The 107,951-nt window shown below is 53.4% G+C and carries 92 protein-coding genes, 1 tRNA gene and 1 other RNA gene; 54 read left to right on the plus strand and 40 right to left on the minus strand.

Going from position 1 to position 107,951, the window contains the following annotated elements; all coding sequences use genetic code 11:
- Positions 1-344: 344 nt before the first annotated feature.
- From QEH52_RS06050 to QEH52_RS06070, 5 genes are all read right to left on the minus strand, one after another.
- Entirely contained in the window at positions 345-1,850 is a 1,506-nt protein-coding gene (locus QEH52_RS06050) for an MraY family glycosyltransferase (protein ID WP_308949198.1), read from the minus strand.
- Between the two features lie 169 nt (positions 1,851-2,019).
- A complete protein-coding gene (locus QEH52_RS06055) occupies positions 2,020-2,565 on the minus strand; it encodes a GbsR/MarR family transcriptional regulator (RefSeq protein WP_308949199.1) in 546 nt (181 codons plus the stop codon).
- Positions 2,566-2,955: 390 nt separating this feature from the next.
- On the minus strand, positions 2,956-4,308 hold the full coding sequence (gene thrC, locus QEH52_RS06060; RefSeq protein WP_308949200.1) for a threonine synthase: 1,353 nt from the start codon (positions 4,306-4,308) through the stop codon (positions 2,956-2,958).
- A gap of 61 nt (positions 4,309-4,369) precedes the next feature.
- Positions 4,370-5,686 carry a YiiX/YebB-like N1pC/P60 family cysteine hydrolase gene (locus QEH52_RS06065; RefSeq protein ID WP_308949201.1) on the minus strand — a complete coding sequence of 439 codons (1,317 nt, stop codon included), beginning with the start codon at positions 5,684-5,686 and terminating at the stop codon, positions 4,370-4,372.
- A gap of 50 nt (positions 5,687-5,736) precedes the next feature.
- A complete protein-coding gene (locus QEH52_RS06070) occupies positions 5,737-6,951 on the minus strand; it encodes an aspartate kinase (RefSeq protein ID WP_308949202.1) in 1,215 nt (404 codons plus the stop codon).
- Positions 6,952-7,116: 165 nt separating this feature from the next.
- Between QEH52_RS06070 and pyrH the strand changes: the two genes are divergently transcribed.
- The 3 genes from pyrH (at position 7,117) to proB (ending at position 9,623) form a co-directional block, all read left to right on the plus strand.
- Complete coding sequence (gene pyrH, locus QEH52_RS06075; RefSeq protein WP_308949203.1) at positions 7,117-7,857, plus strand: UMP kinase; 741 nt, start codon at positions 7,117-7,119, stop codon at positions 7,855-7,857.
- A 63-nt stretch (positions 7,858-7,920) separates the two neighbouring features.
- The gene (frr, locus tag QEH52_RS06080; RefSeq protein ID WP_308949204.1) at positions 7,921-8,478 is read left to right on the plus strand and encodes a ribosome recycling factor; all 558 of its coding nucleotides are present in this window, start codon (positions 7,921-7,923) and stop codon (positions 8,476-8,478) included.
- Between the two features lie 80 nt (positions 8,479-8,558).
- Positions 8,559-9,623, plus strand: a complete 1,065-nt coding sequence (gene proB, locus QEH52_RS06085; protein WP_308949205.1) for a glutamate 5-kinase — start codon at positions 8,559-8,561, stop codon at positions 9,621-9,623.
- Positions 9,624-9,668: 45 nt separating this feature from the next.
- Here proB and QEH52_RS06090 read toward each other — a convergent pair whose 3' ends face one another.
- The 5 genes from QEH52_RS06090 to QEH52_RS06110 form a co-directional block, all read right to left on the minus strand.
- The gene (locus QEH52_RS06090) at positions 9,669-10,502 is read right to left on the minus strand and encodes an MBL fold metallo-hydrolase (protein ID WP_308949206.1); all 834 of its coding nucleotides are present in this window, start codon (positions 10,500-10,502) and stop codon (positions 9,669-9,671) included.
- Between the two features lie 26 nt (positions 10,503-10,528).
- Positions 10,529-11,728: a response regulator gene (locus tag QEH52_RS06095; protein WP_308949207.1), complete on the minus strand. Its 1,200-nt coding sequence runs from the start codon at positions 11,726-11,728 to the stop codon at positions 10,529-10,531.
- 178 nt (positions 11,729-11,906) lie between these two features.
- On the minus strand, positions 11,907-12,899 hold the full coding sequence (locus QEH52_RS06100) for an NAD-dependent epimerase/dehydratase family protein (RefSeq protein WP_308949208.1): 993 nt from the start codon (positions 12,897-12,899) through the stop codon (positions 11,907-11,909).
- Between the two features lie 10 nt (positions 12,900-12,909).
- Positions 12,910-14,529, minus strand: coding sequence for a fatty acid CoA ligase family protein (locus tag QEH52_RS06105; protein WP_308949209.1), 1,620 nt, complete (start codon positions 14,527-14,529; stop codon positions 12,910-12,912).
- A 26-nt stretch (positions 14,530-14,555) separates the two neighbouring features.
- Positions 14,556-14,834 carry a hypothetical protein gene (locus QEH52_RS06110; RefSeq protein WP_308949210.1) on the minus strand — a complete coding sequence of 93 codons (279 nt, stop codon included), beginning with the start codon at positions 14,832-14,834 and terminating at the stop codon, positions 14,556-14,558.
- Between the two features lie 154 nt (positions 14,835-14,988).
- Here QEH52_RS06110 and QEH52_RS06115 point away from each other — a divergent pair, with 154 nt between their 5' ends.
- The 3 genes from QEH52_RS06115 to QEH52_RS06125 all read left to right on the plus strand — a co-directional run bounded on the left by QEH52_RS06115 (position 14,989) and on the right by QEH52_RS06125 (position 17,436).
- A complete protein-coding gene (locus tag QEH52_RS06115) occupies positions 14,989-15,924 on the plus strand; it encodes a Ppx/GppA phosphatase family protein (protein WP_308949211.1) in 936 nt (311 codons plus the stop codon).
- A 2-nt stretch (positions 15,925-15,926) separates the two neighbouring features.
- Positions 15,927-16,514, plus strand: a complete 588-nt coding sequence (locus tag QEH52_RS06120) for a thymidine kinase (RefSeq protein WP_308949212.1) — start codon at positions 15,927-15,929, stop codon at positions 16,512-16,514.
- 82 nt (positions 16,515-16,596) lie between these two features.
- The gene (locus QEH52_RS06125) at positions 16,597-17,436 is read left to right on the plus strand and encodes a class I SAM-dependent methyltransferase (RefSeq protein ID WP_308949213.1); all 840 of its coding nucleotides are present in this window, start codon (positions 16,597-16,599) and stop codon (positions 17,434-17,436) included.
- A gap of 48 nt (positions 17,437-17,484) precedes the next feature.
- Here QEH52_RS06125 and QEH52_RS06130 read toward each other — a convergent pair whose 3' ends face one another.
- Positions 17,485-17,784, minus strand: coding sequence for a hypothetical protein (locus QEH52_RS06130; protein ID WP_308949214.1), 300 nt, complete (start codon positions 17,782-17,784; stop codon positions 17,485-17,487).
- Between the two features lie 261 nt (positions 17,785-18,045).
- Between QEH52_RS06130 and QEH52_RS06135 the strand changes: the two genes are divergently transcribed.
- Positions 18,046-18,288 (plus strand): DUF167 domain-containing protein, encoded by a 243-nt coding sequence (locus tag QEH52_RS06135; RefSeq protein ID WP_308949215.1) that lies wholly within the window; start codon positions 18,046-18,048, stop codon positions 18,286-18,288.
- A 15-nt stretch (positions 18,289-18,303) separates the two neighbouring features.
- Here QEH52_RS06135 and dprA read toward each other — a convergent pair whose 3' ends face one another.
- The 7 genes from dprA to QEH52_RS06170 all read right to left on the minus strand — a co-directional run bounded on the left by dprA (position 18,304) and on the right by QEH52_RS06170 (position 26,198).
- Complete coding sequence (dprA, locus tag QEH52_RS06140) at positions 18,304-19,431, minus strand: DNA-processing protein DprA (RefSeq protein WP_308949216.1); 1,128 nt, start codon at positions 19,429-19,431, stop codon at positions 18,304-18,306.
- Positions 19,432-19,434: 3 nt separating this feature from the next.
- Positions 19,435-21,021: an NAD(P)H-hydrate dehydratase gene (locus QEH52_RS06145; protein ID WP_308949217.1), complete on the minus strand. Its 1,587-nt coding sequence runs from the start codon at positions 21,019-21,021 to the stop codon at positions 19,435-19,437.
- Positions 21,022-21,154: 133 nt separating this feature from the next.
- Positions 21,155-22,483 carry an MATE family efflux transporter gene (locus tag QEH52_RS06150; protein ID WP_308949218.1) on the minus strand — a complete coding sequence of 443 codons (1,329 nt, stop codon included), beginning with the start codon at positions 22,481-22,483 and terminating at the stop codon, positions 21,155-21,157.
- A 4-nt stretch (positions 22,484-22,487) separates the two neighbouring features.
- Positions 22,488-23,246: a pyridoxine 5'-phosphate synthase gene (locus QEH52_RS06155; RefSeq protein WP_308949219.1), complete on the minus strand. Its 759-nt coding sequence runs from the start codon at positions 23,244-23,246 to the stop codon at positions 22,488-22,490.
- A 72-nt stretch (positions 23,247-23,318) separates the two neighbouring features.
- Positions 23,319-24,572, minus strand: coding sequence for an argininosuccinate synthase (locus tag QEH52_RS06160; RefSeq protein ID WP_308949220.1), 1,254 nt, complete (start codon positions 24,570-24,572; stop codon positions 23,319-23,321).
- Positions 24,573-24,645: 73 nt separating this feature from the next.
- Positions 24,646-25,599 carry a hypothetical protein gene (locus tag QEH52_RS06165; protein WP_308949221.1) on the minus strand — a complete coding sequence of 318 codons (954 nt, stop codon included), beginning with the start codon at positions 25,597-25,599 and terminating at the stop codon, positions 24,646-24,648.
- On the minus strand, positions 25,596-26,198 hold the full coding sequence (locus tag QEH52_RS06170) for an RNA polymerase sigma factor (protein WP_308949222.1): 603 nt from the start codon (positions 26,196-26,198) through the stop codon (positions 25,596-25,598). The genes QEH52_RS06165 and QEH52_RS06170 overlap by 4 nt, the downstream gene beginning before the upstream one ends.
- A 138-nt stretch (positions 26,199-26,336) precedes the next feature.
- On the opposite strand from QEH52_RS06170, the gene QEH52_RS06175 reads away from it, so the two are divergent.
- The 3 genes from QEH52_RS06175 to QEH52_RS06185 all read left to right on the plus strand — a co-directional run bounded on the left by QEH52_RS06175 (position 26,337) and on the right by QEH52_RS06185 (position 31,146).
- A tRNA-Lys gene (locus tag QEH52_RS06175) sits at positions 26,337-26,412 on the plus strand.
- Between the two features lie 70 nt (positions 26,413-26,482).
- Positions 26,483-27,688, plus strand: coding sequence for an exonuclease SbcCD subunit D C-terminal domain-containing protein (locus QEH52_RS06180; RefSeq protein ID WP_308949223.1), 1,206 nt, complete (start codon positions 26,483-26,485; stop codon positions 27,686-27,688).
- Entirely contained in the window at positions 27,688-31,146 is a 3,459-nt protein-coding gene (locus QEH52_RS06185) for an AAA family ATPase (RefSeq protein WP_308949224.1), read from the plus strand. Before QEH52_RS06180 ends, QEH52_RS06185 begins: the two co-directional genes overlap by 1 nt.
- 47 nt (positions 31,147-31,193) lie before the next feature.
- On the opposite strand, the gene QEH52_RS06190 is transcribed toward QEH52_RS06185, so the two are convergent.
- From QEH52_RS06190 to QEH52_RS06205, 4 genes are all read right to left on the minus strand, one after another.
- Positions 31,194-31,847 (minus strand): hypothetical protein, encoded by a 654-nt coding sequence (locus QEH52_RS06190; RefSeq protein ID WP_308949225.1) that lies wholly within the window; start codon positions 31,845-31,847, stop codon positions 31,194-31,196.
- A gap of 113 nt (positions 31,848-31,960) precedes the next feature.
- Complete coding sequence (locus tag QEH52_RS06195) at positions 31,961-32,797, minus strand: YadA-like family protein (protein ID WP_308949226.1); 837 nt, start codon at positions 32,795-32,797, stop codon at positions 31,961-31,963.
- Positions 32,798-32,932: 135 nt separating this feature from the next.
- Positions 32,933-33,538 carry a hypothetical protein gene (locus tag QEH52_RS06200; protein ID WP_308949227.1) on the minus strand — a complete coding sequence of 202 codons (606 nt, stop codon included), beginning with the start codon at positions 33,536-33,538 and terminating at the stop codon, positions 32,933-32,935.
- A gap of 217 nt (positions 33,539-33,755) precedes the next feature.
- Positions 33,756-36,332, minus strand: coding sequence for a M16 family metallopeptidase (locus QEH52_RS06205; protein ID WP_308949228.1), 2,577 nt, complete (start codon positions 36,330-36,332; stop codon positions 33,756-33,758).
- A 195-nt stretch (positions 36,333-36,527) separates the two neighbouring features.
- Here QEH52_RS06205 and QEH52_RS06210 point away from each other — a divergent pair, with 195 nt between their 5' ends.
- Positions 36,528-37,169, plus strand: coding sequence for a hypothetical protein (locus tag QEH52_RS06210; RefSeq protein WP_308949229.1), 642 nt, complete (start codon positions 36,528-36,530; stop codon positions 37,167-37,169).
- Between the two features lie 25 nt (positions 37,170-37,194).
- On the opposite strand, the gene QEH52_RS06215 is transcribed toward QEH52_RS06210, so the two are convergent.
- Together QEH52_RS06215 and QEH52_RS06220 are read right to left on the minus strand one after the other, a co-directional pair.
- Positions 37,195-38,925, minus strand: coding sequence for a ShlB/FhaC/HecB family hemolysin secretion/activation protein (locus QEH52_RS06215; RefSeq protein WP_308949230.1), 1,731 nt, complete (start codon positions 38,923-38,925; stop codon positions 37,195-37,197).
- Positions 38,926-38,928: 3 nt separating this feature from the next.
- Positions 38,929-45,603, minus strand: coding sequence for an MBG domain-containing protein (locus QEH52_RS06220; RefSeq protein ID WP_308949231.1), 6,675 nt, complete (start codon positions 45,601-45,603; stop codon positions 38,929-38,931).
- A 134-nt stretch (positions 45,604-45,737) separates the two neighbouring features.
- Here QEH52_RS06220 and QEH52_RS06225 point away from each other — a divergent pair, with 134 nt between their 5' ends.
- The 7 genes from QEH52_RS06225 (at position 45,738) to QEH52_RS06255 (ending at position 53,881) form a co-directional block, all read left to right on the plus strand.
- Complete coding sequence (locus QEH52_RS06225) at positions 45,738-46,376, plus strand: response regulator (protein WP_308949232.1); 639 nt, start codon at positions 45,738-45,740, stop codon at positions 46,374-46,376.
- A 14-nt stretch (positions 46,377-46,390) separates the two neighbouring features.
- Positions 46,391-48,463 (plus strand): sensor histidine kinase, encoded by a 2,073-nt coding sequence (locus QEH52_RS06230; protein WP_308949233.1) that lies wholly within the window; start codon positions 46,391-46,393, stop codon positions 48,461-48,463.
- A 5-nt stretch (positions 48,464-48,468) separates the two neighbouring features.
- Positions 48,469-49,512, plus strand: coding sequence for a M23 family metallopeptidase (locus tag QEH52_RS06235; RefSeq protein WP_308949234.1), 1,044 nt, complete (start codon positions 48,469-48,471; stop codon positions 49,510-49,512).
- Between the two features lie 45 nt (positions 49,513-49,557).
- A complete protein-coding gene (gene purE / locus QEH52_RS06240; RefSeq protein ID WP_308949235.1) occupies positions 49,558-50,064 on the plus strand; it encodes a 5-(carboxyamino)imidazole ribonucleotide mutase in 507 nt (168 codons plus the stop codon).
- A gap of 22 nt (positions 50,065-50,086) precedes the next feature.
- Positions 50,087-51,220, plus strand: coding sequence for a 5-(carboxyamino)imidazole ribonucleotide synthase (locus QEH52_RS06245; protein WP_308949236.1), 1,134 nt, complete (start codon positions 50,087-50,089; stop codon positions 51,218-51,220).
- Positions 51,217-52,710, plus strand: a complete 1,494-nt coding sequence (trpE, locus tag QEH52_RS06250; RefSeq protein WP_308949237.1) for an anthranilate synthase component I — start codon at positions 51,217-51,219, stop codon at positions 52,708-52,710. The genes QEH52_RS06245 and trpE overlap by 4 nt, the downstream gene beginning before the upstream one ends.
- Positions 52,711-52,942: 232 nt before the next feature.
- Positions 52,943-53,881, plus strand: a complete 939-nt coding sequence (locus tag QEH52_RS06255; RefSeq protein ID WP_308949238.1) for a sigma-70 family RNA polymerase sigma factor — start codon at positions 52,943-52,945, stop codon at positions 53,879-53,881.
- 194 nt (positions 53,882-54,075) lie between these two features.
- Here QEH52_RS06255 and QEH52_RS06260 read toward each other — a convergent pair whose 3' ends face one another.
- The 3 genes from QEH52_RS06260 to serA all read right to left on the minus strand — a co-directional run bounded on the left by QEH52_RS06260 (position 54,076) and on the right by serA (position 57,785).
- The gene (locus tag QEH52_RS06260; protein WP_308949239.1) at positions 54,076-55,362 is read right to left on the minus strand and encodes a citrate synthase; all 1,287 of its coding nucleotides are present in this window, start codon (positions 55,360-55,362) and stop codon (positions 54,076-54,078) included.
- 80 nt (positions 55,363-55,442) lie between these two features.
- A complete protein-coding gene (hisH, locus tag QEH52_RS06265) occupies positions 55,443-56,081 on the minus strand; it encodes an imidazole glycerol phosphate synthase subunit HisH (RefSeq protein ID WP_308949240.1) in 639 nt (212 codons plus the stop codon).
- A gap of 117 nt (positions 56,082-56,198) precedes the next feature.
- Entirely contained in the window at positions 56,199-57,785 is a 1,587-nt protein-coding gene (gene serA / locus QEH52_RS06270; RefSeq protein ID WP_308949241.1) for a phosphoglycerate dehydrogenase, read from the minus strand.
- A 202-nt stretch (positions 57,786-57,987) separates the two neighbouring features.
- On the opposite strand from serA, the gene QEH52_RS06275 reads away from it, so the two are divergent.
- Positions 57,988-58,869, plus strand: a complete 882-nt coding sequence (locus QEH52_RS06275) for a YicC/YloC family endoribonuclease (RefSeq protein WP_308949242.1) — start codon at positions 57,988-57,990, stop codon at positions 58,867-58,869.
- A 113-nt stretch (positions 58,870-58,982) separates the two neighbouring features.
- Here the strand turns inward: QEH52_RS06275 and hemB are convergent, their stop codons facing one another.
- On the minus strand, positions 58,983-60,005 hold the full coding sequence (gene hemB, locus QEH52_RS06280) for a porphobilinogen synthase (RefSeq protein WP_308949243.1): 1,023 nt from the start codon (positions 60,003-60,005) through the stop codon (positions 58,983-58,985).
- 204 nt (positions 60,006-60,209) lie between these two features.
- Here hemB and QEH52_RS06285 point away from each other — a divergent pair, with 204 nt between their 5' ends.
- The 3 genes from QEH52_RS06285 to QEH52_RS06295 are packed head-to-tail and all read left to right on the plus strand — an operon-like array spanning position 60,210 to position 61,927.
- Positions 60,210-61,205 carry a permease gene (locus QEH52_RS06285; RefSeq protein ID WP_308949244.1) on the plus strand — a complete coding sequence of 332 codons (996 nt, stop codon included), beginning with the start codon at positions 60,210-60,212 and terminating at the stop codon, positions 61,203-61,205.
- A 19-nt stretch (positions 61,206-61,224) separates the two neighbouring features.
- Complete coding sequence (locus tag QEH52_RS06290) at positions 61,225-61,527, plus strand: hypothetical protein (protein WP_308949245.1); 303 nt, start codon at positions 61,225-61,227, stop codon at positions 61,525-61,527.
- A gap of 4 nt (positions 61,528-61,531) precedes the next feature.
- Positions 61,532-61,927 (plus strand): ArsR/SmtB family transcription factor, encoded by a 396-nt coding sequence (locus QEH52_RS06295; protein WP_308949246.1) that lies wholly within the window; start codon positions 61,532-61,534, stop codon positions 61,925-61,927.
- Between the two features lie 55 nt (positions 61,928-61,982).
- Here QEH52_RS06295 and rsgA read toward each other — a convergent pair whose 3' ends face one another.
- From rsgA to QEH52_RS06310, 3 genes are all read right to left on the minus strand, one after another.
- Positions 61,983-63,068, minus strand: a complete 1,086-nt coding sequence (gene rsgA, locus QEH52_RS06300) for a ribosome small subunit-dependent GTPase A (RefSeq protein WP_308949247.1) — start codon at positions 63,066-63,068, stop codon at positions 61,983-61,985.
- Between the two features lie 51 nt (positions 63,069-63,119).
- Positions 63,120-64,217 (minus strand): DNA polymerase III subunit delta, encoded by a 1,098-nt coding sequence (gene holA, locus QEH52_RS06305; protein ID WP_308949248.1) that lies wholly within the window; start codon positions 64,215-64,217, stop codon positions 63,120-63,122.
- Between the two features lie 95 nt (positions 64,218-64,312).
- A complete protein-coding gene (locus QEH52_RS06310; RefSeq protein WP_308949249.1) occupies positions 64,313-65,599 on the minus strand; it encodes a CinA family nicotinamide mononucleotide deamidase-related protein in 1,287 nt (428 codons plus the stop codon).
- Positions 65,600-65,661: 62 nt separating this feature from the next.
- On the opposite strand from QEH52_RS06310, the gene QEH52_RS06315 reads away from it, so the two are divergent.
- Positions 65,662-67,131, plus strand: coding sequence for an excinuclease ABC subunit UvrC (locus QEH52_RS06315; RefSeq protein ID WP_308949250.1), 1,470 nt, complete (start codon positions 65,662-65,664; stop codon positions 67,129-67,131).
- A gap of 5 nt (positions 67,132-67,136) precedes the next feature.
- Here QEH52_RS06315 and QEH52_RS06320 read toward each other — a convergent pair whose 3' ends face one another.
- The 6 genes from QEH52_RS06320 to QEH52_RS06345 all read right to left on the minus strand — a co-directional run bounded on the left by QEH52_RS06320 (position 67,137) and on the right by QEH52_RS06345 (position 70,334).
- Entirely contained in the window at positions 67,137-67,580 is a 444-nt protein-coding gene (locus QEH52_RS06320) for an ExbD/TolR family protein (RefSeq protein ID WP_308949251.1), read from the minus strand.
- 5 nt (positions 67,581-67,585) lie between these two features.
- On the minus strand, positions 67,586-68,005 hold the full coding sequence (locus QEH52_RS06325) for an ExbD/TolR family protein (protein ID WP_308949252.1): 420 nt from the start codon (positions 68,003-68,005) through the stop codon (positions 67,586-67,588).
- 68 nt (positions 68,006-68,073) lie between these two features.
- Positions 68,074-68,502: a Minf_1886 family protein gene (locus QEH52_RS06330; protein WP_308949253.1), complete on the minus strand. Its 429-nt coding sequence runs from the start codon at positions 68,500-68,502 to the stop codon at positions 68,074-68,076.
- Positions 68,503-68,601: 99 nt separating this feature from the next.
- Entirely contained in the window at positions 68,602-69,513 is a 912-nt protein-coding gene (locus QEH52_RS06335; protein ID WP_308949254.1) for a homoserine kinase, read from the minus strand.
- Positions 69,514-69,519: 6 nt separating this feature from the next.
- The gene (smpB, locus tag QEH52_RS06340; RefSeq protein WP_308949255.1) at positions 69,520-69,993 is read right to left on the minus strand and encodes an SsrA-binding protein SmpB; all 474 of its coding nucleotides are present in this window, start codon (positions 69,991-69,993) and stop codon (positions 69,520-69,522) included.
- 131 nt (positions 69,994-70,124) lie between these two features.
- Complete coding sequence (locus QEH52_RS06345; protein ID WP_308949256.1) at positions 70,125-70,334, minus strand: DNA-directed RNA polymerase subunit omega; 210 nt, start codon at positions 70,332-70,334, stop codon at positions 70,125-70,127.
- Between the two features lie 221 nt (positions 70,335-70,555).
- On the opposite strand from QEH52_RS06345, the gene rplM reads away from it, so the two are divergent.
- From rplM to radD, 13 genes are all read left to right on the plus strand, one after another.
- Positions 70,556-70,981, plus strand: coding sequence for a 50S ribosomal protein L13 (rplM, locus tag QEH52_RS06350; protein ID WP_308949257.1), 426 nt, complete (start codon positions 70,556-70,558; stop codon positions 70,979-70,981).
- 18 nt (positions 70,982-70,999) lie between these two features.
- The gene (gene rpsI, locus QEH52_RS06355; RefSeq protein WP_308949258.1) at positions 71,000-71,392 is read left to right on the plus strand and encodes a 30S ribosomal protein S9; all 393 of its coding nucleotides are present in this window, start codon (positions 71,000-71,002) and stop codon (positions 71,390-71,392) included.
- A 113-nt stretch (positions 71,393-71,505) separates the two neighbouring features.
- Positions 71,506-72,534: an N-acetyl-gamma-glutamyl-phosphate reductase gene (gene argC, locus QEH52_RS06360; RefSeq protein ID WP_308949259.1), complete on the plus strand. Its 1,029-nt coding sequence runs from the start codon at positions 71,506-71,508 to the stop codon at positions 72,532-72,534.
- A gap of 31 nt (positions 72,535-72,565) precedes the next feature.
- Complete coding sequence (argJ, locus tag QEH52_RS06365) at positions 72,566-73,792, plus strand: bifunctional glutamate N-acetyltransferase/amino-acid acetyltransferase ArgJ (RefSeq protein WP_308949260.1); 1,227 nt, start codon at positions 72,566-72,568, stop codon at positions 73,790-73,792.
- The gene (gene argB / locus QEH52_RS06370; RefSeq protein WP_308949261.1) at positions 73,792-74,682 is read left to right on the plus strand and encodes an acetylglutamate kinase; all 891 of its coding nucleotides are present in this window, start codon (positions 73,792-73,794) and stop codon (positions 74,680-74,682) included. Before argJ ends, argB begins: the two co-directional genes overlap by 1 nt.
- 94 nt (positions 74,683-74,776) lie before the next feature.
- Positions 74,777-75,967, plus strand: coding sequence for an aspartate aminotransferase family protein (locus QEH52_RS06375; protein WP_308949262.1), 1,191 nt, complete (start codon positions 74,777-74,779; stop codon positions 75,965-75,967).
- A gap of 94 nt (positions 75,968-76,061) precedes the next feature.
- Positions 76,062-77,000, plus strand: a complete 939-nt coding sequence (argF, locus tag QEH52_RS06380) for an ornithine carbamoyltransferase (protein ID WP_308949263.1) — start codon at positions 76,062-76,064, stop codon at positions 76,998-77,000.
- A gap of 151 nt (positions 77,001-77,151) precedes the next feature.
- The gene (locus tag QEH52_RS06385) at positions 77,152-78,807 is read left to right on the plus strand and encodes a peptide ABC transporter substrate-binding protein (RefSeq protein ID WP_308949264.1); all 1,656 of its coding nucleotides are present in this window, start codon (positions 77,152-77,154) and stop codon (positions 78,805-78,807) included.
- Between the two features lie 202 nt (positions 78,808-79,009).
- The gene (locus QEH52_RS06390) at positions 79,010-80,146 is read left to right on the plus strand and encodes a transporter family protein (protein WP_308949265.1); all 1,137 of its coding nucleotides are present in this window, start codon (positions 79,010-79,012) and stop codon (positions 80,144-80,146) included.
- 3 nt (positions 80,147-80,149) lie between these two features.
- A complete protein-coding gene (locus QEH52_RS06395) occupies positions 80,150-80,701 on the plus strand; it encodes a YfiR family protein (RefSeq protein WP_308949266.1) in 552 nt (183 codons plus the stop codon).
- Positions 80,702-80,707: 6 nt separating this feature from the next.
- Complete coding sequence (locus tag QEH52_RS06400; RefSeq protein ID WP_308949267.1) at positions 80,708-82,747, plus strand: response regulator; 2,040 nt, start codon at positions 80,708-80,710, stop codon at positions 82,745-82,747.
- 97 nt (positions 82,748-82,844) lie between these two features.
- A complete protein-coding gene (gene dld, locus QEH52_RS06405) occupies positions 82,845-84,548 on the plus strand; it encodes a D-lactate dehydrogenase (protein ID WP_308949268.1) in 1,704 nt (567 codons plus the stop codon).
- 57 nt (positions 84,549-84,605) lie between these two features.
- On the plus strand, positions 84,606-86,342 hold the full coding sequence (gene radD, locus QEH52_RS06410; RefSeq protein WP_308949269.1) for a DNA repair helicase RadD: 1,737 nt from the start codon (positions 84,606-84,608) through the stop codon (positions 86,340-86,342).
- 118 nt (positions 86,343-86,460) lie between these two features.
- Here the strand turns inward: radD and QEH52_RS06415 are convergent, their stop codons facing one another.
- Entirely contained in the window at positions 86,461-89,502 is a 3,042-nt protein-coding gene (locus QEH52_RS06415; RefSeq protein WP_308949270.1) for a DEAD/DEAH box helicase, read from the minus strand.
- A 104-nt stretch (positions 89,503-89,606) separates the two neighbouring features.
- On the opposite strand from QEH52_RS06415, the gene elbB reads away from it, so the two are divergent.
- From elbB to QEH52_RS06465, 10 genes are all read left to right on the plus strand, one after another.
- Positions 89,607-90,266, plus strand: coding sequence for an isoprenoid biosynthesis glyoxalase ElbB (gene elbB / locus QEH52_RS06420; protein WP_345785449.1), 660 nt, complete (start codon positions 89,607-89,609; stop codon positions 90,264-90,266).
- A gap of 113 nt (positions 90,267-90,379) precedes the next feature.
- Complete coding sequence (gene rpmF, locus QEH52_RS06425) at positions 90,380-90,559, plus strand: 50S ribosomal protein L32 (protein WP_308949272.1); 180 nt, start codon at positions 90,380-90,382, stop codon at positions 90,557-90,559.
- A gap of 40 nt (positions 90,560-90,599) precedes the next feature.
- Entirely contained in the window at positions 90,600-91,643 is a 1,044-nt protein-coding gene (gene plsX / locus QEH52_RS06430; protein WP_308949273.1) for a phosphate acyltransferase PlsX, read from the plus strand.
- 76 nt (positions 91,644-91,719) lie between these two features.
- Entirely contained in the window at positions 91,720-92,718 is a 999-nt protein-coding gene (locus tag QEH52_RS06435; RefSeq protein ID WP_308949274.1) for a beta-ketoacyl-ACP synthase III, read from the plus strand.
- A gap of 40 nt (positions 92,719-92,758) precedes the next feature.
- Positions 92,759-93,790 (plus strand): outer membrane protein assembly factor BamD, encoded by a 1,032-nt coding sequence (gene bamD, locus QEH52_RS06440; protein ID WP_308949275.1) that lies wholly within the window; start codon positions 92,759-92,761, stop codon positions 93,788-93,790.
- Between the two features lie 35 nt (positions 93,791-93,825).
- A complete protein-coding gene (gene lptE / locus QEH52_RS06445; RefSeq protein ID WP_308949276.1) occupies positions 93,826-94,416 on the plus strand; it encodes an LPS assembly lipoprotein LptE in 591 nt (196 codons plus the stop codon).
- 189 nt (positions 94,417-94,605) lie between these two features.
- Entirely contained in the window at positions 94,606-95,931 is a 1,326-nt protein-coding gene (locus tag QEH52_RS06450; RefSeq protein ID WP_308949277.1) for a hypothetical protein, read from the plus strand.
- A 67-nt stretch (positions 95,932-95,998) separates the two neighbouring features.
- Positions 95,999-96,523 (plus strand): FMN-binding protein, encoded by a 525-nt coding sequence (locus QEH52_RS06455; RefSeq protein WP_308949278.1) that lies wholly within the window; start codon positions 95,999-96,001, stop codon positions 96,521-96,523.
- Positions 96,520-97,278 carry a PepSY domain-containing protein gene (locus QEH52_RS06460; protein WP_308949279.1) on the plus strand — a complete coding sequence of 253 codons (759 nt, stop codon included), beginning with the start codon at positions 96,520-96,522 and terminating at the stop codon, positions 97,276-97,278. Before QEH52_RS06455 ends, QEH52_RS06460 begins: the two co-directional genes overlap by 4 nt.
- Positions 97,278-98,231: an FAD:protein FMN transferase gene (locus QEH52_RS06465; RefSeq protein WP_308949280.1), complete on the plus strand. Its 954-nt coding sequence runs from the start codon at positions 97,278-97,280 to the stop codon at positions 98,229-98,231. The genes QEH52_RS06460 and QEH52_RS06465 overlap by 1 nt, the downstream gene beginning before the upstream one ends.
- Positions 98,232-98,306: 75 nt before the next feature.
- Here the strand turns inward: QEH52_RS06465 and asd are convergent, their stop codons facing one another.
- Together asd and QEH52_RS06475 are read right to left on the minus strand one after the other, a co-directional pair.
- Entirely contained in the window at positions 98,307-99,221 is a 915-nt protein-coding gene (asd, locus tag QEH52_RS06470) for an archaetidylserine decarboxylase (protein ID WP_308949281.1), read from the minus strand.
- A gap of 10 nt (positions 99,222-99,231) precedes the next feature.
- On the minus strand, positions 99,232-100,575 hold the full coding sequence (locus QEH52_RS06475) for a voltage-gated chloride channel family protein (RefSeq protein WP_308949282.1): 1,344 nt from the start codon (positions 100,573-100,575) through the stop codon (positions 99,232-99,234).
- A gap of 113 nt (positions 100,576-100,688) precedes the next feature.
- Between QEH52_RS06475 and mgtE the strand changes: the two genes are divergently transcribed.
- The 8 genes from mgtE (at position 100,689) to QEH52_RS06515 (ending at position 107,750) form a co-directional block, all read left to right on the plus strand.
- Positions 100,689-102,059: a magnesium transporter gene (gene mgtE, locus QEH52_RS06480; protein WP_308949283.1), complete on the plus strand. Its 1,371-nt coding sequence runs from the start codon at positions 100,689-100,691 to the stop codon at positions 102,057-102,059.
- A gap of 10 nt (positions 102,060-102,069) precedes the next feature.
- Complete coding sequence (locus QEH52_RS06485; protein WP_308949284.1) at positions 102,070-102,288, plus strand: hypothetical protein; 219 nt, start codon at positions 102,070-102,072, stop codon at positions 102,286-102,288.
- An 81-nt stretch (positions 102,289-102,369) separates the two neighbouring features.
- Positions 102,370-102,528, plus strand: a complete 159-nt coding sequence (locus QEH52_RS06490; protein ID WP_308949285.1) for a small basic protein — start codon at positions 102,370-102,372, stop codon at positions 102,526-102,528.
- Between the two features lie 195 nt (positions 102,529-102,723).
- Positions 102,724-103,683 carry a hypothetical protein gene (locus tag QEH52_RS06495; RefSeq protein ID WP_308949286.1) on the plus strand — a complete coding sequence of 320 codons (960 nt, stop codon included), beginning with the start codon at positions 102,724-102,726 and terminating at the stop codon, positions 103,681-103,683.
- A gap of 137 nt (positions 103,684-103,820) precedes the next feature.
- Entirely contained in the window at positions 103,821-104,273 is a 453-nt protein-coding gene (locus QEH52_RS06500) for a type II secretion system protein (protein WP_308949287.1), read from the plus strand.
- A 217-nt stretch (positions 104,274-104,490) separates the two neighbouring features.
- Positions 104,491-104,836: a transfer-messenger RNA gene (gene ssrA / locus QEH52_RS06505) on the plus strand.
- A gap of 427 nt (positions 104,837-105,263) precedes the next feature.
- Positions 105,264-106,718 carry a sulfatase-like hydrolase/transferase gene (locus tag QEH52_RS06510; RefSeq protein WP_308949288.1) on the plus strand — a complete coding sequence of 485 codons (1,455 nt, stop codon included), beginning with the start codon at positions 105,264-105,266 and terminating at the stop codon, positions 106,716-106,718.
- A 120-nt stretch (positions 106,719-106,838) separates the two neighbouring features.
- A complete protein-coding gene (locus QEH52_RS06515) occupies positions 106,839-107,750 on the plus strand; it encodes an ion transporter (RefSeq protein WP_308949289.1) in 912 nt (303 codons plus the stop codon).
- Positions 107,751-107,951 lie beyond the last annotated feature (201 nt).

Here is a 107,951-nt window from a genome sequence, read left to right on the forward strand (position 1 = left end):
AACAGCAGGCCCGAACCGAGGCTAAAGCACTCGGCTACTGAAGACGCGCTCTAGTAGCGGGGGACTTTAGACCCCGTTTACGTATGAGCGGGCCGAGAGCAACAGCAGACCCAAACCGAGGCTAAAGCACTCGGCTACTGAAGACGCGCTCTAGTAGCGAGGCTCTTCAGACCCCGTTCGCGTATGAGCGGGCCGGGAGCAACAGCAGGTCCGAACCGAGACTAAGCACTCGGCTACTGAAAACGCGCTCTAGTCGCGGGGGACTTTAGACCCCGTTCGCGTATGAGCAGGTCGAGAGCTACAGCAGGCCGGAACCGAGGCTAAAGCACTCTGGCTACTGAAGCTCAATAAGTTGGCCGATACAAATTTCTAGCCTTCTGCTCCCGGTAATTGGAGGCTTCGCTGGCTTTAGCGTCGAAATCGAGTGAATTGTCGTTGGTCTCTTTCCAACGAACAGCTGCCTTGGACCAAGCTTCGGCTGCGATGTCGGAGATAATCGCAAACTGACGCTCAGAAAAGTTATCTTTGGCTGCATACACAGTCAGCTTAACCTCAGGCCCCACCTTATGCGTTTCAGTCCATAATAAATCTGGCTCGTCATGTGGTGTATCGGGCTGAAAGAAGGTGCGTACCGCCCCTTTAACTACAAGCTCCCCACGGCAAAAGCCCATTTTTTTCAAGACAAAACGGTAGTCCGCCCATAAGTGCTGCCCTGTGTCCGCACGCTCCGCTTCAACGATAAACCAATCCCGCAAATAGAGTGAGTTTTTAGTATCTTGGCGCGCCTGGAAAGACTCCGTCAAAATATTGCGCACCACCTCGGGCGAGACTTTCTGCCCCTTCAAGGCAAACAAGATGATAACAAAAGCGAAACCCAAAAATATAGGCAAATAGCGGCCCTGATCTGCAAAAGCTAATAAACCTCCTACCAGCGCGAAGAGCGAGATCCCATAAAGAAAAATCACAGTTTTCTGACGCGACAAGCCCGAGCGAATCAAGCGGTGGTGAATGTGCCCCTGGTCTGGCCGAAAAATGGGCAAGCCCTTAATACCACGACGCAGCATCGCATAAGCGACATCTGCAATCGGTAAAGCCAGTGCTAAGACTGGCGCAATCAATGCCGCCAAAATGGTGCCCTTCTCTGAATTAACTAAGGAGAGCGCCGCAATTACAAAACCAATCAAATACGCACCAGAGTCCCCCATATACACTTTCGCCGGAGGAAAGTTATGAAAGAGGAAGCCTAAAATCGCGCCCATCATGCCCAACGCGAGCACGAAAGAAATCGCAACCCCCGACTGATAAGCCAGAAAGCCCAGCAGCGCCATGAGCATCAAGCCAATGCCCCCAGCGAGACCATCGAGGCCATCAATCAGATTGATCAAATTCATGATCGTGACGACCCAAGCGACTGTGAGCGCCATACTAAAAACCCCCAACTGGAGCACAATATCAGTAAAAGGCACACCAATTCTATCAATGGAAAGCCCGCACTCATGCGCAATCATGGCGATAATCACTTGAGCCAATAACTTTACCTTGGCACCGAGGGGGCGAAAATCATCAATAAAACCAAGCAGAAACGAAGCAGCCGCACCGACAAAGATGCCGTAATGAACCAAGGTCTTATTATCCGTATGATCCAAATAAAAGAAGCAAAGGAGATAGGTGACTGCAAAGCCTGAGACAATACCGATCCCTCCAATGCGTGGGATAATACCTGTATGCGTATGGTGGTGTTGCGGCTGATTATCTCCCCCCTGCCCCAAGCCAGCGTGTAAGCATAAATGAATCACCAACCAGGAGGCCAGACAGCCGAGAAGAAGAAAAAATAGAGCAGAAAATAACACGATTTAAGAAGCTAATAGGTAGGGAGCGTAAAAGTAAGCCAAGCAAGCTTGGCCGAATACTTAAGTTATAGAGAGGAGCACAAAAATAGTAAAAAAAACATACTGGCGAACTTCTTTTCACATAAAAAGTGTGCTTACAGAATAGATCCGCACTCAATTCACTCACAAGTCATATTACATACTCATCAGCCGAAGAGTCTTGATCGAAAAGCTTAGCCCCCCCCAAAACTGCCATCACGATCGGCACCAGCTTACGCGTGCGCTGCTGCCATGTCAGTAAGGTGCCCAGACGCCCCATGGCATGCTCACGTAAGGCTTCATTGTCCTCTTGCTGTATCAAAGATTCGAGCCCCTGCAATCGCTCCGAGCCCGAACTCAAATGCGGCTCAAACTGATCTTTGATAAATCCTCGCACCAAGCGCTTCATCGAAAGTTCAGGCTGGTAGTGATCGCGACGACTGCCTGCAACATATTTAAGTTTCACCGCACCTAGCTGTCGCAGTAGCTTCACTCCCTGACTGACAGAACCCTTACTGATCTGCAGACGCTCAACAAGTTCATCGAAAGTAAGCGCTCGCGGCGAGCAATAGAGCAAACCGTAAATCTCACCAATCGAACGTGGCAGCCCAATCAAACTAGCCGCACGAACAAAGACATCGATCATCGATGCTTCCCATGCAGACAAAGCAGAGTCATTGGACGAAGAGGCGGACATGATTCAAAAAAAAGAAAAAAACGGTCAGTAGAACTAGCAAACTGGCAGCCCACCTCAGTTTGTTCAAGATTTATTGAACAAGATATATAAAGTAGCGGGGCGCTTCAGACCCCGTTCACGTATGAGCGGGCCGGGAGCAACAGCAGGTCGGAACCGAGGCTAAAGCACTCGGCTACTAAAGACGCGCTCTAGTAGCGGGGGACTTTAGACCCCGTTCGCGTATGAGCGGGCCGAGATCAACAGCAGATCGGAACCGAGGCTAAAGCACTCGGCTACTGAAGACGCGCTCTAGTAGCGGGGGACTTTAGATCCCGTTCGCGTATGAGCGGGCCGGGAGCAACAGCAGGTCGGAACCGAGGCTAAAGCACTCGGCTACTTAATGATCGCACACTATACGTGAGCTCGCATGAAGGCTTTGATCGCTTCGGGTGTGGGCTCGACGCTGTATTTGACGATCTCGCGCTGCTTTAATTCCTCCAACGAGGGATGGGTGGAATCCTCACCGATCGCGGCTTGAATGGTGTCGGGGAATTTTGCAGGATGCGCCGTCGAGAGAATGATCTCTTTGCCCTCAAAGCCTTCAGCAAAGCCGCAGGCGGTGTGCGGATCGGCGACGTATCCATACTTGGCATACACATCTTTAATGATGCGGGCAATCTGAGCGTCGTCGGTGCGGGAACTGCTAAAGCCAGCAGCATCGAACTGATCAAATACGTATTTCCCGGTCTGCTTAAAGGTCTGAATGATCTCGCGCACTTTAGCGGAATCGCGCCCTTCAGCATAATAGAGGAAGCGCTCAAAGTTGGACGCTACCTGAATATCCATCGACGGCGCCACGCTGGGTGCGACCTCATCGAGCTGATAGGTGCCGGTCTGGAAGAGGCGGTGCAAAATGTCGTTTTGATTGGTTGCCACGCGGAAGCCTTTGATCGGCACCCCCATGCGCTGCACCAGCCAGCCGGCCAGCACGTTGCCAAAGTTACCAGTGGGCACTACGAATGTGATGTCGTCGCGCACATCTGCGGGCAGACGGAAGTAAGCGGACAAATAATACACGCACTGAGCGAGAATCCGTGCAAGGTTGATCGAATTGACCGCAGACAAACCAACTTCGGCGGCGAATTCGTGGTCTTCAAAGACCGTCTTCATGGCGGTTTGCGCGTCGTCGAAGCTGCCCTTGATCGCCAACGGGAATACATTGTCGGCCCCGGTGCAGGTCATCTGACGCTCTTGCAGCGGCGAAATACGACCATCGGGATAGAGGATAAATGTGGTGACGCCCTCCTTGCCAAGCAGGCCGTGGATCGCGGCCGCGCCGGTATCGCCGGAAGTGGCGCCGAGCACGGAGATGCGATTGCCAGTGCGGGTGATCTGCGATTCGTAAAGGTTACCGAGCAGTTGCAGCGCGAAGTCTTTAAACGCGAGCGTCGGGCCGTGGAAGAGCTCGAGCACGTAGCGCTCGTCGTCAAGCTTCACAATCGGCGCGATGTCGGCATGGTCAAACCTGGTGTAGCTGCGGCGGACGACTTTTTTGAGTTCGGCGGGATCGATATCGGTGGCGAAGATACGAAAGAAAGCCTCACAGAGCTCGGCATAGCTGAGTTTCGACCACTCGCTCAAATAGGGCTTCAGATCGGGCAACTCCTCAGGCAAATAGAGCCCGCCATCGGGCGCGAGACCTTGCGCCACCGCAGTGGAAAAAGAAACGGGGGGCACTTGGCCGCGTGTGCTGGTAAATTGCATAGTTCTCAGTTTGCTGTCACAGCAATAGAGTCAACCGAGAATTACCTTGTTTTCGACACTCTTAGAAAGTCGCGGCAAAGCTATCGCGCAAAATTTGCCGCGCGGCGGGCCCTTGGGTCCACGCATCCCCATGCAGACCAAAGACTAGCACGGGCTCAAACCAGCCCTGCCCCACGGCTTGATTGATCAAACTCTCTGCCGACAGGCAGTTACGCCCCGCATAGGACTGCAGCTCGAATTGCACAGGCCCTACGCCGTGATAGGCGCGGTAAACAAGCTCGGTGCAGGCCAAGCGATCGGAGGCGGTGAAATCAAAGATAAAGTCGTAGAGCTTGCCCGCATGGCTAAGCCCGCGCTCGATCGCGGTGGCGACGTGGGCCCCGCTCAATGTGGGACGTAGCACCACTAGGCAGTCGACCTGCAAGGTATCGTCGGCAGGCCGCAAGCGCACACCATCACGCTTGGACTCTAAAAAGCGCAGCTCTGGCGCAAGACTGGGGAGCTCGCCCCCAAGCGCAGCTCGCTGCGCGCCTGTGCCGAGGTAGAACGCCGCATGCGGCCAAAAGCCTGGCAAAAAGAGATTACTGAGGGCGTCATCGTGACGCGTCACCAGCACATCGCCTGGCTGTAAAAAGCGCTCCAAACGCGCCCGCACCTCGGCATCGACTCGCTTGCCCGCACCTGCTGGCTTCACAAATGGCTGCTTGAGCTCGGCAATACTGGAGCCGCTGAGCTTAAACAGCTCAAACATCACCTTGCGATAGCCAGAGGCCCGACGGCGCAAAAAGGAGTGGATCCGGTAGCTCAGCCGCTTTTGCAGCAGGTCTTGGCGGCATATTTCCACCAGACCTTCTTCCGCCTGCAACAGATCCACCACCAGTGACAGCTCAGGATCGGCGCGCAGGGCCAAAATATCGGCACGCCGGGCCTGATAGAAACTGCTGGCATCAAAGAAGCCCCACCACCGGCGCGGCGTGGTGAGGCTTTGATAAATTTGCGTGAAGCTTTTGGCGCTCAGCTGATAGCGCGACTCCGGCTCGTCGAGCTTCTGACGCGTCACGGGCGCATTTTCGGTGAGATCGATCAAATAGCTAGCCGCACGCACCAACAAACAGGCTGCCGCATACGCGACCGCAAACTCGCGCAGATCGGTCGGCTGGCGTGGAGACCACTGCCCCGACAGCACATCGCTCAAGCACTCAAGCAGAGACGTGCGCACCGCTAAATAGCGCGCATACAGGACGCGGATGCGCTCATCCTCGTTGGGCAAAAAATAGCCGCGCGCCTCGGCGCGTGTGATGTCTTCGATACAGTCCGCTAAATTCTCTTTTCGCGGCAAGGCCGCCGCAGCGGCCAGCAATGTCGCAACATGCTTCACTTAAGTGATCGCTTCACGAGAATAAGCGCAACGGCACCGCAGCAGAGAGGCTACTGCCCCAGCCCGAAAGCAGCGTGCACGAGACGAGTGGCTTTTTCCGCATCCTCGGGATCGATCCCCACGGAGATCTTAATTTCCGAGGTGCTGATCAACTGGATGTTCACACCGCCCTTAGCCAGGGCATCGAAGAGTGTAGCGGCCACGCCGGAGTGCGAGCGCATGCCGACACCGACCACAGAAACCTTTGCAATATCGTTGGCTTCGAAGAGCTTACCAGCAGCCTCGTCCGGGAAAGATTCGACCACCGTCTTTTCAGCGCGGTAGATATCTTCGCGTGGCACGGTAAAGGTCATATTCGCCTTTCCATCGCGGCCGATGTTTTGCACGATCATATCGACGCTAATGCCGGCGGCGCCCAGCACTTGGAAGAGCTTGGCAGCAGTGCCCGGACGGTCCGGCAAATCACTGACAACGATCTTAGCTTGGTTTTTATCGAGAGCGACACCGCTCACCACGACGTCTTCCATAGAGGCGACTTCTTCTTTCACAATAGTACCCGGGTTGTTGTTAAAACTGGAGCGAACTTCAAAAACGACATTGAATTTTTGCGCGAACTCGACGGCGCGGTTCTGCATCACTTTGGAGCCAGAGCTAGCCAGCTCAAGCATCTCCTCATAGGAGATCTCATCTAGCTTCTTCGCGTCAGGCACCAAGCGCGGATCGGCGGTATAGACGCCATCCACATCAGTGCAAATTTGGCAGAGGTCGGCTTTCAACGCGGCCGCGATCGCGATCGCACTCAGGTCTGAACCACCCCGACCGAGGGTGGTGATTTGACCCTCCGCTGAGTGACCTTGAAAGCCAGCCAGAATGACGACTTTACCAGCGTCCAGCTGCTCTTTAATATCGCCACCAGAAATGCTGGTGATGCGCGCCCGCGTGTGGGAAGGGTCGGTCAGGATGCCCGCCTGGGGACCGGTGCGAGAGACCGCGGGGATGCCGAGCGCATGCAATGCCATCGCAGTCAACGCAATGGTCTCTTGCTCGCCAACGGTGAGCAACATGTCCATTTCACGCTCGTCAGGCTGGGGGTTGAGTGCTTTGGCACGACCGATCAACTCGTTCGTGACGCCCGAACGCGCGGAAACCACAACCACGACTTGGTTGCCTGCGGCGTAGGTTTCTTTGACCCGTTGCGCGACATTTTTGATCCGATCAACATCTCCGACCGAGGTGCCGCCGTATTTCTGAACGATGAGTGCCATGTTATTGAAAGCTGATGAAGCGCAAGATGCGCGTAAATAATAAATCGAAATGATTCGAGGAGAGGCGCCTACGCAATACTAGCGGGCAGAAGTTTCAAGGAAAGATTATCGGATATAAAGACATAGGTTGACGAACTGGGCAAAAGCGCGTTTAAGAACTTTTTCATGACTGTATCTGACCAAGCGGAACCGAAACCGAAATATAAACGCATCATCCTCAAACTCAGTGGGGAAGTGCTTCGAAATGCCCAAGATGGTGAACCCATCGACCCTGCGACGCTCAAAGCGATCTGCGAAGAGGTGAAAAAAGTCTACGATATCGGGGTGCAAGTTGGCCTCGTCATCGGTGGCGGTAACATCTTCCGCGGGCTCAGCGGCGCGGAAATGAAAGGCGTCGATCGCACTACAGGTGACTACATGGGCATGCTGGCCACTGTGATCAACGGCCTCGCGCTGATGGATTGCCTGGAGAAACTGGGCGTCACTGTGCGCCTGCAAAGCGCCATCCCGATGGCGAAATTGGCCGAGCCATTCATACTACGCCGTGCCACACGCCACTTAGAGCGCGGCCGCGTCGTCATTTTTGCAGGTGGCACCGGCAACCCCTACTTCTCGACCGATACCGCTGCCGCGCTACGCGCCAGCGAAACTGGCGCGAACATGCTGATGAAAGCCACCAAGGTGGACGGCATTTACAATAAAGATCCGGAGCAACATACAGACGCCGTGAAATACGATCATGTGCCCTACATCGATGCCCTGCGTGATCGCCTCAAGATTATGGACTCGACCGCATTTTCGCTTTGCATGGAAAACAAGCTTCCTATTCTCGTATTTAGCATGAAGGAGCCTGGCTCGATCTACCGCGCCGTCATGGGCGAAGAGATCGGCACCCTGGTCGACTAGACGCTGAAGAGGCAATCCGCCCCCTGACTCACTCTTCGTTTTTCACATTTAAATTTTATTATCATGCCAAAAGAAATCCTCAAATCCATGCACGCCGATATGAAAAAGGCGGTCGATCACACACTGCACGAATTCAGCAGCCTACACACTGGCAAGGCAACGCCCGCCATGCTGGACGGCGTGCGCGTCAATGCCTACGGCAGCTCGGTGACATTGAAGGAAGTCGCCGCAGTCACGACGCCCGACGCCCGCACAATTATGGTGCAACCTTGGGACAAGAGCGTGCTCAAAGATGTCGAAAAGGGCATTCAAGAAGCCAACCTCGGCCTCAATCCGATCATCGATGGTGGCATCCTACGCGTCCCGGTGCCAGAGCTCACCGGCCAACGCCGTCAGGAACTGGCAAAAACTGCTGGTGGCATGGCCGAAGATGGCCGTGTGCGCGTGCGCCAAGGCCGCCGCGATGCACTCAGCCTCTTGAAGACTGCTAAAAATGACGACGGTCTGCCCGAGGACGATTTCAAGCGCTACGAGAAAGAAGTGCAAAAAGCACACGACGACTACATCGCCGAAATCAACCAGCATTTGGCCACTAAGGAAGCCGACCTCAAGAAGGTCTAATTCAGAAGCCCGTAGACAGAGGTCAGAGGACATCACGCCCGATGCTCTGACCTCTGCGCTCAGCTTTAAGCGCTCTGGAAATGTTGAATCAAGCTAAACGCATCGTCATCAAGCTCGGCACTGGCGTGCTCACGTCCGGGATCGGCAACTTAGATACAGATCGCATCGCGACCCTTTGTGCGCAGGTAAGCACCTTGCGCCAGCGTGGCATCGAGGTGATCCTAGTCAGCTCTGGTGCAGTCGGTCTGGGCATGGGCAAACTCGCCCTGGACAAGCGCCCCAAAGACCTCGCGACGCTACAAGCCTGCGCAGCAGTCGGCCAAAGCATCTTGATCAACACCTGGCAAAAATGCTTCGACCCACATAAGCTGACAGTGGCGCAGATCTTACTGACCCGCGAAGATTTGCGCGCACGCCACCGGCACAACGCCGTCTTTAACACCATCGAGCGCCTACTGGCCAATGGAGCCGTGCCGATCGTGAACGAAAACGACACGGTCAGCGCTGCTGAGATCAAGTTTGGCGACAACGACACCCTCTCGGCACTGGTGGCCAGCGTCACGAATGCCGACATGCTCTTCATTCTGTCCAACATCCCTGGCCTGATCGACATGCAGGGCACTGGCGAAGTGGTGCCAACCGTCGCATCCATCACGCCCGAAATCGAGGCGATGGCACAGGGCACCAAACATACCACCTCGGTGGGTGGCATGATCAGCAAGCTTTCGGCCGCAAAAATTGCCCATCGCGCTGGCTGCGGCGTAATTATTGGCAGCGGCAGTGACTCCGAACTCTTCAATAAACTACTACAAGGCGAAAGCGTCGGCACCTACTTCATGCCGAGCCAGGAGCCGGTCAAATCACACAAGCGCTGGATCGCGATTCAAGACGCCACTCACGGCTCGATCACCGTGGACGCCGGCGCAGTCGCGGCGCTAATCGAACGCGGCAAAAGCCTACTGCGCGCAGGTATCGTCCGCTGCGAGGGTAACTTTGAGAGCGGAGACGTAGTGCACATCTGCGCGCCCAATGGAGCAACCATCGCACACGGAATCGTGAACTACGATATGGAACGCCTCAGCAGCGACCTTGCTGAGCTGGAAGACAACGTAGTGGTGCACCGCGACCATTTAGTGCTGCTTTAGCAATCAAGCACTACCAAGGGCCAAGGATCAAGGGCCAAGGATCAACTACCAACTCACACGCAAGCCGTCATAGGCGAGGTGTATATTCTCCGGCAGCGATGCCTCAGTCTCATCGTGATCGACCATATAGGTCATGTGTGTGAGAAAAGAAATTGGCGCATCCATTTCCTGTGCAGTTTGAGTGGCCTCGCCAATCGTCATGTGCGAAGGGTGTGGATTCGGGCGCAGACCATCGAGAATGACCACATCAGAGCCTTCAGCAATCAAGCGCGCCTCCTCTCCCACTGCTTTGCAATCGGTGTAGTAGGTGAACTGTTTTCCCGTCTCTGCCTCGGTAAATACGAGCCCCAAGACTTCGATCGCTCCATGTGGCAAGGCCACTGATTCAACAGTGCCGCCGGGAAGCTCCAGGGTTTTAGGCATGCGCTCTAACTTGAAGGCGGGATAGCCCTTGACCAATGGCTTATCTAAGATCGCATAGGGGAAGATTTGCTGAATGCGTGCCAAGCCCTCTTCGCTGCTATAGACTGGCAAGGCCTCGCCTCCATTGAGATCGCAAAAGCGGCGTAAATCATCCATCCCCAGGATGTGATCGGCGTGCCCGTGTGTCAGAATAAAAGTATCGATTTGATCCAATCCATGCTGGATGCACTGCATGCGAAACTCTGGCGCCGCATCGACTTGTATGTGGTGCCCGCCCATTTCCACGTGAATCGAGGTGCGCGTGCGCCAGTTTTTGGGATTGCTCATATCGCAGCCCTCACCTTCGGGTTGCGCAATCATAGGCACGCCCTGCGAGGTGCCCGTTCCTAAAAAAATGATCTCCATAGTAAAGGAGATGGCGTGTCCCTCCGCGGCTGGCAATCCAGCAAGCGCCATTCACGATAATTTTTCATTCGACTCGCTTATTCCGAGCGAACGACCTCGAGCAAGACAGCGCGTAAATTCTTTAATTTAACAGGCTTGGGCAAAAAGTAATTCATACCTGCCTTTCGAAAACGGCTCTCATCGGACAAAGTATTAAATGCGGTGACCGCAACGATCGGAATCTTAGTCCCAAACTCGCCAGCTTCCCCATTACGCAAGGCGATGGCCGCACTTAAGCCATCCATGATCGGCATATCAATATCCATCAAAATCAGATCATAACTCTTCGATTGGCTGACCAGATCCAAGACTTCGCGCCCGTTGGTGGCGAAACGACTCTCTTGCCCCATATGTTTCAGCACGGTCGCCATCAAGCTGCGAGCCACAGGATCATCTTCCGCGACCAGGATGGACAATTTAAAGGGTAACTGTTTAACGTATTTCGCTGCGGCTTTCTGCCCCTCATAACTAAGGCCGCCGATCGGCAACTTCTCGGACGGCGATGCCTGCATCTGCTCCATTTCAAAAGAGAACAAGGTGCTAACACCACCTTCGTTGGGATTTGGCTTAGAGATGAGAGCTCCCTTGTATTTTTCCAGTAGCATCGAAGCCACGGACCAATACACATACTCCATTTTAACGCGTGGAAGCCGTTCCCCGGTAGTCAAGCCCCCCGCAGTCACGACTTGTTCGCCTCGATCCTCAGAATACGTTTCGAGCGGATTATGAATATCCACTCGCACCTCACCATCGCTCGCTTCCCACCTAATTGTCAGCGCCTTTTTGTCGACGGGGATCTCGACCAAAGAGATCGCTTCCAACGAACCTAAGATGGTATTCTCAATGATATTGCGTAGATGATCGTAATCACCACGTAGACGAGTCGTCTTATCTTGATGATCCAGTCGTAACTTCAGACCACGTAAGCCAGCACGAAAATGAAGATGCACTGCGATTTGCTCAAACAGTTCATAAGGGCTGACCCACTCTCGATACTCCGGCAAATCATCCCACTCCGCTTTAATCTTCGAATGATTTACAAGGGTGCTAATGACAGCCAGCATATGGCGCGCACAACCTTCGATCGCGGCTAAATCCTCGTCCGCTTTCTCCTCATTCAACATTTGAACGATCCCTAAGAGACCATTCAGCGGAGTGCGTAACTCATGTGAAAGTGTAGCAAAAAGTGCGACGGAGCCCACATCTGTATTCTCATCGATCTCATCTTCGACCAGCATAGAGCTTTCTGGGCGATAAGCTTTGCGACTAAGTTCTTTAATTTGGCGCCGTTGACGAAAAACAAGCACTAGCAAGAAAGCGATAATGATACAACTGATGAGAAGAGCGAGAAATAACACTCTATCACAGCAAGAATAATAATACAGTGGGTCAAATACTTATATAATTAAAGTGGGCTTAAAAGCCGCGTTTTTTAAGGTCTTCAATTGTTTTCAGCAAAGCAGTCTGCATAGTATAGGCGGGCTCAAAGCCAAGATCCTGCCGCGCCGCCTGCAGGTCAAAGTAATGATCTTTCGCCAGCTCAACGGCGACAAAGCGCGTGATGGGAGGCTCGCCCGACTTTGCAAACAGCTTCCAGATACCTTCCGCGACGGCGCCCGCCGCATACGCGAGCTGGGCAGGCATACGTTTTGTCAGTGGCGGATGCCCCAGCCCTTCTAAGATTTGATTCAACCAAGGCCATAAGGCCACCGGCTCTCCCTGAGAAATAAAATATGCCTGGCCGGCACAATGGCCCGCATCCAAAGCGTCCAACGCGTTTAAATGTGCGGCCGCCACATCCGCCACGTAAGAAACATCTACCCGATTGGCTCCGTCGCCTACGATCTTTAAGCGCCCCGCACGCACACTCTCGATCACCCGAGGTAATAAATGCGGATCGCCCGGGCCAAAAATTAAATGCGGCCGCAAGGCCACGATCCTAAGCGTGTCGCTATTCGCCGCCAAAGCCTCCTGCTCTGCGATTGCTTTAGTATGCGCATAGTGGCACAACCAGTCACGGCCATAAGGCAATTCTTGCCCGCCGCCACGGATCGATTGCCCATTAAACACTACACTCGGGGTACTGGTATAGACGAGACGCCCCACCCCTTCTGCTTGGCATGCTGCCACGACATTGCGGGTGCCAACCACATTGGGCGTGTAGAAGCTATCCCAAGTCCCCCACACGCCAGCTTTCGCTGCGACATGAAAGACTGCATCCACTCCGACACAGGCGGCACGTACCTCTTCTGTATCCGCCAAATCACCACAGATCACTTGCACCCCCTTCGCCGCCAAAGCGGGCTGCGGAGAACGCCCCAAGGAACGCACTCGATCACCACGCGCCAACAAACGCTCGATCACGTAGCTACCGACAAATCCCCCACCTCCTGTGACTAACACTTCCATGCCAGCGAAATTATTTCAGCGCAAATTTCCGCGCAAGCGACAAACGGTGAATCTTTGCATTGTGTCGTACGTCCACTGGAAATTTGGCTTCAAAAAAGAAATCATGAATCGCGGAGGTCAGTGCATGGCTCTGTGCCAGCTGCTGCAGTGAAGCCACAAATTGCGCACGCGCCGCCTCTGAACGCGGAAAGTCCGCCGGCTCGGGCTCGATCACCATGCCAGGTCGCCCCCCTCCCAGATCAATTAAAGCAGAACGAAAAACCTGCGGGTGTGTATTAAAAATAGCTTCGCAACAATCCGTATACATCGGCCCCGCTGCGGTCAGCACGCGCTCGACCTTACGACCGCAAAACCATAAGCGCCCGGCCTCATCCAGCCAGCCCATATCCCCCATCCGGTGCCAATGCGCCGCGCCGTCGGCGATCTTGGAACTGGCATCCGCCTCTGGTAAATGGTCGTAGCCACGTGTCACCGAAGGCCCTTGCGCAATAATTTCGCCAATTGCCCCCGGCTCTAGATCTTGCACCTGATCGATAGAAACGATCGCCCCTGTAACAGGTTCGATGATACGCACAGAAACCTGCGGCAATGGACGCCCCACACAGGTGCCTTCTCCCTTTTGCGTGCGCACTGCAGTTTGCTCCAGCACCTCCGTAGCTGAAATCGAACTCACAGGTAAAGCCTCGGTCGCGCCATAGGGGGTGTGAATTTCGCCCTGCGGGATAATCGCCCGCATCTGACGCATCAGTGCGGGTGGCACCGGCGCGCCCGCCATTAAAATTCGCCGCACACTGGGCAAGCGAATCGACTCTCGCTCGCAGTAACGTGCAATTTTAGTCCAAAGCGCCGGCGAACCAAAGCTATTGGTCACCGAATTCTGCTGGATCGCGCGCACGATTTGCGCCGGGTCCACCGTGGCGGGGCGGCTGGGATTCATGTCCGGCACCACCGTGCACATGCCCAGCGCAGGGTTGAACAAGGCAAACACTGGCAGCATCGGCAGGTCCACCTCGCCCGGTTCAATTGCATACTGACGCCGAATCGCTTCCACCTGCGCCAGAAACATGCCGTGTGCGTAGCAGACCCCCTTCGCAGGGCCAGTCGATCCGGAGGTAAACAAGATCGCCGCCAGTTCCTCTTCCGCAGAGTCCACTACTTCGAAGGCGCCACGCGACTTAAAACGCCCGATCTCTTTTTCAAAGCTGCGCCCCACCCCGATCTTAATATCGACGCCCCGAAAACTGGGACGAAATAAGCGCGCAATCCAGATCGCCGGAGCAATCCCCACCAGTGCACTCGGCTTAGAATGACGCACACAGCGCAGGAATTTTTTCAAGCCCATGCCGGGATCAATCACGATGGGCACCGCCCCCATTTTAAACAAGGCAAACACAATGCGAATCAAATCCAGGCCCGGGCGCACCATCAGCAAGACCCGCGAGCCGCGCTGAATGCCTGATTCCGCGAATGAGTGCGCGGTGGCTGCAGCCTCCGCTTCCAGTTGTGCAAAACTGCGCTCTACATAACGGATCGCTCCATCAGAATCGTGCCCGACCGGTGCGCGCACCGCTGGTGCGGACGGTTGAGCCACTGCTTGTTGAGCGAGGAAATGTGCGACGTTAAATGCCATACGATCTATCTAAGAACACTCAAGGCTCACTCCGCAAGTTTCGCTTCCACCGCAGCCAAACGACGCTCCAGCTCCGAGACGCGAATCTTTAATTGCGCGTTCTCAGCTTGCAAGCGCTCCAGATCAGTCGCCGTAGTCAAATCATAGTCGACGTCCAACTGCCGAACGGCTTCTGCCTCAAAAGCCGCGTCCAAACCGCCCAGTGACAAGGTGGACGTGCGCAAAGCCTCCACACGCGGATCTGGCGCCAAGTCAGCCGCTCCCAAGGGCAAGGGCCGAACCTCCGCACACAAAAAAGCAGTCATAAAACAGGTCGAGAGAAGCATAGAAAACAAACGCATGTCGCCAAAGCTGACAGCTAGCAAACGAAAGTCCAGACCGAGAACGTAGATGACCGAGCCCCGACACCTTCTCCCGATCCAAACTTGACGCATTCCCTCCTAAATAGTGCCATGACGCATGCCAGACACAGTCGCAGTCATCGATGTAGGCAGCAACTCGATCAAGTTGCTGGTCGCCCGTGTAGGCGCGACGCCACTAAGCCTCGAAACACTCTTTAGCGAAACCATTGAGACCCGCATTAGCGCAGGCATCAGTCGCGAGCTACCCAGCTTGACGGATGAAGCCATTCAAGCCGGCGCCCAGACGATCGCGGAGCTACAAGGCATGGCCCAGAGCTATCACCCCAGTCAGACAGCTATCGTCGCCACCAGCGCGGTGCGCGATGCGATCAATGGCGATGCTTTCGTGCAAGCGGTCTACCAAGCCACGGGCTTACAAATACGCATCCTCAGCGGCACCGAGGAGGCCACCTATATCGGCCATGGCCTCAACTGCGATCCCGCCGTTGCGGGCGTGCCACGCTTCATTCAGAGTGACATCGGCGGCGGCAGCTTGGAGCTCATTCGCTTCGAACACGGGCAAATCCAGCAAGCAATCTCGCTGCAACTCGGCGCGGTGCGCCTGAGCGAGCAATTTATTAAGGACAAAGAGGCGCCCCTCTCCGCTGAGATCGAGCAAGCCATCCGTCAGCATGTGATCGAGCAGCTCACTCGCAGCGGCTTCGACTTTCAACCCCACGAGCTACCACTCATCGCGACTGGCGGAGCCTACACCGTGAGCCGTGCCGTGCTGGCCGCACAAAGCAATTGCAATATAGAGCAATCCTCCCCGCAACTCGAGCGCAGCACACTGAATCAACTCAAAAAACAACTGGCCCCACTCACACTACACCAGCGACTCAGCATCCCACACCTGCCCGCCGCACGCGCCGATATCATTCCCACCGCTCTAATCACTATCGACGCACTACTCGAAGTCGCGGGGCGCTCCAGCCTGACACATTCCTTTTACAATTTGCGCTACGGCATCGCCGCCAATCTACTCAAACTCTAAGCATGGCCAAACTTTACTTCTACTACTCCGCAATGAACGCGGGCAAGAGCACCGTGCTGCTGCAGTCGAGTCACAACTATCATGAGCGTGGCATGAAGACGCTATTGCTGACACCCCTAATCGACCAGCGCGCGGGAGTCGGCAAAATCGCCTCCCGTATCGGACTGACTAAAGACGCCACTCCCTTTAAGCCAGAAGACAACTTATTCACACTTATTCACACACTTATTCACACGCCTCACACAGCGCCCCCACTCGCCTGTGTGCTGATCGACGAGGCTCAATTTCTCACTCGTCCACAGGTCGAACAACTAGCCAAAGTCGCCGATAATCTATCCATCCCCGTGCTTTGCTATGGACTGCGCACCGACTTTCAGGGCAACCTCTTTCCCGGCAGCGCCGCCCTACTCGGCTGGGCCGATAACCTGAGCGAACTGAAGACCATCTGCCATTGCGGGCGCAAAGCCACCATGAACCTCCGCACCGACGCCGCAGGCAAGCCGATCAAAGAAGGGGAACAAGTCGAGATCGGCGGCAACGAGCGCTACGTCGCCATGTGCCGCAAGCACTTTGTCGAAGCCATGGCCTAGCCTCCGAACCGGCCGCCAATGAGGCGCGAAAAGTGAGAAGTTTTCCTTTCCACGCTTCACTCTCTACTCCCTACTGCAAGCAATGAACGAATACGAACTCCTCGACAGCGGCCACGGACGCAAACTAGAACGCTTTGGTAAGGTCACTCTTGACCGTCCCTGCGCACAAGCCGTCTGGAATCCCGCCAACCCACAGCTCTGGAAACAGGCAGACGCCTTTTTCACCCGCAAGCAGGGCCTGGAGTGGCGCGGACGCGATAAACTGCCCGACTCTTGGATCGCGGAGGTCAATGGCGTCAAAATGAAACTTTCCACCACCGACTTCGGGCACCTCGGTGTCTTTCCCGAAACGCGTGACATGTGGGACTGGATTCGCGACAGCCTCGGCAAAGAGAGCCAGCGCCGCAAAGAGCCGCTCAACTTTCTCAATCTCTTTGCCTACTCCGGAGGTGCCACACTCGCCGCAGCTCAAGGAGGTGCGCACTGCTGCCACGTGGATGCCTCCAAGGGCATGGTCGCATGGGCACGCGAAAATGCCAAACTGAACGGATTGGCCGAGCACCCAGTACGCTGGATTGTCGATGACGTGAATAAATTCCTAACCCGTGAAATTAAACGCGGACGACGCTACGACGCCATTCTGCTCGACCCGCCCTCCTTCGGGCGTGGCAAGGGCGGCGAACTGTATAAGATCGAGCACGCCCTACTAGAAACACTCAAACTGGTGCAGAAAGTCATGAGCGACAAGCCCTGCTTCGTTTACCTGACCAGCCATACACCAGGCTTCACGCCCATCGTGCTCAAAAACCTGATACAGCAGCTGCTTGGCAATGGACAACTCGACTGTGGCGAAATGCTATTAACGGGCCAAGGTAACACCTTTAGCGTACCCAGCGGCACTTGGGCTCGTTGGGAAAAATAAACCAGCGATCTAACTTAGTGATCGAAGCTAGCGATCTAACTTAGCGATCTAAGCAGCCTGACGGCGACGTAGCATCACAAAAGTCATTCCTGCAAAACCGCCGAGCAAGGCAACAGTGCCCCAAGCTGAATTAAAGTCGGGCTCAAAACCACTGACAGCTGGGCGCATGGAAGCGACCTCCACTGAGATCTCTGGAGCGGACGTTTCAGGCGCTAGTTCGCTCGCACGTAGGCTGTTTGTTTCGGAGACACGATGCACAGGCATCTCACTTGAAACCGCCGAGGATGCACTCGCACACGGCAGAACGGCGAGACACATAGCACTTGTTAGGGAGAGTATAGTTTTCATTTGGTGATTTCCTTACGTGAATAGTTGGTAGCGTGATTCCAGTAAGATTTAGCATTTAATGTGCAAATTTGGTAAAAAGCACAACATCCTTACGCCTTTCGAGCATAATAACGTAATTAGAGCATATAATTACGCCTAAAACCTGCATGAATACGTCAAATGCGCACTTTAACGGAATCAAAACCGTAGCAACACCAATCAAAGAACCTAGACCATAAGATAAAATAACGTATAAAAATCCACCTTCGATGCAATCAGCTCATGAAAGAAGAAACACTTCAAATAAAAGTAAAACCGAACGCCAAAACGAGCGCATTGGAAGCGCAAGAGGATGGCACATGGAAAGCATCCATTAAATCCCCCCCAGTGGATGGAAAGGCCAATAAAGAACTCATTGCGCTCATATCCAAAACATTCAAATGCCCCAAACGAGCCATCTCCATAAAAGTCGGCACTACAGGCCGAATGAAGCTAGTTAAAATCAAACGTAGCGAGCTAGCCTAGCAGCTTGCGAAGAGATTAATGCGCCTCAAAACGTCCGTCCGCGCGTTTAGAAATGAGACGCTTAATTTCAAGGCCCATCAAGGTCGCTGACACTTCTGCGGACGCGCGATTGAGCTGTTGTGAGATTTGATCCGGCTGACACAGTTCGCCTCCCTTAAAGCAATCCAGTATCTCTCGCTCTAAAGCACTGAGTGGCGGTCCTGGCGGGGCTGCCAGATCCAGATCTCCCAGCGGCAATTCAGCTTCCTTCGACTCCGGCCGCGCATAGCGCAGCTCTTCGAGAATGTCGTCCACAGAAGTCACCATCGTCGCACCATCGCGAATCAACTGATGACAGCCAGCACTACTGCTTTGATCGATTCGACCAGGCACCGCCATAATCTGCCTCCCTTGCTCGCCCGCGAAGCGCGCAGTGATCATACTACCGCCGGCTGCCGCACTCTCAATGACGATCACGGCCTCGCACATACCCGCCACCACACGATTACGCATAGGAAAGGTTTGCCGATCCGCGCGACGGCCAAGCGGAAATTCACTCGCGACCGCACCGGTCGCCGCGATCTGTTGATACAATTCCAAATTCTCGGGCGGATACACAATATCCAAACCGCAGCCTAGTACCGCAACTGTCGGCCCGCCCGCAGCCAACGCCCCCTCATGCGCAGCGGTGTCGGTACCACGTGCCATCCCACTCACAATACAAAAGCCCAATTGAGAGAGTTCGGCGGCAAATTTCTTAGCAATACTGTGCCCATATAGTGTCGCGCGACGTGTGCCCACAATCGCAATACAAGGGCGATCAATATTGTAGGCTCCCTTCCAATACAAACCAATCGGCGGATCATACATTTCCTGCAGCATCGGTGGGAAGCTACTATCAATCTGAGCCAGAAAGCGTATACCCGAAGCTTTCATACGCCCCACCTCCTTAGACAGATCGAAGTGCTCGGCCCAATGCGTCAGCACCGAGGCCGCCTTCTCGCCCACCCCTTTCACTTGCAGCAATTTACGTCGATCGCCCGAGAGCACTGCTACAGGATCGTGATCAAAAGCATCCAACAAACGGCGTAGCATGATTGGACCAACATGTTGCAGCCCATTCAAAATCAGAAGTGCTTGCCGAGGATTTAATGCAGTAGCCATAAATCAAGCACGTAAGACTTCAGGTAAGTAATCTAGTATCTGAGTGGTATTCACGGCAACTTGCCCCTTGTCCCGAGCCAGTCGTTGCGCAGCCAAACCGTGTAGTGTAACCCCACGCGCCACTGCTAGTGGCACAGGCACATCTCCCTGAGCCATCATACCACCAATCAAGCCAGATAGCATATCTCCACTCCCCCCACGCGAGAGCACAGCACCGCCGAGCGTACTATACATCACCGTTTCCCCATCACTTATACGTGTATTTGCCCCTTTCAACACAGTGACAACATTGTACACTTGGGAAAAACCTAACATGGCCTCGAGCGAATTATTGGGCGCCGATAATTTACCGATACGCATAAATTCCCCCATATGTGGGGTCACAACAATGCGTGCATAATCTGAGCGACGTTTTTGTACCACCTCCATCCCGCGAACGCTCAGCGCATCAGCATCTAATAAAATAGGTAAATCTACCCGCTTCACAATATGTTGGGTGATCAACTCAGTACTCCGCCCAAGTCCCATCCCGGGGCCTACAACTAAAGCGGAGGCATGATGAATACGGCTCAACAGCAGTGACATCGCACGGGGATTCAGCATTCCGTGAAAGTTCTCAGGCCAAGGAATCCATATCGCTTCAGGGACTTGGGCCGCAAATGAAGATGCAACCGAAGCAGGCGCGAATGCAGTCACTAAGCCTACGCCTGAACGTATTGCCGCCTTAACAGTCATCAACAAAGCCCCTGCCATAAAAGCCGAGCCTCCTACAATAAATAGATGCCCATAAGTTCGTTTATCCGCCGCAGCAGCTCGTAAACGACGCACGGGATCCAACACGGCATCCGTCAAAACCACCTCTTCAGTCACCACCGCCTTCCCAGCAGTGGTATCGAAAAAGCCTAAATCCACATAGCGAATACGACCACAATCGGCAATTCCCCCTAGCAGTGGACGCTTCACGACTCCAGTCGCATATGTAAAGTCAGCATCAAAACGACGTGCGCCCTCGCGAACCTCATCACCAGCTCCACTCGGTAAGTCCACGGACGCTCGCAGATCAATTCGTTCAAAAGCATTGACGGCCGCAATCAATGCCGCAACTGGCTCACGTAACGGTGGTTTAAAGGACATGCCCAACAAACCATCAAGACAGATATGAAACCCAGCATCGCCCCCGAACTTAAGCAGCATCTGTGTCAGTAACACAACGTCACTCTGCTCTGAAATAAAGTGTACCTGAACACGTCCTTTCAGCTGCTCCAAAGCACGCGCTGTAAGTGAACGCAGCTCCTCAACTCTCGTAGCCAAAACGAGATCGACCTTCGCACGTGGATAATCAGCCAGCAATTGCGCGCACGCAAGCAATGCGTCTCCGCCATTATGCCCTTTGCCCACCAATGCTAAAACACGTAAATGCTCTGGAACAGGGCGTATTTCCAAATAGTCCTCAAGTACCTGCCGAGCAATACCTTCTCCCGCACGTCGCATCGCCAACCACTCTGCCGCCTCATCAACAAGCAGCTCCCCTTCAAGAGTTTGCGCTTCTCGACAGGTGAGCACTGGGTGTGCATGTGGTTGAACGCTCATTAGTTAAATTTCAGATGAAAACTTATTATGTGACTCACAGCGTACGCACCCTAAGGATGAAATCCAAGAATACACGTTTTTTTTGTAGCGTATGAAAAACTGTGCAAAATGAAAAGCGATGAGTTTCAGAAAATTACACGCGCTGTAACTTGCGCCACAAGCGAGCACTTAGTGCCAACGAGGCTAAGCCAAGACCGATGGCCAAGCCAGACCACATCCCCTGCGCTCCCATCTCCGCAGTAAAGCCAAGCGCTGCTCCAACAGGAAGCGCCACTAACCAAAAGCAAGCAAACAGGATTGCCGTCGGCACATTCACATCTCGCATGCCACGCAGAGCGGCTCCGCTGATTACCTGCACGCCGTCTAATAACTGAAAAATCGCCACAATCGCCAAAATCGAAACAGTCACTCCCACAACTTCACGGTCCTCAGTAAAGCCAGCAGCAATCGCCTCGCCCCCAAATACATAGGCGAGCGCACAACTGAGCATGATCATCAAACCCATAGCTTGCGCGCCCATCACGATCTGTCGGCAACGTATCGCCTGCGCCGCACTCACCGCATGACTAATGCGAATAGTGACCGCCATCGACAAGCCCAGTGGGAGCATGAAAGTCGTCATCGCACAGGTCAAAGCGATCTGGTGCGCCGCCAAGGCCGCCGCGCCGAACTGCCCAATTAGAAAGGCACTCACGGTGAAGGCACCAATCTCGATCAACAATTGACCACTCAAGGGACTGGCCATCTTAGTCAGGGCGCGGCACTCCTTGGGGTCCGGTCGGCACCACCAGACACGAGGCAAGGCAGCCGCCAATCGACGCGAGTTCAACAGATAATAAAATAAGGCTCCCAATGTGATAAAGCGTGCAAGGCATGTCGCGACACCCGCGCCGGTCAAGCCCATCGCCGGCACCCCGAAGTGCCCAAAAATGAAGATCGCATTCAGCCCGATGTTCAACAGTACACCGCCCAACTGAATCCACAGGACCATCCAGGGCTCAGATTGTGCTTCCGCAAAGCTCTTGATCACCATAGTCGGCACCATTGCTAAAAAAGAAAAACCTATCCAATATAGATATGGAGGCACAATCGCCAAAACTTCCTCCGGCGGATCAAGATAGCCGAGCAATGGGATGCTCCCCGCGACCAAAGCCATCAACGCAACGGCCAAAAGCACTGAAATAATTAGGCCATTACGCAAAGCCTCCCCAGCTGCCGCTCGCTGCCCACTACCAAACCAATGCGCCACCTGAATCGAAACCGCAATCGACAGCCCGATCGCAAAGGAAAAGGGCAGGTGCAATAGAGCATTGCCAAAAGCCGCAGCCGCTAAATCAACGGTACCAACGCGTCCTACCATCAACGTGTCCGTCAAGCCCAACAACATCTGACTCAATTGGCCCGCGATCAGCGGAAGCGCGAGTAGGAAGGTCTTGCGGTTTTCTTGAAGTAAAGTCGACACGGCCTTAGTTTAAAGCCAGGCATGCCTTCAGCTCACGCACCGCTTCTGTCACCCCCACAAAGAGCGCACGACTGATAATTGTGTGACCGATATTAAGTTCGTGCAGATGCGGCAAGGTAATCACCTCGGCGATGTTGGTGTAATTGATGCCATGGCCGGCATTCACAGTCAGCCCTAAGCTGTGTGCCAGCGACGCGCCTGCGCGCAAGGTATCTAATTCACTGCGACGCCCATCGTGGTAATAGGCGTTGGCATAGGCCCCCGTGTGGAGTTCGATCCATGGACTCTTCAATTCGGCTGACATTTCAATCTGCGCAGGATCCGGGTCAATAAATAGACTAGTCACGATACCTGCCTCGGTCATGGCTGCGATGACTTCGCTCACACGTGATTTTTGGCCAACAATATCCAAGCCTCCTTCAGTGGTGACCTCCTCGCGGCTTTCTGGAACCAAGCAGACCGAGTCGGGCTTGAGCTTGAGTGCATAGTCCACCATCTCTGGCGTGCAAGCCATCTCTAAATTTAAGCGGGTCGCAATCTGCGCCCGCGCACGCGCCACATCGGAGTCCTGAACATGGCGGCGGTCTTCCCGCAGATGCATCGTGATGCCGTCCGCACCAGCCGCTTCACAAGCGAGTGCAAATGCCACGCAGTCTGGCTCCACCTCATCACCATGATCCAGTGGATGTTCACGATAGCGTGCCTGACGAACTGTCGCCACATGGTCGACATTTACACCGAGAAGAATTTTAGGAGCTTTCATATCTAAATATTCAATAAAACAAAAGTAGCCGAAGTCTTGCGACTTCGGCTACCAGAAATCAACAAAATCGTTTTACTCGCGAGAAAGCTTGCTCTCCGAAGCGATTTCAGGCCCTCCCTGCGCCAGTGCACGGCGGCGCAAACGAAGCGCATTCAAGCGAATAAAGCCGCTGGCATCGTCGGGGTTGTAATCACTGTCCACGCCTTCCATCGATGCAATGTCCTCATCATACAAGGAAAGTGGTGACTTGCGGCCCACAGTGGTGACATTGCCCTTATAAAGCTTTAGGCGCACAGTGCCAGTCACTGATTTTTGTGAATCATCGATCAGTGCCTGTAGTGCTTCACGCTCAGGTGCATACCAGAAGCCATTGTAGACCAATTCTGCGTAACGAGGAATCAAGCTATCACGCAGGTGAGCCAGCTCGCGGTCCATCGTCAATGTCTCAATGTTACGATGTGCTTGTAGCAAAATAGTGCCACCTGGAGTCTCATACACCCCACGGCTCTTCATACCCACAAAACGATTTTCAACAATGTCCACCCGGCCGACACCATGCTTGCCTGCGACTGCATTCAAGTGCTTCATCACTTGCGCGGGGTTCATGGCCACACCATCAATCGCCACACAATCACCACGCTCGAAATCGAGCTCGATGTACTGCGCCTCATCGGGTGCATCTTCAGGCGCTGTGGTCAGTTTATACATGTCCTTGTTGTCATCCGTAGTGGGATCGAACCAGGTGTCTTCCAAAATGCCAGCTTCGTAAGAAATGTGCAGCAAGTTACGATCCATCGAATACGGCTTGGAGGCGCTGGCTTCGACATCGATGTTGTTCTCACGGCAGTAGGCGATCATTTCTGTGCGCCCTGGGAAAGCCTTGCGGAAGACTTCCATACGCCAGGGGGAAATGATTTCCAACTTAGGAGCCAAAGCTGCGTATCCGAGCTCGAAGCGAACCTGATCGTTCCCCTTACCCGTCGCACCGTGTGCCACCGCGTCGGCACCTTCACGCTCAGCGATCTCAACGTGTGCCTTGGCGATCAAAGGACGTGCAATCGATGTGCCCAACATGTATTGGCCTTCGTAAATCGCATTGGCACGCATCATGGGGAAGATGAAGTCGCGGGCAAATTCCTCGACCAAATCCACCGTATAGTGTGCCGAAGCACCCGTTGCCTTCGCCTTCTCGGCAAGACCATCCAACTCTTCCTCTTGACCGACATCCGCCGCAAAAGTGATAATTTCAGCGTTATAATGCTCTTTGAGCCAGCTAACGAGGACGGAGGTGTCAAGACCACCAGAGTATGCGAGTACAATCTTCATAGTAAAAATATTAAAAACAGAACAACAGAACTGCGATTCCCACGCGTAGACGCAAGCGGAAAGCTACTTAAAGCTACTTAAAGCTAGCGAGCGAAGTCTGAAAGCCACTAGGCCAGCGCGAGCTCGACTCATGCGAAGTCGAATCGGCAGCCACCCGTAGAATTTGTGGCGTCGGCATCGGTGACATTTGCTGCACACCGGCAAGAAGTTCCGCATCATTACGAGTCGGCTGCGGGCGCTGCGCAGCCGCTAAACTGACCGAACGTAATTGCTTTTCTTCTGGAGTAAATTCTGGGCGTAAGCCCATCAAACGAAGCTGCGCTGCGATACTCGCACGCTGGTTCGTACTGCGCTGCGCCTGAGTGGAGGCATAGCGTCGTAAATCAGCGCGCCCGAGCGTATCCAGCGGATCCAGCTGTTCTGTTTCCGACAATTTATCGGAGGCGACACCTTGCTGGACAAGATTCGCAGCGTAATGTAAGCCCCCCCGAAAAGCTGGAGCCAATAAAGTGAAGCCAATCGCAAAAGAAGCCGCCAAGCCAGTGCCCAATACCCAGCGAGGCATCACTCCCTTTTCAGAGAAAGTGCTCGCTTGGTGCCGCGTTTCAAATGGCAGGGGTTGATGGGGTTGCTGGGGTTTCTGTGATTGTTGTGGCTGCTGTAATTGCGCAGAGTACGTTGAGCCTCGAGTCGAAGCTCGCGCGGAGCGCTCGGAACTGCGCGCTCCAGAGCGACGCGAACTAGAGCGTCCTGAGCCTGAGCTGACTGAGCCTGAACGACGCGGACTCAAACCCTTCGATTTCGAAACACTCGCATTCGACCGGCGTGATAGAATCGTCGATTCAATGTTTTTAGCGCTTGGATTCAGCGCCAAGCGCATCGCCTGATGCAAGCGACAACGCTTTTGAAACGCCGCTTTGCGCTGGGGATTAACCAGCAATTCAGCCTTCAAATCCGCAAGGCCGCGCTCGGAAATCTCTTTATCTAAATATAGATTAACTAGCTCTGTGAATTTTTCTTCGCTCATGCAAAATCGTCGCCCATCAGATCGCGCAGACTGTCCCGCGCACGGGCAATCCGACTCTTCACTGTGCCCACACTGATTTCTAATTGCTGCGCAATTTCATCATAGGACAGGTTCTTAACATTACGTAGAATCAAAACCTCTTTATGCTTGTCATTCAAGCCCTGCATACATTCAGAGACACGGTCGACAAACTCTTGTGTGACGGCAGCTTCCGAAGGGTCTTCCCCATCACATGGCATCACATTTTCCAACGTCATCGTGCTATCATCCGTCAACGGCTGATCAATCGAGATTGACTGGTCGCGCTTACGGCGAAACCAGTACCAGTAACGATTGTGCGCGAGATTCGTTGCAATTTGATACAACCACGTTGAAAAAGAGGCATCACCTCGAAAGTTCTCTAAGCCACGGTGTGCACGAATGAAAGCATCTTGCGTGACCTCCTCCGCATCCTGCTTATTCTTTAGCAGTTGCGACACACGCGCAAAAATCCGATCGTAATAACGAGTGACCATATCATTATAGGCGGCCGTGTCGCCCGCCTTAATGCGCTCAATCAGCAAATCATCAGGATTCATCGTTTCGGTTTTAGCACTCATAGTTGTGTTCATGGAAGGTAGATCGTTAAAAGCTTAGATTTGTTCCAATAAACTTCGTTCAATTTAAAATATAAAAAAGTTTATTCCTTTCCTTGACAAGATGCAAGTGCAGCCTTTTTATCCCGCGCTTTCGTGTAGGGGTCGTTAGCTCAATCGGTAGAGCAGTTGACTTTTAATCAATTGGTTCGGGGTTCAAGTCCCCGACGGCCTACCACGAAAAAAGCCCGCCAGTTCCGACTCGCGGGCTTTTTTGTGTTTTTTTTGTGCCTTGTAATAATTTGAATATGAAAATCCTGCACACAGCTGATTGGCACTTGGGCCAAAACTTCTTCGAACGTGATCGTTTAGAAGAGCAAAGCGCATTTCTCGACTTTCTACTCCAGCAGATCGAGATCCACGCCGTCGATCTATTGATTATTGCAGGCGATTTATTTGATACCGCCAACCCGCCTCGCGCAGCAGAGCAGCTCTATTTTGATTTCATCACACGCCTCCACGCCCTCAAGCACTGCGAAGCAGTCATCATAGGCGGCAACCACGACTCCGCCCCCCACCTCGATGCCCCTCGCACCGTTTTATCCAAGCTCAATATACATGTGATTGGCAGCCTGCCCGAAGCGCTCGACGACGCAGTTTTAAGCTTTGAACGGGGAGGCCACCGGCTCCGCATCGCAGCCGTGCCTTTTCTACGCGATCGCGACGTGCGCCGCGCGATCGAAGGCGAAAGTTTCGATGAAATGGAAGCACGCACCAAAGCGGGCATCCTACGCACATACCAAGACTTGGCGACGCAGATAGAAGGCACGCGCCAGCCCGGCGAAGTGCTGCTAGCCACAGGCCATTTGACCGCAGTTGGCGGCCGTGTCTCCGACAGTGAACGCTCCATACATATCGGCAATCTCGGTAGTATTCGCGCCGAGCAATTCCCGAGCCTCTTTGATTATGTCGCACTGGGCCACCTGCACGAGCCACAGGCCGTCGGGAACTGCGAGCATATACGTTACTCGGGCAGCCCGATTCCGCTCAGTTTCTCTGAGTCGGCCCACAAAGAAATCCGGCTGCTCACGCTGCAAGACGACCAAAGCCTCAGCCAGCAAGGCATTCCGGTGCCCCTAGCCCGACGTCTACTGCGTATGGAAGGCAGCGCCGACACGGTTCTGCGTGCCATCGATGAATTGATCATCAGCGGCGACGAACTCGCCCCATGGATCGAAGTCAGCCTAACTGAAGGCGACATTAGCCCACTGATCAACGACCAGATACGTGCCGCCGCAGCTGATAAGCAGGCCGTGGTGCTCAAAGTCGGCCGTAAGCTCCGCGCCTCACCAATGGCCCCCCACCCCGAGCAAGCCAACAAGGCAATCAGCGAGTGGGAGCCGCTCGCGGTGTTTGAAAAGCGAATCGAAGATTATGCGGGCGACCTCAACAGCGACACACTCAAGCAGTGCTTCAACCATGTGCTCAATGCGGTGCAGGAAGAGGACGTATAATGAAAATCTTAAAAATCAGCTTTCAAAACCTGAATTCGCTCGCAGGCGAACACTCTATCGACCTCGAAAACGGCCTGCTGGGCGAAGCGGGCATCTTCTCGATCACCGGCCCCACTGGCGCAGGTAAAAGCACTCTGCTCGACGCCATCACACTCGCTCTTTTCGGCAAAGCTGCCCGCTACGAAAAAGAAGCCAACCCGGGAGAAATGATGACTCGTGGCACTGGCGAATGCGCCGCTGAAGTCTTATTCGAATGCAGCAAAGGCCGCTACTGCGCGAAATGGACCCGTGCGCGCTCTCGCAAGAAGCCTGACGGCAAATTACAGAACTCTAAGCGTGAAGTGTCTAGGGCCGACACGGGCGAAATCATCGCGGAGAAACTAAGAGAAGCCGACCAAATGATCGAATCCCTAACCGGACTCGATTACCACCGTTTTTTACGCTCGGTGCTACTCGCCCAAGGTCGCTTTAAGGAATTTCTAGATGCAGATGACAACGAACGTGGCGAGCTACTGGAAAAAATCACCGGCACTGAAATTTACTCACGCATCAGTCAAAAAGCCTACGAGATCGAACGCCAACACGACAGCACTCTACAAGCCGCCAAACAAAAACTAGGCGGCGTCGAATTGATGAGCGATACGCAGATACACGAGCTGCAACAAGAGCAGACAGCCAAGAGCAAAGAAGTCCGCGCGATCAAACTCAAACAACAAAGCTTACAAACAAAAATACAAGGTTTCGAAACCCATCGTCACCTACAGGCCACCCTCAAACAGTCACAGCAAGAACTGCTGCAATGGCAAAAATCCGAGCAAGCATTTGCCCCCTCAGCCAAGCAGCTGAAACAGCACCTAGCCACCCAACCATGGCAAACAGAACTGATCGAGATCCATGCCAAACAAAAACAACAACAGGCACTCAATCAGGCAATTGAAGAGCTGACAAGAAGCGCGCAGGCCCAGCAAAGGAGCGCCGCACAACATCTGCTCGCAACGCAGCAATACGTGCACACCGCAGTGCAAGAACAAACGCGGACGATCCAAAGTATCGAAACCGCTCAGCTGAAAGTCGGCGCAGCCGAACAAGAGCTCAGTCACTGGCTCCGTAGCAACGCCTCCACACGCGCGATCGAGAGCGAACTGTCCCCGCTGCGCACACTGGGCGAAGCGGCCCGCCTGGCTGATCGCACACAACAGCGCACCCATGCCGAGCTCAACACATTGCGCCAAGAACAATTGGCCAACCAGCAAGCACTCGCCGAGAAAAAGGCGGCCATCGAAGCTTCCCAACGAACACTCAGCCGCGCCACCGAGACAGTCGACGGCGCAGCCACGAGGCTCGCACAAGCGGCCGAAGGAAAGTCTATCGACGAATGGGCACAAGCCGCCAAAGCACAGGCACTCGCCGATGAGGCTGCGCAAGCTCTGAACCTGCAACGCATGCATTGGGCTCAGGCGCAAGCCAGCCACCAATCACGCAACAAGCAACGCCCGCAACTCGTCGAACAAGTCGCCCGCGCCAAGAAAACTCGCGATAGCCATGCAGCCACCGTCACCAAGGAACAGGCCACCTTAGAAGACAAACAAAAGATCTACGATCAAGCCCGGCTCATTGCCAAACTGGAAACACACCGCGCAGAGCTTCAGCCAGACCAAGCATGCCCACTGTGCGGCTCCCTACAGCACCCCTACGCCGAGCATGTGGAATCAAATGTCGACCAAGACCAGCAAGCCGTCGCCACGCAGAAGCAAGTGCTCGCCGCAGCTGAAAAAACATATCAAGAAGCAAACATCGCATTTAACCGTTTAGACGAAAAGTTACACGCACTCGACCAGAGCATTGCCTTAGCCCAGCAAGAGCTAGAGCAACAAAGCGAGCGCCTCCGCAGCCAAGCCCAAACCGCTGGCTACAGCCAAGCTCTGGAACAAGAGGATTGCTTTACACAATGGTTAGAATCGTGCCAGCAACAGCGCCACGCCACCGATGCTAAGCTCACACAGATACAAAAACTCGATCGCGCTCATCAACAGGCCAAAGAAGATTTAAAAACACTCGAATCCGAACATCGCGTATCCATCAATCAGCTACATAATTTAGAACAAAAGAAGACCGACTTCGACCACAAGCAGCAGGCCCTCAAAGAAGAGCATAGCAACTCACAAAAGGAGATCGCTAAGCAACTAGCCGCCTTCAACCAAAAGCTGGGCACACACTTAAGCCCAGCCCAATCTGCGACCGAGACACAATCCCACACTCAAGCTCTGGAACAAAAGCTAAAGACCTACCAGCAACAAGTCGAGGCGCAGGCACAGCAATCCCTAAAGCTCAAGGAGCTCAGCGCCGAACTCAAAGAACACCAGCAAGCACACAGCCGCCTAGGCGAAGAGCTCGCCTATTGGCAAAGTAAACTTGGAACCGCCCCGGTAGAGCCCAAAGCAAAAATTTCGATCGCCACCAGTGAAGCGCAACGTCGCAATGAGTGCCAGGCCGCGCTCGATTCCGCACAGCAAGCAGCGCAAGCACTCGAACACAAACGCCAGGACCTCGCGGCCAACAAACGAGCCCTCCAAAGCGCCATCGAGACCTTGCAAGAGCAGCTCACGAGCACTGAATTTGGATCGATTGAAGCACTCAAATCCGCGCGCTTGAGCGAGTCACAATTTGCAGAATTAACAGCCGCCAAAGATCGGCTTAAAAGTCAGCACGACCAAATACTTGGACGCATCGAACAGACACAAAAGGAACTGCATACATTTACCGACGCGGCAGCCCTCAGCCCCGAAGCCGAAGCAACACTTAAAAAGGAACACAGCGCCCACGACGAGGAAATGAGCTCACACAACAAGCGCCTCGGCGAGATCACACTGCTCTTAGAACAAGATGCCAAAGCTCGCGCCTCACAGGCGGAACTGATCGTCCAGATTGAAAAGATCGCTCAAGAAGCACGTCCTTGGATTGAACTCAACGCACTCATCGGCTCCGCAAATGGAGACAAATTTTCAAAGTTCGCTCAGGGCCTGACTCTGGCCCAATTACTTGATTTGGCCAATCAACACTTAATCAAACTCAACGATCGCTATCATATTCAACGCACGCAGGCATCCGACCTAAGTCTGGAGATTGTCGACCGTTACCAAGCCGATGCCATCCGCCCCACCCGCAGCCTTTCCGGCGGTGAGTCCTTTTTGGTCAGCCTAGCCCTCGCGCTGGGGCTCTCCGATCTCGCCGGCAGTGACACCCGCATCGAAAGTCTCTTTATCGACGAAGGCTTCGGCACCCTCGATACCGACACTCTCGACATCGCACTGGCCGCACTCGAGAACTTGCGTATGTCCAACCGCACCATCGGTATCATTTCCCACGTCGAAGCCCTCAAACATCGCATCAGCGCACAGATCCGAATCTCCAAATCCAGCAGCGGCCACGGCACAGTAGAAATCATCTGCAGCTGCTAAGCTTAAATCATCACTTAGTAGAGCGAATGCACTCCACACAAATAGTCTTAATTTAAAAGCGTTAAACGCCCCGACCATTCTTTGTTATTACCCATATAATCGAGCAAATAGCTGAGGCTACGTTTCACCACATCGTATTCGGAAGCTTTACTTTGATACAGGGTAAGCGCCTCTTGGTTCATCACATCGATTTTCTGCTGGGGATTGAGATCTGCAGGAAAAGTGGACACCGTAACACGAACAAATGAAGACCAGCCCGTTTCCTCATTGACTCGATCTACTGGCTGATAAGCAGCTACGTAATAAGGGTTAAAGACCAAAACTCGGTGATCTTCCTGTATATTGGTCAACTCCTGAAAACTAATAATCTCAAAGCCCTTGGTTTCGAGCTTCCGCTCGATCACAGCTTGGATCTCTGCGGCATGGGGCGCTGGCGAAGTCCAGTAAAGTGCTCCGTCATCCCTGAGCTTATGGGCCAATGCATCCATTGCTTGCGAGCCTTGATTCAAACGCAGCGGAGGGAATACATAAACTTGCGGCGGCAAGTGATCTTTATCCAAGGCATAAACGGCCTTAGCATTGATTAGGGCATCCCACTGAGAGAGATTCAGCTTAGCACTCGCAGGCTCCGCCTCGGGCGTAGTCGAGCAGCCTAAAAAAAAGGCACTTACGAACGCGAAGGATATGAAAAGAAAACGCATAATTAAAAAGCTGTCTGCAATTAAAAATAGAATCACAAGGATGGATCCACTAAAAAGAAAAAAAGCCGCCAACATTGTTGGCGGCTTTGAATCAATCTATTCCAAAAATCGGACTACCATTGAACCCCAACACCGGCTTTAACCACAGACTCTTCCAAGTCTGTGGTCGAAGCTGCACCGAAGTTGACTTGCCAGTTCTCATTGATACGACGCGAGTAGTTGATGGACATGCCAGTTTCCCCGTCGAAATGAGCAGCCGCAACATCCAATGCATTCGTCATACCTGGTAGCACTGTTGTGTGCTGTAGAGCGGCAACCATTGCAATGCCACGGCGATTTTGATCAATATCTCTGCGATTGCTGTCAATTCTTGAACTATTATTAGCAATAGCACCTGAGTTCGCTGCGATCGCAGTGGAATTCACGGCGATTTCAGCAGCGTTTACACCAATCGCGTTGGCATTGATAACGATATCGGCAGCGTTCGCTGCAATATCGACATCGTTCGAAGTAATCGCAGCAGTGTTCGCTGCAATATCGACATCGTTCGAAGTAATCGCAGCAGTGTTCGCTGCGATATCGCCATCGTTCGAAGTAATCGCAGCAGTGTTCGCTGCGATATCGCCATCGTTCGAAGTAATCGCAGCAGTGTTTGCTGCGATGTCACCATCGTTCGAAGTAATCGCTGCAGTGTTCGCTGCGATATCGACATCGTTCGAGGTAATCGCGGCAGTGTTCGCTGCGATGTCCCCATCGTTCGAAGTAATCGCAGCAGTGTTCGCTGCGATATCGCCATCGTTTGCTGCAATCGCGGCAGCGTTCACTGATACTCCGCTCGTATTGGCGTTGATTTCGAGGGCTTCTCCAAAGTCGTATGAGCCATCTGCTGCCTGAGCTAAGCTAGCGATGAGACTGCCTGCGACTAAAGTTCCAATAATTTTCTTATTCATAATTCTGTAATAACTTCTACTTATTTGTTAACGTAATATTCTAAAATCAGATAGCTGCGGACACGACTAAACATGCCACAGATACTGACATCATGGTTATAATTGAATACAAGCAGCGACAAAGCTGCTAAAAACCTAAGCGCGACGGCGGGTAAAAACAGAGCAAGCACCCAGCGCAAAGAGTCCAAGCACCAAGCTAGAGGAGCTCAGTTCTGGAACAGCGACAGAATCTTGCAGCACACCAGCAGATGGATTAAGATCTGGCGCGACTCCAGTTCCCCAGTAAAGCCCGAGCTCACCAGTGATCGCACTGGGATCAAATAGCCCGACCCCAGCAAATGAAAGTGTTGTATCCGAACCGAATGACATGCCTGTAGTTAAACTCATGTCAAAAGGCATAATGGCGACGGTACCACCAGTTGGAAGATAATCAATCGTCTCAACATTCCCGGAAAGATCCGCAGCGCCGAGTGTGGTTGCAGCTCCATCAGGTGTAAGCACTGCCACAATGCCAGTGGAGCTGAAGAAGCTAGAAGTGCCCCCAGTATCCGCCAAGAAGAGTGCAAAGTCATTAACAGGCGTAGTGCCCGCCAACTCAGATACACCTGATATTGTGATAGTTAAAACGTCAGAAGTGAACTCATCGATCACAAAGGATAAGTTCGCACTAGCCGAAGAGACTGCGAGCAATGAGCCAACAGCGAATGCGGTATATTTTTTATGTAGTAAGAAGGACTTCATCTTAGATATTATTATAATTGGTAGAATTAGAACCAACAGCGGCTCTAGATATAATTTAATACCAATATGACACAAGGGTGGCAAGTAACAAATAAAGGATACACCCTAGTCACTAGATAATAGACCCCATCTAACGTAAAAACAAAGCAAATGCACCCTAGCTAACAAAACCACTCCCCGTATTGACCAAGGCGTAAGCGATTCGTGCGAGTCTGCCTCACCTCGGCCCTACGATCAACTGCACGCGCTTGTCAGAGCTAAAATATGTATTCGCAAAGCGAGCGAGTGCGGCGGCATCCACTTGATCCAGCTGGCTGGCGTGCTCAGCATCATCGTCGATAGGCAGACCATAAGTGACCTGAATCGCAGCATGCATGGCGCGTGCGCCGATGGTTTGCTTCCCCATTGGACGAGCAGCTTTCAGGCGTGTGCGACAGCGAGCGAGTTCGTCTTCTGTCACCTCTCCGGCGGCCACACGCGCGATCTCAATATCCATTTCGCGCACGACGGCCTCCGCTTGCTCAGGTTGAGTGCCGGCATAGAAAACAAACATCCCGGTCTGCAAACCAATCACCCGCGTGGTGCCTACATAGTAAGCCATACCCTGATCTTCGCGCACGCGTTCAAAAAGACGGCTAGACATGCCGCTAAAGAGTTCGTTGAGCACTTCGGCGACAATGTACTCGTTGGACTGAATGCCTGTATCCGGATAGGCTTGTAATACGACGGCTTGCTCGCGCTCCATCGTTTCATGCCCGACGTAAGCTACAGTTTCCACTGACGCAGGCGCTAGGTTTGGCTCAAAGGCGTCTGCAGACAATTGTGTTTCAAGCAAGGGGCGCAGGCGCTCCACCAGCGCGGATGACTGGAAGTCCCCCGTAACCGAGAGAACAAGATTACCCGCTCGGACTAAGCTACGATAGTGGGCCGCAATATCTTCGACAGTGAGCGCTTTAAGGTCGGCCACACGTCCATCCGATCCCACAGCAAAGGGGTGATCTCCGAAGAAACGTTCGCGTAACTTGCGAAAGCCATAATCGAGAATTTCATCGTCGTCCTCTAACAGACTAGCGATTTGTGCCTCACGTTCGGTTTCGAAAGTAGCGGGATTAAAAACCGGCGCCGTAAGCGCATCGCTCAAAAGCTCGAGCGCGACATCGAGATCGGCAGGCAACACTTCGATCGCAAAACTTATGGTATTGTTACCACCTGTTGCCGAGAAGCTCCCCCCAATGCTCTCGATTAATTCAGCAATTGCAGATGCGCTGCGGCGCTCGGTGTCTTTAGTCAACAGCTCTGCCAGCAAGGAGGAGATCCCACGCTGATTTACAGCTTCGTAGAGAGGCCCCCCTTGCAACACGCAACGGAGGTGCACTTTCGGCAAGCGACTATCTGGCTGTAGCAGTAGCCGTGCACCACTGGACATTACTATTTGCTCAAAAGGTTCTAAGGCCAACTTTTCTTCCAAGGCCGCGGTCGAATCAATGATTTGTGGCGCGGGCCCGAGCGTGACCGCGGACATACTTTCGTCCACTAAGTAGCGCTGAGCGGCCGCTTGCAAATCCCCCGGCTTCACTGCTTGCAATCTTTTCAAATAACGACGGCCATAATAAATATCCCCGATCACCACCTCACCTAAGCCTAGGCGCGAAGCCTGACCACTCATCGTCTTGCGACCGTTGATTTCAGAAGTGAGCGCTTGGCGGCGTGCTTTTTCCACCACCGATTCGGGCAGGCCTTGCGCTTCAACCTCAGCCAACAAATCAAGAATGGCCTGCTCGACCTCACGACTCTTCTCAGCATCACACACATAAGAAATCCAGAAGAGACCACTGCCGCCGGGGTTCCAATTACGACAATCGATATAATTCACTAGTTTACGTTGGTTGCGCAAGCGCTCCCACAGCAAAGAACTCTCACCGCCGCCCAAGGCATGTGCCAGCGCATCCAAGCAAGGCGAATCGGGATGGCTCATGTGCGGCACCTTGAACCCGAGACCTCCACGAAAGATGTTATACTCCCCGACGATATCTTCCCGCCTCGCAGCGAGTTGCACCGGTTCCTCTTCGATCCGCACTGGCGCTAAACGTCCACGTTGCACGGCTCCAAATTGCTTTTCAACTTCTGCCAAACATTCTTCGGGCGCCACCGCTCCCACCACGGAGACCACCATGTTGTTGGGCACGTAGCGGGCATGATAATAGGCGCGCAACTCCTCCGCAGTGACCTGCTCATAGAGGGCTCGGTGCCCAATGACTGGCTCCCGATAAGGATGGCGCTGAAAGGCGGTGCGAAAGAGTGCCTGACTAAGCTGACGGTCGGGATCATCCAGCCCCATATCGATCTCCCGCAGAATGACCGAACGCTCACGCTCCACCTCCTGCGTAGGCAGGGTCGAGTGCAAAACGATATCAGAAAGCACGTCCACGACTTGATGAAAAGCAGCCGAAGGCGCATCGATATAATAAACCGTACGGTCGAACGTGGTGTAGGCATTAATCGAACCGCCGATGGCATGCACTTCGCGACTGATCGATTTACCATCACGGCGTGAAGTCCCCTTAAAGAGCATATGCTCTAAATAGTGTGAGAGCCCCGAACCAATATATGCGTCCTCGTGTATGCTGCCCGTTTTGACCCAAACCTGGACAGAGACCACTTCGCTGGAAAAATCCGGGCGATGCACCAAGGTCAGCCCATTGGGCAAGACATGCCGTTCCACAGGCGCCTTGAATAGACGCTCGATGAGCTCATGAGATTGTGTGGCAGAGAACTGATTGGGGCTGATTTCCATAAAAAAGTGGAATTAGAACACAGTGAGCGACAATTTCGATCATAAGTTTGCAGTTGCAGCCTAGGGGCTACCCCTCAATGTTAAAAAGTAACAACTCTAATCATTTGTTAGAATCTTGTTTAAGCCCCTGATAACAAGCTCACTAGGTGCTTTGACAGTTGATTCACAAAGCAAGCTCCGCATATTCGTCTCAAGATGTTTTCTCTCTCTAAATCTAAGCGTTCCAAAAAGAAGGACTTAAAAGATCCCCAAGAGGCAATAGCGCCCATTCAACAACCGCCCCCGCCACCGGCTCGCCAAACGACCCGTAAATTAAGTTTAAAAACGGCCATCGCAGCCGCCACTCGCCGTGAAGGCGCAGAAGTGACGCCCTTGTTGAGCCCGATCGACGAGTTCCCTTCGGTCAAAACGAAATCTGGCAAGCAGCAGGAAATGGAGGCGCACTTACTTGAGTTGCAAGCCGAGATTATCGTGCGTGAAGACCAGGTATCACAACGCGAGAAACGCGTCGAAGCGCATGAACTGGAGCTCAATGAGCGCGAAGCTCTACTACAAGCACACAAGAGTTTGCTAGAGAGTCAACGCAGTGCGCCCAACGAGAGCGCAGACAATTCAAACGGAGACCTCAGTAAAGAAGCCAAAGCACTCAAAGCACTCCAGCGTGAATTAGAAACTCAAGAAGCCTCACTCAAAGAAGCGCGTCGCTTACTACAAGAGCGCGAAGCATTCATCGAACAATGCGAAAACGAGCTCGTCGAGAAGTCGATGCTCTTAACCGAACGAGAGGCGCAAGTCGAGCAGGACGAAGAAGATAAACTAGGCTCGACGGCTTCCTAAGTTTGCGAGCGACATGCACTCACTTTTAATAGCTTAAAGTAAGGCTAAAGTGCGTGCGCGAGTTATCTCCAGTGTCACTACTGCCACTATCGCGCAGTTGGACGCCATGCGTGACTTGAGCACTCAAATAGCGGCCCATTTGGTAATTCAAGCCAAGCCCCACACTCATTAGGTCGAATGGCTCCTCTCCTGTTAATTTATCTTGATTCCATGTCTCCGCGTAATCTTGAAATATAAAGCAACGCAGCTGCCCGGGGTAGCTACGCCCCAACAAGTTCACCTTCGTTTCCACGGCAGGCAGCTGTAGTTCCTGACTCAAGAGGAATCCATGATCACCAATGGCTTCCCCTTCCTCGTAGCCGCGCACAGTGGCACTCCCTCCGGCGCTGAATTGCTCACTCCCCATCAAATTCCCTGAGGCGATTTGTAAATCAGCCTGCAGCGTCCAATTCCACCCCTCAAAAGCACCGCCTAAGCGTGTGTCCCGAAACAAGCTCACCTTGCCATAGACATAATCGGCTTCTGCAAAAGCACGTGTGCCGGAAAAGTCCTCATTGGTATTATGATCCGATAAATTCCCGGGTGAATACACCGCTGTGATCGTTCCACGCGTATAGCCCCAGTCATCGATGAAAGTTCCCCGATACTGCAAGCGACCTTGCACCACATGCGTGAGATTATCGGAAATCGCAACCACAAAGGGCGGGATGGCATAGTCCAAATTATTGTCACTAGCTTTAAAGTCGAAGCCTAGCTGCCAAGAATGCTGATAGCGTTGACCGACTGGATCTAATTCATAATCAAAGTTCAAGCCCAGTTGATAGCTTTCGCCTTCCTGACTCAATGGCGGATTCACTTTGGCATTGGTCCAAGACTGCGAACCAAATACCGTAAAATCTCCCTTCAAGCCGATCGGCACCGTATAGCTCCCCCAAAGGGAACGCGAATGATCGGCCCCGGGATCACTACTCCATTGCAAACTGACCTGATGGTCCAAGCCCCAAAGGTTCCCGTAATTCAGACCTGCTGTGAGACGCATCTCCTCAGTCGACTGCGTTCCGGTATTATTGATCCCAGTAAAAACTTTCCATGGCTTTTGCTCTCGAGTCACAATCACGATATCACTCGTGCCTGGCTCGCTGCCCCGCACGACCTTGACTGTGGCCGCGCGGTAATCACTGCGGTTAATTTGAGCGATCCTCGGAACCAATGCATTGCGGTCAATCGTCTCCCCTTCTAAAAATCCAAACTTGTTCAAATAACTCTCCTCTGAGAAATATTGATTTCCCTCGATCCGTATATCGCCGATCCGACTTTCCTGCACCACCAAACGCACACGCCCTTCAGTGATGTCTTGCTCAGGCAAATACACCAGTGAGTATGGTTTGCCAGCAAGTGTCATCATATTACGAGTGCCCGATTCGAGGCGTTTCAGTGACTCTCTCGAAATCGGATATCCAAGAAAGCATTCTGCCCACATCTCAAAATCTTTTCCATTGAGTGCATTTGGCAAATCACGTCGCACTAAGCCTTGATGATCACCTTCGATTGGCCGGATCGACTCAACTGGAACAACATCCAACTGCAACAAAGCTTCAACCAAAACAACCTCATCTTCAGCAGCACCTAAATTGATAGGCTCTGACGGCAAACTCAACTCTGATTCATCCACAGCTGGCGCGAGTTCTTGAGCTGATAACGCAGACACACACAGCACTGAAATCATATTGAGAAATTTATACAGTTTTTGATTCATATCCTAATTTTCCATTTCATGAATGTACGCTCCGCTGGCCATTCCCATGAACCCCATTTTAAACACGAGATCATCCACCATCATCTCCGTTTGATTTGTTTGATAACCAAGAAGATCATATTCCTTCTCCAGTGCCAGACTCCGATTCTTGGCATTGTTGACCATGTTGTTGTAAACAGTTTCATCGGCAGCCATCTCTCCGATCATGATCGCTCGTGAGACCCCCACGGCTATCCCAAAGCCGATACCGCCTCCAGCTCCAGCTGCCGCAGCACCATAGACTGAGGTCAAAGCAGCTGTACCAGAATAATTAACGAAAATTTTCCCCAGTAATGCCACTGTCGTCGCAGCGGCTGCTGCCCCCGCGCCTGCACCGGCTCCTGCTCCAACCAATGCCCCTCCAGCACCGATTCGTTTATCAACAAACAAGTTCACCTTATCCTCCAGAACTTCAGCGATCGAGTCTTCCATAATCGACTCATAGGGAACATCCCCAGCAAAGAGTGTATTCGCCATACGGTCACCTTGCCCCCCGGCATCGAGCACTAACTTTCGCGCAGCAATGGAGACATTTGACTGCACAAACTTGTTCTCCAACTCCAATGCGGCAAGCGTCCCTTTCAAAACACTCAGCGCAGAGCTCAAGCTAACCGTGGTACCAGTATCCATATCCTCCTTAATTTGATAAAAAGAAGCCTTTAACTCAGCGTCATCAATTTCACCACTAGCAAAGAAATTTGAAAGCGTATTCACCGTCTTATCGAGTCCGGTGCCATCATTCACATCCATCACCGCCTCACTATAGACCGTTTGTAATCGAGCAATTTCATCAACCACCATGGAAGTCGTCGCTCGGTTCGTTTTCAAGATCTCATTCCTCCAGGCCAATTCCTTAGTCTCAACTGAATTTCGATTCTCCCAAGCATACATTTTAGATTCCATCTTCAGCGCCAACGCCTGCTTAGTCGCATCCACATAAGACTCCAATTTAGTTTTGAATACCTTTGCAGCATCTGTTCGAGCTTCGGCCTCTCCAGTCATCAAAGCTTTCGAATAACGCTCCATCATAAGCATCAACAATTCTTGTTTTTTGAGGTTCGTTCTTAAATCCGAATAATAGATCTCAACATACTGATCGAGTGGCAGATTCACCTCGCCCACCATTTTTTGTGCTTCTCTTCTAAAAAACTCATAGTCGATCTCTCCAAATCCATCGGGTGACCATTTAAGTATTTCAAAGATAGCTGGCAGTGATTCTCGTGTGAATCCCAATGGTGGTGCATACTGAATCGTCAGGTCTCCAGATTGCGCACTAGGATTATAAAACTGCTCTCGAAGCGATTCAATCAGTTCCTGCTGCTCCATTGCAGACACCACTTCTGGATCGGGCTTAATGGTCAGCAAGCCCATATCCACATCAGTCACTACATATTTATCATTCCACATATACGCTGGGCGAATCGAGAACAATTGGTCTTTCAGATACGCAGGTGTTTCATCGACTTCTTTGTCACTAAAGAAATGAAGCGTGTCAGAAACAAACACCTCACGATTCGACACTGTCACGGTCTCACCACCTGTAATTTCAACAATTTCACTGGAATCATCCTCTGGGCCCTCAATTTGAATATCGATCTCAACCGCCACATAACTACCGTCTGGAACATCGACATCAACACTGCCACCAGTCGAGGTATCCGGTGGAGTCGGTGTATCTCCTCCCGAGCTATCATAAGTATATGTATCCAGGAAGGCTTGATCAGTCAGTGAAGGCGCTGCGGGCACCTCACTTAAAAGCACTTCTGATTCAACGCGCTCAGGCACACCGACCGGAATTAATTCAAAGCCTAGCTCTGGGAACAAGTCATCGATCGACTGCCCTTGATCTCCCTGGGCTAAGTTTAGAACGGATGCTGTAAATGCATCTAATCCATGATTACGGATGCCCATGAGATCTTCGACAGCGACGGTCACTGGACGTGGCACGACTCCGAAAGTGCCAGGTGCATTGATAATATAATAATTACGGATCGCTTCATCGCTCAACACAGCTTGCGTCGTGTACCCCCCTGGCAGAATAGATTCGGCATACCCATCGACGTGCTCGATCAAATCTCCAAGAAACTGGGTGCGTTCCGCCTCTGGTACCAACTCATAGGCATAGGTAAAACCATGGTGCCTCCCTTTCGTATACAGAGTATACAGGGTATCCACAACGACATCGTCAATCGTGTGAAAAGAAGCCAGACCATCTAATCCAGCGACTAGATAATCCACTCCTCCGAAATCATCGCCAAATACCATCCCAGCACTCTCAGGTTTCAACGCGAGTAGCCGTGGTGTGATTTGCAAGAGCCCCGCATCCACTCCCAGTAATTGATAGTTTGAATTGATCAATTCACCCCCCACCAGATAAGTGCCGACATCGCTCTGCACAGTCGTGGGATCGGTGACTTGAAAAACCGACTCCAAGGGATCCACCAGTGGATAGCCACCTGTGAGTATAACCGTATGCCCTGGATCTAAAATTTCCCCATAGACCCGCGAACGATCTAAAATTTCAAAATGAACTGGGCGTGGTTCAATCGTGATTGTGCCTGCCACTGAGCCCACATAGTAGTTTGCATTTCCAAGCGATAGATTCAGAGGGTAAGTGCCGACATCTGTGGCCCCGCCGGCATCGACTTGCACATCTAAATCAGCCAGCGAGTCCATTAATTTCAGCCCTCCAGTATAGTTGGCCACAACTTGGCTATCGGCATGCTCACCATACATAATAGAAAAACTATCAGTCGAAAATGTCACTGGCGCCGGAGTCACCGTAAGCGTGCCGGGCACTTTTGTGATCGTATAATTTGGGTTGAGCCCGCCGAAGAGATTGATCCCATACTCCAGCACACTCGAACTTTGTGTCGCAGGCGTTTCGATACTCAGCCCTGAGATCACCGAGGAATCATCAAACCAAGCCAACCCATCGAATTGAGCCGTTAAGCTTGGGTTAGCGTCCCCATACTCTCGTGTAAAACTGTCCGCAGTAATAGTCAGTGCACGGGGAGTGATCTCCATGAGCCCTGGCTGAATGGCACCTGGTGCAAAGGCATAGTTCAACGAATTTGCGGCGAAACTCACGGTGTAATTTCCGACATCCGATTGCTCGTCAGGAGCTGATAGGATAGCGAAGTTAATTTGCTCGGCTGCGGTATCTCCATTCTTCAGTCCATTTGCATTTAAGCTAAAGCTTGGATTGGCATCACCGTAAGTGCGACTCACATAGTTGCTTGTCACATAATTGATCACCGCTTGGCTGATGCTTAAAAGACCGTTTCGGAAATCAATTGTATAATTCCCATTGGAGGTTCCTGACGGGACAATCGCATAGCTGCCGACATTCGACCCAAGCTCTGCGCTCGTCTCGATCGTTAATCCACTCACGGCATCTGCCAGCGTATCGGTCAATTTAAGACCATCGGAAGTCACACTAAAACTCGGATTCGCATCGCCATAGATTCGGCTCGCATCTTCTGCTTCAATCGTAAGCGCCGCGGGTGTGACGCTTAATGTGCCAGGCTCATAGGTGATCGAAAAGTTATCATTATCAATCGAATCAGGCATCAAATCGTAGTTGCCCACATCCGAACTCTCGGTCGCATCTGTGCTGTAAGTCGCCGGATTGCCCACGCCTGTCACGACGCTGCGGTTGTATCCATTTAAATTACTGAACTGCACCAACTGCGGCACATTGGATTCCCCATATTCGCGACTGCTGTCGTTCACCGAAGCGGTGATTGCTCGTGGATGCACCGTCAAAGTTCCAGACTCATAAGTGATCGCGTAGTTGGCGTCGACGACGCCGCTGGGCGCAATCGTATAATCACCGATGTTAGACGTCGGCCCCGCGTGGTCGTCGGTAAACACTAAGCCCGTCAACGCACTGCTATCATCAAAACTGGCTAGGTTTTCAAAACTAGCCGTATAGATCGGCTCATCATCGAGGAAATCAATTTCAAAATCATTTGCTCGAATCGTCAACAATCGAGGATCGATGGTCAGCGTCCCATTGCGATAGGTCACAGAGTAATCATTGAGTGTCGCCGCGCCAGAGGGGACGATATCATAAGTGCCAACTGGTGACTGAAGATCGGCGACCGTCGAAAATGTAACCGTAAAATCATCAAAAATGGACGCATCATCTTCGCCAGAAAAGCCCGAGTAACTGGCGGTAAAAGCTGGATTAGTATCACCATAATATCGTGAAAAATCATCGGCAGTCACGAATAGGATTAAATCATCCACCACGGTCAAAGTGCCCGTCTCAAAATCAATAGCATAATTGAAGTCCGACAGGTTGATAGATCCCGGAGCAATCGAAATCTCATAACTCCCCGGAGCCGAACTCGTCTGAGCGAGCGTCGACAACAAGGGAGTCCCCGAAAAGGCCTGCCCCGCGGTATCGCCACCGACTAGACCGCTTAGCGTGTAGCTCAATGTCGGGTTGGCCGTGTTTTCCGTTCGGCTCAAATCGTTGGCAGTGAAGGTTAAAGTGGGTGCCAAACGATATAAGAATCGGCTCCCCGACTGCGTGATACTTCCTGGCGCATCGACCGCGTAGGAACGATCGTAAACAGGCAAGCCTGTGAGTCCCCCCTTCGTCGTATTGGCGGGATCGTCGGAGTAAATCAAGTAACGTCCATTCAGGCTATCACCCACCGCAGTCGCGCCCGCAAGGTTAAGAAATGAACCGCTCTGTGACGCCAAGACAATGTTACTATTGTCGCCCCCCGCGATTTGAGTGCCTGCCGCTAAAGTCAAATCACCCTCCGTGACAATTGCGATCTGACTACCGAATCCAAAGTTGGAAAAATCCCCGTCAACCACCAGACCACCGTCGCCATCGATCAACGAAAAGTCGCCGAAGAAGCGTCCACTGGTCTCACTGGTCGTGAGTGTGCCAATGGCATTGCTCGGATGATCGAATGTGACCTGTCCTTGAATCCCCTCACCTTGCGTCGAAAGGTCCAGCGTATCCACATCAACAATACCATCAAATTGCAGATCCCCCATTGAGCGGGAATCTAGCGGCGGTGGATTGCCCGCACCAACAGGAAAGGCATCCAAATTTTGAGCAATCAATAAACTCTGCGCCGTCAATCTAGCTGCTGAATCAAGGTAGATCGACGGAGTTCCTGCTGGCCCAAAGGTCACCGCGGTTCCTGGCAGCAATTCGATCTGGCCATTGGCACCGCTCAAGTCGGCGTTAATTTCAATATAATTGCCCGCCTTCAAAGTCAACGTGGTCGCGGCGGACCAAGTTACCGGCGCGTTCACGATAATTTCACCCAAAGCGCCCGAGCCCAGGTCTCCGTAGTTGGATGCGTTGACCGTCACATTCGCAGTGCTCAAATTGCCCTCAAGCACTGCGTTATTAAATACCCCGTTCGCCGTATCATCGGTGGCCGTGCTAATGATCGCCTGTCCAGGATCGAGTAATAAGTGACCTGTGACTCCCGAGGCTGCCCGCAAATCGGCTTGTCCGTAGTAATTCAGAACCTGCTTTCCCGACACTTCCACAAAGGCACCGTCGCCCCCCGATGCACCGCCCTGGCCATCAATATTGCCGTGAAAATCAGTCTGCACGCCCGACCATACAATCGCGCGCCCTGCATCCGCATCTCCTTGCGCAGAAACATCGATCTGTGCCGTCTCCGTCACAAACACATTTGCGGCATTGGCCACTGCGGGATCACTTCCTTGATACTCGCCACCGAGCAAAATTTCACCGCCGCTGCCGTCCGCATTCTGAGCGGACAGCTGACCTGACAGCTGCAAATCGCCCCCATCGGCGGTCAATAGCACGCGACCATCCTTCTGGGTCACTCCGGTGGCACGAATCGTCCCCGACTGGTTGATCGCTAAATCGTAGACCGATCCGCCCGCCGCTTGAATCTCGGCTTGAGCGGCTTCGATCAAACCAGAGTTGTCCACCCCAGTGCCAGCAACCGTATCCGACAGTGAGGTCTCAATCACCAGACGCTGATCCGCATCCGGCTGAAGTAGAATCTTCTGCCCCGCCCCCAATACCACGGCCCCTTCAGCAGCTTCTAACTCACCCGCATTTTCGACTACATGCGCGACCAATATGATGTCTCCATTCGATGCCGTGATTTCACCCAAATTGACAATCCCGGCATCGGACTCGCCTTCAAATTGAAGGCTTCCTCCGTTCAAAAAATCTGCATCGGCGATATCTAATGTGGAAGCAATGAATTCAGCCGTATTGATACGAGCCCCCGGCCCCACCAGCACTCCGTTTGGATTCACCACATACACGCGGCCGTTGGCATTCAATTGCCCCAGCAACTCCGAAGGATTCGCTCCTGTGACGCGATTGAGCAAGGCCGCATCCACATTGAGCTGCTGGATATCGACCCACTCGCCTGCACCGATGGAAAAGTCCTCCCAATTAATCACGCCCATTTGGCTGAGTTGCTGGATCTGCATACGCCCTGCCTGCGTGCTAAGGTCGATCTGCCCGTGCGTGACCTGTGGGTTCTGCGGTAAAGCGAGCAGCGCACTGGGCCCGAAAAACATCCAGAGGGCACAATAGCCCGCCACCAGCCTACTAACTAAACCCACCGGCTTCTCACTCTTTAAACGCTTCGTGCCTAAAAATCCACTCATGCGAGCAGTATCCAACAGATTCTATCGAAGCAAAACCGCTTAAATTGAGTAGTGACTACTCAAAATGAATACGTAAACGACGTTGCAGAGATTACAGGAAAAGCATCAGAATGTGCGCTCACACGCTTAGAAATATGAAACGCTATTCGACCGTCATCATTGAAGACCAACGCATGTTCAGAGACCTCATGCGCACATTAGTCAATAGCTCGGAACACTTCGAAGTCATCGCAACAGCCAACAATGCAGGCCAAGGTTGGGAGAGTTGCCGCGAACACCAACCCGATGTCGCGCTGATAGACATCGAACTCCCGGACCACTCCGGGATCGATCTCGGTATACGTTTGCAATCACTCCCACGGCCGCCCGCACTCGTCGCCGTGTCCTCGATGGTCGACCCTGTCACGACGACGCGTGTATTTGATTCTGGATTCAGTGGTTATGTAGAAAAAAACCAACCGCCCGACATCGTACTCGACGCGCTGCATGCAGCTGCCGAAGGCGGACTCTATTTCACACAATTAGTTCGCGAAAACCGAAGGCGAATTTTTAACGACGTCAACGCGATCAACAAAATCCTAAGCCAACGGGAACAAAGAATCGTAAGTCAAATTTGCCGAGGTCAAAAAAACAAGGAGATCGCAAACTCCTTGAAACTCAGTGTTCGCACGGTCGAAAACCACCGCTATCGAATCATGCGCAAGCTCATGCTCGACAGCAGTGAGGACTTACTTGAGTTTGGGCAACGGCTCGGTTTGCATCATATTGAGTGAGCGATCGCATGACCGTGCCAAAGAAAAAATCAAATTTTCACAGCGACTACTCCATAGTCTTTTGGATACTCGCGTCGCTGGCCATCGCATGGGGCATACTCGGCTTTTATGGTAAGCCACGGGATAGCCACAGCGCCTTTCCAATCAGCGAAGGTGACTCACTCGGCATTTACCTTCCGCAGCGCCCGATGACCTTCGAAGGTGTCTTAGCGGCAACCCAAGAAGGCGCCACCTTTACCCCATTTGACAACAGCTCACGGGCGATCACTGGCAACGACCAAGTCCATGTATGGATTCGCATCCCCTTAGAGAACACATCCGAATATAGCCAAACAGGTATCATCGAGCTCAAGCACCACTGGACAAGTCTGGCACGTATTTTCATACCGAGCAACGAAGCTACTTACGCGATCTACCAGAACAGCCCCAGCAATGATCCCAACATACAGCAGACGCCCTACAAAATCCCAGCTTTTCAAATCCAGCTTTCGGCAGGCGAATCAAAAGTCATCTACCTAAAACTGCAAGATGCACACTGGGTCAGTCCAAAGATCTCCTACTGGGACGCGCCGATCGAATTTCAGAATACGATTCAATCCAATGAGCGATTCGTCCATATCTATATCGGACTCTTGATTGGATTATTTATTGCCAACCTCGCGGCTTATCTCGCATTTCGCTTCAAAGACATCGGCTATTACCTGCTCTACCTACTGGCTGCCTTCGTTATCAATCTGTTGAATTTCAACGCCTATAACTCTGGAACCCTCAAGCTAGCGGGTATACATCAAACCGCGCTGACTCCGGACGCGAACTTCTTTCTCTTTCACGGTTTACTCATACTAACCGCTTGTCTCCACCTGCTGTTTGTGCACGAATTCCTCGGTCGCGGACACCTTTCCCCTCGCATCAACCGCACGCTCAATTGGATTCTAGTTAGCCTATTTGCATTGGCACCGATGGTGATGTTCGGCCCCGGCGTATTGCTCGGCGACCATATTCGACTCCCAGCCATCAGTATCTGGTTGGGAGTCACCCTCAGCGTCTTGGCCCTAGGTATCCACGCCATGCTAAAGGGCATTTCTCAGGCTCGCTATCTGGTTGTGGCCAACTGCTTACTCGCGATCTTTTCCATTCGCTATTGGTTCGTTACACTTTCTGGACAAACGATGGAGGCTCGATTGCTGCATTTCTGGCTCTATGCCGCCTGTGTCGAAATGGTCATTCTCAGCTATGCGCTGATCGAACGTTTCATGCAAACACACCAGGAGAAGAAGCAAGCACAAGCCAAACTATTAGAGGAAGCCCGCAGTCATGCCGAACTACAAAGCCAGTTCAATAGTAAGCTAACCGAAACTGTCCATAGTCGCACCCACGAATTAGAAGAAAGTAATCAGCAAAAAGAACGATTGATCGAATTTCTCGCCCACGACATACGCACTCCGCTCAACGCACTCGTCAGTGTCTCCTCGCTCCTGGCTCGCTCGCCGGGTGAATTTTCCCAAGAGCGACTGGAAGCCTTTGCCCAACAAATCGAGGGCAATGCCCGCGGTGTCTCCGAGCTAATGGAAAACCTGCTCAGCTGGGCCACTCTGCGCAACAAGCGAATGCAGTTCCATAAACAGGACTACCTCGTCGACGACCTGATACTGGAAGCACTCGCCATGATCCGCACGCAGGCACAGCTAAAATCAATACAGCTACACACTCAGCTCCCCAGGGCTTGCTATGTATATTGCGACTTCAACGCAATCGTCTCTGTGCTGCGTAACTTACTCTCCAATGCAGTCAAGTTTGTTCCCGAGGGCGGCAGCATCCATCTAGAGGTCGCGCAGCAAAATATGGAGGTCCAGTTCTCACTGCAAGACAGCGGAACAGGCATGCAGCCCGAGCAAGTCGCCAGCATTCGTCGCCAGCAACCGATCACTTCAACGCGCGGCTTAGATGGCGAATACGGAGTCGGACTTGGCTTTGGGATCTGCTTTGAATTACTCAGCGAGCATCAAAGCCAACTCAAAGTAGACAGCGCCCCACAGCAAGGCTCTCGTTTCTACTTTTCACTCACGAGCTCGGATCTGGATTCATAATCAACATGTTGGCCCCGCTCACACATTTAAAAGTTTTCCTGGGCAGCCTGCTGTTCAGCCTATCTTGGCTCTACTATCGGTCCACCTATTTCATCGACCTTCTGGGCAGCATTTTACTCTGTGCGGCCACGGCCTTCCTCGGCTGCTACTGCTGGCAGATACTTCGGCCTGAAGCGCAGACGAACAAAACGAACTACAATTTCTTAAATTTCATCAACACCGCTTGCTTCTTCAGCTTGGTATTCGGTGCAGAATCGATCTCATCCATTCACTTTCAATACAGCTTTTCGCAATTTCTAGTCAATCAGGCCATCTACCTGCTCGCCTACGCCAGCATCCTCTTTGCCGCGTGGAAAATACGTCACTCACTGGGTGCCCCCTTATTGCAGATACCCATGCTATTCTGCTCTGGCTTACTCCTCTACGAATTATACTTAACTAGCACCCAGCCTACGCCCAACCAAACGATGCACTTGGCCCCGGTCATGCGCGGCAGTTTTATCAGTTACAGTGGTGGCAACGGGCGCTTGATCAATTCACACTTCGCCATCCCTCAACGCCGCTACCTCACGCCGGTGGTCCCCGGCAAGCAGAGCTTCCGACCGCCAGAACAAAACTCTTTGGCACGACGGATTCAAAACGACTTCGGCACCGAAATTCTAGCCCCGATCGACGGCGAAGTCGTCAACGCCATCGACACATTACCAGACTTGGCCCCTGGCATTCTGGATGACTCACACCCACCAGGCAATCATCTCTGCCTAAAGACGAAGCACGGGCACTACCTTTATCTCGCTAATTTTCAACAAGATAGCATGACAGTAAAGGTCGGCGACCAAGTCCACGCAGGCCAAACACTGGGCCGAATCGGTAAGAACGGCGTATTCACCGAATCCGCACTGGTCATTCTCCTCGTAGACAATCCAGATGTAATTGCCCCCACGACCCGGAGCCTCCCCTTTTATTTCCAAAATGCAGATGGCACTCGGCAGTTTCCCAAACGTAATCAACGAATGAGTGGCCTCAAAGCATCAAGTCAAAGTCGCTGAATATACATTGTTGAATTCCTACGACGAATCCCTTTCTGTTCTGCGATGGAAAACAGCAGCGCAGTCAAACCCGTCGTCGGGATCATTATGGGAAGCCAATCGGATTGGAGCACGATGGGGGAGGCTGCGGCCTTACTCAAACAGCTTGAGATCCCCTTTGAGACAAAGATCGTGAGTGCCCACCGCACTCCCAAGCTCCTCTATAGCTACGCGGAAGAGGCGGAAAGCCGCGGCATCCAGATCATTATCGCCGGCGCCGGCGGTGCCGCTCACCTGCCTGGTATGACCGCTGCAATGACGCACTTACCCGTGCTGGGCGTGCCCGTGCAATCGAAAGCGCTGAGCGGCCAGGACTCGCTGCTCTCGATCGTGCAAATGCCCGCCGGCATCCCAGTCATGACGCTCGCGATCGGCGTGGCCGGCGCGAAAAATGCCGCTCTCTCGGCCGCCTCGATACTTTCCTTGAACGACGCAGGCGTATGCGAGCGCCTCAAAGCCTTCCGCGCGCAGCAGACTGAGACCGTGCTCAATACTGAGCTTCCCGAAGCTTAATCAAACACCCTTTACCCACACTATGATCACTCCTGGCAGCACTATCGGAATACTCGGCGGCGGACAACTTGGGCGCATGCTCATGCTAGCAGGCCGCACGCTCGGCTATCGCTTTCACGTCTTTGAGCCTAAAGGCCCCTGCCCCGCAGGCATGGTCGCCGACTTAGAGATCAATGCCGACTACTCCGACGAGGCTGCGCTCAAGCGCTTCGCCGAAGGAGTGGACGTGATTACACTTGAGTTTGAAAACATCCCGTCGGAGGTGATCGACATGCTCAGCGCCATCAAGCCTGTGCTGCCCGGCAGCCGCGCCTTGCACATTTGCCAGCACCGTCAGCGTGAAAAGGACTTCTTAAAGGAGAGCGGGCTCCCCTGCGTAGCCTTTGAATACGCCGACTCCGCCGAAAGCCTAAAAACGGCCATCCAGGCCATCGGCTTCCCCTGCGTCATTAAAACGGCCGCCTTTGGTTACGACGGCAAGGGGCAGATCAAGCTCAACGCCCCTGAAGAAGCCGCCGACTGCGATTACCTCTGGAACTTTCTCGAAAACCCACCCCGCGTGGTGGTGGAAAAATGGATTCATCATATCGGTGAGTTCTCTGTGGTCTGTGCCCGCAAGGCCGACGGCAGCACCAGCACCTTCCCGATGGCGGAAAACATACATGTGCACCACATTTTGCACGCCTCGATCGTGCCCGCTCGCATCACCGACGCCACACAGGCTGCCGGCGCTGAACTGGCTTGCAAAATCGCCGATCTACTCGAGGTCGTCGGGCTGATCGCAGTCGAACTCTTCCTAGAAGAAGATGGCAGCCTCATTATCAACGAAATGGCCCCCCGCCCGCACAATTCGGGGCACTACAGCATCGACGGCTGCATCACCAGCCAATTTGAACAACACATCCGCGCCGTAACTGACCTCCCCTTTGGTTCGACCGAGCTGCTCAAGCCAACGGTAATGATCAACCTACTCGGCGATGTATGGAGCGACGGCGAGCCCGACTGGGCGGGCCTACTCGCCGACCCGCGCGCCAAACTCCACCTCTATGACAAAGGCGAAGCCCGCCCAGGCCGCAAAATGGGACACTTCACTTTGCTCGGCGACGATATTGACGCCACCCTCGAAGCCGCCGAAGCTCACTTTAAGAAGCTATGAATATCCAGCCCACCAGATCCGAATTCGCCAAACTCACCGCCAAGGGTAATACGATCCCTGTCTACTTGGATCTCACCGCCGATTGCGAGACCCCACTCGGTGCCTACTGCAAAATACGTAACGAAGGCCCTGCATTTTTGTTCGAGTCGATCGTCGGGGGCGAACGCATCAGCCGCTACTCCTTTCTCGGCGCCAACCCACGCAAGGTATATCGCGTATTCGAAAAAGAAACCAAGATTCATCACAAAGGCGGCGAGACTGAGACCATCGAGACTCCCAGCGATCCACTCAAGCTGATCGAAGCAGAGATGGCGAGCTACCAACCAGTCGATATGCCAGACATGCCCCCCTTCTGTGGCGGCGCTGTCGGCTTCGTCGGACACGAGTTTATTCACAGCATCGAGCCCACAGTCCCCAAGCCTTCCGACAACCCGCTCGAAATGCCAATCCTTTACTATATGATCACCGATTCGGTGCTCATATTTGACCATGTACGACAGATCTTACGTATCTGCGTGAATGCTCATTCCCAGGACGGCAATTCCAGCCAGGCCTACGATCAAGCAGTGGCCGAGATCCAGCGCATTTACGAAGTGCTGGAACGCCAACAACCGATCAGCCATCGCCCCATCGAGAGCCCGGGCGAGATCACGGTGCCCGCAGGCAACTTCACCAAAGAACGCTTTAAAGCTGCAGTCGATCAGGTAAAAGACTACGTCCGCGCTGGCGATGTAATACAAACCGTTCTCTCACAGCGCTTTGTAAAAGAGTTCAAACCCGCACCAGTGGATCTTTACCGCGCTCTACGTACGGTGAACCCCTCGCCTTACATGTTTCTAATGGAAGATGCCGACTTCTCTGTCGTGGGCGCTTCTCCCGAAGTGCACGTTCGCCTGACAGGGGATCAAGTCGAAATCCGCCCGATCGCAGGCACCCGCCATCGCGGCCAAACCGAGGCCGAAGACCTCGCCTTGGAAAAGGATTTGCTGGCCGACGAGAAGGAAAAGGCCGAACACCTAATGCTGGTCGACCTCGCGCGTAATGATATCGGCCGCGTCTGCCAATATGGCTCGATCAAGGTGCCGGATTACATGACTATCGAACGTTATTCACATGTTATGCACATTGTCTCACAAGTTGTGGGAACAATTCGCCCCGAGTGTACAGCCTTCGATTTAATGCGAGCCACCTTTCCAGCAGGCACTCTCAGCGGAGCGCCCAAAGTGCGGGCACTCCAGATCATTTCCGAACTCGAAAACAGCCAACGTGGCGTCTACGGCGGCGCACTGGGCTATTTTGGCTTCGATGGCAGCCACGACTCCTGCATCGGCATCCGCACCGCAGTCATCAAAGACGGCCAAATCTACATTCAGTCCGGAGCCGGCTTGGTGGCCGATTCCGTGCCAGAGAGCGAATTTATGGAGACCATCAACAAGGCCAAGGGCATGCTCAAGGCCGTCTCACTGGCCGAAGACATGTTTTGTGAATAAGTTATTAACATTTGCAAAATAACTCACGGCTTTTTGTGTTTTTTTGTAAGTCAGCGTAAATAGTTGCGATAGGTATTGGAACCTCGGGAATAAATCCGTGGTCGAAGTATCCTAACAGTGGAATTAACCACCGAAACTACTATTACATATGGCACAAAAAGCAGAAAGAACCCTTAATCGACGTTCACAAGCTAATCGGCTCTCAGCCGTCCCTCGCTCACGCACAGATGAAATGGAGGCCGTAACCGATGTGCGAGAATTGCCTTCGAATGATCGCAATGTGATGCGTACTTACATGCAGGAGATTTCGAAGACCCCACTACTCAGTAAGGAAGAAGAGATCGAACTGGCAGCACGCATTCAAAAGGGCGACCAATCTGCCCGCGACCACATGATCTCCGCCAATTTACGTTTGGTGGTCAAGATTGCCTACGATTATAACAATTTTGGCCTGCCGCTGTTAGACCTTATCAGCGAGGGTAACATCGGCTTAGTCAAGGCCGTGGAACGCTTCGACCCATCCAAAGGGGGCAAGCTCAGCACCTACGCGGCTTGGTGGATTAAACAATCCATCAAGCGCGCGCTCGCCAACCAAAGTAAGACGATCCGCCTGCCCGTGCACCTAGTCGACCGCATTGCCAAGATGCGTAAAATTACTGCTCAGCTAGCCGACGAACTTGACCGCGAGCCGGACGACGAAGAAATCGCATACGCCATGGACATGCCGGTCAACAAGATCGCACACTTGAAATCGGTCAGCATCCGCCCTGCCTCTCTGGACGCTCCTGTAGGTGAAGATGGTGAAACCACCTTTGGAGAATTGGTCGGCGACGACAATGAGGCCACACCTCTCGAAAATTTACAGGAAAAATCAATGAGCAGCGACATCAAGTCCGTCATTGACCGCCTGGAAGACCGCGAGGCCGAAATCATCCAACTTCGCTTCGGCTTGGACGGTAATCGCCCACTCACACTCGAAGAAGTGGGCGAGCGTTTCGACGTCACTCGCGAGCGTGTGCGACAGATTCAAAATATCGCGATCCACAAAATGCGCCGCCTGATGACCGAGAACGAACGCCAGCGCTCCAAAGAAGAAGTGCAAGAAGAGCGCATCGAGCAGGAAAAGATGAAAGTCTTACAAGAATTTTTCTCGGAGCAGTTGGCCTCCTAAGTTTTTTTCAAACTAGTTGTTGTTAGATACAGAAATGCCCTCCGCGCGGAAACGTCGGAGGGCATTTTTTGTAAATATGTGCTTCAATTCACGCTTTAGGTATCGCGCGATGGCTACGAGGCCACAATAGCTACGAGGTCGCAATAGCTACAAGGCCACGCGACCTCCTCGGCCATTGTCACACGGAAAGCGCTCTAGCGTTGTTCCAGCGCTACATAATCGCGCTTGGTGCTACCTGTGTAAATTTGGCGCGGGCGATGGATGCGGCTCTTTGGATTTTCGGCGATCTCCTTCCAGTTGGCAATCCAACCAGGCATACGACCGATGGCAAACATCACAGTGAACATTTCAACCGGAATACCAATCGCCTTCAGGATCAAGCCGCTGTAGAAATCAACGTTCGGGTAGAGCTTACGGCTGATGAAATAATCGTCTTCCAAGGCGGCCTGCTCGAGCTTGCGTGCGATATCAAGCAATGGATCTTCTAGCCCGATACTCGCAAGAATGCTCTCAGCACTCTTGCCGAGAATCTTCGCGCGCGGATCGTAATTCTTATACACACGATGCCCGAAGCCCATAAGCTTCGCTTCCCCCTTCTTGGCAGCTTCGATGAAACGTGAACCATCATCGCCCGCAGCGTGAATTTCTTCCAGCATCTTGATCACCGCCATATTGGCGCCGCCATGCGAGGGGCCCCAAAGTGCACAGACACCCGCCGAAACCGATGCAAACAAGTTGGCACCGCCGGAAGCGACCATACGCACAGTGGAAGTGGAGCAATTTTGCTCATGGTCCGCGTGCAGCATCAGGAAGAGATCCAGCGCCTTACCCGCACCATGATCATCGTGATACTCGTTATAAGGCTCCGAGAACATCATGTGCAGGAAGTTGCCAGTATAACGCTTATCAGCGGGATAGACAAAAGGCAGCCCCATCTTCATGCGATAGGTCATGGCTGCAATGGTGCGGACTTTGGAAATAAGAAGCGCTGCGGTCTCGTCAAAGTGTGCAAGATCTTGCTCACGGTCGTTCGAGGACATCTCGGGGTAGTAGGCACCGAGTGAGTTGAGCATCGCAGAAAGAATCGCCATCGGGTGCGCGGTGCTGGGGAAACCATCGAAGTGACTGTTCATCCCGGTATGAATCGAGGAGTTCTTACGCACCTCTTGGCGGAAAGCGCGCAGGGAATCTTCGTCAGGCAGTTCACCGTAGATCACCAACATGGCGGTCTCGAGGAAAGAAGAGTTCTCAGCGAGCTGTTCGATCGGATACCCGCGGTGACGCAAAATACCATTTTCACCATCGATAAAAGTAATGTCGCTCATGCAAGAGCCCGTATTACCGTACCCCTCGTCAAAAGTGATACAACCACTCTTCGCGCGTAAAGTCCGCGTATCTAGGGCTTTTTCGCCCTCGGTTCCCTCAATGATGGGGAACTCGAAATTTTCGTTTCCAAGTCGGATAGTGCCTGTATTTTCCATGGTAGTGGTCGTATTACTGCGTCAGTTTAAAAGCTCAGAGCATCGAACAGTTATTTCTGAGCGCCTGCACTCTAATAGTGCTAAAGCGATCTCAAAAAATTTCGATATAGATGCAACCCTTTTGCCTGACTTTTTTCGGGGTGAAATTGAGTAGCATAACAATTGCCAAAGCGGATGCCAGCGACGAATTGCCCGCCATAATCCGAATGAAAGAGTGCTAAGCTAGGGTCCTGCGGCTTAATAAAGTAGCTGTGGACAAAATAAAACTGATCTTGGCCGGAGACGAGCCCCTGCGTCAGTGGAGCTTCGGACTCGAAAGTTACAGAATTCCAGCCCATGTGCGGAATCTTGAGCGCGGGATCGATCACAAAGCGCTCGACCGTGCCTTTAAAAATTCCGAGTGCTTCGGTATCGCCCTCCTCCGAATGCTCAAACAATGCTTGTAGACCGAGACAAATACCGAAAAAAGGACGGTCCGCAGCGATCCAGTCGCGAATTACATGGTCAAAGCCTGTTGTTTTTAACAAACGCATGGCATCCACAATCGCGCCCTGCCCGGGAAAAATGAGCGCATCGGCCGCGCCAATCTGTGCAGGGTCGGATACTAAATAGGCATCCGCACCAACATGCTCCCAAGCCCTGACGACACTGCGCAAGTTACCCATACCGTAATCAATTACAGCAAGTTTTGGTTTTAAATTGGAAGCGTCTTTAAGCATATCGAAGCGACGAAGCTGGCGAAGTCTGAGCAAGTTGCAAGCAGACAAGATTTTCGATTGAGAAAAAAAAGGGGCTCCCCGCGTTGAGAGCCCCCTTTGATAAAGTTTGAATCTAGCTTAGAGCTTGATCACGCGGTATTTTTCAATCGCAGCGTGCTCGGTAATCTTCTTGGCTGCGGCCTCGGAAGGTGCGCTGTCCAACTCGAAGACAGAAACGGCAAAGCCTTCGCCCTTATCGCGGCTGAGCGACATGTTGGCGATGTTAACCTGATCCTCACCCAGCGTCACACCGATGAAACCGACGATACCTGGCACGTCCTTATTCTTAAGAACGAGCAATGTGGCGTCTGTGCTAACTTCCAGCGAGTGCCCGTCAATCGAAACGATGCGGGGCGCTTGGTTCTTGCCCACCAAAGTGCCGCCTACTGTGCGAGTCTTGCCCCCCTTGCAGGTCACTTCCACCTCGATCAGCTCATTAAAGTCAGCGTGCGTGCTGGTCTTCACTTGCTCCGTCTCGATGCCCAAACGCTCGATCTTCTTCGGCGCATTGACGTTGTTGACGTTGTCGGAAATCTCACGCAAGAAACCGCGTTGAATGGCATTGGTTAGCGGCAAAGTATCAAGATCTGTGATCTTGCCATAATAACGAATCGAAATCTTCTCCACGCCATCAGGAGCGAGTTGCTGTGAGAAAGTGCCGATTTTTTCGCCGAGTGTCATGTAAGGGCCGAGTTTCTCAAGCACCTTAGGATCGACGGAGGGCATGTTGAGCGCATTCATGACCATGCCGCCAGTGAGCGCATCGATCATTTGCTTGGCCACGTCGATACCGACATTTTCCTGAGCCTCTTGAGTCGACGCACCGAGGTGCGGTGTCAGCACCAAGTTTTCGATGCTGCGCAAAGGGCTATCTTCGGCTGGTGGCTCGTCTTCGTAAACGTCGAGACCGGCAGCGGCGACTTTGCCCGAATTAAGCGCATCGATCAGTGCGGCCTCTTCGATAATACCACCACGTGCACAGTTGAAGACGCGAACGCCGTCCTTCATGCGCTTAAATGCGTCGGCATTCAGCATGTGCTTGGTGTCCTTTGTCATCGGCATGTGGACGGTAATATAGTCCGCATTTTCGATCACCTCATCCAGCGTGGCTTGCTTGACGCCGAGCGACTTTGCACGCGACTCTGTCAAATAAGGATCGTAGGCGAGCACATCCATCTGGAAAGCCATTGCGCGCTTGGCGACTTCGGCACCAATACGGCCCATCCCCAACACACCCAGCGTCTTTTGATTGAGCTCGGAGCCTGTATACTTCTTGCGGTCCCAGCGGCCGGCCTTCATGCCAGCGCTCGCTTGCACGATCGGACGTGTCCCCGCGAGCATATGAGTGAAAGTAAGCTCAGCGGTTGCAATCGTGTTGCCAGTCGGCGTGTTCATCACGATGACACCGTGGTCAGTCGCAGCTTCGATATCGATGTTATCCACACCGACTCCGGCACGACCGACAACCTTGAGTTGTGGCGCTGCAGCAATGACTTCGGCGGTCACACGAGTGTCGGAACGCACGGCAATTGCGTCAGCGTCCTTGGCAAGCTCAAGGATTTGCTCCGGAGAGGAACCATAGGCTTCAACAACGTCAAAGCCCGGCTGGGCTTTAAACAAATCAACACCTATAGGCGAAATGCGGTCTGCAATTAGTATTTTCATAAGAAGCGGGCGAGTAAATTTAAGCGGCCGTGAATTGCAACGAAAACATGCCGAAGTCTGCATTTCACACTGTAATTAAACATCACAGCTCCGGTAATATGGCCACCTATAAGCGTGCGCCCAGACTAAAATCATCCATTCTGTCACCACAAATGCTAACTTTGCCCTTCCCTCTTCGGCTTCCGCAGTATGCATTGCCCCCATGCGAAGTATGACAGGTTTTGGGCGTGGAAGCGCCGAGGCGGCAGATGCCGGAGTACGAATTCAAGTCGAGATCAATTCGGTCAATCGAAAGACCTTGGACACACAGATCAGCGCCCCACGCGAATGGAGTGGCTACGAAGCTACCTGCAATGAGTGGGTCAGCGCTGCCTTCCAACGAGGCCGGGTTAACATTCAGATCAAGGCGGAATCCATCCAAAACAGCTGCGACTCACTCTCGCTCAATACGGAAGCGATGGCGGAAAGCCTCAAGAACCTGCGCGCCTTCGCCGAATCGCAAGGCTTGGACTTCGCACCGGACAGCGCTTTTCTATTGGAACTGGCACGCTCCGTCAAAGATAGCAGCAGCCTGCCCAGCTGGAAAGAGCTGATCGAACCGGTGCAGCAAGCCTTTCAAGAAGCACTGGCCGATATCAACTCCATGCGTCAACAAGAAGGCGCCGCACTGGCGGCAGACCTCAAAGCACGCATCACCGAGCTCGAAGGCTTTCGTCAAAAAATCGCCGAGCACGCCGCCGGCACGACCGAACGCTACCGCGACGCACTCCTCGAGCGCCTGAAACAATTAAACCTAGAGCTCGACGTCTCCGACGAGCGCGTGCTGAAAGAAGTCGCCATCTTTGCAGATCGCTCAGACATCAGCGAAGAAACCACGCGCCTGGCCTGCCACTTTGAACAATTCCTGAGCTTTCTCGAATCCGACGAAGCCACCGGACGCAAAATGGACTTTCTATGTCAGGAAATTCATCGCGAATTTAACACCACGGGCAGCAAATCAAACCACATCGAAATCACACGCATGGTGATCGAAGGTAAGAATGCACTCGAGCGCATTCGCGAGCAGGTGCAAAACATCGAGTAAGCACGCCACGACACGACACGACACGGCACGTGCCCGCAACTGCTGCCGATCCAAAGACAGCAGCTGCGCGTGCTTCGCCACTCAGGCCCAGAAGCCTCACGAAGCCGAATCAGTCAGGAGTGAAGCTTCTCTGCGTATGCTTTCGCAAAATAAGTCAAAATCATGTCCGCACCCGCACGGCGAATCGCTAGCAGCGACTCATCGCGGCAACGCTCCAAGTCCAGCCAACCCCTTTCCGCCGCCGCCATGATTTGCGCGTATTCCCCCGACACTTGATAAGCCGCCAAAGGCAACTCAGTCTCTTCGCGCACCTCACGAATAATGTCGAGGTATGGCCCCGCAGGCTTCACCATCAGCACATCGGCGCCCTCTTCTTCGTCCAAGGCCACTTCCACGAGAGCTTCCCGTCGGTTCGCGGGGTTGAGCTGGTAGGTACGCTTGTCTAAATGATGCGTGCCCGCGCTACTCGCACTGCCCACCGCATCACGGAAGGGACCATAAAACGCAGAAGCGAATTTAGCAGAATAAGCCATAATCGCGGTTTTTTCAAAACCATTGCCATCCAGTGCAGAACGAATCGCCCCCACGCGCCCGTCCATCATATCCGAAGGTGCCACCATATCGACGCCGGCCTCTGCAGCCAAAACCGCCATTTCGGCCAGCACTTCAACCGTGGCATCATTAGCCAAATCCTGCGCCCCCGCATCCCACAAACCATCGTGGCCATGCACGGTGTAAGGATCCAAGGCTAGATCCGTAATCACAGTCAACTCCGGCACCGCCGTTTTAATTGCGCGAATCGCACGTAAGACCAATGTATCGGGGTTCAATGCTTCACGCCCATCGTCGGACTTCAAACGATCTTCCAACTTCGGAAACAGGGCCACTCCTGAAATACCCAAGGCCTGCAGCTCGCGACATTCCTCGATTAAATCTGGAATCGAAAGCCGTGAAACTCCCGGCATCGAGCCAATCGGCTCTGGTGCGCACTCCCCATCGATCACAAAGACCGGCTGGATTAAATGCTGCGGTAAGACCTCAGTCTCGCAAGCCAAGGCACGCAAGGAAGCTGTCCGACGCATACGGCGTGGACGACGAGTCAAGTCGAGTTTATAACTTTCAGACATAGTCGCCATACAAGCAAAGACTCGACGCGTCACAAGCCCATACAAGTGAGCAGCTATTTTTTGATAGCAGCAATGACTGAGATCTCAACCAGCAGCTCTGCACGGGCCACCTATACCATTGATCTCTTCTTCAAAAAAAACACTTGCATAAATGCACATGTGTTATTTTACACATATATTCTTCAATAGACACAGACATTGAACTTGAATTTTATGAATACTGAAAAACTCACTATCGCGCTAAATGAATTTATTCATGTTGGCGGAGCACTCGTGATCGTGATCGCGGTCGTCTCCGTTTTGACAGGATTTATGCGGGAGTACATCCCACAGGATAAGCTGCAAAAGAAGCTCACTAAGCATGAGAAATATGGTCCGCTCTTGGGCGCTTTTCTCGGCATGTTGACTCCCTTCTGCAGCGCCTCGGTGGTTCCTGTCACCATGGGCATGGCTAGCATGGGTGTCTCACTTGGCACAGTCTTAAGCTTCTTAATCTCGGCACCGCTGTGCAATTTCATCGTGGTAGCGATGGTCTACGCAGTCTTCGGGCTCAAGCTAACAGCTAGTTATTTTGTGATCACCTTCACAGCTGCGATTTTCGGAGGCTGGTTCATCACTAAAACACCTTGGAGAAATGAAATCAGACGCGGCGAAGAGCTTGAAGGCAAACAAGCCAGCTCTTGCTGCGCGGCGACCAGTTCTTGCTGCGGCGAACCAGAACCCGTGGAGCCCGTATCTGTCTGCGACGCGATGACTGGCCCCTGCTGCCCCGAAGTCGCGCCCACCGAGACTGCGGCACCGAGCAAACCTAAGCTCTCGTTGCTGTTTGCATGGGCGCTCTTCAAGAAAATCATTCCTTATGTATTACTGGGGGCCTTGATCAGTGGGGTATCCGCAGCCTACCTCTCCGCGGAAATCGTCGAGAAGTATGTAGGCGGCGACAGCCTACTCTCGATCTTCATTGCCGCCATCATCGGCGTGCCCGTCTACCTCCGCATCGAGATGGCAGTGCCATTATTGAAGGTATTGATTGCCAAGGGCATGGGGATGGGCCCGGCCATTGCACTTATCATCGGTGGCACTGGAGCCAGCCTACCGGAGATTGCGCTCGTCTCCTCGGTGCTCAAGCCCAAGGCCGTCATCGCCTTCGTGCTGATCGTGCTCAGCACCGCAGTGGTAGGAGGCATCATGATGCAGTTTATCCTCTAAATCCAAGCATTACAGCCGTATGAAAACACCACCGCCGCAGCGAAGCAGCATCCTAGCTAGAAGCCTATCGCGGATGAGTGAACTCTGCGCCTACAAACATCTATACCGCACGCTCTCCACCCTAGTTCGGGGTGGAGAGATGACGGAACCCGTTCGAGCGGGGCGCAATATCGCCTTACTCGGAATATTCTGTCCGATTTTCTGGTTTGCCTTGTTTTCTGGCGCCAACGCTTCCACACTTAAGCTGCATGCGGCGCATTCAGGTATCGTTTTTCTGACGGGATTGACGATCCTGATGATCGGACTCATAAAGAAAGAATAGTGAAATGAACGAAGCATACATCGACGCCCTCAAAGCCTTGGCCGAACCCCACCGTCTGCGACTATTCTGGCTACTCATTCATGTCGACCAGTGCATCACTGTGGCCGAAGCAATGGATGTTACCGGCGACAGCCAATACAACGCCTCGCGCAATCTAAAGATCCTCTACAAGGCGAATCTGCTGGCGCAACACAAGTCGGGTAAATGGGTCTACTACACGCTCGCCGAGCAAGACCTGCCCCATTGGAAGGCTTTGGTCGAATCAGTGCGCAGCATAGCTGCCGAAGAATTTGCCGATGTGGCCGCCCGCTGTAAGGCTCGCCTAGCGATGCGTGTAGATGGTGAATGCGTCGTCGGTGCCAATAGCGACGAGTGGATGCAAACTAAGTTTGAATCATAAAGCTTCGCGCTCGATCGACGCTCGGATGCGGCACGCCCTTGTAAGCCCTGCAAAACTAGCGCTCTTTTTTCTTACTGTATTTCTCTCCCTTTGATTTGAGCTCTCGTCGATTGCGACGACCGATCGTGATCTGATGCTTCTTTTTGCGCCGATTCAAACGCTCGAGTTCGAAGTCCAATTTCAGATAATTAATAAAGCGCTCTTTGCTCAGCTTCCCCTCGGCTATCGCAGCCTGCACGGCACAGCCCTTGTCCGCGCCATGCTTACAATCATTAAATTTACATTGCGCCGCAATCGCATCGAAATCTGCAAAGCTAGCCTTCAGGCTCTTGGCATCCGTCCACATATGGACTTCGCGAATGCCAGGATTGTCAATCAACATGCCACCGCGTCGCAAGCAGAGCATCTCACGGGCCGTCGTGGTATGCGTCCCTTTGCCAGTCACTGCATTGACATCGCCCGTCCATAGCCAGTCCTGACCAATTAACTGATTGATCAAAGACGACTTCCCCACGCCACTGGAACCAATCAATGCAATCGTCACACCGGCTTGCAAATAATGCTCAATCGCAGCCACCCCTGAACGATCGACTGCAGAAGTGATCACCACTTCCACATTGGGGCTCAAGGCACGTAAGGCCGCGGCCGCCTGTTGATTGGCCTCATCCGAATGCAGGTCAGCCTTATTAATCAAGGCGACGGATCGTGCACCACTACGCTGCATCAGTTCAAAATAGCGCTCCATGCGACGCTCGTTAAAATCCTGCCCCGCATCTGTCACCACAAAGACCACATCGACATTGGCAGCGATCACTTGCTCCTCGGTGCCCTTGCCGGGCGCTTTACGAGAGAGGCAGGTCTGCCGATCCAGCCGCGCACGAATCACGGCCTCGTATTCATTCTCATCTGCGCCCATTTCCAAGGCCACCCAATCCCCCACAGAAGGGAGCGCGGCATCGGTTTCGGCAGCATGATACACACTGCCCCCCAGAGATACTTCAATCTCGTCGCCTCCCTCAAGCACGGCGCCATAAGAGATTTTATTGTCTCGTATCAAACGCGCAGGCACCCAGCCCTGCTTTGAGCAGTCTGCAAATTCCGCCGCAAAGCGGTCGTTCCATCCTAGGTCTTCAAGTGTCATTTTGGCGAAATGCTAGGCGCTTTCAATCGAAGCACAAACTTTCAATTCAAGCTAACTCAAGCAGCGAACCGCTAATTCACGGCACACTTCCTCCTGCTCATTGGGACGCTCAATGATGGCCTCAAAGGCCTCTGTAAAGGCAATCTGAAAATCGATCAACTTCTTGAGCGGCACTTTCGATGCCGTCTCTGCCAGACGCCCTAAATACCAGGGGTTTTGCGAAAACACATTGAGATTACTCTTTTCCTCGGTGGCCCCAAAATGCTCCCCGTAGGTGCTGGCCGCGGCTTCGAGATCGTGCTTCGAGATGCCGCGCGCGCCCAGCCGAATAGCCCCCGCATCCAGCAAGACTCGCAACTGGATTAAGAGTCGGTTGCGTGACTGCAAACTGCCCAATAACGGGCGCGATTCACTCACTGTAAAAAAGTGGCGGCGCAAGGCCTCCAAAGTCCACGAGAGCTTGAGCGAATAAAATGCATCGGCCGCCTCAAAGAAGTCGGCATCGCCGAAATTCGGCACCAGATCGGTCACCAAGCGCTCGCTGATAGGCTCTGATTCGGAGCCTACGAAAGTCAGTAGCTTGCGCGTCTCGGCCACAATTAAGCGGGTATTTCCATTCACTTTGCCAACCAGCAAATCAATGGCTCCACGGCTGATGGTGACGCCTGCCTTCTCGCACTCTTCGCTGATGAGTGCTGCGCAGGTCTGAGCGGCATTTTTGCCGCCGGTAATCGCGGTGAAATCAGATTTCTTCTGACACCACTTGAAAAAGCTGCGCCGCTTATCGACGGGTTGCGCGGTGATCAGCACCCCAACAGTGGTAGGGTCCAACCACTCCAGCACTTCTTTCAAATTCTCTAATAAATCCAAGGTGCCCTGCGCGCGCCCGGTCGGACTATCCGCCAGAAAATTGACATCCTTAAGCCACACCACCTTGCGCTCACCAAAGAGCGAGAGCGTCTGCACCGCACTGGTGAAGCGATTCAGCGCAGCTTCCACCTCAGACACATTAGAGGCACGCCCATCCACCACCTCCTTGGAGAGATCGTCTGAGAGGTCTTGCGTTTGCTCGCTGAACCAAGTCTTACCCTTTTCTGAAACCAGGTAATCGTCTTCTCCGCAGATAAATGTAAATGGCTTGGCTGACATATGAATCTCCACTCTTAGAAGCACGACTTAAGAGCGCAAGACGTAAGCGCCACAGAGCAAAATTGCAGCGAAAATAAGTCTACACTCGCTCGCAATTAATCCTCTCTACCGCAATCGCAGAGAAACTCTTCCATCTTATATTTGCGCAATTTGCGGCGCATCCAATCCAGCGCTGCATGTACCGCGCGCGCTTTCACGTCGAGCCGCCCACCAGTATAACGGACGGTTTTGCACCAGACCCCGACCGGGGAATGATAGCCGAGGTGAATGGTGCCGACGGGGTTTTGATCATTACCTCCGTCGGGACCGGCAAAGCCAGTCACGCTGAGGCCATAATCTGAAGAAAGTCGCTCCGCAATACCAGAGGCCATGGCGATCGCACACTCGGGGCTGACAGCTCCGTGTTGCTCGATAATCGACTCAGGCACTCCGACCTTCGACACTTTGACATCGTTGGCATAGCAAACGACGCCGCCGACAAACATCTTAGAGGCGCCACACAAATTAGTAAATGCATCACACAATAAACCACCGGTGCAGGATTCCGCAATGGCTAGCGTGCGATCCAATGCGCGCAGCTCATGAAACACGACCCCAGCTAGCGAACAGTGGCCGAAACAGACAAAATCCTCGCCCAGTAGCAAGCGCGCTTCATCAGCGATCGCTTTAAGTTGCTCGCGATCCAGTGCACGATCGCGCGAACTGAGGCGCACATCCACGATCCCATAATGCACGCAATACGCCACCGTGAGATCGGGGTGCGCACGCACGATCGGTTGCATCGTTTCTTCCACGGTGGACTCGCCGGAGCCGCAAGTGCGCAACTGGATGTAGGCCTCTTCATCGCTGAGCACGCCCATGGCTTGCAGCATCGGGATCGCTTGCTTCTCAAACATAGGCGTCAACTCATGCGTAGGTCCGGGCAACATAATCAGTATTTTGCCATCTGCGCGATAAGCCAAACCTGGCGCGGTGCCCCGCTCATTGTGTAACACCTCCCCCTCGGCGAAGCGGTAGCACTGCTTTAAGTGGTGTGCTGCCATGCGCCGCCCCAGCACTTTAAAACGAGACAAAATCAAGGCTTCGATCTCTGCATCAAACACAAGTTTCGCGCCCAATGCTTCCGCGATATTTTCGCGCGTCATATCGTCGGCAGTAGGCCCCAGCCCGCCGGTGGTGATCACAATGTCCGAATGGGCCCACGCATCTAGAAAGGCACGCTTAATCTCAGCGGGCTCGTCGGTAATCACACGGCTGCGGTGTATGGGTAGGCCATAGCGCGCGAGCTGCGCCCCCAAATAAGTGAGGTGCGAGTTCTCTCGAATTCCGACGAGAAGTTCGTCTCCAAAGTTGATTACTTCGACAATAGGCATTTTAGACATAGTAAGTCTTAGCAATGAGCGCAGCTTGCGCTGAACTGCAACCGCAATCTATAATTCCTCCCATGTCCGAAGGATCTAAAGCCCAATTAAAAGAGAAAGTTCGCCGCCTACCGCACAAGCCGGGCGTCTATCAGATGAAAGATCGCATCGGGCAAATTATCTATGTGGGCAAAGCTAAGGACCTGAAGAAACGAGTCAGCACCTACTTCCAAGCTTCCCGTAAAATGATGGTGGCTCAGCCCAAGGTCCGAGCAATGCTCGACCTCATTCACGACTTCGAGATCATCATCGTCAAATCCGAGGCCGAGGCGCTGCTGCTGGAGGGACAGTTAATCAAAAAATACAAGCCGCGCTACAATACTGACTTCACCGACGACAAGCGCTTTCTACTGGTGCGGATCGATCCGCGCGAGGCCCTGCCCCGCTTCCGACTCACGCGTAATCGTACCGATAGCAACTCCCGCTACTACGGCCCCTTCGCTCACTCCTCACACCTGCGCAAGACACTGGCGGAACTACGTCGACGCTTCGGCATCTTACTCAGCGACGCCTCCCCGATCCAATTGCCCGACGGCCGCTGGCGACTCTACGACGATGCACGCGCTGAAATCTACGAGCACGACAACGAGATCACCAGCGAGGCCTATGCCGAACGGCTCGAAGCTGCCTGCGAATTCCTCGACGGCAAGGCGCGCCAATGGCTGGCCGAGCTAAAGAGCGAAATGCTGGCCGCGGCGGAAGGCCGCCGCTACGAAGAGGCCGCCGCCCTGCGTGACCGTATCGAAGCCTTGCAACGCACCGCCGATCGCACCCGTAAATTTGAGCGCAACTTACTTGGCACCCACAACCACAGCCAAGTCGTCAAGCGGCTGCAGGAAAAACTCGCCATCGCGCAGGAGCCCAAACATATGGAGTGCTTCGATATTTCGCATATTTCGGGCAGCTTCTGTGTGGCCTCGATGGTGGCCTTTAAAGATGGGCAGCCTGACCGCAAAAACTACCGTCGCTTTAAGATCAAGAGCTTCGTGGGCAACGACGATTTTCGCGCCATGGAAGAAGTCGTGGGGCGCCGCTACCGCCGCCTGCATGATGAGGGCAAAGCCTTTCCCGATCTGATCGTCATCGACGGCGGAGCGGGACAAGTCACCGCTGCGCTCAAAGCCTTCCTCAGCCAGGGGCTCGAACCGCCCGAGCTGATCGGCCTCGCCAAGCGCAACGAAACCGTCATCTACAGCGATGGACGCGAGCCTCTCAACATCCCGCATCACGACCCTGCCCTGCGACTGTTGCAACACATCCGCGACGAAGCACACCACTTCGCCAATAGTTTCAATGCCGAGTTGCGCAGCAAGCGCCTAAAGGAATCGATCCTCGACGACTTCAAAGGCCTCGGCAGTCAACGCAAACAACAACTGCTACAACACTTCGGCTCACTTGAAAAGCTGCGCAGTGCTAGCGTGGAACAACTGACACAGGTCGAAGGCATCGGAAAATTAACCGCCGAGCGACTTACGGACTTCCTGAAGGGCTAATTCGCCTAAGAATCGCCGCCTAAAGCGAAATTCACCGCATCAATGCCAGCCAGCGAGCAGGCATCCATCACTTTCACAATTTGCGCGTGCGACACGCTTTCGGCCGGCGAAATGGTGACAATGGCTTCCACCTTATTGGCGGCACTCGCCTCGCGAAAGCGGGTCAACATCGCAGCCAGCTCTTGATAGCGCTGAGCCTCTGGCGCATCGTAGGGATAATCATTGACCACCACTTGCCCATCGTCGCGAATCTCAATAATCTGCTCATCGGGCAAATCCAACGGCTCCTCCTGCTCGACCGAACCTGGCAACTGAAAAGAAAGATCGGCCTCCTGCTGCTCCATGGTCGATGCCACCATGAAGTAGATCAAAAGCAAAAAGACGACATCGATCATCGGTGCGATCGCGACGCCGACTTTTTCATCTGCTTTTCTCTTCAGTTTCGCCATGCTGCTTATTGCATTTGATAGGTTGCATAGATCACCTCATAGGCACCCACTTCGGCACAGGCTTGCAGCACCTTCTTAATTTCACGATAGGCGGTCGCCTCATCCGCACGCAGGTGAATGCGCAACTCAGGATTCGCCTCCAGTGAGGCCTTCATTTGCCCCTGCATATCACTCAAGGATACTGGCTGAGTGCCTAGATAGATCACACCTTCGGCATCCAGCGAAATCGTCCCGCGATTGGGCAGGTCCTCGGCATCGGGCACATCACTTTGTGCGGACTCTGGCAAATCTAGCTTCTTCGCACGGTCGGCCTGCGCGAGGGTGCTGACCGTCATAAAAAAAACCAGCAACAAGAAGACCATATCGATCATGGGCGTCATGGGAAAATCTTCCTCGGGCGACTGACTGGATCTGCGGCGTGCCATTCAAGCAGAAGTTTGCAAGAATCCGCTGCAAGTTAGAAGCTTAATCTGATTGGCCGCTCCGGAGATTGCTAGCCCATTCGAGGCTTCTTAATCGTTGGCTTAATTCGCTCGGGCCGAAAGGGTCGGTCAAATGCGGCGGCAAACTGATAGCCTCCTGAAAAGTCCTCCACACTGTCTTGGTCGGTCTTCCCCAACACCTTGCATTCGACCAGGTTAAAGACGATATTACCAAAGTCGCGGCATTCACGTATCCCCCAATGCTCCAACACGGGCCGTGCCATGGGGCCATACTGGTCAATCGCATACAGACGAATGCCTTCGAGCAACTGCTCCCCGGTCAAGTGATTAGACTTATCCAGATCGCCGCTTTTATGCATTTCCTTTAAGCTATAATCCAGCGCTTGTCGTAAGAAATAATAAGCACCGCGCGCATACCGCGGATCGTCCTTACGAATCGTACGGATTACTTCGTTAAAATCTCGGTTTGGGTCATTCACTGACAATAGATGAAGCAAAAAAGTTCAAGAGGTCAATCGACGAAATGCAAGATCCCGGAGACAGGCGAGCTCCCAAGCTCGAGCTGTTACAGCCACAAACTACGATTCCACAGTCACAGTCAGACCACGATTATCAGCCAACAAGCGATACGCTCGACTCTGCACGGCATTGCCCGCATACACTTGCTCCATCGCGGCGGCCACTGCGAGTGCCTTATCTTCGCTAGTCACGCAGACGACCGTCGAACCACTCCCACTCAGCCACCCCGTGTAGGCGCCGGCATGGCAGCCAGCTTCGATGCTTTCGTGCCCGTATGGATTCAGCAACTCCCGATAAGGCTGATGTATATAATCATTCACCGCGCCGTCCAAACGCTCAAAATCACCCGCAACTAAGACTCCCACCAAAAAAGCCAAGCTATTTGCACTGCGCACGACGTCCTTAAAAGGGATCGTGTCTGGCAAGACTCGGCGCGACTTTTCAGTCAGCACTTTATAATCGGGCGAAACTGCCACAAAAACCAGCGACTCTGGCAAGGGAAACCGCACGTGCTCGCGATAGGCAAAAGTTTGTGGCTCGGTGCGCGCAATGCAAAATCCGCCTGCAAATACAGCACAGGCATTGTCGGGCGCGTTGTCTAAGTCGGTAGTCAGGCGAATCATCGCCTCCAAGTCCAATGGATCGCCGTGCAACTTGTTCAAGCCCGCCACGATTGCCGCACGTATAGTTGAACTGGAACCCAAGCCACGCGCTTCGGGCACATCGCCCCAAATCTCGTAATCGAATCCGATTGCCTCGACCTCAGCGGCGGCCGCAAAAGCGCCTGCCGCACACTCGATCATCTGCTGTGTGCCCTCATGGGCCGCTTCGAGGGCACAAATTTTAGTGTCATTGCGCTCAATCAGTCGCACAAAATTATACAGCGACAGCGCAATGCTCAAGGTGTCAAAGCCGGGCCCGCAATTTGAGGTACTAGCGGGCGCTTGGACGAGAATAGAACGTGCTGACATAATAGTTTAGCGATAGTCGCGCATATCGCGCTCGGCTTCGCGCATGGTGATTTTCTTTTTCAGAGTCTCGCGCTTATCATGCAGCTTTTTACCCGTGCAAAGCGCAATCTCGATCTTAATCAAGCCGTGCTTGATATAGATGCGTATTGGAATCAAGGACTTACCACCCGTCTCCATCGCACCAAACAACTTGTGAATCTCACGCCTGTGCAAGAGCAACTTGCGCTTCCGGCGTGGCGGGTGATTCTGAAAATTGCCGAATTTATACTCTCCCACGTGGGAATTATACATCCAGACCTGCCCCTTCTCCACGCGGCAAAATGCCTCGCTAATCTGCGCATCCCCATCACGGATCGCCTTGACCTCGGTGCCTTGCAACACCAGACCAGCCTCAAAACTATCGCCCACAAAATAATTGTGGTGAGCTTTACCATTTCGGATTTCCCGCAGGTGATCCTTCGACTTTTTTTTGGCGCACACGTTATGGGGCTCCCTCTATCGGGAAAAACGTAGAGGGCACACTATTATAAATAAGAACTATCAGAACAGAGCCTAAATACTGTTACCATGGTATACAGGAAACAGGACAGAAGACAGAACAACAGAGTATCCTAGTCCTCGACCGGTTCAGATAGCTGATACGTGATCTTACCTTCCATGATCTCACGCAACGCCATATCCTCAGCAGATAGTCGCTCCAAAGACTCAATCAGTGGCTTATAGCCACTCTTCAGTTGCTTGGCACGGCGGGACACCACGTTGACCAGAATCATCGGGTCTGTGATTTTCTTCTGCGCTTCTCTTAAATAGTCGTCTCTCAAAGTCGTATTCCTCCGTATATGTGTTCAATTGGGAAAAACAGCGCAAAATGAAGAACCACAGAGCATTTGCAATAAAATTCTGCTAGGCATCGAATTCGGTTGTCATTTGTACAATTTCACCTAGGCCTGCACACTCACCATTTATATAGTGAGAAAAAACCCAGAAATTCCCATTGACAGGGAACCTCTCGATTCTACTGTTCACCGCTTTTCCAAAAATCATGAAGACGACTTTAGCTACTAAATCAGACCATACCAAAGAATGGTATGTTGTCGATGCTGCCAACGAAACACTCGGCCGCATTTCCGTAAAAATTGCCAACGTGCTCCGCGGTCGCCACAAGCCGACCTACACACCGCACGCTGACACAGGCGACTTCGTTGTGGTTATCAACGCTGAGAAGATTAAAGTCTCCGGCAAAAAGAACACAGACAAGAGCTACATGTTCTACTCTGGCTGGATGGGCGGCGAAAGCCACGTCAGCATGAGCGATATGCGCGCTAAAAAGCCTGAGTTCATCATCGAGCACTCTGTAAAAGGCATGCTCCCACGCAACAAGCTTGGTCGCGCAATGATCAAGAAACTTAAAATCCACGCTGGTGCCGAGCATCCTTACGAAGCACAACAGCCTAAACCTTTGGTTTAATAGCCCAATTTTAATACCATGAGCGAAGAAACATTTGTAACCGTCGGCCGTCGTAAGACAGCCACCGCACGCGTCCGCCTTACTCGCGGCACTGGCAAGGTAGTCGTTAACGGCTCCGAGCCTCTCGCCTACTTCAAGACTGAAGAATTTGCTAACGCAGCCCTCTCTCCTTTGAAGACAGTTGAGATGTCCGACCAAGTGGACATCACTGTAAAAGCACAAGGTGGCGGCCTCAACGGCCAAGCTGGTGCAGTTCGCCTCGGTATCGCCCGCGCTCTTGAGAAGCTGAACGCAGATTTGCGCGTGCCTCTCAAGCAAGAAGGCCACATGAAGCGTGACCCTCGCTCTCGTGAGCGTAAGAAAGCCGGCCAACCCGGTGCACGTAAGCGCTTCCAATTCTCGAAACGTTAAACCGCCGCGGCGGCAATGGTCGCATCTCTTTTTGCAACCCTCCAAAGCCGCGCAAGCGTGCCTTGGAGGGTTTTTTCGTTTCATTAGCTCCACTTAAAATCACTAATACAATCATGAATGCAGCAATCATAGGCGCCTCGGGCTACTCCGGCGAAGAACTGGTCCGGCTTCTTTCCCGGCACCCGGATGTTAAACTGACGGCAGTGACCTCGCGCTCGCTGGCAGGTAAATTAGTGGGCGATCAAATGCCGGCCCTGCGACATCTGGTGGGCGACCTGTCTTTTACCGCATCCAATCCGGCGGAGCTCGCCGCCTCCACGGAGATCGACATCTTTTTTCTCGCCCTCCCCCACGGCGTGGCTTCTGAGTTTGCCGATCCACTCTATCAAGCGGGCAAAACGGTGATCGACCTCAGCGCGGACTTCCGCCTCGGCTCGACTCGGGTGTACGAAGACTATTACGGCCAAGCACACCCGGCCCCACACCTACTGGAAGCCGCTCCCTATGTCATCCCGGAACTCGCCGACGACAAATGGAAGAGCGCCTCGCTGATTGCCTGCCCGGGCTGCTACCCGACCAGCATTCAATTGCCACTGGTCCCCTTGCTCAAAGCGGGACTGATCGACCCCAAGGGAATCATAATCAATAGCTACAGTGGTGTCAGCGGTGCCGGCCGTAAGGTCGCCGAAGACTTCATCTACTGCGAGCGCAACGAAAGCATGAAGGGCTATGGTATGCCCAAGCACCGCCACCTGTCCGAGATCGAAGAGCAACTCGAAAAAGCGGCCTTCGCCGACTGCATCGTGCAGTTCAACCCACACCTCGCCCCCATGTCACGCGGCATCTCCACCACCATCGTGGCCAAGGCCAAGCTCAAAGACTCTCTAAATAGTGTCTACGACACCTGGGAAAAGGCCTACGGCGGCAAGCCTTTCGTTTCCGTGCTGCCCACAGGCACCTTTCCAGACACCAAACACGTAACCGGCACTAACCGGGCCGACATATCCGCGGTGTACGACCCACGCACGGGCAATTTCATCATTAATTCTGTCATCGATAATCTCATCAAGGGTGCCAGTGGCCAAGCCGTCCAACTCATGAATCTAAAGTTCGGCTTCGAAGAAACCGCTGGCCTACTCTAATCTCAGCTCTCAGCTCTCAGCCCTCATCCTAATGATCCAAGTTCAGCTAATCGAAAATCCACAAGGTATCGCCGACTGCCCCGGCTTCAAATCCGCGGGTGTCGCCGCGGACATCCGGGAGAAGGGCGACCTCCAACGACTCGATCTGGCATTGGTGACAGCCGAGCAAGCTTGCAATGCTGCGGGGGTCTTCACGCTCAACGATGTGTGTGCCGCCCCCGTGCACGTGTGCAAGGCGATCCTCTCACAGCCCAACATGAAGGTCGCTGGCTTTGTTGCCAATAGCGGTAATGCCAACGCAGCTACAGCGGAACAGGGCATGCGCGACGCCAAGGAAATGTCTGCGATCGCACAGCTGGAGACCGGTATCGGCTCGCCTTTTTTGGTCTGCTCGACCGGGCGCATCGGACGCAAGCTGCCCATGGGCAAAATTAAATCCGGCATCGCCGCGGCCGCACACGCACTCAGCTCAGAAACACAGGCCTCGCTGGATGCAGCCGATGCCATTCTGACCTCCGACACCCGGCGCAAGTGCGCCACAGCACGCTTCACTTACCAAGGCCAAACACTCACCGTCGCGGGCATCGCCAAGGGCGCAGGCATGATCGAGCCCAATATGGCCACCATGCTCGCCTTCCTCGCCACCGATCTGGAGGTGGACAACGCCGCGCTGAAAGATACTCTGGTCCAAGCCTGCAATCAGACCTTTAACCGTATCTCAATCGACGGCGACATGAGCACCAACGACACCGTGCTACTACTCGCCAACGGCAAGTCCGGCTTGGTGCCCAACGATTCACCCGAACTGTTGCAAGCCTTCCGCGAGGCCGTGCTCCAGGTCTGCGATGCTCTGGCGGAAAAAATCGTCGGCGATGGTGAAAAAGTAACCAAACTGGTCGAATTAGTCGTCGAAGGCTGCCAAAGCGAACAGGACGCCGAAAAAGTGGCTCGCGCCGTGGGCAACTCTTTATTGGTCAAGACTTCCTGGTATGGCTCCGACCCAAACTGGGGCCGCCTCGCCGACGCCGCCGGCTACGCCCGCGTCGGACTCAAAGAAGCATGCTTCGACATCCACTACGACGATGTGCCCGCCCTCATCGGTGGACTCCCCCAAGACAGCAACCTCGCCCAGTGGAAAGCGATCGTGTCCAAAAAACGCTTCCGTATCACTCTCAATCTAAACCAAGGCAGCGGCAGCTTCCGCCTACTCACTTCCGATCTCAGTGAGGCCTACGTAGACTTCAATAAATCCGAATAATGTCCGATATTTCCCAACTCGACGTCACCACCAAGGCAGCCGTGCTGCTTGAAGCGCTTCCCTACATCCAACGCTTTCGCGATGCGATCTTTGTGGTGAAATACGGTGGTGCCTTTATGGACGATGCCGACCCGATGGTGCGCACCCGTGTCGCCACCGACATCGCCTTCTTGCATGCGGCCGGCATCAAAGTTGTGGTCGTACACGGCGGCGGCAAAGCCATCACACGCGCACTGGCTGAATCCAATGTACAAACACGCTTCGAGCACGGTCTTCGCGTCACCGACGCCGAGTCGGTCAAAGTGGTCGACCACACTCTCAACAAAATCGTCAACCTCGAGATTTGCGAAATCCTGCAGGCCAAAAACGCCCGCCCACTCGCGATTCCGGGTAACAACATCCTGGTCTGCGATAAGAAACAAGTCGTCGTGGACGGCGAAGAACTCGATCTGGGCTTCGTTGGTGAGACGCATACCGTCAAAACCAAAATCATTAAAAAGGCACTCAACGATGGCTACATCCCCATCATTTCGCCCATCGCCTGCGACGAAGACGGCCAAGTGTATAATACCAACGCCGACGCCGCCGCAGGTCGTGTGGCCGCCGCGCTGCGCGCCCGACGCCTCGTCTACCTCTGCGACGTGCCCGGACTGATGAAGGATATAAATGATCCCACCTCGCTAATCTCTTCACTCAACGCCGACGATGTCGCCGGCCTGGTCCAAGATGGCACCATCAACAAAGGCATGATTCCCAAAACCGACAGCGCCGTCAAAGCGCTCCGCAGTGGCGTGCACCGTGTCCACTTTATCGACGGCGAGCAGCCCCACAGCCTACTACTGGAAATTTTCACCGACAAGGGCGTCGGCACCGAAATCGTTAATTCGTAGCGAGCCTTTCGACTCGGTTAACCCGTTTTCAGTTTACCGTTCCTCAGTTCAACCGAAAACTGACAAACAGAAAACCAGCCAACTTTTTCCTCCCATGAACCACCATCCGACACTCATCAAAAACTATGGCCCGCCCGCGTTTAACGCCGTGCGGGGCCAAGGCGTGTATCTCTACGACGACGCCGACAACGAGTATTTAGATTTTGGCAGCGGCATCGCCGTCACTTCTGTGGGGCACTCCCACCCGAAATGGGTGGCGGCAATGCATACCCAAGCTGCCACACTCACTCATTGCAGCAACCTCTACGGCATCCCCGGACAGCAAAAGCTCGCCGACCGCCTCGTTGCTAAAGCTGGCCCTGGCCGGACGCTCTTCTGCAATAGCGGCGCCGAAGCCAACGAGGCTTTGATCAAACTGGCACGGCTGCACGGAAAAAAGCTGAGCGGCGAAGAAGGCAAACGCTTCACAGTCGTCGCCGCGAAAAATGCCTTCCACGGGCGGACCTTCGGCGGTATGGGCGCCACACCTCAGGAAAAGATCCAAGGCGGCTTCCGGCCCATGCTGGAAGGCTTTAAATTTGGTGAGCTCAACAACATCGAGAGTTTCGACCAATTAGTCGACGACTCCGTAGCCGCCGTATTCATCGAATCCATACAAGGCGAAGGTGGCCTCTTCCCTGCCGAAAGCAGCTTCCTACAAGAATTACGGGCACTCTGCACCGAGCGGGGCGCACTGCTCATGCTGGATGAAGTGCAATGCGGCATCGGCCGCAGTGGACACTTTTTCGCCTTCGAAGCCAGCGGCGTCCAACCCGACGCGATCGGTATGGCCAAAGGCCTCGGCGCCGGCTTCCCGATCGGCGCCATCTGGGTCTCGGAGCCCTACGCCGCGCTCTTCCAGCCCGGCTCGCACGGCACGACTTTTGGGGGCAGCCCGCTCGCCTGTGCCGCTGCCAACGCCACCCTCGACATTATCGAAGAGGAGCAACTCATCCAACAGGTGGCTGCCAACAGCCCGGCCTGGCACGCTCAACTACAAAAACTCGCCCAAAAGTATCCCGAGCTGATTGCTGGCATACGGGGTGCTGGATACATGGTCGGCCTCGTGCTCAAGCCCGAAGGCCTCAACCTCAGCATCACAGCGGCCGCCCGTGAGAAAAAGCTACTCGTCGTCCCCGCGGGCAACAATGTCGTTCGCTTGCTGCCCGCACTCATCGCGACACCCGCACAACTCAGCGAATCCGTCGAAATCCTCGATGCCATCTTCGCCAACACCGAAGCTTAAACTTCGAATATTAAATCATTTCTAACTCCTTTAATAAAAACCATTACACTCAACATTCAGCGTTCGAGCTCGAACCCTCGATGTTCCCCCAGTCATGCACCACTTTTTAAAAGAAACCGATTTCAGCCTCGAACAGGCCCAACAGGTATTCCTGTTGGCCAAGCAATTCAAAGCCGAACGGGCCAGCTCGGCGCAGCCACTCAGCACTCAATCCTGGGGCCTACTTTTTTACAAGAGCAGCACCCGCACCCGGATCTCCTTCGAAGTCGGCGTGCATGAACTCGGCGGACATCCCGTCGTGCTCAACTCACAAAACACTCAGATCGGACGCGGCGAAACCATCGAAGATACCGCCAAAGTTATGTCGCGCTACCTGCACGGCCTCGTCATCCGGACCTTTGCCCACAGCATCATCGAAGACTTTGCCGCGCATGCCAGCATGCCCATTGTCAACGGCCTGACCGACTTCAACCACCCCTGCCAACTCTACACCGATATTTTCACTCTGTTGGAGCGCTACTCGCCCGAGGACATGGATATCGAAACGCTCAAAGGCAAAAAAGTCGCCTTCCTCGGCGACTGCGCCAGCAACATGGCCAACTCGTGGATTCATACTGCCGCCATGTTCGGCATGGAGATCGTACTGGCAGGCCCCGAAGGTTTTGAGCCCGGCAGCGAAATCGATGACGCTCTCAAAGCCGACGGACTGGAATTAAACTACACTTTCACGACCGATCCCACAGCCGCCTTCCAAGACGCCGACGTCATCTACACCGATGTCTGGGTTTCCATGGGCGACGAAGCCGAAGCCGAGAAACGCAAAGCCGAGATGGCCCCTTATCAAGTAACCCGCGAACTACTCGCCCTAGCCAAAAGCGAGGCCTACTTCATGCACTGCCTCCCCGCCCACGCCGGCGAAGAAGTCAGCCAAGAAGTGCTCGATAGCCCACAAAGCATCATCTTCGACGAAGCCGAAAACCGCCTCCACGCCCAAAAGGCAATCATGGCGAAATTAGTCGAACTGAACGCCTAAAGGAGGCGTATCCGCTCGCCGAACGCCACCGACAGGCTCAGGCTCTACATCGGCTGTCGACAAGCACTGCGCCCACAAAGCAATACTCCTTGGTACATCGCCCCCTTTCCTCTTGCGAGGCTCGCTTGCGACATTTATCGCCTAGGTGCAAATGCGCATTCAATTTCTGCCTCTTTGCTTCACCCTACTTTCCGCCATCGCTTGCGCGAGCTTCCTAGGCTGCGCCAAAGGCCAGAGCAACGTCGAGAAAGGTAACGCAGAACAGGAGCTCTATATCGGGATCGGCACCGAGCCTGAAGGGCTCGACCCACACATCGTGACAGGTGTCACGGAGCACTACGTGCTGCTCTCCCTCTTTGAAGGGCTCACCACTGTGCACCCCGAAACACTAGAAATCGAGCCTGGCGTCGCACAGTCATGGGAGCTCTCTGCCGATGGACTACGCTACACCTTTCACCTAAATCCCGCCGCCCGCTGGTCCAATGGTGATCCGCTCACTGCGGAAGATTTCCTTTTCGCCTACGAGCGCATACTCAGCCCCGCCATGGGTGCACCCTACGCCTACATGCTCTATTGCATTCGCGGCGCCGAAGCCTTCAACAAAGGCGAGCTGCAAAATTTTGCACAAGTCGGCCTCAGCTCGCCCGACCCACATACGCTCATCATCGAGCTGGAAGCGCCCACTCCTTATTTACTCAGCCTCCCCACCCACTACACATGGTTCCCGCTACACAAAGCCAGCGTGCTCGCGCACGGCGGCATGACAGATCGCATCTCCAAATGGACCAAGCCTGACAACCTCGTCAGCAACGGCCCTTTCCAGCTCGACACCTGGCGGCTCAACCACTCCATCCACGTCACCAAAAACCCTTATTACACGGCTCAAGAAAGCGTCCGACTCCAGGGCATACATTTTCTACCCATCGCCATCGACGCCGAAGAGCGCGCTTTTCGAACGCAGCAACTGCACATAACCAGCACAGTTCCGATCCCACGAATCGACTGGTATCGCCAAAACCAACCCGAGCGTATGCGCTTCGACACCTACCTGGGCGTTTACTACTACGCCATCAACACCGAGCACGGCCCCCTCAAAGATGCCCGCGTGCGCAAAGCGCTCGCCTACTCGATCGATCGCGAAGCTCTCACCGAGCATGTACTCAAAGCAGGTCAAAAGCCCGCCTATCATTTCACCCCGCCCAACACCGGCGGCTATAGCGCCGAAGTCAAATTACCCTACAATCCCGAACTCGCCCGCCAACTACTGGCCGAAGCCGGCTACCCTGGCGGCGAAGGCTTCCCCACCTTTGAGCTGCTGTTCAACACCAGCGAATCGCACCGCACAGTCGCAGTGGCCATCCAGCAGATGTGGAAACAGGAACTCGGCATCGACATCGGCCTCTACAATCAAGAGTGGAAAGTATACCTCGCCACCCGCAAAGCCCGCGACTTCGACATCGTGCGCGCCGCCTGGATCGGCGACTACGTCGACCCCAACACCTTCCTCAGCCTAATCACCAGCGACAATGGCAACAACCACACGAATTGGGGCAGCGCACAGTACGATCAACTCATTCGACAAGCCGCCACCGAACAAGACCCCAACGCACGCTTGGATCTGTTCCAAAAGGCCGAAAAGATCCTAATCGAGGAAATGCCCGTTATCCCAATTTACTTCTATGTGCGCAGCATGCTGATCGACGAATCCGTGCAAGGCTGGTCGCCCAATATTCTCGATTACCACCCCTATCAGGATGTGTGGCTCAAGCCCACGACGCTCCCGACCGACGCCGGAGCAGCGCAATAAATTCGCCGCCCTCCCCAGTATAAGTGCAAATGCCACAGGCTCAGACACCGTCTGCCCATATATACCGAGTGCCCTTTTATAGCCGAGATCATAAAAGCTCTGGAGCTATACCTATAAACCCAATCACATATCCGTATAGATTTGCACTCAACGAAAAGAGACTTCAGAATTGGCACACAATTTGATAAGGAAGAAACATAATATGAAGCTTATAAAACTATGCCCCCTACTATGTGTATATTTTACGATGAGCTTCAATGCCTTCGGTCAATCTCCTCCAGTGGACTTGGCAGATCTGAGTCTAGGCGATTTACTAAATGCGAAAATCATTCGTTCGCAGTCGAATCAGATCACACAAGATAACTTCAACAAGGATCCATTAAATCGACCAAAAGCTCATTTAGTTTCCGACCGCTTACATGTCAGCCTTAGCTACATCGACGTAAAATTCGACACCTACAAAGATGGCACGAAGGACTTATCCACAAGTGATGTACTCTGGTCTGGTCCCGGCAGCCTCGAAGCACGCACAGATGAGAACTTCCCTGTCGTGCCGACAATCATATACCAGCAAGCAGTCCAATTCACTGCTTCCTATGACATCTCTGAGCGCTACAGTATCCATGCAAGTATCCCCTATATCCGCCAAGAGACGGAGCATATCAGCAGTGTGCCAGGATTTAGCGACTTCACGATCGTGAGCCAAGGCATTGGTGACATTGAGATCGGTGCCTCTTGGTTCGTACCATTGAATTCAAGCAACAGTATGCTTTTCAATCTAGGCCTCAGCTTACCAACTGGATCCATCGACGAAAAGGGACGCACCCCTCGTGATGCCAATAGGGATACTCAGCTTCCCTACACGATGCAGCTTGGCTCTGGCACCTATGACCTGCGCCCTTCAATCACTTATACAGGGAAGTCAGGTCTTTGGCGCTACGGAGCGAACTTAAACCTCACCCTACGAACTGGAAAGAACTCTCGAAATTACAGTTTAGGCAACGTTTACCAAGCTGATATCTGGACTCGCTACGAACGCTGTGACTGGATTCAACCATCGTTTAGAGTCAACGCAATCGTATGGGATCGAATTAGCGGACAGGACGACGAGATCACCACGGCAGGCCCGTATCCTTACCCCGCAGCAGTCACGAATCCGGACTATTTTGGGGGCACTAAGTTCATCACACAGTTTGGATTACGCCTCAAAGACCCTAAGGGCTTACTGAAAAATACATTTTTGGAGCTGGAAGCAGGACTCCCGATCTATCAACGCTTGAATGGCCCACAGCCCTCCGAGAACTGGCGCATGTCCGCAAGCTTTGTGCTCAATTTTTAACACATGCCTACAACAATAATCATGCCGAGAGTCCTGCCGTGGCTGTCGGCTTTCATTCTGCTGCTGAACATGGCTTCAGCCTCGCATGAAAGGGCGATCATTGAGGAAAACGATGGCAAAGCACTATTAATTTATAACATTGCCAAATTTTCGGTCTGGCCAGCGGGCTCAGAGCCAGAAGGCGCACCATTTACATTTAGCTTATGGGAAGATGCCCCACTCTTTGCAGCATTTCATAATATTGAGGGCCTAAAGGCACAAGGCCACGAGGTCTTAATCAACTACCATACGCAAGATAGCTTTCCAGCAGACTGCAAAGTGCTCGTCATCCCCAAGCATCAACTACAAAAATTCATTGCGAGCAAAAACGAGCTCAAGAGCAGACCGATACTAACCGTCACCACGGACATGAGTGTTTTCGACGCAGGAGCCATGGTATTGGTCGATGTGGTCGATGATCGATTGGCATTTTCCGTCAATCTACAAGCAGTCAAGGCAAGCGGTCTCGAAATCAGTGGCAATCTGTTACGTCACGCACGAAAGGTAAATTTCTAATCGCTCATGCATAATCGCTTCGCACAACTACCCGTTCGCAACAAGCTCACATGCATCATTACCTGCGCGGCCCTCTTAGCTGTGACGCTCAGCGGCATGATCACGATCATCACACAAGCTCGGATCGCGCACAACGGACTACAACGCGAAATCGAATCCACCACCGATTTACTTGCGTCCAATGTAGCGGCATCACTTTTCTTTGACTCGAAGTCGGAAGCAGAAAAAACGCTATCATCCTTACGCTTTAAAAAACACGTAGAAGCCGCGATATTGCACACACTGGAAGGCAAACCATTTGCTACATATAGCTCACCAGATAATCACCACGCACACACAGAATTGCCCACGCCGGAGGAGTGCAGCACTTTGACTCCCTGCCTAGCAGTCGAACGAGATGTCAGCGTAGACGGAGATGTGATAGGTCGCGTTACAGTTATATCCTCTAAAAAGCCAGTTGTATCCGCCATACTCAGCTCCGCGGTCACAGCATTTCTAGCGATCCTACTTAGCACCACACTTGCCATCAAATTGGCACACGGATACTTGCGCCGCGTCTCCGCCCCGGTCGAAGAACTCGCCAAAATTGCCGATCAAGTTTCTCTAACTGAAAACTACAGTTTACGTTCACAGCACAATAGTAAAGATGAACTAGGCCAGCTATCGCGCGCATTCAACCACATGCTAGCTCGTATCCAACAATCCGATACTCGCCTAAGGCAAGCGACCGAGGAACTCTCCAAGCGTGTCGGGGAGCTTCACATCGAAAAAGAAGAACGAGCTCTCGCCCAAGAACGAGAGAAACGTATGCAGGACCGCCTCGCGGAGGCCCAACGACTCAAATCTCAAAGTTTGCAAGATGCCAAAGAAGCCGCCGAACAAGCAAATCGTATAAAATCCGAATTTCTCGCATCGATGAGTCATGAAATTCGGACTCCTATGAATGGAGTCATCGGATACGCATCTTTACTCAGAGACAGTGAGCTAGACGAAGAGCAACAAGAGTTCATCGACATCATCCACGACAGCGGAAACACCCTGTTGCGATTGCTAGACGACATACTCGACTTTTCAAAAATTGAGGCCGGTCGATTAGAAACCCAAAGGCAGAGCTTTGACCTGCGCACACTGGTAAAGGATGTGACTCTATTATTTCAAGAGCCTCTAAAAAATAAAGATGTCGAGCTACTCACAAACATCGAAGCAGCCGTCCCCACATTGATCGATTCAGACCCGCACCGCATTAGACAAATCTTCATCAACCTCGTCGGGAATGCCATCAAGTTCACACCAAAAGGCTCTATAGAAATCCGTATTGGATATGCTAATTTCAACCATCAATCAGATCCACACGAATACGCGGGCGCCATAGATTGCTCCGTCGCAGACACCGGCATCGGGATATCTACAGACGATCAGCAACGCTTATTTGACGTATTCACACAAGTGGATTCATCAGCTACGAGGAAGTATGAAGGCGTAGGTCTCGGCCTAGCGATAAGCAAACGGCTGTGCGAGATACTCGGCGGCTCCATCAAATTGCACAGTGAGTTGGGAGTCGGCTCCACCTTTCACTTTTCGATCCCAGTTCACCCGGCTGCAGAGCTAAAAGAACTAATTTCCACTGCACCAACAACTGCGTCAGGCGCGCCTTTAAAGAAAGGCGGATGGAACATGTTAGTTGTCGAAGATCATCCCGTAAATGCTAAGCTACTCGCCGCACTTCTAGAAAAAGCAGGCTATGCCTGTGACATCGCTTACAACGCGACTGAGTGCATCGAAAAGATGGACGAGCTGCACTACGACATAGTTTTTATGGATATCAATATGCCTGGCATGGACGGATTCGAGCTGACGGCTCACATTCGCGAACAAGAAGCCAACTTTGATAGCACACAGCGCACCCAAATCATCGCAGTCACCGCTTGGGCGATGAAAGGAATGAAGGAACGTTGCTTAGAAGCCGGCATGAATGGCTACTTATCCAAACCGGTCATTTTCGAAGAACTAACGGCGACCGTAGAAGATCTGTCTCCCCGCAGATAGACTTAGAAGCGCAGCTTAGACGATTCGGATAGCGAATAAGCTTTTCTCAGCGCACGCATCTGACAATGTGCTTGGTTTCCCAGTTATAAAATCCCCCATGACTCAGCAAACTGATATCCTTGCGCAATTTCGCACCATTTTGGGCGCGAGCAATCTCTACACCGGCGAAAAGAAGACGGCCTATTATCGCTCAGGCTTTCGCTCTGGCATCGGCGGCGCACTCGCGGTCGCCTTTCCTCAAACTTTGCTACAACAATGGCAAGTGCTACAAGTCTGCGTCGACAACGGCTGCGCAATTATCATGCAAGGCGCCAAGACTGGCCTTACTGAAGGCTCCTGCCCCAGCGGCGATGACTACGGGCGCCCAGTCGTCATTATCAACACCTCGCGGCTCAAGAAACTCATCCTTCTCGCCGGCGGCAAGCAGGCACTCGCCTTTCCGGGCACCACCTTACACGAGCTGGAAAACCAACTGGCACCGCTCCAACGCGCACCGCACTCCGTGATCGGATCCACCACCATTGGCGCCACTATCGTGGGTGGCATCGCCAATAATGCCGGCGGCGCGCTCTGCAAGCGTGGCTCCTCCTACACCACGCTCTCGCTCTTCGCCCAAGTAAACGCCGACGGCAAACTCTGCTTGGTCAATAAGCTAGGTATCAAGGGCCTAGGCGACACTCCGGAAGAGATTTTCGAACGGCTGGAAAGCGGGCGGATCGACGATGCCGACTTAGAAGCGTGGGATGCCCCGGCCTCCGACCGCGAATACGCCGACCGCATTCGCGACCTCGAGACCGATGCGCCCAACCGCTACAACGCAGACCCGAAACGACTCTGCGATGTGAGCGGCAGCGCGGGCAAGGTCGCGGCCTTTGCCGTGCGTGTCGACACCTACCCGCTGCCCAAGAAAAAACAGGTATTCTTCCTCGGCAGTAATAACCCGAACGACTTCAGCGCACTGCGCACACATATTCTCGGGCAATTCAAAGAACTGCCCGAGATGTGCGAATATATGAACCGAGACATCTTTACCGTGGCCGAGCGCTACGGCAAAGATGTCTTTCTATCCATCAAATACATCGGCACCCGTCGCTTACCAGCGGCCTACGCCCTCAAATCGGCGGTCGAATACCGACTCAACAAACTCAGTTTCTTACCAAAGTTCCTGCCCGACCTCAGCCTGTATCACGCCAGCCGTCTATTTCCGCAGCACTTACCCCAGCGCCTACTCGAATACCGCGACCGCTTTAAATACTACCTGATCCTCAGCATGTCGGACGATGGGATCGAAGAAGCACGCCGCTATCTAAGCGAGCAATGGAGCCAGCGCGAGGGCGTGGACTTCTTCGAATGCACGCCCAAAGAACAAGAGGCCGCCATGCTGCATCGCTTCGCCGCAGCCGGCGCTGCAATACGCTATCAAAACGTGCACCAAAAACAAACCGAAGAAGTACTGGCACTCGACGTCGCACTGCTGGGCAATGACCCTGATTGGGTCGAAACGCTCCCGCCCGAAGTGAGCGAGCACTTGGACCTCTCACTTGATTATGGGCATTTCATGTGTCACGTATTCCACCGTGACTATATTTTCAAAAAAGGCACCGACCTCAAAGCAATGAAAGCGCTGCTACTAGAACGCCTCGACGCGAAAGGCGCAAAATATCCTGCCGAACACAATGTCGGGCATCTCTACCAAGCCGAACCGCAACTCAAGGCATTCTACGAACAGCTGGATCCAACCAATACTTTCAATCCTGGCATCGGAAAAAGTAGTAAACGCCCACGTAGTATCATTACTTGACCTCCGGCCGCGACGACCGCGATGCTGGCAAAAAAGGCTCCAAAGATACACCGACCGATGTATTCACTCCGCTCATACCAACAAGAAGCAGTCGATCGTACACTCCAGTATTTCAGGAGACGCCGCAACCCAGCAGTGATTGTTTTGCCGACCGGTGCTGGCAAGAGCCTGGTCATCGCGGAACTCGCAAAGATTGCTAAAGGCCGTGTCTTGGTGCTCGCCCACGTCAAAGAACTGGTCGAGCAAAACCATCTTAAATACGAAAGCTATGGCCTCAAAGCGGGCATCTACTCGGCGGGGCTCAACCAAAAAGATCACGTAAACAAGGTAATCTTTGGCAGCATTCAATCGGTCGCCAAAGCGCGCGAATCCTTCTTTAGTGATTTCACACTGGTTGTGATCGATGAATGTCACCGCATTGGACTGGAGCCGGAAAGTCAGTATGCCAAAGTTATCAAACAACTCAAATTGAACAACCCGCGCATTTGTATCCTCGGCCTGACGGCCACGCCCTATCGCTTAGGGCTCGGCTGGATTTATAACTACGCACTGCGCGGCGAATTAAAAACTAAAGAGCCGCGCTTTTTCAAACACTGCATTTACGACCTGCCGCTGGAGTATATGATCCGGAATCGATATCTGACGCCACCGGTCAAAGTCGACATCCCCGTCACCAGCTATGATTTCTCTGAGCTCAGCCAAGGCGGCCAAGCCTTCACCATGGCGCAAGTGGAAGAAGTGCTGCATCAACAGCGACGCCTCACGCCCCTGATCATTAAGAACATCATCGACATTACCGAGCGCGACCAGCGAGAGGGCGTCATGATATTCAGCTCCACCGTGAAACACGCGCAAGAAATCATGGACCACCTGCCGGCCGGTCAGGCGCGACTCGTCATCGGTTCCACCGAACTGAGCGAGCGCGACCAAATCGTAAATGATTTTAAACAGCGTGCCTTCAAATATTTGGTCAACGTATCCGTATTGACCACTGGCTTCGACGCCGCACACGTGGATGTGATCGCGATCCTGCGTCCCACTGAATCCATTAGTTTGTACCAACAAATCATAGGTCGTGGTCTGCGGCTAGATACTGGCAAAAAGGACTGCTTGGTATTAGATTATACTGGAATGGGACATAGCATTTTTAGCCCAGAGGTGGGCGAGAAAAAGACAGAATCCGAATCGGTTCCGGTGCAAGTGCCCTGCCCTGAATGCGGCTTCGTCAATGATTTCTGGGGTATCGTCGATGAGGCTGGCAATCTGATCGAGCATTTCGGCCGCATATGCCGCGGCGGTCAAGTCAACCCCCAGACCTATGTATTCACCCCCTGCGGTTATCGCTTCCGCTTTAAAATTTGTGAGCAATGCGGCGCTCAAAATGATATCACTGCGCGCGACTGCCCGCACTGCGGCAACGTGCTGATCGACCCCGATGTAAAACTCAAACAAGCCCGCCTCTCCAAAGACGCCCACGTGCTGACACCTGACTCGATTGAGATGCTGGAGCGAGTCGACAAAAAAGGAACTCCCTATTTGCAAGTAAAGTATTACGATTACGACGCACAGTTTCTATCGGAGATGCACTACCTCAATAATTCGATCAGCCAGAAAAAGTTCACGATCAACTTCCTAAGGTCACACCTGCGAAGGCCCGAACAGCCCGTACAGATACGCTCTGTTGAGGAAGCGATCCAATTACAGCCGCAGTTGCGCATGCCGGCATTTGTGATCGCTCGCAAGCAAGGCAAGTTCTGGAAGATTACCGAAAAAATATTTAGCGAAGAGCTGTAATGATGCCCCCCCGGTTCGAAGAACCGAGGATACAGAGAGCTACGCACCCCGGTTCGAAGAACCGAGGATACAGAGAGCTACGCACCCTGGTTCGAAGAACCGAGGATGCGGCCACCCTCTACTTCAAGAGGTTCTTAATGTCGTCGAGGTTCACCTTGGCATTCGCCGCTTTACTCTCATCGAAGAGTTCTTGCAAGATCTCGGCCTTCTTCGCCTGCAGCTCCAGCACCTTTTCCTCCACGGTGTTGGCAGCGATCAGCTTGATACTGGTCACCACCTTGGTTTGCCCGATACGGTGGGCCCGGTCGGTGGCTTGGGCTTCGGCGGCGGGATTCCACCATGGGTCATAGTGCACGACGGTGTCGGCTCCCGTGAGGTTGAGACCGGTGCCGCCGGCTTTCAGTGAGATCAAAAATACGGGAATGCTTTCGTCCTCGTTAAACTGATCACAGATAGCGAGGCGATTCTTAGTCTTACCATCGAGGTAGCAAAATTTGTGGCCTTTCTGCTCTAAATGCTCGGCCAGCAGTTGCAGCGCGGTCACGAAGCTGGAAAAGACTAGAATGCGGCTACCGGCGTCGAGACACTCATCCAGCACTTCGTCGAAGGCCGCCAGTTTGGCCGAGTCTTTGGCTGGAAATTCTTCGTCTAGGATGCGTGGGTCCACACAGGCCTGACGCAGACGTAGTAACTCGGTGAAGGCGGCAAATTGCACACGGCCGGCGTTGGCACCGGACATTTCCAAATTAAAGATGTCGCGACGGGTTTTCTCCAAGGTGTCTTGGTAAAAGCGTTGTTGCTTATTGCCGAGCTCACAGAAGAAGGTCTTCTCGATCTTATCGGGCAGCTCAGGCGCCACTTCTTTTTTGGTGCGGCGCAGGATGTAAGCGGCAGCGCGCTCGGCTTGGCGTTTGTTGTGCCATGCCTTATCGTCCTGCGACATCTTGCCGGCAGGCTTTTGCAGATAGCCTGGCATGAGAAAGCTAAAGAGCGAGAGCAGATCATCGAGGGAGTTTTCCACGGGAGTGCCCGTCAGCAAAAAGCGCCCATCGGCATGCAAACTGGTCAACGTCTTGGCGTTTTGGCTGCGACGGTTTTTAATGTGCTGCGCTTCATCACCAATCACCACACACCAGTCCATCGTGCCGAGCAGTTCGGCATCTTGGCGCAAGGTACCGTAGGAAGTGATGATCAGGTCATATTCCTCCAGCACCACGGGCTCTTTGGCGCGCTTGGGGCCATGGTGCTTGTGTGTCTTCAGGTTGGGGGTAAAACGCGCGGTTTCACGCAGCCAGTTCTCAACCAAACTGGCCGGACAAACCACCAACGCAGGCCGCTTGGCGGCGGGCTTGCCCCCCGACGGCCCCGAGCCTTGCGTGACAATACACTCAATCAATGCGAGTGCCTGCAAAGTTTTCCCCAAGCCCATTTCGTCGGCGAGAATGCCGCCCAACTGGTGCCGGTAGAGGTGCCAGAACCAGGCCACCCCGATGCGTTGATAGGTGCGCAAAATAGCATCAAATCCGGGCCGGATGGGCGCAGCCTCCAAAGCACCGACTTCCTTGAGTGCGCGACTGCGCGACTGCCAAGCTTGCGGCGGCTGCCAGCCTTCGCAAAGTTCGTCCAACAAGTCTTCGACATCGATCAAGTCTTGCGTTTCGAGGCGCTTAGAAAAAGTGGGCGTAAAGGGACGGTCGGCCTGGCCACTGACAGAGCGTTCGAGTTGATGCAATTGCTCAACCGACGTACGGTCGAGCAAAGTAATCGCGCCGCCCTCGGCTTCGACGTAGTTTTTGCCACTCGCCAAAGCGCGCCGCAGCTCCATCTCGTCCGTGCTCTGACTGAGACTCACCTCAAGGGCGAATTTACCGCCGTCTTCTTTAGCTTCCACCCGTAAGGCTGACACTTCGACGGCCTGCAACTTGGACTTAAAATTATCGGTAAACTCTGCCTGCCAGTCGCGCTCCAGCGCTTTCCAATGGCCTGCCAGAAAGTTGAGCACCTTATGGCGATCGCGCAGCCACCACTTGCGATTGCTGGGTTCGAGCATAAAGCCTTCGGCCTTCAACAGCGTGCGCAAGGGCTGCACCGAGGCGGTATCGCCAGATGGCAGACGGATCGCGAGATAATGCGGCGAGCCATCGACCACCACGCTCTTGTGAGAAAAATTCTCCATCGAGGCGGCAGCTTCACTGGCGACGGGATAGTCGGCCTTGCGGGCCTGCCATAGCTTCGCCCCCTTCGACTCTGCAATCCGGCGCAGATTGGGCTTGGACTTTTCGCGTAGGCTTATGTTGGCAGGAAAGCTGCGCTTTTTCACTGGCTCGGGCTTCGGGTCGAGCGTCACTGGCTCCGGTTCGGGCTGCTCGGGCTTGGCTAGCTCGGGTTCACCTAAAAATTCATGCACCCCGGGCAATGTGCCCCCCACCCAATCAATGGGCGCGTTGGGCTTCTTGACCCAATACACAATCGACTCTCCCCGCACAGCATCCAGCAGCTGACGCAGTTGTGCCCCCGTAAGCTGTAACAAACTCGAGAGCTTGCCACCACACCACGACTCTACCAGCTTGAGCACCGCGACCTGCTGCGGCGCCACCTTATACTTTTGACGCGGGTTGAGCTTATTTAGCGGCAAGATCTCACGCCCGGCGGCGGCATCCAGCTTGAGCACAATTGCGCCACGCCCAGCCGCCTCTTCCAAGTTCGGCGGCAAAAAGATCAACACACGCAATAGCAATCCATCCGCCCCCAGCTTGATAGAACGCACGCGGGGCAATTTAGGCGCTTTCTCCGGAGCCGGCGCGGGCTTAGGCTCGGGGGTCGCCGCCAAAGCCTCGGCCACTTTGGCATGTTTCGCCTCTTCTTTGAGTGCTTGATAGTGCAGCGCTGTCGCCAGCACGTGCACGCATACTTTACGCCGACGCCCATCCAGACAAGAGCAACTGCTCTCGGCAAATACCGTCGAACGCAAATTGAGCTCGGGGGTATAGACCGCATCGCCCCCATCGACTAGCCCTTTTAATACAGGACTCTCCCATTCGGCCGATTCGACAGCATGCGCTTCAAAGAGCTTTTCTGCCTGGCGAAAAAGAATACCACCCCCCAATTCAATCAGGAAGTTACGGTCAAAAGTTGGTGCGGGTTTTGAGGGAAGTGCCATAAACAGGGAGAATCGGACAAAATATCGGGGCCGAGGCAACCCCGCAAAAAAATTTCCTATTTCCAGAATTGCAGCCCACCATGCAATTCCTATCGATGGGGCGGATGAAAACCAAGGTTGCTGTTATACTATCCGGCTGTGGCGTCTATGACGGCGCGGAAATCCAAGAATCCGTGCTCACACTGTTGGCCCTCGCGAAGGCAGGCGCCGAAGTCAGCTGCATCGCGCCCGACATCGCACAGAGACATGTCATCGACCATGCCACTGGCGAAGAATTGGAAGACGAAGACCGCAACGTCATGACCGAGGCAGCACGCATCTCACGCGGCGAAATCCTCCCCTTTGACAATGTACGAGCCGAAAACTTTGACGCATTTATTTATGTAGGCGGCTTCGGCGTCGCCAAAAACCTCTCCAGCTACGCCTTCGACGGCAGCGATTATGATGTCGACCCCGCTGTGATCGACCTGATCCAGAGCGCCCACGAGGCAGGCAAAGCGCAGGGCTTCATGTGTATCGCCCCCGTTCTGGCAGCACGCGCCCTGGGTGCGCAACACGTGCAATTGACCATCGGAAACGACTCAGATGCAGCCACCGCCATAGAAGCTAAAGGCGCCCGCCACCTCGCCTGCAAGGTCGACTCCATCGTAGTGGACGAGGCAAATCGCGTAGTCAGCACACCCGCATATATGCTCGCCAAATCGATTACTGAAGCCGAAGCTGGTATCAATCAACTGGTCAATGCCGTGCTTAAATTTTGCTAATAGCGCGCAATATCCAGATTGCGAGCTTGACGGAGCGAATTTGAGGCCTTTAATCCGCGCATTCCAAAGCAGCCTAGCTCTGTAAAACACATTTAATCTAAGAAACAAATCCCATGGGACAGCCAAAACGCAAACAATCCAAGCAACGCAGCCGTAAACGCCGCGGTGCTACAACTTTCGCACTGCCACAATTGTCAAAAGACTCACAAGATGGCACATTGTTCCGCCCACACCGCGTGAACCCTGCCAATGGCATGTATCGTGGCCGCCAAGTGCTAGATGTCGAAGTCTAAGCACTCGGACGCGTCATAACATTTACATCTGACTTCCTATATGCGCGCACCCGACGGTAAATGCACCATCGCGGTCGATGTCATGGGAAGCGACCTCGGGCCCACGGAATTTATCCGTGGGCTTTTGTATGCCACCGAGGAGCTCAAGCTCGACTGCGACTTCACTTTGTGCGGCAAGGGCCGCTTAATCGAGCGACTACTCAAAGTACGCAAGTCCTCGATCGATCCTGCGAAAATTAGCATCCATGACGCCAGCGAAGTGGTCGGCATGGATGAAAAGCCAATCCAAGCGCTACGTAAGAAGAAAGATTCTTCGATGGTGCAAGCGATCGAGCAACTACGTGCAGGCAAGGCCGACGCAGTTGTGAGCTGCGGCAATACAGGCGCGCTGATGGCGGGTGGCACACTGCGACTACGCCCACTCGATGGCGTAGATCGCCCAGCTCTGGGGATTATCATCCCTAGCAGACGCAAACCTTTCGTATTGATCGATGTCGGCGCCAACCCAGAGTCCACTGCGCTCAATCTCGTCCAGAATGCAGTGCTCGGCGCCAACTATGCGAAGGCCGCACTGGGCTGCACCAGTCCGCGCGTCGCCCTACTCACCATCGGCACCGAAGAGGGCAAGGGCAACAGCTTGATCAATGCCACCCACATGGACCTACAAAAGATCAACAACAAGGTGATCAATTATGTCGGTCCGATCGAAGGCTTTCAGCTATTCGAAGGCGACGTCGATGTCGTCGTCTGCGACGGCTTTGTCGGCAATATCGTGCTCAAATCCAGCGAGGCTCTATTCGGCTTCATCGGCGACACCATCAAACAAGAGCTGGTCCGCAATCCCAAACGCATCCTCGGCGCCGCACTTTCCAAGTCAGCCTTTCGCGACATGAAAGAACGCCTCAGCCCCGACCAACACGCGGGCGCGCCTCTACTCGGACTAAAAGGGAACATTTTAAAATCTCACGGCTCCTCTAATTATATTGCGATCGCCAATGCATTGCGGATCGCCCGCGAGGTTGTGATGCATGATATGATTGACTCTATCGGCTCAGATATCAATCAAGTGGGTGATCTGATCTAGAAGAATCTGCCCGACACCACATAAAAGGCGAGCAGGCTTCATCTGGCCACTCACGCAGAATTTAATTTTTATTTCAATGCCACAGCCTACTCAATCCGTAATCATCACCGGAACTGGAGCGTACACGCCCGCGAATGTAGTCACCAACGATGATATGGCCCAAATTGTGGAGACTTCGGACGAATGGATCCGCACACGCTCCGGCATCAGTGAACGCCGCTTCGCCGCCGAAGACGAAACCACCAGCGACATGGCCCTAAAGGCCGCGGAACAGGCAATCGAAGCTGCCGGCATTGATCGCAGCGAGATCGATCTCGTCATCGTCGCCACCATGACGCCCGATATGCCCTTTCCTTCCACGGCATGCCTGCTCCAACACAAGCTAGGGCTCAATAATATTACCGCATTTGACCTCCAGGCCGCCTGCTCTGGCTTCATCTACGCGCTCAACACTGGCAGTAATATGCTGCGCTCCGGAGCCTATAAAAAGGCCCTCATCGTAGGCGCCGAAAAGATGAGCTCGATCTTAGACTTTGAAGATCGCACCACCTGCGTGCTTTTTGGCGACGGCGCCAGCGCTGTCATTTTAGAACCCTCCGAGCAGCAGCAAGTCGGAGTGCTCGACTCAATCACAGGCTCTGACGGTTCCAACCCCAGCCTTCTATTCCAAGCAGCCGGCGGTTCCGCCATTCCTGCCAGCGCAGAGTCTGTCGCAGCGCGCCAGCATTTCATAAAAATGAACGGCAAAGAGATCTTTAAGCTCGCCGTTCGAGTCATGGGCCAAGTCAGCCAAGACGTATTGGAACGTAACGACTATAGCACCGAGCAAGTCGACCTACTGATCCCCCACCAAGCCAACATGCGCATCATCGACAGCTTGGCCAAGCGAATGAAACTGCCGATGGAACAACTTCACAATAATCTGGATCGCTTCGGCAACACCTCAGGCGCTTCGGTCGGCATCGCACTCGACGAAGCCTTTCGACAAGGCCGTATAAAATCGGGCGATCTGGTATTACTCGTCGCTTTCGGGGCAGGCTTGACCTGGGGCGCCTCACTGATCAAATGGCAATAAATCAGCCCTAAGATTGCAGTCTATCGGCACTCAACACACTATGCATACCATGCAACGCAGCTCTTCCACCTTTCTCGCAATTTGCTTTTTACTCGCGTCTGCCCTGCAGCTACAAGCGAGCCTCAACCCGTTCACTTGGTTTCAGAGCGAGGAGGAAGACATCATTTCGCTCAATGTCGCAACTCCTGCGCAAGAAGCTGAGGCCAGTGCACTTCTAGAAACAGCCAAAGCAAAGCTAGCCGCGGGCAGTACAGGCTCTGCACAGCGCACGTTTAAGAAAATTATAAAGAAATACTCGACTGCGAAAGCCGCCGCCGAAGCTCACTATTATAATGGCCAAATTTTAATGAGTAAAGGCCGCTGGGACAAAGCCTTCACCAGCTTCCAAACAATCGTCGCCAAACACCCCAGTTACGAAAACTTCGATCAAGTCATCGGCGCTCAATTCGAATGTGCCACCGCACTCATGGAAGGCGCCCGCGGCCGCATCCTCTGGATCATCCCCGGCTTCAAACAATACGGCGAGGCCACACGCGAGTTTGAGCAAATCGTGCGCAACGCCCCCTATAGCGACTATGCGCCCCTCTCCTTAATGAACATAGCGATCGTCTCCGAAATGCAGGAAAAGCCGGAAGAGGCCATCGATGCACTCGATCGCGTGATCAACTATTACCCGCAAAGCATGCTCGCACCCGACGCCTACTATAACATGGCCGAGACTTATTCAAATCTCGTCAAAGGCGCCCAATACGACCAAGGCTCCACCCGCCAAGCGATCAGCTACTACGAAGACTTCCTGATTCTATTTCCCAAAAGTAACTACCTAGGGAAAGTCGAAAGCAACCTCGACTCCATGGAAGACTTGCTCGCACGCAGTCGCCTCAGCTTGGGAGATTTCTACTACAACTACCGCGCCAACAACACCGCAGCTCTGGTCTTTTACAACGAAACGATTACCATCGCCCCCGAATCCGAAGCAGCCGATGAAGCACGCTTACGGATTGCCGATATCGACGCCGGCGTCAAACCGACCTCCGGAGCAAGCCTATTACGCAAAATCCTTTCAGACTAAAACGGCCGGCCACAGCACCCACTTTACTTGCAATTATGAAGATGCTCCCAAATGCCCTACGCACTCCCCTCATCGCAGCACTGACATTGCTGACTATGATCTTTGCCAGCGGCTGCAAATCCTATCAATGGGGCAACCCCGCCGAGCTCCCCTTTAAATCGATCTACATCAAGCCTGTCACAAACGACAGCTTCGCCCCACAAGCACAGGCACTGCTCAGCCGCCAAATTCGCGATGCCTTCATTCGCGACGGCCGCAGCCAACTGGTCACTAGCGAAGAAGACGCCGACGCCGTGCTACTGGTCAATTTAACAAAATATGAGCGCAGTGCCGCTGCCCGTAGCAGCGAAGACACCGCGACTGCAGCCGATTTCGACCTCTCTCTAACTGCAATCGTCTCTCTCTATAATCAAAATCAGGGCGATTACTTTTTTAAAGAGCGCAGCATTAGAGAAACTGCCAACGCCTACGTTAACAACCCCTACGCGACTGTCACCACACCTGCCAGCAGCACACAAGACTTCCTACAGTCCGAGTATCAAGCCATGTCACTGTTAACTCGTGACCTCGCACGTTCCATCGCCGACGAAGTGCTCAGCCCCTGGGAGCCCAGACTGAAGCAATAAGCCAAAGCGCCAGCTCTTTTTTTTAACGCCGACGAAAGTCGGCGTTTTTTTGTACCCTCCCCCAGAGCATACACGATCGCAACCAGTGCAAACAGCGAAAGTGAGATTCATTATCAGATATTCAGTTGACAGAGAAAGGACACAACGATTCGAACTTACGCCCCCCTCAACTATATCAACAAAAACAAAATGAAATTATACCGATTACTTACACTGCTCTCACTCTGCAGCGCAGCCCTTGTATCCACGCTCTCGGCAGCGACCGAAACGGCCGACTCCATGCCTTCGCGCGAAGTCATGTGGGAGATGCTCCAAAAACAACAGCAACAAATCGCCGAGCTGACTGCATTGGTTAAAGCCAACCAGTCCAGTGCGGTCGAAACCCGCCGCGAGCTCGCACAAGCCAAAGCAGCCGCGAGCAGTGCGCAGTCCGAAGCCAACAACACTCGTAAAGCGCTGGCATCGACTCAAGCCCAGCTCGAGGCCACCACTCTCGCGGTGGAAGAATCTGGCAGCAGCTTCGGATCTGCTGGCTGGTGGGAAAAGACCTCCGTGGGCGGCTACGGCGAACTGCATGCGAACTTTTATGAAAATGCGGACAACCAAATCGATTTTCACCGATTCGTACTCTTCGTCAACCATGAGTATAACGACTGGATCACCCTCTATACCGAACTGGAGCTAGAACACTCCCTCGCTGGTGACGGTGCGAGCAAACCAGGTGAAGTGGAACTCGAACAAGCCTTCGTCCGCATGGACTGGACCGAACGCTTCAGCACCGATGCGGGTCTCTTCCTAATGCCTGTCGGCATTACCAATGAAACACACGAGCCCAACACATTCTACGGAGTCGAGCGCAACAACATTGAGTCCCGCATCATTCCCTCCACATGGTGGGAAGCCGGCCTCAAAGGCACCTACCGCTTCAATAATGGCGTCGCCGTTGATGCAGGCATCACTTCCGGTCTGGATATGACCACAGATGGCGTCATCCGTGGCGCACGTCAAAAAGTCGCTGAGGCCATCAACAACGAAGCTGCCTTCGTCGCTCGTGTAAAATACACTGGTATCGCGGGGCTCGAACTCGGCGCTTCAGCCTTCTATCAAGATGAAATGACACAATCCGCAGGCGGCGATGTTTCCGGTCTATTGACAGAAGTGCATGCCGACTACAGCTATCAAAACTTCCGTCTGCGTGCCCTCTATGCCCGTTGGGACTTAAGCGGCACCATCGACTCTGATGCCGAAAATCAATACGGCTTCTACATCGAGCCCTCCTACCGCTGGCAAGTGAGTGAAAAATATGGCGAGCTCGGCGTCTACTTCCGCTACAGCAACTACGAGTATTACACAGGCACGCTGCTCAGCGAAAACGACATTTACGAGCTCGGCCTCAACTACTGGCCACACCCGAATGTCGTCTTCAAGGCCGACTTACAAGAAATCTCCGAGTCCGACCAATATAGTGCCAAAGGCGACACCGTCTTGAACCTAGGCGTCGGCTACCAATTCTAAGCGCTCTTAAAGTCAAAACCTTGGCCTGCGCTTGCTCTTTCAGCCAGCGCAGGCCTTTTTGGTATCTATGCACTTTCGCCTCAGTACATTCAGCTTGCTCCTCCCCCTGTTCCTAGTGGTCAAGGTCGGCTTGCAAGCAAAAGAGGACATCTACCTGGAGCCTGACAGTTTCATCCAACAGAGCTTCGAAGGCACGCCCGAACAAAAAGTGCTATGGTTGACGAAGGAAACCAAGGCCCGCATCAAAGCAGTTTTCGGCAGCGACTATCCGGGCCTGCGCATCCGCTACTGGCAACAGGGCCCGCGCACCGCATGGATTCTTGAAGAGATCGGTAAGGTCAAGCCCATCACTACCGGCTTCCTCATAGAGGGTGAGCGCATGCTACAGATGCGCGTGCTCATTTACCGCGAAAGCCACGGCTGGGAAGTACGCTACCCCTTCTTCACCGATCAATTCACGGGCCTACAATTATCCCCAGAGCAAAAGCTTAATAAGAAGATCGACGGCATCAGCGGCGCCACACTCTCAGTCAACGCGCTCACCCGCCTCTCAAAACTAGCGCTCTTCTTACACCAGGAGGTGTCGCAATGAATTTCCCGCGCAAACGTGTGATACTCGCTTGGCACCGCTGGATGGGGCTAGTCTCGGCCTTGTTTCTAGTCGTGCTCTCCATCACTGGACTGGCGCTCAACCATACCGAGCGGCTGGGTTTAGATACGATTCAACTCAAGCACTCGTGGGTGCTCCGTCGCTACGGCATGGCCGCAGGCTCCGAGATCGAGGCTTACCGCATCCACACATCCGACACACTCGCACACCTAAATGGCCAACTATTCTATAACGGGCAGCCACTCACCAGCGCGGCAACGCCCCTTGGCATCATCGAAGGCGATCCCATCACGGTCGTCGCCACCGCCCACCGCCTAATTTATTTAAGCCGTGATGGCCAGCTGATCGAAAGCTTGCATCACAGTCAACTCCCCTACTCCAAACTCATCGCAGTGGGACGCAGCCCCGACGGGCGCCCCATACTGGTCGCCGAAGGTGCGAATTGGAGCCCCGACGCGGACTGGCTGGAGTTCGAAGCCTATTCAGACAGCTACCAGGTGAGCCCACTCACGCAAACGGAGCTCCTCCCGAGCCAAACCACTGCCCTGCTGGAAGCCTTTCAAGGGGGCGGCGTCTCCCTATACCGCGTGCTGCTCGATTTACATGCCGGCCGCATATTCGGTTGGGCTGGGCGCACAGTAATGGACCTGACCGCCCTCGCGATCCTGCTACTCGTCAGTTCTGGCATCGCAGGCTGGCTACGCAAATCACGCCGTAAAACTCCTACCAAACCTTAATGCAACGCCGCCGCTTCATACAAATCATGGCGACCTCGATCGCCGGCCTAAGCCTCGGACAATCACTAGGCGCACGCTCGCTGCAAGCTCTGCGCTGGCGCGGCTACACCCTCGGCACCGAAGGTCAATTCACACTCTACTGCCAGCGCCCAGCACAGGCGCAGCGCACCCTCGACGCCTGCTTTGCCGAAATCCGCCGCCTCGAATCGCTGTTCAGCCTCTACGACGACCAATCTCAAATCTGCCAACTCAATCGCTCTGGCACACTCGTAAACCCTGCCCCCGAATGGCAACCTCTGCTGCAGGCGATCGACCGCGCTCACAAACAGACTGCAGGCCTATTCGATCCCACCATTCAAGCCTTGTGGAAGACCTACCAAGCACACTTCCAGGCACATGCACAGTCACGCTCCGGCCCCAATGCAGACGCACTCCAAACGGCCCTCGCCCGCACAGGCTGGCAACACGTGGAACACAGTGAACATGCAATCCACTTTCAACACCCTGGAATGGCACTCTCGCTCAACGGTATCGCTCAAGGCTACATCACCGACCGCATCGCCCAAATCCTGCAAGATGCAGGCTACGGCCAAGTGCTGATCGAACTGGGCGAAACACGCGCACTGGGGCAACATCCCGATCAACGCCCCTGGCAGCTCGGCATCCAAGATGCCAACGATCGCAGCCAGATCGCCCAAATCGCCGAACTCGAAAACCAAGCTCTCGCCACCAGTGGCAGCTACGGAAGCCGCTTCTCCGAAGACGGCACATTCCATCATTTGATTCACCCCCAAACTGGCCGCCCTGGCAACAGCTGGAAAAGTCTCAGCGTGATCGCCCCCAGCGCAACCGAAGCTGATGCCCTCTCGACTGGACTCTCTTTTGCCAGCCGAAAGCAAATTCAGCAGCTCCAGCAGGCACACGCTCAGATTCAAGTCATCACACAGTCCTAATAGAGCCATAGCGCGAATCCAAGCAGCAGGCCTAGCGCGACTTCGCCGCAGACATCATTGAAGCGCAAGTTATAGTTAATCCGCCTTCACTGCGCAGCGTTCGCCCATTTTTGCATAAACTTCGCGCCCAGCGGCCGCTTGTTCCAGTAAGTCCGCGTCGAGTTGAACCGCGCCCTTTTGATAAATCGTGGTCACACAGGAGCCTCCAAAAGAGAAGTAGCCCTTGTCGGCACCTTTCTCGACCGCACCCGGCCTGAAGGTGGAATGCATGCCACCCACGCAGGTCGCGCCGACCTCCATCACCAGCACTTTACCAAATTCTGCCGAGTTCACCACGGTGCGCGCACGGCGATTTTCCCACAAGATCGAAAGGTTTCGGCGCAGCGCCAATGGACTCACCGAGCGCAAGCTGCCAGGCAAAATCTGCACCGCAGTAGCCTCACCGGAAACTGGAAAATGATAGCGATGATAGTCCACCGGGCACAAGCGCGAGATCACCATCGAACCACCCGCAAATTCACGCGCCAGCGCAGCATCCCCGACAAATGCCGCCAGATTGAATGCTTGCCCTTTAATGTAAAAGCGCTCTGCCCGATCGACATTCTCGATCCCCAGATGCCGCCCGTCCGCGGGAAAGACCACCGTCGCCGGGTCGGAATCCACCGGCCGCGCGCTCGGCTTCAATTTGCGGTAGAAAAACTCATTAAAGCTGCCGTAACGCTCGACCGGCTCAGCAAACTCATCGGCATCCACTCGGTAATTTTCGATAAAGGGCTGCACCTTGGCCCGGCTCTTCGCTGCATCCATCCGCCAACCATACCACTTCGAGAACCACAGACGCTTCACCGCCACGGCCACCGTCAAGCGGCCCAACGGATTCCCATACGCCCAGCGCAGAAAGCCCTCCCCATAGACATCCTCCGTCTCCACAGCACCACCGTGACGATTGTAAAACTCGATGGCTGCGTTATATTCTGCTTCCTGACTCATACTGTGCTAATCAATTTTTCCGTCCATAGCGACGGTGCGTGCGCTTAATTTCCTTCAAGGTCGACTCATTCACCTCACTGGTGTGAAACTTCGAAACAGCGACTCGTTGCGACTGATAAATCCCCGTGTGCCCACTAAAGTAGTAAGCCACGAAGCAAGCAACCGCGTAATAGATCGCATTCTCCGCACCAAATAGCTCGATCCCCATCATGGTGCAAGCCAGCGGTGTGTTCGTTGCGCCGGCAAAGACTGCGATAAAGCCCAGCCCGGCTAATAAATCCACGGGAGCCCCCAATAATAGCGCCAGCGAGTTCCCCAAGGTGGCACCGATAAAAAACAATGGCGTCACTTCCCCGCCCTTAAAACCTAAGCTCAAGGTAATCGCCGTCAGCAGTAGCTTCCAAAACCAACTAAAGGGCTCCGCCCCGCCCGCCGTAAATGCGGATACGATGCTCACCCCCTCCGGATCTGGCGAACGCACCCCCAACCCTAAATAATCGTAGCTGCCAATCAGCACACTGATGCCCAACACCAAGAGGCCGCCAATCACCGGTATCAGCCACTTGCGGGCCACCAGCGCCTGCGAAGTGGACTTGAGCCAGTGCGATAACTCCGCAAAGGCATAACTCGCCAGCCCAAAGCAGGCGCCCGCCAGCACAACCTTTAGCAGCAAAACCAGATCCAAAGAAAAATACCCGATCGCCGCCTGGGCCGAATACGCGATATGATACTGCGTGTGGTGGATGGGAAAGGCATGACAGGTCACATCCGCCAACAAACTCGCAAACAAACAAGGCAACAGGGCATCGTATTTAATCCGCCCGATTGCCAATACTTCCAGCGCAAAGATCGCCCCCGTCACCGGCGTGCCAAAGACCGCACCAAAGCCGGCCGCCATTCCCGACATCAATAAAATGCGCCGATCCTCCCGCGAGAGCCCGAAGCGCTGGCCTAAATACTCCGCAATACTGCCCCCCATTTGCACCGCAGTGCCCTCGCGCCCAGCCGAGCCACCGAAGAGATGCGTGACCACCGTTGTGAGCAAAACCAAGGGCGCCATGCGAAAAGGAATCCCCCCGCCAGGCGCATGAATCTCATCCATGATCAGATTATTGCCCGCCTCTGAGTTTTTGCCCCAGTAGCGATAGAGCGCATAAATACCGACTCCCGCCAGCGGCAACAGCCAAATCAACCACATGTGCGCCTGCCGTGCCTGCGTCGCCTGCTCCAAGAGCCATAAAAACAACGCCACCATCGCTCCCACCGACACCGCCACCGGCACCACCAAAAGCGACCACCAGGCCACGTGCCGCGCGATCCGAAACGGCTCAAAACTATGTCCTGCATTCGCCATTGTTAAAATAAAGCGCAGACTCGGCTTTTGCGTACTGTTTCGGCATTTTGCATATATATTGCTTGGCGGGAATCACGCCCCCTGTAAAGCCTACCATTTCACACCTTTTTCTTATGACCGACACCATAACCGAATTTGACAGCATTCTCGAGGCACTCCACCACGCAATCGAGAAGAGCGACGCCGCCGCCGCAATCCGGACGCTACAACAAGCCGACCACGATCAAACTGCCAAACTAATCGACCGCTTGTCCGTCGAAGATCGCCAGGCCCTCTTCGGACTACTCACACCGGAACAAGGTGCCGAAGTCCTCGAACGCGTCTACTACTTCCAAGGTGCCGACATCATCGAAGAACTCTCGGCCCAAGTCGCCGCCCCCTTCGTGGCCGAACTCGACAGCGACGACCGCGCCGACCTGATGAACGAACTCGACCAGGCCGACTCCGAGGCGATCCTGGAAGAACTCGACGAAGATCTCGCCCACGAAACACGCCGCTTCATGGCCTACCCCGATGGCACCGCCGGCGCCATTATGTACAGCGAGTTCGTCTCCTTTCAGGCCGATATGACGGTTGAAGAAATCCTGAACGACATCCAAACCAACCGTAAAAAATACATCGAGTTCGGCGTCCAATACGCCTACGTGCTCGGCCGCGAGCATCAACTCCTCGGCGTCCTGCCCGTGCGCAACCTACTCTTCGCCAGCCGCAGCCAACAGGCCAGCGAGATCATGATTCCCAAGCCCACCACCGTGCATGCCTACGACACGATCGAGCAACTGGAAGACATTTTCGAAGAGCACAACTACCTCGGCCTACCCGTCATCAACAAAGACGGCTGCCTCATCGGCATCATCGACCGCGAATCCACCACCGAAGCGCTACAAGAAGCCGCCACCGAAGATCTGCTCAAATTCCAGGGCTTGATGGGTAAAGAAGAGCTCCGCTCCATGCCACTCAAAGTGCGCAGCGGACGCCGCCTCTCCTGGCTCAGTATCAATGTCGTGCTCAACCTCATCTCCGCCAGTGTGATCGCCATGCACCAGGATACCCTCGAAGCCGTCATCGCGCTCGCGGTCTTCCTCCCCATCATTTCCGACATGTCCGGCTGCTCCGGTAATCAGGCCGTCGCCGTCTCCATGCGCGAACTCTCCCTCGAACTCATCAGCCCCAAAGAGTTTCGCCGTGTCTTTTTCAAAGAATCCAGCGTCGGCCTCATCAACGGCGCCTGCCTAGGCCTGCTGATAGGCGGCCTCGCATGGCTCTGGAAAGGCAACGCCGTGTTGGGCCTGGTGGTCGGCACCGCCCTCGCGCTCAACACCACCGTCGCGGTCTGCGTAGGCGGCTTAGTCCCCCTCGCACTCAAAGCCTGCCGCCAAGACCCCGCACTCGCCTCCGGCCCCATCCTCACCACCGTCACCGATATGTGCGGCTTCATGCTCATACTAGGCCTCGCCTCGCTATGCCTCCCGTATTTGGTATAATGGCGGAGGAATGATGATTGATGCTGGATATGTCTCAAATCATCATTCACCCACCATCATTCATCCGCCATCATTCATCCACCATCATCCACCCGCCATCATCCACCCGCCATCATCCACCCGCCATCATCCACCCGCCATCATCCACCCGCCATCATCCACCCGCCATCATCCACCCGCCATCATTCATCCGCCATCATCCATCCGCCATCATCCACCCGCCATCTAAAAATTATCCCGTTTAGTCCTTGATCTTTCCTCAGGGGGCCCATTTATTCCTCCGCTTTCACTTTTAACAAAGAGTCCTACTATGTCACAACACAACAGTTTCAAAGCCGCCGGTGGTGGTGGTAAAAAGAATCGCACCGTCCTCAAGCGCTTCGAGCGCGTAGACTTGCTCCGCAAGCGCGGACAGTGGGAAGACGGCAACCGCGTCATTGGTCTAAAAAAGACCAAGCCCGAGGAATAAGCCTCCAGACAGACTATTTACAAAGCCCTTTTCAATTATTGAGAAGGGCTTTTTTATATTCTGCGCATTCTATTGAAAATCAGTAGTGACATCCTTGCAGCCTTTCTCAGTATTCAGCCATACGTATAAGTCATTCTCCTGGTAGAAACCCTATTTCTGCCGCTAAACACCCGTATCAAGATCGACTAAACATCAATGTTACCCTACCTGCACATCCTGATACGCGTAGAAGACGACGGCTCACTTCACGCCTTAGGTGCATTTACTAGCAAAGAGAAACAACTCGCCTACCAAAAAGAAAGTGGCCTCAAAGATAGCCAAGTGCGGCTCGACTTTTTCAATGGTCCCTTCGACGAAGATATCACCGTCATCTACGCAGGACACCGCCGTTGGAATATGGACCTGTTCCAGCTCGGCGGTTACTTTAAGAGCGAAGGCGAGGCTTGGACTTGGGTCACTCAAGAGGGGTACGTCAGCGTACTCCCCATCGACATCACCTACGAAGAAGAAAAAGCCCTCCAAAAAGACGCCCTAGATCGCTACGCCAAGCTACAACGCCGCTGGCGCCTCGCCACCTACGAAGAACTCGTCAACCGGGAAGGAGCCGATAAGGCGCGCGCCAATATCAAGCTCCGCTTCTACGAAGACGCACTCGAATCTTTCAAGCCCAAAACACGCCGCGACCTACGTGCGCTCTACGCCTTTGTCGTCTTAATACTCTGCCTACCACTCGCAGTGTTTTACTTCCTGACTCGAGGCCCCGAATACGGCGAAAATGTAGACTCCGTCAGCTGGCTTCCCAGCTACACCAGCGACATTTCATACTACCGCTCTAACCAAGTACAGGTCTTTGAATTCAAAGTGAGCAGCCAAGACTTTAAGCGATGGGCCGAAAGCCGAGGCATGAGTGTGCGCCGCCTCATCACCAAAGAGATCATCAGTCGCTACAAAGCCTATATCCCACCTCCTAACAGCCAATCCACCGCCACCGTACCCCCAGGTGGCGTACTTAGCGTCGGGGAATTTGAGTCATGGCAAGACGATATCAGCGCCAAAGTGGAGCAAGGGCTCATTGCAGAAAGTCCCCTCAAGGACATCGCGATCTACGATAATCGCACCCAAAAAGCTTATTACGAATTCCTCATCAATTTCTAAAAAAATTGCTAAATTGCCGCCGATCCAATCGATTCAACTGTCGAATAGCCCCTCTAGCCCCTGATCTTGCATCAATACTTTGACAGGTGTAATCTAAGTAACAGTATGGATCAACCGATAAGGCATTCCAGTTAATCATGCAGGCTAAACACCCTAGAGCGTTTTCATTAATAGAACTAATGGTCGTCGTCACGACCATTGGCATCTTGGCGCTGCTAGCAACACCAGGCATACGCTTAGCAGCAGACCGCACTCAAGCCACTGCCACCGCCAACGACATCCGCGTATTCACTGAGGCCATTGAATTTTACAGCACCTCAGAGGGCAACTATCCAGAGGCCATGACCTATACTCGCATGCCCAACGAGATTTCAAGTTACCTAGCGACGCCATGGAAGAACGGCAGCTACAGCTGGTTCTACGTCAATACCGATGACTTAACCTACGTTTACGTATATAACTTAAACTTCACCGCCGAACAGGCCGTCCGCTTAGACAGTATCATCGACGATGGCAACGTCGCCACAGGCGTCGTGCGCATGGCGGTAAACGGCAGCGGCCTCATTTATTTGTTTAAGTATGACCCATAAGAAAAGGCTCATCAGCACTCGCCTCGCAAAGCGACGCGCCCCCAAACAAGCGAAACGAGAATCGCGCTTGCAATTTGCCAATAAATAGCGAGCTTAAGGAAGTTCTTTGAGAGAAGCACCGCACACGCGGACACAATTCTTTCCGTATAACCTTTCAGCGACACGCGAGCACAGATCGGGCATTCCCCATCCGTTTTTCGCCATTCGCCATTTTTCAGGGGGTGTCACGGATTCGACCTTGTGTCGTAGTACGAGGCTGCATGCCGGAGATAATGGAGGCTCCGTATCAATCCATTACAAAAATTAATTGGCGAAGAACAATTCGCACTTGCTGCTTAAAGCGGCAACGTTTCTACCCTGACACCTGCTAAGGAATAGAAGCGTCGACTAGCAGGCATAGCTCGATAAGTTGGCTTCCGCTTATCAGCTGTATTCAGGAAGCCTGGAAACTGAAGAGTCCGCTTAGAGACGCTTCAGCAACGACAACAAATTCTAAGCTAAGCATGTAGATGCCACGTGTGAAAGCACGAGGGACGCGGGTTCGACTCCCGCCACCTCCACCATTCTTGTCCAAGCTACGCTTGGGAACAAAAATGAGTGCCCGGCGTAGCTCGACACGTCCGCCGTAGCTTTAGCGAAGGAGGAAGAGCGAAGACGGGCGACAGCTCAAGACAACAAAGAGCCGCTGAAGCTCCCCACAACACTCCTCCAGTTCAAAGAACTGAAGCCATCACGAATCATCAATTCCCAGAATTGGAGCCAACGACCGAGCTGCTACAAAGCACGCATCTCTAGCTCCGCTCTTAACTTCAACGTACGACTAAACGTATCTGCCTTGATTTGGTCCTGCTGCAACTGGATCAACAGTGCCTGCAGCTCACGATCCGTCTCTGAAGCTTTTTCAAGCTCACGCTGAAAAGCATGCAAACTAACTCGCTGGTCAAATAATTCGAAGCTCGAATCGATACTCGGTGGCTATAGATTGAAACAATGCCACAATCCAAACTTTCAAAAAGTAAGCCAAACATAATCCTGGTGACCACAGATCAGCAACGCTGGGATGCGCTAAATTACAATCGTCCGGGAACAGCGCTGCGCACGCCGTTTCTCGACGCGATGGCAGCCGGAGGCCTCAATTGCACCAGAGCCTATACGACTTGCCCAGTCTGCATTCCTGCGCGGCGCTCACTTTTATCGGGTCTGCATCCGCAAACACATAAGCTTTACGGCTATCAGGATGGCTTGGATTGGGAGGCTCCAATATCATGTCCGGAAACACTCGGTCGCAATGGCTACCAGACTCAATTGATTGGCAAACTGCATCTACACCCTCAGCGTAAGAGCTATGGTTACGATCATCAAATTCGCGTCGAAAGCCCGAATGATCGCGGAGATACTATTTTACAGAATGTCAACGACTGGGCCAAGGACCTGAAACGCAGGGGGATCGAACATCCCAATCATTCAGGCATAGATTCGAACGGACGCGCGGCGAGGCCTTGGGACCTCGAGGAGCAGTATCACCTAACCAGTTGGTTAACGGACCGTGCCGTGGAGTATGTGACCGAGTATCGCGACCCAACGCGTCCGTTTTTTCTACACCTGAGCCATTGGGCACCGCATCCACCACTAATTCCACCGCAGGCCTATTGGGATCAATATGCGAATCATGGTATGACGCCTGCCTATGGTGATTGGGCGCCCGACTTACCATGGCGTCCAGGCACCGCCGATACAAATGCGATCGGTCCTTTCCGTGAAGATGAAATCGAAGACATGATTCGTGGCTACTACGGATTGGTCACTCACATCGACCATCGCATGAATCATTTTATGTCGCGGGCCTTTGGTTATGGCTCGCCGCGAGCGCATGAGCCAACCGTGATCATTTACACTTCCGACCATGGTGAGATGCTCGGCGATCACCACCTCTACCGCAAGTCCTTACCCTATGAAGCTTCAGCTCACGTGCCTTTCTTCATCTGCTGGCGCAATATGGACCTAAAGCCTGGGGCATTTGACGGGCTGGTGAGCTTGGAGGATGTGACAGCAACGATTTTCGACCTATGCGGTGTGGCGCAGCCTGAGCAGTATAATAGCGAATTAGAAGGACGCTCTTTAGTCCCGGCTCTGCGTGGTGAAAAATGCCATACGCGTGATCGTCTTTTTGGGGAATGCACCGGAGTGGGCACACACAACTACATGATCGAGGGCCCCTTGAAATATATTTGGTTCGAGCGAACGCAGGAAGAGCAGCTTTTTAATGTTCTAGACGATCCAGATGAAACACATGATTTGTCAGGCTCACACAAGGATCTATTACCGAATTTCCGTAAGCATATGGCCGACTACCTGAAAGATCGAAGCGATCGTCATTACGACCCAAGTCAATGTGTGCCCTGTAACAATCAGCCTCCGAAGGTTTTCTGGGAAAAGCACTTGTAGGTAGTGAAAAACTGTGCCCCGAGACTATTAGAGAGCAGCCTCCGGGCAGCTAACACAATCTAGCACTCATGGCTTGAAAATGAAAATAGGCTGCATACTACTCCGCTGCGGATACACACCATGAGCGAGCCGACCACACAAACAACTAACGAAAACTGGATTCTACGCAAGATCGTCGATTCGAAACCATTCGCTTCGTTCATCATCGCCGTGATTGTTTTCGCAGGCGTGCTCGTTGGGGTGGAGACCTTCCCGTCGGTAGTGGAACGCCACTACAGTCTACTACATTTTCTAGATAATCTGGTGCTGGGGATCTTCACACTCGAAGTCATCCTGAAGATGGGCGCTGAGAAAAGACAGCCTTGGCGCTACTTTAAAGATGGCTGGAACATCTTTGATTTCAGCATCGTAGCCGTCTGTTTCCTGCCACTGGGAGGCAGTTATGTGGCCGTTTTACGCCTGTTCCGCCTACTGCGGGTCTTTCGCCTCATCTCGGTCATTCCAAAGTTACAACTACTTGTCACCGCCCTACTGCGCAGCTTGCCCTCGATGTTTTATGTCTGCCTCTTGCTGTTTTTACTTTTCTACGTGTATGCAGTGATTGGTGTAATGCTCTTTAGTGGCAACGATCCGATTCACTTCGGGAATCTATGGAGCTCCTTCCTATCGCTATTCCGAATTGTAACACTGGAAGATTGGACAGACGTAATGTACCTACAAATGTATGGCTCGGACGTCTACCAGGGCTATAATCAAGATTTGAGTGGTATTGACTTCAGCCCGAAAGCGATGCCGGTGATCGGCATGCTCTACTTCGTATCCTTCGTGACCATCGGCACAATGATCATGCTCAACCTTGTGATTGGCGTTATTATCAACGGAATGGATGAGGCTCAGAAAGAAATCGCAGACCGCAACTTACACGACATGCTCACCCACGAGAATTCTTACGATCAAACACGCGAACAAAAAATCAGCAGACTGAAAAAACAACTGAATAAAATTTCGAAGGAGCTCTCGGATTTAATTTAAATAAACTCGCACGTGGATACTTTCCATTCATCAATGTAGCTCCGTAGCTACGTTGATCTATGGTCTGACCTAGAATAGAGGCACTCATGCGGCCAAACGAACAATGTCTAGGTAGTGTTTTAAATTAAAGATTCACGTACAACGCAATCTTCATGAGCTTCCTACTTGCATCCCCGGCGACAGTATTCAGCATTAGCAGCT

The sequence above is a fragment of the Thalassobacterium maritimum genome, from assembly GCF_031127805.1.
GTDB classification, from domain to species: Bacteria; Verrucomicrobiota; Verrucomicrobiia; order Opitutales; family Coraliomargaritaceae; genus Thalassobacterium; species Thalassobacterium maritimum.

Bases quoted from the DNA above. Each gene is read 5' to 3' on its own strand.
- lptE (WP_308949276.1), top strand. From the start codon at position 93,826: ATGAAGATGCTCCCAAATGCCCTACGCACTCCCCTCATCGCAGCACTG.
- QEH52_RS06105 (WP_308949209.1), bottom strand. From the start codon at position 14,529: ATGGCATTTAACGTCGCACATTTCCTCGCTCAACAAGCAGTGGCTCAA.
- frr (WP_308949204.1), top strand. From the start codon at position 7,921: ATGCCAAAAGAAATCCTCAAATCCATGCACGCCGATATGAAAAAGGCG.
- rplM (WP_308949257.1), top strand. From the start codon at position 70,556: ATGAAGACGACTTTAGCTACTAAATCAGACCATACCAAAGAATGGTAT.
- QEH52_RS06320 (WP_308949251.1), bottom strand. From the start codon at position 67,580: ATGGCGAAACTGAAGAGAAAAGCAGATGAAAAAGTCGGCGTCGCGATC.
- QEH52_RS06290 (WP_308949245.1), top strand. From the start codon at position 61,225: ATGAAAACACCACCGCCGCAGCGAAGCAGCATCCTAGCTAGAAGCCTA.
- QEH52_RS06260 (WP_308949239.1), bottom strand. From the start codon at position 55,362: ATGGAAAATACAGGCACTATCCGACTTGGAAACGAAAATTTCGAGTTC.
- radD (WP_308949269.1), top strand. From the start codon at position 84,606: ATGTATTCACTCCGCTCATACCAACAAGAAGCAGTCGATCGTACACTC.
- dprA (WP_308949216.1), bottom strand. From the start codon at position 19,431: ATGGCTACTGCATTAAATCCTCGGCAAGCACTTCTGATTTTGAATGGG.
- QEH52_RS06180 (WP_308949223.1), top strand. From the start codon at position 26,483: ATGAAAATCCTGCACACAGCTGATTGGCACTTGGGCCAAAACTTCTTC.
- QEH52_RS06275 (WP_308949242.1), top strand. From the start codon at position 57,988: ATGCGAAGTATGACAGGTTTTGGGCGTGGAAGCGCCGAGGCGGCAGAT.
- QEH52_RS06165 (WP_308949221.1), bottom strand. From the start codon at position 25,599: ATGAGCGAAGAAAAATTCACAGAGCTAGTTAATCTATATTTAGATAAA.
- proB (WP_308949205.1), top strand. From the start codon at position 8,559: ATGTTGAATCAAGCTAAACGCATCGTCATCAAGCTCGGCACTGGCGTG.
- QEH52_RS06485 (WP_308949284.1), top strand. From the start codon at position 102,070: ATGATGATTGATGCTGGATATGTCTCAAATCATCATTCACCCACCATC.
- QEH52_RS06455 (WP_308949278.1), top strand. From the start codon at position 95,999: ATGCACTTTCGCCTCAGTACATTCAGCTTGCTCCTCCCCCTGTTCCTA.
- argB (WP_308949261.1), top strand. From the start codon at position 73,792: ATGTCCGATATTTCCCAACTCGACGTCACCACCAAGGCAGCCGTGCTG.
- QEH52_RS06205 (WP_308949228.1), bottom strand. From the start codon at position 36,332: ATGGAAATCAGCCCCAATCAGTTCTCTGCCACACAATCTCATGAGCTC.
- QEH52_RS06235 (WP_308949234.1), top strand. From the start codon at position 48,469: ATGTTGGCCCCGCTCACACATTTAAAAGTTTTCCTGGGCAGCCTGCTG.
- QEH52_RS06115 (WP_308949211.1), top strand. From the start codon at position 14,989: ATGCCAGACACAGTCGCAGTCATCGATGTAGGCAGCAACTCGATCAAG.
- QEH52_RS06375 (WP_308949262.1), top strand. From the start codon at position 74,777: ATGAACCACCATCCGACACTCATCAAAAACTATGGCCCGCCCGCGTTT.
- QEH52_RS06135 (WP_308949215.1), top strand. From the start codon at position 18,046: ATGAAAGAAGAAACACTTCAAATAAAAGTAAAACCGAACGCCAAAACG.
- QEH52_RS06415 (WP_308949270.1), bottom strand. From the start codon at position 89,502: ATGGCACTTCCCTCAAAACCCGCACCAACTTTTGACCGTAACTTCCTG.
- QEH52_RS06190 (WP_308949225.1), bottom strand. From the start codon at position 31,847: ATGCGTTTTCTTTTCATATCCTTCGCGTTCGTAAGTGCCTTTTTTTTA.
- rpmF (WP_308949272.1), top strand. From the start codon at position 90,380: ATGGGACAGCCAAAACGCAAACAATCCAAGCAACGCAGCCGTAAACGC.
- QEH52_RS06325 (WP_308949252.1), bottom strand. From the start codon at position 68,005: ATGGCACGCCGCAGATCCAGTCAGTCGCCCGAGGAAGATTTTCCCATG.
- QEH52_RS06315 (WP_308949250.1), top strand. From the start codon at position 65,662: ATGTCCGAAGGATCTAAAGCCCAATTAAAAGAGAAAGTTCGCCGCCTA.
- holA (WP_308949248.1), bottom strand. From the start codon at position 64,217: ATGTCAGCCAAGCCATTTACATTTATCTGCGGAGAAGACGATTACCTG.
- QEH52_RS06145 (WP_308949217.1), bottom strand. From the start codon at position 21,021: ATGAGCGTTCAACCACATGCACACCCAGTGCTCACCTGTCGAGAAGCG.
- QEH52_RS06160 (WP_308949220.1), bottom strand. From the start codon at position 24,572: ATGAAGATTGTACTCGCATACTCTGGTGGTCTTGACACCTCCGTCCTC.
- QEH52_RS06255 (WP_308949238.1), top strand. From the start codon at position 52,943: ATGGAGGCCGTAACCGATGTGCGAGAATTGCCTTCGAATGATCGCAAT.
- QEH52_RS06070 (WP_308949202.1), bottom strand. From the start codon at position 6,951: ATGGCACTCATCGTTCAGAAATACGGCGGCACCTCGGTCGGAGATGTT.
- QEH52_RS06215 (WP_308949230.1), bottom strand. From the start codon at position 38,925: ATGAATCAAAAACTGTATAAATTTCTCAATATGATTTCAGTGCTGTGT.
- QEH52_RS06090 (WP_308949206.1), bottom strand. From the start codon at position 10,502: ATGGCGCTTGCTGGATTGCCAGCCGCGGAGGGACACGCCATCTCCTTT.
- argF (WP_308949263.1), top strand. From the start codon at position 76,062: ATGCACCACTTTTTAAAAGAAACCGATTTCAGCCTCGAACAGGCCCAA.
- QEH52_RS06295 (WP_308949246.1), top strand. From the start codon at position 61,532: ATGAACGAAGCATACATCGACGCCCTCAAAGCCTTGGCCGAACCCCAC.
- QEH52_RS06495 (WP_308949286.1), top strand. From the start codon at position 102,724: ATGTTACCCTACCTGCACATCCTGATACGCGTAGAAGACGACGGCTCA.
- rpsI (WP_308949258.1), top strand. From the start codon at position 71,000: ATGAGCGAAGAAACATTTGTAACCGTCGGCCGTCGTAAGACAGCCACC.
- QEH52_RS06100 (WP_308949208.1), bottom strand. From the start codon at position 12,899: ATGGAAGTGTTAGTCACAGGAGGTGGGGGATTTGTCGGTAGCTACGTG.
- QEH52_RS06460 (WP_308949279.1), top strand. From the start codon at position 96,520: ATGAATTTCCCGCGCAAACGTGTGATACTCGCTTGGCACCGCTGGATG.
- QEH52_RS06395 (WP_308949266.1), top strand. From the start codon at position 80,150: ATGCCTACAACAATAATCATGCCGAGAGTCCTGCCGTGGCTGTCGGCT.
- QEH52_RS06110 (WP_308949210.1), bottom strand. From the start codon at position 14,834: ATGACTGCTTTTTTGTGTGCGGAGGTTCGGCCCTTGCCCTTGGGAGCG.
- QEH52_RS06055 (WP_308949199.1), bottom strand. From the start codon at position 2,565: ATGTCCGCCTCTTCGTCCAATGACTCTGCTTTGTCTGCATGGGAAGCA.
- QEH52_RS06435 (WP_308949274.1), top strand. From the start codon at position 91,720: ATGCCACAGCCTACTCAATCCGTAATCATCACCGGAACTGGAGCGTAC.
- QEH52_RS06210 (WP_308949229.1), top strand. From the start codon at position 36,528: ATGTTTTCTCTCTCTAAATCTAAGCGTTCCAAAAAGAAGGACTTAAAA.
- QEH52_RS06500 (WP_308949287.1), top strand. From the start codon at position 103,821: ATGCAGGCTAAACACCCTAGAGCGTTTTCATTAATAGAACTAATGGTC.
- QEH52_RS06475 (WP_308949282.1), bottom strand. From the start codon at position 100,575: ATGGCGAATGCAGGACATAGTTTTGAGCCGTTTCGGATCGCGCGGCAC.
- QEH52_RS06120 (WP_308949212.1), top strand. From the start codon at position 15,927: ATGGCCAAACTTTACTTCTACTACTCCGCAATGAACGCGGGCAAGAGC.
- QEH52_RS06170 (WP_308949222.1), bottom strand. From the start codon at position 26,198: ATGAGTGCTAAAACCGAAACGATGAATCCTGATGATTTGCTGATTGAG.
- QEH52_RS06155 (WP_308949219.1), bottom strand. From the start codon at position 23,246: ATGAAAGCTCCTAAAATTCTTCTCGGTGTAAATGTCGACCATGTGGCG.
- QEH52_RS06095 (WP_308949207.1), bottom strand. From the start codon at position 11,728: ATGCTGGTCGAAGATGAGATCGATGAGAATACAGATGTGGGCTCCGTC.
- QEH52_RS06310 (WP_308949249.1), bottom strand. From the start codon at position 65,599: ATGTCTAAAATGCCTATTGTCGAAGTAATCAACTTTGGAGACGAACTT.
- QEH52_RS06130 (WP_308949214.1), bottom strand. From the start codon at position 17,784: ATGAAAACTATACTCTCCCTAACAAGTGCTATGTGTCTCGCCGTTCTG.
- QEH52_RS06245 (WP_308949236.1), top strand. From the start codon at position 50,087: ATGATCACTCCTGGCAGCACTATCGGAATACTCGGCGGCGGACAACTT.
- thrC (WP_308949200.1), bottom strand. From the start codon at position 4,308: ATGCAATTTACCAGCACACGCGGCCAAGTGCCCCCCGTTTCTTTTTCC.
- QEH52_RS06285 (WP_308949244.1), top strand. From the start codon at position 60,210: ATGAATACTGAAAAACTCACTATCGCGCTAAATGAATTTATTCATGTT.
- QEH52_RS06185 (WP_308949224.1), top strand. From the start codon at position 27,688: ATGAAAATCTTAAAAATCAGCTTTCAAAACCTGAATTCGCTCGCAGGC.
- asd (WP_308949281.1), bottom strand. From the start codon at position 99,221: ATGAGTCAGGAAGCAGAATATAACGCAGCCATCGAGTTTTACAATCGT.
- dld (WP_308949268.1), top strand. From the start codon at position 82,845: ATGACTCAGCAAACTGATATCCTTGCGCAATTTCGCACCATTTTGGGC.
- purE (WP_308949235.1), top strand. From the start codon at position 49,558: ATGGAAAACAGCAGCGCAGTCAAACCCGTCGTCGGGATCATTATGGGA.
- serA (WP_308949241.1), bottom strand. From the start codon at position 57,785: ATGAAAATACTAATTGCAGACCGCATTTCGCCTATAGGTGTTGATTTG.
- argC (WP_308949259.1), top strand. From the start codon at position 71,506: ATGAATGCAGCAATCATAGGCGCCTCGGGCTACTCCGGCGAAGAACTG.
- rsgA (WP_308949247.1), bottom strand. From the start codon at position 63,068: ATGACACTTGAAGACCTAGGATGGAACGACCGCTTTGCGGCGGAATTT.
- QEH52_RS06195 (WP_308949226.1), bottom strand. From the start codon at position 32,797: ATGAATAAGAAAATTATTGGAACTTTAGTCGCAGGCAGTCTCATCGCT.
- pyrH (WP_308949203.1), top strand. From the start codon at position 7,117: ATGACTGTATCTGACCAAGCGGAACCGAAACCGAAATATAAACGCATC.
- QEH52_RS06465 (WP_308949280.1), top strand. From the start codon at position 97,278: ATGCAACGCCGCCGCTTCATACAAATCATGGCGACCTCGATCGCCGGC.
- bamD (WP_308949275.1), top strand. From the start codon at position 92,759: ATGCATACCATGCAACGCAGCTCTTCCACCTTTCTCGCAATTTGCTTT.
- trpE (WP_308949237.1), top strand. From the start codon at position 51,217: ATGAATATCCAGCCCACCAGATCCGAATTCGCCAAACTCACCGCCAAG.
- QEH52_RS06220 (WP_308949231.1), bottom strand. From the start codon at position 45,603: ATGAGTGGATTTTTAGGCACGAAGCGTTTAAAGAGTGAGAAGCCGGTG.
- QEH52_RS06515 (WP_308949289.1), top strand. From the start codon at position 106,839: ATGAGCGAGCCGACCACACAAACAACTAACGAAAACTGGATTCTACGC.
- hemB (WP_308949243.1), bottom strand. From the start codon at position 60,005: ATGGCGACTATGTCTGAAAGTTATAAACTCGACTTGACTCGTCGTCCA.
- QEH52_RS06385 (WP_308949264.1), top strand. From the start codon at position 77,152: ATGCGCATTCAATTTCTGCCTCTTTGCTTCACCCTACTTTCCGCCATC.
- QEH52_RS06510 (WP_308949288.1), top strand. From the start codon at position 105,264: ATGCCACAATCCAAACTTTCAAAAAGTAAGCCAAACATAATCCTGGTG.
- QEH52_RS06490 (WP_308949285.1), top strand. From the start codon at position 102,370: ATGTCACAACACAACAGTTTCAAAGCCGCCGGTGGTGGTGGTAAAAAG.
- QEH52_RS06450 (WP_308949277.1), top strand. From the start codon at position 94,606: ATGAAATTATACCGATTACTTACACTGCTCTCACTCTGCAGCGCAGCC.
- QEH52_RS06225 (WP_308949232.1), top strand. From the start codon at position 45,738: ATGAAACGCTATTCGACCGTCATCATTGAAGACCAACGCATGTTCAGA.
- elbB (WP_345785449.1), top strand. From the start codon at position 89,607: ATGAAAACCAAGGTTGCTGTTATACTATCCGGCTGTGGCGTCTATGAC.
- plsX (WP_308949273.1), top strand. From the start codon at position 90,600: ATGCGCGCACCCGACGGTAAATGCACCATCGCGGTCGATGTCATGGGA.
- QEH52_RS06200 (WP_308949227.1), bottom strand. From the start codon at position 33,538: ATGAAGTCCTTCTTACTACATAAAAAATATACCGCATTCGCTGTTGGC.
- mgtE (WP_308949283.1), top strand. From the start codon at position 100,689: ATGACCGACACCATAACCGAATTTGACAGCATTCTCGAGGCACTCCAC.
- QEH52_RS06125 (WP_308949213.1), top strand. From the start codon at position 16,597: ATGAACGAATACGAACTCCTCGACAGCGGCCACGGACGCAAACTAGAA.
- hisH (WP_308949240.1), bottom strand. From the start codon at position 56,081: ATGCTTAAAGACGCTTCCAATTTAAAACCAAAACTTGCTGTAATTGAT.
- argJ (WP_308949260.1), top strand. From the start codon at position 72,566: ATGATCCAAGTTCAGCTAATCGAAAATCCACAAGGTATCGCCGACTGC.
- QEH52_RS06390 (WP_308949265.1), top strand. From the start codon at position 79,010: ATGAAGCTTATAAAACTATGCCCCCTACTATGTGTATATTTTACGATG.
- QEH52_RS06400 (WP_308949267.1), top strand. From the start codon at position 80,708: ATGCATAATCGCTTCGCACAACTACCCGTTCGCAACAAGCTCACATGC.
- QEH52_RS06335 (WP_308949254.1), bottom strand. From the start codon at position 69,513: ATGTCAGCACGTTCTATTCTCGTCCAAGCGCCCGCTAGTACCTCAAAT.